This is a genomic window from Staphylococcus sp. FW104-15G4D (assembly GCF_058790135.1).
In genome coordinates, this window is sequence record NZ_JBYTCH010000001.1 from 1 (window position 1) to 115,343 (window position 115,343).

Annotated in this window: 112 protein-coding genes, 1 rRNA gene, 1 riboswitch and 1 other annotated feature (1 of these 115 running past the window's edge); of the genes, 81 read left to right on the plus strand and 32 right to left on the minus strand. The window is 33.4% G+C overall.

The genetic code is table 11. The features are described 5' to 3' along the window. A 5S ribosomal RNA gene (rrf, locus tag AC3WQX_RS00005) occupies window positions 1-94 on the plus strand; the annotation flags it as partial. 157 nt (window positions 95-251) lie between these two features. Here the strand turns inward: rrf and pdxR are convergent. After that, on the minus strand, window positions 252-1,631 hold the full coding sequence (gene pdxR, locus AC3WQX_RS00010; RefSeq protein WP_492739667.1) for a MocR-like pyridoxine biosynthesis transcription factor PdxR: 1,380 nt from the start codon (window positions 1,629-1,631) through the stop codon (window positions 252-254). A gap of 95 nt (window positions 1,632-1,726) precedes the next feature. Between pdxR and pdxS the strand changes: the two genes are divergently transcribed. Together pdxS and pdxT are read left to right on the plus strand one after the other, a co-directional pair. Then, on the plus strand, window positions 1,727-2,614 hold the full coding sequence (gene pdxS / locus AC3WQX_RS00015) for a pyridoxal 5'-phosphate synthase lyase subunit PdxS (RefSeq protein ID WP_002433503.1): 888 nt from the start codon (window positions 1,727-1,729) through the stop codon (window positions 2,612-2,614). 3 nt (window positions 2,615-2,617) lie between these two features. After that, the gene (gene pdxT, locus AC3WQX_RS00020; protein WP_023350800.1) at window positions 2,618-3,178 is read left to right on the plus strand and encodes a pyridoxal 5'-phosphate synthase glutaminase subunit PdxT; all 561 of its coding nucleotides are present in this window, start codon (window positions 2,618-2,620) and stop codon (window positions 3,176-3,178) included. A 133-nt stretch (window positions 3,179-3,311) separates the two neighbouring features. On the opposite strand, the gene AC3WQX_RS00025 is transcribed toward pdxT, so the two are convergent. Next, window positions 3,312-4,523, minus strand: a complete 1,212-nt coding sequence (locus AC3WQX_RS00025; RefSeq protein ID WP_023350799.1) for a NupC/NupG family nucleoside CNT transporter — start codon at window positions 4,521-4,523, stop codon at window positions 3,312-3,314. A 154-nt stretch (window positions 4,524-4,677) separates the two neighbouring features. Here AC3WQX_RS00025 and AC3WQX_RS00030 point away from each other — a divergent pair, with 154 nt between their 5' ends. The 28 genes from AC3WQX_RS00030 to tuf all read left to right on the plus strand — a co-directional run bounded on the left by AC3WQX_RS00030 (window position 4,678) and on the right by tuf (window position 35,909). Continuing rightward, window positions 4,678-5,139: a CtsR family transcriptional regulator gene (locus AC3WQX_RS00030; RefSeq protein ID WP_002433457.1), complete on the plus strand. Its 462-nt coding sequence runs from the start codon at window positions 4,678-4,680 to the stop codon at window positions 5,137-5,139. A gap of 19 nt (window positions 5,140-5,158) precedes the next feature. Beyond that, the gene (locus tag AC3WQX_RS00035) at window positions 5,159-5,722 is read left to right on the plus strand and encodes a UvrB/UvrC motif-containing protein (RefSeq protein ID WP_023350798.1); all 564 of its coding nucleotides are present in this window, start codon (window positions 5,159-5,161) and stop codon (window positions 5,720-5,722) included. Further along, the gene (locus AC3WQX_RS00040) at window positions 5,715-6,719 is read left to right on the plus strand and encodes a protein arginine kinase (RefSeq protein WP_002433454.1); all 1,005 of its coding nucleotides are present in this window, start codon (window positions 5,715-5,717) and stop codon (window positions 6,717-6,719) included. The genes AC3WQX_RS00035 and AC3WQX_RS00040 overlap by 8 nt, the downstream gene beginning before the upstream one ends. A 14-nt stretch (window positions 6,720-6,733) precedes the next feature. Continuing rightward, window positions 6,734-9,187 (plus strand): ATP-dependent Clp protease ATP-binding subunit, encoded by a 2,454-nt coding sequence (locus AC3WQX_RS00045; protein WP_002433302.1) that lies wholly within the window; start codon window positions 6,734-6,736, stop codon window positions 9,185-9,187. Window positions 9,188-9,529: 342 nt separating this feature from the next. Further along, the gene (gene radA / locus AC3WQX_RS00050) at window positions 9,530-10,897 is read left to right on the plus strand and encodes a DNA repair protein RadA (RefSeq protein ID WP_002433170.1); all 1,368 of its coding nucleotides are present in this window, start codon (window positions 9,530-9,532) and stop codon (window positions 10,895-10,897) included. A gap of 157 nt (window positions 10,898-11,054) precedes the next feature. Then, window positions 11,055-12,119 carry a PIN/TRAM domain-containing protein gene (locus AC3WQX_RS00055; protein WP_161799216.1) on the plus strand — a complete coding sequence of 355 codons (1,065 nt, stop codon included), beginning with the start codon at window positions 11,055-11,057 and terminating at the stop codon, window positions 12,117-12,119. Between the two features lie 409 nt (window positions 12,120-12,528). Further along, complete coding sequence (gltX, locus tag AC3WQX_RS00060; protein ID WP_002433261.1) at window positions 12,529-13,983, plus strand: glutamate--tRNA ligase; 1,455 nt, start codon at window positions 12,529-12,531, stop codon at window positions 13,981-13,983. Window positions 13,984-14,405: 422 nt separating this feature from the next. Beyond that, window positions 14,406-15,035: a serine O-acetyltransferase gene (gene cysE, locus AC3WQX_RS00065; RefSeq protein WP_171002259.1), complete on the plus strand. Its 630-nt coding sequence runs from the start codon at window positions 14,406-14,408 to the stop codon at window positions 15,033-15,035. Then, window positions 15,019-16,419 (plus strand): cysteine--tRNA ligase, encoded by a 1,401-nt coding sequence (gene cysS / locus AC3WQX_RS00070; protein ID WP_023350795.1) that lies wholly within the window; start codon window positions 15,019-15,021, stop codon window positions 16,417-16,419. The genes cysE and cysS overlap by 17 nt, the downstream gene beginning before the upstream one ends. A 3-nt stretch (window positions 16,420-16,422) precedes the next feature. Continuing rightward, window positions 16,423-16,809 carry a Mini-ribonuclease 3 gene (locus AC3WQX_RS00075; RefSeq protein ID WP_002433421.1) on the plus strand — a complete coding sequence of 129 codons (387 nt, stop codon included), beginning with the start codon at window positions 16,423-16,425 and terminating at the stop codon, window positions 16,807-16,809. A 7-nt stretch (window positions 16,810-16,816) separates the two neighbouring features. Beyond that, window positions 16,817-17,566 (plus strand): 23S rRNA (guanosine(2251)-2'-O)-methyltransferase RlmB, encoded by a 750-nt coding sequence (gene rlmB / locus AC3WQX_RS00080; RefSeq protein ID WP_002452475.1) that lies wholly within the window; start codon window positions 16,817-16,819, stop codon window positions 17,564-17,566. Further along, window positions 17,563-18,090 carry an NYN domain-containing protein gene (locus AC3WQX_RS00085; RefSeq protein ID WP_023350794.1) on the plus strand — a complete coding sequence of 176 codons (528 nt, stop codon included), beginning with the start codon at window positions 17,563-17,565 and terminating at the stop codon, window positions 18,088-18,090. Before rlmB ends, AC3WQX_RS00085 begins: the two co-directional genes overlap by 4 nt. A 74-nt stretch (window positions 18,091-18,164) precedes the next feature. Then, window positions 18,165-18,737, plus strand: coding sequence for a sigma-70 family RNA polymerase sigma factor (locus AC3WQX_RS00090; protein ID WP_023350793.1), 573 nt, complete (start codon window positions 18,165-18,167; stop codon window positions 18,735-18,737). A 117-nt stretch (window positions 18,738-18,854) separates the two neighbouring features. Continuing rightward, entirely contained in the window at window positions 18,855-18,998 is a 144-nt protein-coding gene (gene rpmG / locus AC3WQX_RS00095) for a 50S ribosomal protein L33 (protein ID WP_002452476.1), read from the plus strand. Between the two features lie 56 nt (window positions 18,999-19,054). Then, a complete protein-coding gene (gene secE / locus AC3WQX_RS00100) occupies window positions 19,055-19,237 on the plus strand; it encodes a preprotein translocase subunit SecE (RefSeq protein ID WP_002433350.1) in 183 nt (60 codons plus the stop codon). Between the two features lie 10 nt (window positions 19,238-19,247). After that, a complete protein-coding gene (gene nusG, locus AC3WQX_RS00105) occupies window positions 19,248-19,796 on the plus strand; it encodes a transcription termination/antitermination protein NusG (protein WP_002432993.1) in 549 nt (182 codons plus the stop codon). 194 nt (window positions 19,797-19,990) lie between these two features. After that, window positions 19,991-20,413: a 50S ribosomal protein L11 gene (rplK, locus tag AC3WQX_RS00110; protein ID WP_002433084.1), complete on the plus strand. Its 423-nt coding sequence runs from the start codon at window positions 19,991-19,993 to the stop codon at window positions 20,411-20,413. A 221-nt stretch (window positions 20,414-20,634) separates the two neighbouring features. Beyond that, on the plus strand, window positions 20,635-21,330 hold the full coding sequence (rplA, locus tag AC3WQX_RS00115; protein ID WP_023350792.1) for a 50S ribosomal protein L1: 696 nt from the start codon (window positions 20,635-20,637) through the stop codon (window positions 21,328-21,330). A 94-nt stretch (window positions 21,331-21,424) separates the two neighbouring features. Continuing rightward, window positions 21,425-21,571: a sequence feature (ribosomal protein L10 leader region), on the plus strand. Window positions 21,572-21,610: 39 nt separating this feature from the next. Next, complete coding sequence (gene rplJ, locus AC3WQX_RS00120; protein WP_002433246.1) at window positions 21,611-22,111, plus strand: 50S ribosomal protein L10; 501 nt, start codon at window positions 21,611-21,613, stop codon at window positions 22,109-22,111. Window positions 22,112-22,150: 39 nt separating this feature from the next. Further along, window positions 22,151-22,519 carry a 50S ribosomal protein L7/L12 gene (gene rplL / locus AC3WQX_RS00125; RefSeq protein ID WP_002433406.1) on the plus strand — a complete coding sequence of 123 codons (369 nt, stop codon included), beginning with the start codon at window positions 22,151-22,153 and terminating at the stop codon, window positions 22,517-22,519. 206 nt (window positions 22,520-22,725) lie between these two features. Further along, on the plus strand, window positions 22,726-23,334 hold the full coding sequence (locus AC3WQX_RS00130) for a class I SAM-dependent methyltransferase (protein ID WP_023350791.1): 609 nt from the start codon (window positions 22,726-22,728) through the stop codon (window positions 23,332-23,334). A gap of 215 nt (window positions 23,335-23,549) precedes the next feature. Next, window positions 23,550-27,101: a DNA-directed RNA polymerase subunit beta gene (gene rpoB / locus AC3WQX_RS00135; RefSeq protein WP_492739671.1), complete on the plus strand. Its 3,552-nt coding sequence runs from the start codon at window positions 23,550-23,552 to the stop codon at window positions 27,099-27,101. Window positions 27,102-27,263: 162 nt separating this feature from the next. Beyond that, window positions 27,264-30,860, plus strand: a complete 3,597-nt coding sequence (gene rpoC / locus AC3WQX_RS00140) for a DNA-directed RNA polymerase subunit beta' (RefSeq protein ID WP_492739921.1) — start codon at window positions 27,264-27,266, stop codon at window positions 30,858-30,860. 141 nt (window positions 30,861-31,001) lie between these two features. Next, window positions 31,002-31,262 carry a ribosomal L7Ae/L30e/S12e/Gadd45 family protein gene (locus tag AC3WQX_RS00145; protein ID WP_002433271.1) on the plus strand — a complete coding sequence of 87 codons (261 nt, stop codon included), beginning with the start codon at window positions 31,002-31,004 and terminating at the stop codon, window positions 31,260-31,262. Between the two features lie 90 nt (window positions 31,263-31,352). Then, the gene (gene rpsL / locus AC3WQX_RS00150; RefSeq protein WP_002433334.1) at window positions 31,353-31,766 is read left to right on the plus strand and encodes a 30S ribosomal protein S12; all 414 of its coding nucleotides are present in this window, start codon (window positions 31,353-31,355) and stop codon (window positions 31,764-31,766) included. A gap of 70 nt (window positions 31,767-31,836) precedes the next feature. After that, a complete protein-coding gene (gene rpsG, locus AC3WQX_RS00155; protein ID WP_001137495.1) occupies window positions 31,837-32,307 on the plus strand; it encodes a 30S ribosomal protein S7 in 471 nt (156 codons plus the stop codon). A gap of 117 nt (window positions 32,308-32,424) precedes the next feature. Beyond that, complete coding sequence (gene fusA / locus AC3WQX_RS00160; protein WP_023350788.1) at window positions 32,425-34,506, plus strand: elongation factor G; 2,082 nt, start codon at window positions 32,425-32,427, stop codon at window positions 34,504-34,506. A gap of 218 nt (window positions 34,507-34,724) precedes the next feature. Then, window positions 34,725-35,909, plus strand: a complete 1,185-nt coding sequence (gene tuf, locus AC3WQX_RS00165) for an elongation factor Tu (protein WP_002432994.1) — start codon at window positions 34,725-34,727, stop codon at window positions 35,907-35,909. A 215-nt stretch (window positions 35,910-36,124) separates the two neighbouring features. On the opposite strand, the gene AC3WQX_RS00170 is transcribed toward tuf, so the two are convergent. Beyond that, complete coding sequence (locus AC3WQX_RS00170) at window positions 36,125-37,291, minus strand: M20 family metallopeptidase (RefSeq protein ID WP_002452482.1); 1,167 nt, start codon at window positions 37,289-37,291, stop codon at window positions 36,125-36,127. A gap of 185 nt (window positions 37,292-37,476) precedes the next feature. Between AC3WQX_RS00170 and AC3WQX_RS00175 the strand changes: the two genes are divergently transcribed. From AC3WQX_RS00175 to AC3WQX_RS00185, 3 genes are all read left to right on the plus strand, one after another. Beyond that, window positions 37,477-38,664 (plus strand): glycine C-acetyltransferase, encoded by a 1,188-nt coding sequence (locus AC3WQX_RS00175; RefSeq protein ID WP_023350787.1) that lies wholly within the window; start codon window positions 37,477-37,479, stop codon window positions 38,662-38,664. Between the two features lie 133 nt (window positions 38,665-38,797). After that, the gene (locus AC3WQX_RS00180) at window positions 38,798-39,304 is read left to right on the plus strand and encodes a GNAT family N-acetyltransferase (protein ID WP_023350786.1); all 507 of its coding nucleotides are present in this window, start codon (window positions 38,798-38,800) and stop codon (window positions 39,302-39,304) included. 648 nt (window positions 39,305-39,952) lie between these two features. Then, window positions 39,953-40,909, plus strand: coding sequence for an ornithine cyclodeaminase family protein (locus AC3WQX_RS00185; RefSeq protein ID WP_023350783.1), 957 nt, complete (start codon window positions 39,953-39,955; stop codon window positions 40,907-40,909). 52 nt (window positions 40,910-40,961) lie between these two features. On the opposite strand, the gene AC3WQX_RS00190 is transcribed toward AC3WQX_RS00185, so the two are convergent. Next, the gene (locus AC3WQX_RS00190) at window positions 40,962-41,177 is read right to left on the minus strand and encodes a hypothetical protein (protein WP_023350782.1); all 216 of its coding nucleotides are present in this window, start codon (window positions 41,175-41,177) and stop codon (window positions 40,962-40,964) included. A 425-nt stretch (window positions 41,178-41,602) separates the two neighbouring features. Beyond that, window positions 41,603-43,303, minus strand: coding sequence for a 5'-nucleotidase C-terminal domain-containing protein (locus AC3WQX_RS00195; protein WP_492739674.1), 1,701 nt, complete (start codon window positions 43,301-43,303; stop codon window positions 41,603-41,605). A 312-nt stretch (window positions 43,304-43,615) separates the two neighbouring features. On the opposite strand from AC3WQX_RS00195, the gene AC3WQX_RS00200 reads away from it, so the two are divergent. Next, complete coding sequence (locus tag AC3WQX_RS00200; protein WP_023350780.1) at window positions 43,616-44,575, plus strand: NAD-dependent epimerase/dehydratase family protein; 960 nt, start codon at window positions 43,616-43,618, stop codon at window positions 44,573-44,575. A 282-nt stretch (window positions 44,576-44,857) separates the two neighbouring features. Further along, window positions 44,858-45,937, plus strand: coding sequence for a branched-chain amino acid aminotransferase (locus tag AC3WQX_RS00205; RefSeq protein WP_023350778.1), 1,080 nt, complete (start codon window positions 44,858-44,860; stop codon window positions 45,935-45,937). An 86-nt stretch (window positions 45,938-46,023) separates the two neighbouring features. Here the strand turns inward: AC3WQX_RS00205 and AC3WQX_RS00210 are convergent, their stop codons facing one another. Then, window positions 46,024-46,338, minus strand: a complete 315-nt coding sequence (locus tag AC3WQX_RS00210; protein WP_023350777.1) for a tyrosine-type recombinase/integrase — start codon at window positions 46,336-46,338, stop codon at window positions 46,024-46,026. A 2,794-nt stretch (window positions 46,339-49,132) separates the two neighbouring features. Between AC3WQX_RS00210 and AC3WQX_RS00215 the strand changes: the two genes are divergently transcribed. Then, window positions 49,133-49,861: a hypothetical protein gene (locus AC3WQX_RS00215; protein WP_492739676.1), complete on the plus strand. Its 729-nt coding sequence runs from the start codon at window positions 49,133-49,135 to the stop codon at window positions 49,859-49,861. Between the two features lie 2,051 nt (window positions 49,862-51,912). Beyond that, window positions 51,913-52,614: an HAD family hydrolase gene (locus AC3WQX_RS00220; protein WP_002433489.1), complete on the plus strand. Its 702-nt coding sequence runs from the start codon at window positions 51,913-51,915 to the stop codon at window positions 52,612-52,614. Window positions 52,615-52,755: 141 nt separating this feature from the next. Here the strand turns inward: AC3WQX_RS00220 and AC3WQX_RS00225 are convergent, their stop codons facing one another. The 3 genes from AC3WQX_RS00225 to AC3WQX_RS00235 form a co-directional block, all read right to left on the minus strand. Continuing rightward, entirely contained in the window at window positions 52,756-53,508 is a 753-nt protein-coding gene (locus AC3WQX_RS00225) for a 3-oxoacyl-ACP reductase (protein WP_492739678.1), read from the minus strand. Window positions 53,509-53,602: 94 nt separating this feature from the next. Beyond that, window positions 53,603-53,702: riboswitch (TPP riboswitch) on the minus strand. Between the two features lie 77 nt (window positions 53,703-53,779). Next, the gene (locus tag AC3WQX_RS00230) at window positions 53,780-54,445 is read right to left on the minus strand and encodes a deoxynucleoside kinase (protein ID WP_023350769.1); all 666 of its coding nucleotides are present in this window, start codon (window positions 54,443-54,445) and stop codon (window positions 53,780-53,782) included. Further along, window positions 54,438-55,055 carry a deoxynucleoside kinase gene (locus tag AC3WQX_RS00235; RefSeq protein ID WP_023350768.1) on the minus strand — a complete coding sequence of 206 codons (618 nt, stop codon included), beginning with the start codon at window positions 55,053-55,055 and terminating at the stop codon, window positions 54,438-54,440. The genes AC3WQX_RS00230 and AC3WQX_RS00235 overlap by 8 nt, the downstream gene beginning before the upstream one ends. A 66-nt stretch (window positions 55,056-55,121) precedes the next feature. On the opposite strand from AC3WQX_RS00235, the gene tadA reads away from it, so the two are divergent. The 3 genes from tadA (at window position 55,122) to AC3WQX_RS00250 (ending at window position 57,193) form a co-directional block, all read left to right on the plus strand. After that, window positions 55,122-55,628, plus strand: a complete 507-nt coding sequence (tadA, locus tag AC3WQX_RS00240) for a tRNA adenosine(34) deaminase TadA (RefSeq protein ID WP_023350767.1) — start codon at window positions 55,122-55,124, stop codon at window positions 55,626-55,628. Between the two features lie 106 nt (window positions 55,629-55,734). Next, window positions 55,735-56,610 (plus strand): Cof-type HAD-IIB family hydrolase, encoded by an 876-nt coding sequence (locus AC3WQX_RS00245; protein WP_002452494.1) that lies wholly within the window; start codon window positions 55,735-55,737, stop codon window positions 56,608-56,610. A gap of 16 nt (window positions 56,611-56,626) precedes the next feature. Further along, the gene (locus AC3WQX_RS00250; protein ID WP_023350765.1) at window positions 56,627-57,193 is read left to right on the plus strand and encodes an NADPH-dependent FMN reductase; all 567 of its coding nucleotides are present in this window, start codon (window positions 56,627-56,629) and stop codon (window positions 57,191-57,193) included. 104 nt (window positions 57,194-57,297) lie between these two features. Here AC3WQX_RS00250 and AC3WQX_RS00255 read toward each other — a convergent pair whose 3' ends face one another. Next, a complete protein-coding gene (locus AC3WQX_RS00255; RefSeq protein ID WP_023350764.1) occupies window positions 57,298-58,803 on the minus strand; it encodes a glycosyltransferase family 4 protein in 1,506 nt (501 codons plus the stop codon). A 261-nt stretch (window positions 58,804-59,064) separates the two neighbouring features. Here AC3WQX_RS00255 and AC3WQX_RS00260 point away from each other — a divergent pair, with 261 nt between their 5' ends. Continuing rightward, window positions 59,065-60,363: an MFS transporter gene (locus AC3WQX_RS00260; RefSeq protein ID WP_023350763.1), complete on the plus strand. Its 1,299-nt coding sequence runs from the start codon at window positions 59,065-59,067 to the stop codon at window positions 60,361-60,363. 120 nt (window positions 60,364-60,483) lie between these two features. On the opposite strand, the gene folE2 is transcribed toward AC3WQX_RS00260, so the two are convergent. From folE2 to AC3WQX_RS00275, 3 genes are read right to left on the minus strand one after another with little or no spacing between them, the layout of a single operon-like run. Next, the gene (gene folE2, locus AC3WQX_RS00265) at window positions 60,484-61,362 is read right to left on the minus strand and encodes a GTP cyclohydrolase FolE2 (RefSeq protein ID WP_023350762.1); all 879 of its coding nucleotides are present in this window, start codon (window positions 61,360-61,362) and stop codon (window positions 60,484-60,486) included. A 13-nt stretch (window positions 61,363-61,375) separates the two neighbouring features. Next, window positions 61,376-62,041 (minus strand): bacillithiol biosynthesis deacetylase BshB2, encoded by a 666-nt coding sequence (gene bshB2 / locus AC3WQX_RS00270; protein ID WP_002433272.1) that lies wholly within the window; start codon window positions 62,039-62,041, stop codon window positions 61,376-61,378. Window positions 62,042-62,056: 15 nt separating this feature from the next. Continuing rightward, entirely contained in the window at window positions 62,057-62,419 is a 363-nt protein-coding gene (locus tag AC3WQX_RS00275; RefSeq protein ID WP_023350761.1) for a YojF family protein, read from the minus strand. A 548-nt stretch (window positions 62,420-62,967) separates the two neighbouring features. Between AC3WQX_RS00275 and nagB the strand changes: the two genes are divergently transcribed. From nagB to AC3WQX_RS00320, 9 genes are all read left to right on the plus strand, one after another. Further along, window positions 62,968-63,708, plus strand: a complete 741-nt coding sequence (gene nagB, locus AC3WQX_RS00280) for a glucosamine-6-phosphate deaminase (protein ID WP_023350760.1) — start codon at window positions 62,968-62,970, stop codon at window positions 63,706-63,708. A 99-nt stretch (window positions 63,709-63,807) separates the two neighbouring features. Continuing rightward, window positions 63,808-64,440 carry a 3-hexulose-6-phosphate synthase gene (hxlA, locus tag AC3WQX_RS00285; protein WP_023350759.1) on the plus strand — a complete coding sequence of 211 codons (633 nt, stop codon included), beginning with the start codon at window positions 63,808-63,810 and terminating at the stop codon, window positions 64,438-64,440. A 1-nt stretch (window position 64,441) separates the two neighbouring features. Then, window positions 64,442-64,990 carry a 6-phospho-3-hexuloisomerase gene (hxlB, locus tag AC3WQX_RS00290; RefSeq protein WP_002433290.1) on the plus strand — a complete coding sequence of 183 codons (549 nt, stop codon included), beginning with the start codon at window positions 64,442-64,444 and terminating at the stop codon, window positions 64,988-64,990. A gap of 120 nt (window positions 64,991-65,110) precedes the next feature. Then, window positions 65,111-65,758: an HAD family hydrolase gene (locus AC3WQX_RS00295; protein WP_023350758.1), complete on the plus strand. Its 648-nt coding sequence runs from the start codon at window positions 65,111-65,113 to the stop codon at window positions 65,756-65,758. 112 nt (window positions 65,759-65,870) lie between these two features. Then, a complete protein-coding gene (locus AC3WQX_RS00300; RefSeq protein WP_023350757.1) occupies window positions 65,871-67,226 on the plus strand; it encodes an AMP-binding protein in 1,356 nt (451 codons plus the stop codon). A gap of 2 nt (window positions 67,227-67,228) precedes the next feature. After that, window positions 67,229-68,368 carry a thiolase family protein gene (locus AC3WQX_RS00305; protein ID WP_023350756.1) on the plus strand — a complete coding sequence of 380 codons (1,140 nt, stop codon included), beginning with the start codon at window positions 67,229-67,231 and terminating at the stop codon, window positions 68,366-68,368. Next, window positions 68,343-68,708, plus strand: a complete 366-nt coding sequence (locus AC3WQX_RS00310) for a hypothetical protein (protein WP_023350755.1) — start codon at window positions 68,343-68,345, stop codon at window positions 68,706-68,708. Before AC3WQX_RS00305 ends, AC3WQX_RS00310 begins: the two co-directional genes overlap by 26 nt. 1 nt (window position 68,709) lies before the next feature. Next, window positions 68,710-68,970, plus strand: coding sequence for a hypothetical protein (locus tag AC3WQX_RS00315; RefSeq protein ID WP_002432996.1), 261 nt, complete (start codon window positions 68,710-68,712; stop codon window positions 68,968-68,970). Between the two features lie 190 nt (window positions 68,971-69,160). Further along, a complete protein-coding gene (locus AC3WQX_RS00320) occupies window positions 69,161-70,573 on the plus strand; it encodes an MFS transporter (protein ID WP_023350754.1) in 1,413 nt (470 codons plus the stop codon). Window positions 70,574-70,952: 379 nt separating this feature from the next. On the opposite strand, the gene vraX is transcribed toward AC3WQX_RS00320, so the two are convergent. The 4 genes from vraX to AC3WQX_RS00340 form a co-directional block, all read right to left on the minus strand. Next, on the minus strand, window positions 70,953-71,123 hold the full coding sequence (gene vraX, locus AC3WQX_RS00325; protein WP_016898722.1) for a C1q-binding complement inhibitor VraX: 171 nt from the start codon (window positions 71,121-71,123) through the stop codon (window positions 70,953-70,955). A 237-nt stretch (window positions 71,124-71,360) separates the two neighbouring features. Beyond that, window positions 71,361-72,512, minus strand: coding sequence for an FAD-dependent oxidoreductase (locus AC3WQX_RS00330; RefSeq protein WP_023350752.1), 1,152 nt, complete (start codon window positions 72,510-72,512; stop codon window positions 71,361-71,363). 371 nt (window positions 72,513-72,883) lie between these two features. Further along, window positions 72,884-73,714 carry a bifunctional hydroxymethylpyrimidine kinase/phosphomethylpyrimidine kinase gene (gene thiD, locus AC3WQX_RS00335; protein ID WP_023350751.1) on the minus strand — a complete coding sequence of 277 codons (831 nt, stop codon included), beginning with the start codon at window positions 73,712-73,714 and terminating at the stop codon, window positions 72,884-72,886. Window positions 73,715-73,821: 107 nt separating this feature from the next. Next, window positions 73,822-74,805 carry a choloylglycine hydrolase family protein gene (locus AC3WQX_RS00340; RefSeq protein WP_023350750.1) on the minus strand — a complete coding sequence of 328 codons (984 nt, stop codon included), beginning with the start codon at window positions 74,803-74,805 and terminating at the stop codon, window positions 73,822-73,824. Between the two features lie 168 nt (window positions 74,806-74,973). Here AC3WQX_RS00340 and AC3WQX_RS00345 point away from each other — a divergent pair, with 168 nt between their 5' ends. The 4 genes from AC3WQX_RS00345 (at window position 74,974) to AC3WQX_RS00360 (ending at window position 77,977) form a co-directional block, all read left to right on the plus strand. After that, window positions 74,974-75,624, plus strand: coding sequence for a uracil-DNA glycosylase (locus tag AC3WQX_RS00345; RefSeq protein WP_002433321.1), 651 nt, complete (start codon window positions 74,974-74,976; stop codon window positions 75,622-75,624). An 11-nt stretch (window positions 75,625-75,635) separates the two neighbouring features. Further along, the gene (locus AC3WQX_RS00350; RefSeq protein ID WP_002433511.1) at window positions 75,636-75,998 is read left to right on the plus strand and encodes a DUF5327 family protein; all 363 of its coding nucleotides are present in this window, start codon (window positions 75,636-75,638) and stop codon (window positions 75,996-75,998) included. Between the two features lie 24 nt (window positions 75,999-76,022). Then, window positions 76,023-76,391, plus strand: coding sequence for a DUF423 domain-containing protein (locus tag AC3WQX_RS00355; RefSeq protein WP_087671639.1), 369 nt, complete (start codon window positions 76,023-76,025; stop codon window positions 76,389-76,391). A gap of 113 nt (window positions 76,392-76,504) precedes the next feature. Beyond that, on the plus strand, window positions 76,505-77,977 hold the full coding sequence (locus tag AC3WQX_RS00360) for an APC family permease (protein WP_002452516.1): 1,473 nt from the start codon (window positions 76,505-76,507) through the stop codon (window positions 77,975-77,977). Window positions 77,978-78,085: 108 nt separating this feature from the next. Here AC3WQX_RS00360 and AC3WQX_RS00365 read toward each other — a convergent pair whose 3' ends face one another. From AC3WQX_RS00365 to hemQ, 3 genes are all read right to left on the minus strand, one after another. Further along, a complete protein-coding gene (locus tag AC3WQX_RS00365) occupies window positions 78,086-78,538 on the minus strand; it encodes a threonine/serine exporter family protein (protein WP_002433140.1) in 453 nt (150 codons plus the stop codon). Window positions 78,539-78,552: 14 nt separating this feature from the next. Further along, window positions 78,553-79,317 (minus strand): threonine/serine exporter family protein, encoded by a 765-nt coding sequence (locus AC3WQX_RS00370; RefSeq protein WP_023350747.1) that lies wholly within the window; start codon window positions 79,315-79,317, stop codon window positions 78,553-78,555. A gap of 431 nt (window positions 79,318-79,748) precedes the next feature. Then, entirely contained in the window at window positions 79,749-80,498 is a 750-nt protein-coding gene (gene hemQ / locus AC3WQX_RS00375; RefSeq protein WP_023350746.1) for a hydrogen peroxide-dependent heme synthase, read from the minus strand. 172 nt (window positions 80,499-80,670) lie between these two features. Between hemQ and pta the strand changes: the two genes are divergently transcribed. The 6 genes from pta to AC3WQX_RS00405 all read left to right on the plus strand — a co-directional run bounded on the left by pta (window position 80,671) and on the right by AC3WQX_RS00405 (window position 86,516). Next, window positions 80,671-81,660 (plus strand): phosphate acetyltransferase, encoded by a 990-nt coding sequence (gene pta / locus AC3WQX_RS00380; RefSeq protein ID WP_002452520.1) that lies wholly within the window; start codon window positions 80,671-80,673, stop codon window positions 81,658-81,660. After that, a complete protein-coding gene (locus AC3WQX_RS00385) occupies window positions 81,660-82,499 on the plus strand; it encodes a lipoate--protein ligase family protein (RefSeq protein ID WP_023350745.1) in 840 nt (279 codons plus the stop codon). Before pta ends, AC3WQX_RS00385 begins: the two co-directional genes overlap by 1 nt. Before the next feature lie 521 nt (window positions 82,500-83,020). Next, window positions 83,021-83,941 carry a mevalonate kinase gene (gene mvk / locus AC3WQX_RS00390; protein WP_002452522.1) on the plus strand — a complete coding sequence of 307 codons (921 nt, stop codon included), beginning with the start codon at window positions 83,021-83,023 and terminating at the stop codon, window positions 83,939-83,941. A gap of 4 nt (window positions 83,942-83,945) precedes the next feature. Continuing rightward, the gene (gene mvaD, locus AC3WQX_RS00395; protein WP_023350744.1) at window positions 83,946-84,929 is read left to right on the plus strand and encodes a diphosphomevalonate decarboxylase; all 984 of its coding nucleotides are present in this window, start codon (window positions 83,946-83,948) and stop codon (window positions 84,927-84,929) included. 12 nt (window positions 84,930-84,941) lie between these two features. After that, complete coding sequence (locus tag AC3WQX_RS00400; RefSeq protein WP_002433171.1) at window positions 84,942-86,018, plus strand: phosphomevalonate kinase; 1,077 nt, start codon at window positions 84,942-84,944, stop codon at window positions 86,016-86,018. A 156-nt stretch (window positions 86,019-86,174) separates the two neighbouring features. Beyond that, the gene (locus AC3WQX_RS00405; RefSeq protein WP_002433135.1) at window positions 86,175-86,516 is read left to right on the plus strand and encodes a YuzB family protein; all 342 of its coding nucleotides are present in this window, start codon (window positions 86,175-86,177) and stop codon (window positions 86,514-86,516) included. Window positions 86,517-86,698: 182 nt separating this feature from the next. Here the strand turns inward: AC3WQX_RS00405 and merA are convergent, their stop codons facing one another. Next, window positions 86,699-88,030, minus strand: a complete 1,332-nt coding sequence (gene merA, locus AC3WQX_RS00410; protein WP_023350743.1) for a hypothiocyanous acid reductase MerA — start codon at window positions 88,028-88,030, stop codon at window positions 86,699-86,701. Then, the gene (hypR, locus tag AC3WQX_RS00415) at window positions 88,027-88,458 is read right to left on the minus strand and encodes a redox-sensitive transcriptional regulator HypR (protein ID WP_023350742.1); all 432 of its coding nucleotides are present in this window, start codon (window positions 88,456-88,458) and stop codon (window positions 88,027-88,029) included. The genes merA and hypR overlap by 4 nt, the downstream gene beginning before the upstream one ends. A gap of 188 nt (window positions 88,459-88,646) precedes the next feature. On the opposite strand from hypR, the gene AC3WQX_RS00420 reads away from it, so the two are divergent. The 5 genes from AC3WQX_RS00420 (at window position 88,647) to AC3WQX_RS00440 (ending at window position 93,021) form a co-directional block, all read left to right on the plus strand. Beyond that, window positions 88,647-89,585 carry an aldo/keto reductase gene (locus tag AC3WQX_RS00420; RefSeq protein ID WP_023350741.1) on the plus strand — a complete coding sequence of 313 codons (939 nt, stop codon included), beginning with the start codon at window positions 88,647-88,649 and terminating at the stop codon, window positions 89,583-89,585. A 164-nt stretch (window positions 89,586-89,749) separates the two neighbouring features. Next, window positions 89,750-90,289, plus strand: coding sequence for a flavodoxin family protein (locus tag AC3WQX_RS00425; RefSeq protein WP_023350740.1), 540 nt, complete (start codon window positions 89,750-89,752; stop codon window positions 90,287-90,289). A gap of 249 nt (window positions 90,290-90,538) precedes the next feature. Further along, a complete protein-coding gene (locus AC3WQX_RS00430; protein ID WP_492739682.1) occupies window positions 90,539-91,015 on the plus strand; it encodes a GNAT family N-acetyltransferase in 477 nt (158 codons plus the stop codon). A gap of 117 nt (window positions 91,016-91,132) precedes the next feature. After that, window positions 91,133-92,431, plus strand: a complete 1,299-nt coding sequence (locus tag AC3WQX_RS00435; protein WP_002452531.1) for an HD domain-containing protein — start codon at window positions 91,133-91,135, stop codon at window positions 92,429-92,431. Between the two features lie 83 nt (window positions 92,432-92,514). Continuing rightward, on the plus strand, window positions 92,515-93,021 hold the full coding sequence (locus tag AC3WQX_RS00440; protein WP_023350739.1) for a YwhD family protein: 507 nt from the start codon (window positions 92,515-92,517) through the stop codon (window positions 93,019-93,021). A 97-nt stretch (window positions 93,022-93,118) separates the two neighbouring features. Here AC3WQX_RS00440 and AC3WQX_RS00445 read toward each other — a convergent pair whose 3' ends face one another. From AC3WQX_RS00445 to larA, 5 genes are read right to left on the minus strand one after another with little or no spacing between them, the layout of a single operon-like run. Further along, window positions 93,119-93,517, minus strand: coding sequence for a nuclear transport factor 2 family protein (locus tag AC3WQX_RS00445; RefSeq protein ID WP_023350738.1), 399 nt, complete (start codon window positions 93,515-93,517; stop codon window positions 93,119-93,121). Between the two features lie 23 nt (window positions 93,518-93,540). Then, window positions 93,541-94,728 (minus strand): nickel pincer cofactor biosynthesis protein LarC, encoded by a 1,188-nt coding sequence (gene larC / locus AC3WQX_RS00450; RefSeq protein WP_049326450.1) that lies wholly within the window; start codon window positions 94,726-94,728, stop codon window positions 93,541-93,543. 14 nt (window positions 94,729-94,742) lie between these two features. Next, on the minus strand, window positions 94,743-95,501 hold the full coding sequence (gene larB, locus AC3WQX_RS00455) for a nickel pincer cofactor biosynthesis protein LarB (RefSeq protein ID WP_023350736.1): 759 nt from the start codon (window positions 95,499-95,501) through the stop codon (window positions 94,743-94,745). Between the two features lie 3 nt (window positions 95,502-95,504). Continuing rightward, window positions 95,505-96,341: an ATP-dependent sacrificial sulfur transferase LarE gene (gene larE / locus AC3WQX_RS00460; RefSeq protein ID WP_023350735.1), complete on the minus strand. Its 837-nt coding sequence runs from the start codon at window positions 96,339-96,341 to the stop codon at window positions 95,505-95,507. Window positions 96,342-96,359: 18 nt separating this feature from the next. Next, the gene (gene larA, locus AC3WQX_RS00465) at window positions 96,360-97,628 is read right to left on the minus strand and encodes a nickel-dependent lactate racemase (RefSeq protein ID WP_023350734.1); all 1,269 of its coding nucleotides are present in this window, start codon (window positions 97,626-97,628) and stop codon (window positions 96,360-96,362) included. Between the two features lie 217 nt (window positions 97,629-97,845). On the opposite strand from larA, the gene AC3WQX_RS00470 reads away from it, so the two are divergent. From AC3WQX_RS00470 to AC3WQX_RS00530, 13 genes are all read left to right on the plus strand, one after another. After that, the gene (locus AC3WQX_RS00470; protein WP_023350733.1) at window positions 97,846-98,367 is read left to right on the plus strand and encodes a VOC family protein; all 522 of its coding nucleotides are present in this window, start codon (window positions 97,846-97,848) and stop codon (window positions 98,365-98,367) included. A gap of 397 nt (window positions 98,368-98,764) precedes the next feature. Further along, on the plus strand, window positions 98,765-99,181 hold the full coding sequence (locus AC3WQX_RS00475) for a YwiB family protein (RefSeq protein ID WP_002433342.1): 417 nt from the start codon (window positions 98,765-98,767) through the stop codon (window positions 99,179-99,181). Then, window positions 99,178-100,839 (plus strand): arginine--tRNA ligase, encoded by a 1,662-nt coding sequence (gene argS / locus AC3WQX_RS00480; RefSeq protein WP_023350732.1) that lies wholly within the window; start codon window positions 99,178-99,180, stop codon window positions 100,837-100,839. The genes AC3WQX_RS00475 and argS overlap by 4 nt, the downstream gene beginning before the upstream one ends. A gap of 92 nt (window positions 100,840-100,931) precedes the next feature. After that, window positions 100,932-101,567: an endonuclease III domain-containing protein gene (locus tag AC3WQX_RS00485; protein WP_492739683.1), complete on the plus strand. Its 636-nt coding sequence runs from the start codon at window positions 100,932-100,934 to the stop codon at window positions 101,565-101,567. A gap of 54 nt (window positions 101,568-101,621) precedes the next feature. After that, window positions 101,622-102,377: a MerR family transcriptional regulator gene (locus tag AC3WQX_RS00490; RefSeq protein WP_023350730.1), complete on the plus strand. Its 756-nt coding sequence runs from the start codon at window positions 101,622-101,624 to the stop codon at window positions 102,375-102,377. 196 nt (window positions 102,378-102,573) lie between these two features. Further along, entirely contained in the window at window positions 102,574-103,074 is a 501-nt protein-coding gene (locus AC3WQX_RS00495) for a DUF805 domain-containing protein (RefSeq protein WP_023350729.1), read from the plus strand. A gap of 188 nt (window positions 103,075-103,262) precedes the next feature. Continuing rightward, complete coding sequence (locus tag AC3WQX_RS00500; RefSeq protein ID WP_023350728.1) at window positions 103,263-104,159, plus strand: ABC transporter substrate-binding protein; 897 nt, start codon at window positions 103,263-103,265, stop codon at window positions 104,157-104,159. A 92-nt stretch (window positions 104,160-104,251) separates the two neighbouring features. Next, window positions 104,252-105,202, plus strand: a complete 951-nt coding sequence (locus AC3WQX_RS00505) for a FecCD family ABC transporter permease (protein ID WP_002452545.1) — start codon at window positions 104,252-104,254, stop codon at window positions 105,200-105,202. A gap of 53 nt (window positions 105,203-105,255) precedes the next feature. After that, window positions 105,256-105,984: an HAD family hydrolase gene (locus tag AC3WQX_RS00510; RefSeq protein WP_002433179.1), complete on the plus strand. Its 729-nt coding sequence runs from the start codon at window positions 105,256-105,258 to the stop codon at window positions 105,982-105,984. Further along, complete coding sequence (locus tag AC3WQX_RS00515; RefSeq protein WP_002433355.1) at window positions 105,962-106,768, plus strand: alpha/beta fold hydrolase; 807 nt, start codon at window positions 105,962-105,964, stop codon at window positions 106,766-106,768. Before AC3WQX_RS00510 ends, AC3WQX_RS00515 begins: the two co-directional genes overlap by 23 nt. A gap of 204 nt (window positions 106,769-106,972) precedes the next feature. Next, window positions 106,973-107,482 carry an SA0570 family protein gene (locus tag AC3WQX_RS00520; protein WP_002433432.1) on the plus strand — a complete coding sequence of 170 codons (510 nt, stop codon included), beginning with the start codon at window positions 106,973-106,975 and terminating at the stop codon, window positions 107,480-107,482. Window positions 107,483-107,767: 285 nt separating this feature from the next. Then, window positions 107,768-108,484, plus strand: coding sequence for a cation diffusion facilitator family transporter (locus AC3WQX_RS00525; RefSeq protein ID WP_002433107.1), 717 nt, complete (start codon window positions 107,768-107,770; stop codon window positions 108,482-108,484). 250 nt (window positions 108,485-108,734) lie between these two features. Next, entirely contained in the window at window positions 108,735-109,529 is a 795-nt protein-coding gene (locus tag AC3WQX_RS00530) for an alpha/beta fold hydrolase (RefSeq protein WP_002452550.1), read from the plus strand. A 210-nt stretch (window positions 109,530-109,739) separates the two neighbouring features. Here the strand turns inward: AC3WQX_RS00530 and sarA are convergent, their stop codons facing one another. From sarA to sroA, 5 genes are all read right to left on the minus strand, one after another. After that, window positions 109,740-110,114, minus strand: coding sequence for a global transcriptional regulator SarA (gene sarA / locus AC3WQX_RS00535; RefSeq protein ID WP_049307079.1), 375 nt, complete (start codon window positions 110,112-110,114; stop codon window positions 109,740-109,742). 401 nt (window positions 110,115-110,515) lie between these two features. Further along, window positions 110,516-111,472, minus strand: a complete 957-nt coding sequence (locus AC3WQX_RS00540) for an efflux RND transporter periplasmic adaptor subunit (protein ID WP_023350725.1) — start codon at window positions 111,470-111,472, stop codon at window positions 110,516-110,518. Between the two features lie 233 nt (window positions 111,473-111,705). Continuing rightward, a complete protein-coding gene (locus AC3WQX_RS00545; protein ID WP_023350724.1) occupies window positions 111,706-112,635 on the minus strand; it encodes a DMT family transporter in 930 nt (309 codons plus the stop codon). Window positions 112,636-112,856: 221 nt separating this feature from the next. Then, window positions 112,857-113,081, minus strand: a complete 225-nt coding sequence (locus AC3WQX_RS00550) for a DUF2922 domain-containing protein (RefSeq protein ID WP_023350723.1) — start codon at window positions 113,079-113,081, stop codon at window positions 112,857-112,859. Between the two features lie 14 nt (window positions 113,082-113,095). Next, the gene (sroA, locus tag AC3WQX_RS00555; RefSeq protein WP_023350722.1) at window positions 113,096-113,302 is read right to left on the minus strand and encodes a sigS mRNA-stabilizing protein SroA; all 207 of its coding nucleotides are present in this window, start codon (window positions 113,300-113,302) and stop codon (window positions 113,096-113,098) included. 138 nt (window positions 113,303-113,440) lie between these two features. Here sroA and AC3WQX_RS00560 point away from each other — a divergent pair, with 138 nt between their 5' ends. Both AC3WQX_RS00560 and mnhA2 read left to right on the plus strand, forming a co-directional pair. Continuing rightward, window positions 113,441-113,998 (plus strand): tyrosine-type recombinase/integrase, encoded by a 558-nt coding sequence (locus tag AC3WQX_RS00560; RefSeq protein ID WP_023350721.1) that lies wholly within the window; start codon window positions 113,441-113,443, stop codon window positions 113,996-113,998. 26 nt (window positions 113,999-114,024) lie between these two features. Further along, on the plus strand, window positions 114,025-115,343 hold the 5' portion of the coding sequence (gene mnhA2 / locus AC3WQX_RS00565; protein ID WP_049326448.1) for a Na+/H+ antiporter Mnh2 subunit A. It continues 1,084 nt past the right edge of the window; 1,319 of the gene's 2,403 nt are visible here — the first part of the coding sequence; the start codon lies at window positions 114,025-114,027; the stop codon falls past the right edge of the window.

Genomic DNA, 115,343 nt, shown 5'->3' on the forward strand with positions numbered 1-115,343 from the left:
GTCACACCTGTTCCCATGCCGAACACAGAAGTTAAGCTCCTTAGCGCCGATGGTAGTCGGGCTTACGTCCCGCTAGAGTAGGACGTTGCCAGGCAAATAAATCGTATGGATGCGATGAGCCGAATCGAGACCTTAAGGTCTCTTTTTTTATGCGAAAAAATAAAGATGAGAAATTAATAAGAGGAAGTTAATTAAAATACGATAGCCAATTAGCTATCGCATAAGTAACACTAACTTTTAAAAAAGAAGTGTTACTTTATAATTAACGAGTTGATGAGAGCTTTAACATAATCTGCAAGTTCACGTTGTTTAATTCCACCGAATCCTAAAATAAATTTAGGATACTCTGAGGGGATATCATCATAGTTATATATTTCGAGTTTTAATTTGTTATTCTTAGCCTTGTCTAAGCATTGCTGTGTAGTGAGACCATTCAGAACTGTTAAATTAAAATGCATCCCAGTAAGTGCTCCTTCAATTTGCAATTGGTCTTTATATTTTTCGAGATGGTGCAATATATAATTTAATTTGTCTCTATAAATTTTCCTCATTTTATTTAAATGTCTTTCAAAGCTACCACTTGCCATAAATTGTGCAACCATATGTTGAATGTGCACAGGTACAGTATTACCTTCTTTTAATTTTCTTTGTTTATATTTTGATAATATTTCTTTTGGTAAAACAATATATGCAATTCTACAGCTAGGATAGAGTGATTTTGAAAATGTACTTATATAAACAACTTTTCCTTTAGTATCTAAACTTTGTAGAGCTGGTATAGGTTTACCAAAGTACCTGAACTCTGAATCATAATCATCTTCAATAATGTAACGTTGTTCATCTTGTTGTGCCCATTGAATAAGTTGGGTTCTCTTTTTTAAATTGGTGACATGACCAGTAGGAAATTGATGTGAAGGTGTAATATATAAAATATTATATTTTGATTCTAAGATAGGGCGAACTTGTATACCATTTTTTTCAACAGGAACTTGTAAATAGTTCATATTCTTTTTGTCTAAGACATGTTTGATTGGAGGATAACTCGGTTTCTCGATGATAAACTTTTCTTGATTAAGTAAATTAGTAATCATATCGAGGAGTTGGCTAGTAGAAGAACCAATGACTATTTGATTAGGGTGACATGTTACGCCTCTACTATTAAATAAATAATGTGCAATTTGTTGACGTAATACGAACTCTCCTTGAATTTCGCCTCTTTGTAATAGTGATAAGTGATCTTCTTCAAAGACGTCTTTTGCGTGTTTTCTAAATATATGCATAGGAAAATTTTCAGAGTCGATTTCAGCTAAGTTGAAGGCGAATTTGAATTGCGAGTTTTCATTACTTTCATTATGAATCTCTAAATGATCATTATTAGGATAAGTTTCTCTATTGATAACTGGCAATGATTCAATATCTGATACATAGTATCCAGATCTCGGCTTAGAGTATATAAATCCTTCATCTAATAACAGTTGATAAGCGTGTTCAATAGTTGTATGACTCATTGACAAATGTTCGCTTAATTGTCTTTTCGAAGGAAACTTATCATTGGAATGGTATTGACCTTCGATAATTTGATTTTTTAACTTTTCATAAAGAGATAAGTAAAGTGGTTGTGATGATTTCATAAATCTGACCCCTATTATTATGGATAAATTGAACCTTTTTAAATATCAGTTTATCTCTTAAAATGAATTTAATCAATAAGTAAAGGGGTAATAACATGTCAAAAATCGTAGGCTCAGAAAGAGTAAAAAGAGGAATGGCTGAAATGCAAAAAGGTGGCGTTATTATGGACGTCGTAAATGCAGAACAAGCTAAAATTGCTGAAGAAGCTGGTGCTGTTGCAGTAATGGCTTTAGAACGCGTTCCATCAGACATCCGAGCAGCAGGTGGCGTGGCACGTATGGCTAATCCTAAAATTGTAGAGGAAGTAATGAATGCTGTGTCTATACCTGTTATGGCTAAAGCCCGTATAGGACATATTACTGAAGCTAGAGTATTAGAATCAATGGGTGTTGATTATATCGATGAATCTGAAGTATTAACTCCAGCTGATGAAGAGTATCACTTAAGAAAAGATCAATTTACAGTGCCTTTCGTTTGTGGTTGCCGTAATTTAGGTGAAGCTGCACGACGTATTGGAGAAGGTGCTGCAATGTTACGTACGAAAGGTGAACCTGGAACAGGCAATATCGTAGAAGCTGTACGTCACATGAGACGCGTTAATGCTGAAGTTAGTCGTCTAACAGTAATGAATGATGATGAAATTATGACTTTCGCTAAAGATTTGGGAGCACCTTTTGAAGTATTAAAACAAATTAAAGATAATGGACGTTTACCAGTAGTAAACTTTGCAGCAGGTGGCGTAGCAACACCTCAAGATGCTGCTTTAATGATGGAATTAGGTGCTGATGGTGTATTTGTTGGTTCTGGTATTTTTAAATCAGAAGATCCTGAAAAATTTGCTAAAGCAATTGTCCAAGCAACGACTCATTATCAAGATTATGAATTAATTGGAAAATTGGCTAGTGAACTTGGTACAGCGATGAAAGGTTTAGATATCAACCAAATTTCTTTAGAAGAACGTATGCAAGAGCGTGGATGGTAATTTATGAAAATAGGTGTATTAGCATTACAAGGTGCAGTTCGTGAACACATTCGTCACATAGAGTTAAGTGGTCATGAAGGTGTCGCAGTAAAAAGAGTTGAACAACTTGAAGATATTGCTGGTTTGATTTTGCCAGGTGGTGAATCTACAACACTAAGAAGACTAATGGACTTATATGGCTTTAAGGAAGCGTTAAAGCAATCTGATTTACCAATGTTTGGCACATGTGCGGGATTAATCGTACTTGCAAAAGATGTTGAAGGTGAATCTGGCTATTTAAAAAAGTTGGATATTACAGTCGAACGTAATTCATTTGGTCGTCAAGTTGATAGTTTTGAATCGGAACTTAATATAAAAGGTGTTGCTAAAGATATTGAAGGTGTATTCATACGCGCACCACATATTGCTCAAGTTGAGAAAGGTGTAGACATTCTTAGCCGAGTAGGAGATAAGATTGTTGCGGTTAAACAAGGTAAATATCTTGGTGTCTCTTTCCATCCTGAACTCACCGACGATTATCGTGTAACTGAATACTTCATTAACCATATGATAAAGAATAATTAATTAATCTTTTGATAAACGGTCATCTTAAAGGTGGCCGTTTTTAATTTTTCGGAAAATGAATTTCAAAAGCAAATGTAAGCTCATAAAATAAAAAAACGCAAGAGCAACTTTCCTAAGTTACTCTCGCGTTTGATTAAATAAAGAATCCTGCAATTGCTGCAGAAATAAATGATACTAATGTTGCACCGAACAATAGTTTTAATCCAAATCGTGCTACAATATCACCTTTTTTATCATTTAGTGATTTAATCGCACCGGAAATAATACCTATTGAACTGAAATTAGCAAATGATACTAAGAATACTGAAGTGACACCTTTAGCATGCTCAGATAAACCATGTGTTTTACCGAGTGCTTGCATAGCAACGAATTCATTTGATAATAATTTTGTCGCCATAATTGAACCTGACTGCACAGCATCATGCCAAGGAACACCAGTTAGGAATGCGAATGGTGCAAAGACAAAACCGATTAACGTTTGGAAATTCCAATCCAATGTTCCACCTGATAATAGACTAAAGATTCCACTTACTACACCATTAAGTAAAGCAATAAGAGCAATATAACCAATTAACATTGCACCGACAATCACTGCTACTTTGAAACCATCTAAAATATATTCACCAAGCATTTCGAAGAATGATTGATTTTTAGTTTCACTTTCATCGACTAATAATTTATCATCTTCTTCATTCACTTTATACGGATTGATAATAGACGCGATGATGAAACCACCAAATAAGTTAAGTACCACAGCTGTTACAACATATTTAGGTTCTATTAATGTGAAGTAGGCTCCAATAATTGAAGCAGATACTGTCGACATTGCAGATGCAGTTAATGTATACAAACGTTGTTTAGGTATGTATGGCAATTGTTGTTTTAATGAGATAAATACCTCTGATTGTCCTAAAATTGCTGCTGCTACAGCATTGTAAGATTCTAAACGTCCCATGCCATTAATTTTAGAAATTAAAAAACCTAAAATGTTAATTATAAGCGGTAAAATTCTTGTATATTGTAAAATACCGATAAGCGCTGAGATAAACACGATAGGTAACAATACATTAAAGAAGAATGGAGGGTTTTTTGGATCTAATTTAAAACCACCGAATACGAAATTGACACCCTCAGCAGCTTGCTTTAATAAATAACTGAAACCATACGAAATACCACCAATAACTGTGATACCTATATTTGTTTTTAATAAAACAAATGCAAATATCAATTGAATTACTAAGAGTAATCCGACATATTTCCAACGGATATTTTTTCTATCTGAACTAAATAAAAATGCGAGTGCTAAAAAGAATATAATTCCTATAATCCCAATCAAAATATGCATGTTTTTCATTCCTTTAAATTTTTCTATTCTCTATCATACAATAAAATGAACGCGCTAACATCATAAAATTTAAATTTTAAAAATCAAATTGGTTGAAAAAGGTCAAAGGTGGTCATATAATAAAGTCAAAGAAGGTCAAAAAGAGGTGATATCCATGCATAACATGTCTGACATCATAGAACAATACATTAAACATTTATTCGAGGAAACAAATGAAGATGTGGTCGAAATACAACGCGCTAATATTGCACAACGCTTCGATTGTGTTCCTTCTCAATTAAATTATGTTATTAAAACACGCTTCACAAATGAACATGGTTATGAAATAGAAAGTAAACGGGGTGGCGGAGGCTACATCCGAATCACTAAAATTGAAAATAAAGATGCATCAGGTTATATTAATCACTTACTTCAATTGATAGGGCCTTCTATTTCTCAACAACAAGCGTATTATGTCATAGATGGTTTACTAGATAAAGGTCTAATTAACCAAAGAGAAGCTAAAATGATCCAAGCAGTTATAGATAGAGAGACATTAAAAATGGATGTGGTCGCAAGAGATATTATACGCGCTAATATTTTAAAACGATTGCTTCCAGTTATAAACTATTATTAATGAAGTGAGGTGTCTGAACGTGCTTTGTGAAAACTGTCATTTAAATGAAGCAGAAGTAAAATTAACAGTTAAAAGTAAAGACGGTACTCACGAAAAATGGGTATGCTCAATATGTGCTCAAGGTGATAATCCATGGCAACAATCTCATGAGGATACTTCTTACCATATGCATCAGGATGATATAGAGGAAGCTTTTGTAGTTAAACAGATTTTACAACATCTTGCTACGAAACATGGTATTAATTTTCAAGAAATGGCGTTCAAAGAGGAAAAGCAATGCCCAACATGTCAAATGACTTTAAAAGATATTGCGCACGTTGGTAAATTCGGTTGCGCGAATTGTTACGCAACTTTTAAAGAAGACATTATCGATATTGTTAGACGTGTACAGGGAGGCCATTTTGAACATGTAGGTAAAACGCCTCAATCTTCATATAAGAAACTTGCAATTAAAAAGCAAATCGAAGAAAAAACAAAATATCTAAACAAATTAATTGAAGAACAAAATTTCGAGGAAGCGGCTGTTGTACGTGATGAAATTAAAGCATTAAAAGATGAGAGTGAGGTGTCTCGTAATGAGTGACATTCATACTAATATAAGTGAATGGATGAAGATGACAGAAGAGGCACCTGTAGTTATTTCTTCTCGTATTAGATTAGCAAGAAATCTAGAAAATCACGTCCATCCTTTGATGTTTCCTTCTGAACAAGAGGGTTTTCGAGTTATCAACGAAGTTCAAGATGCGCTTCCAAACTTAAAGTTACAACGTTTAGACACTATGGATCAACAAAGTAAAATGAAATTAGTTGCGAAACATCTTGTCAGTCCAGAACTTATCAAACAGCCAGCATCCGCGGTGCTGTTAAATGAAGATGAATCTTTAAGTGTAATGATTAACGAAGAAGATCATATTCGAATTCAAGCGTTAGGAACAGATTTATCGTTGCGTGAATTATATCAAAGGGCTTCAAATATTGATGATGAGTTGGATAGTGATTTAGATATAAGTTATGACGAACACTTAGGTTATTTAACAACGTGTCCAACTAATATAGGCACTGGAATGCGCGCAAGTGTCATGCTACATTTACCAGGACTTTCTATTATGAAGAGAATGAATCGTATCGCTCAAACAATTAATCGTTTTGGATTTACGATTCGAGGTATTTATGGAGAAGGTTCACAAGTATATGGACATATTTATCAAGTTTCAAACCAACTTACTTTAGGGAAAACTGAATCCGACATCATTGATAACTTAACTGAAGTAGTTAATCAAATTATCAATGAGGAAAAACAAATCAGAGAAAGACTTGATAAACATAATCCTGTAGAGACACTTGATAGAGTTTATCGCTCACTAGGGATTTTACAAAATAGTAGAATCATATCAATGGAAGAAGCATCATTTCGCTTGAGTGAAGTTAAGCTCGGCATTGATTTAAACTATATTTCGCTTGAAGATTTTAAATTTAATGAATTAATGGTAGCTATTCAATCGCCATTTTTAATAGATGAAGATGATGATAAAACAGTAAATGAAAAAAGAGCTGATTTATTAAGGAAACATATAAAATAGGAGGTATTTTATATATGCTATTTGGTAGATTAACAGAACGTGCACAACGCGTACTAGCGCACGCACAAGAAGAAGCAATTCGCTTGAACCATTCAAATATTGGAACGGAACATCTTTTATTAGGTTTAATGAAAGAACCTGAAGGTATCGCTGCCAAAGTGTTAGAAAGCTTTAATATCACTGAAGATAAAGTTATTGAAGAAGTTGAAAAGTTAATTGGCCATGGTCAAGAACAAATGGGCACTTTACATTACACACCTAGAGCTAAAAAAGTTATTGAGCTTTCAATGGATGAAGCGAGAAAACTACATCATAACTTCGTGGGAACAGAACATATTCTTCTAGGCTTAATTCGTGAAAATGAAGGTGTCGCAGCACGTGTCTTTGCCAATTTAGATTTAAATATTACAAAAGCACGCGCGCAAGTAGTAAAAGCTTTAGGTAGTCCAGAAATGAGTAATAAAAATGCTCAAGCAAATAAATCAAATAACACTCCAACATTAGATAGTTTAGCTAGAGACTTAACAGTTATTGCTAAAGATGGCACTTTAGATCCTGTAGTTGGAAGAGATAAAGAAATTACTCGTGTGATTGAAGTGCTCAGCCGTCGTACTAAAAATAACCCAGTACTTATCGGTGAGCCTGGTGTGGGTAAAACTGCTATAGCTGAAGGTTTAGCACAAGCAATCGTTAATAATGAAGTCCCAGAAACTCTAAAAGATAAACGAGTGATGTCACTCGATATGGGAACTGTCGTTGCTGGTACAAAATACCGCGGTGAATTTGAAGAACGCTTGAAAAAAGTAATGGAAGAAATTCATCAAGCAGGTAACGTCATTTTATTTATAGATGAGTTACACACATTAGTTGGTGCTGGAGGTGCGGAAGGTGCAATTGACGCTTCTAATATTCTTAAACCAGCATTAGCTAGAGGAGAGTTACAATGTATTGGTGCTACAACATTAGATGAATATCGTAAAAATATTGAGAAAGACGCTGCATTAGAACGTCGTTTCCAACCTGTTCAAGTTGATGAACCAACAGTTGAAGATACGATTGAAATCTTAAAAGGATTACGTGATCGCTATGAAGCTCATCATAGAATTAATATATCTGATGAGGCTTTAGAAGCTGCGGCAAAATTAAGTAATCGTTATGTATCAGATCGTTTCTTACCAGACAAAGCAATTGACCTTATTGATGAAGCAAGTTCTAAGGTTAGATTGAAAAGTCATACAACTCCTAACAATCTAAAAGAGATTGAACAAGAAATTGAAAATGTAAAAAATGAAAAAGATGCTGCCGTTCATGCACAAGAATTTGAAAATGCAGCAAACTTAAGAGACAAACAATCTAAGCTTGAAAAACAATATGAAGAAGCTAAAAACGAATGGAAAAACTCTCAAGGTGGTGTAAGTACAGCTTTATCTGAAGAAGATATTGCTGAAGTTATCGCAGGATGGACAGGTATTCCATTAACTAAAATTAATGAAACTGAATCAGATCGCTTACTCAACCTTGAAGATACACTTCATAACCGAGTTATCGGTCAAAATGACGCTGTTAATTCAATTAGTAAAGCTGTAAGACGTGCTCGCGCTGGATTAAAAGATCCTAAACGTCCAATCGGTAGCTTTATCTTCTTAGGTCCTACAGGTGTAGGTAAAACAGAATTAGCTCGTGCATTAGCTGAATCTATGTTTGGTGAAGATGATGCTATGATTCGTGTTGATATGAGTGAATTTATGGAGAAACATGCTGTGAGTCGTTTAGTTGGAGCACCTCCAGGCTACGTAGGTCATGATGATGGTGGTCAATTAACTGAAAAAGTTAGACGCAAACCTTACTCAGTTATTTTATTTGATGAAATTGAAAAAGCTCATCCTGACGTATTTAATATCTTGCTACAAGTATTAGATGATGGTCATCTAACTGATACTAAAGGTCGTACTGTAGATTTCCGTAACACAGTCATTATTATGACATCAAATGTTGGTGCGCAAGAATTACAAGACCAACGATTTGCAGGATTTGGCGGTGCTTCAGAGGGTAATGACTACGAAACAATTCGCAAAACAATGATGAAAGAACTCAAAAATTCATTCCGTCCTGAATTCTTAAACCGTGTGGATGATATCATCGTATTCCATAAACTATCTAAAGAAGAATTGAAAGAAATTGTTACTATGATGGTTAAGAAACTTACTGATCGATTATCTGAACAAAACATCAATATTTCTGTAACTGATAAAGCTAAAGAAAAAATCGCAGAAGAAGGTTACGATCCAGAATACGGTGCTAGACCATTAATTAGAGCCATCCAAAAAACTGTAGAAGATAATCTTAGTGAATTAATTTTAGATGGTAATCAAATTGAAGGTAAAGAAGTCACAATCGATCATGATGGCGATGAATTCAAATATGACATCCATGAAAAGTCAGATGATAAAGAAACCACTGAAGCTTAATTGATTATTGCTAATATATTGAATAACTAAAGTAATGTTTGCTATTTGCATCATTAATAAATGACATCTCTCGCTGTTTGAGGGATGTCATTTTTTTACATATTTTTCAATTTGTTTAAAACTGATGATGGGATATTCATTTTCCGGAAAATAAAAAACAATACACTAGCGATTATACAAAATTGCAGAAATTAAAATAGACAAAAATAAAATTATTTATAAAAAATCATAGTTTAATAACCACATAAAAATAGACTATATCATAATCATTTACATTTAATTTGTCATAATCAAAATGTCAGTTTAAAATAGATTTGTTCATAATAATTTGGAGGTGCAGAAGTGGCCAAGAAAAAAGTAATATTTGAGTGTATGGCATGTGGCTATCAATCTCCTAAATGGATGGGGAAATGTCCAAACTGTGGTGCATGGAACCAGATGGAAGAAATTGTAGAGAAAGCTGCAAACCCTAAACATGGAGTGAAATCTAAAGAAGCAGCTGGAAAAGTTCAAAAATTGGATAATGTTAAACATGAATCTACCCCTAGAATTCTAACGGATTCTAAAGAATTTAACAGAGTCCTTGGTGGAGGGATTGTCAGTGGATCACTCGTACTTATAGGTGGCGATCCTGGTATAGGGAAGTCTACGTTGCTTCTTCAAATATGTGCGGCATTATCTCAAAATAAGAATGTCTTATATATTACAGGTGAGGAATCTATCAATCAGACTAAACTACGTGCCGATCGCTTAGAAGAAGATTCTAGTCAACTCAATGTATTAGCAGAGACTGATTTAGAAGTCATTCATCAAACAGTTAAGGATGAACGCCCAGATTTACTTGTAGTAGATTCAATTCAAACTATTTATCATCCTGAAATCAGTTCTGCACCGGGTTCTGTATCTCAAGTAAGAGAAAGTACCCAAAGTCTAATGAATATCGCAAAGCAAATGGATATCGCAACGTTCATCGTCGGTCATGTTACGAAAGAAGGACAAATTGCCGGTCCAAGATTACTTGAACATATGGTGGATACCGTGCTTTACTTTGAAGGTGATGAACATCATGCTTATCGAATTTTACGTGCGGTTAAAAACCGTTTTGGCTCCACGAATGAGATGGGTATTTTCGAAATGAAGCAAAGTGGTTTGAAAGGTGTCTTAAATCCGTCTGAAATGTTCTTAGAAGAACGTTCTACAAACGTGCCAGGTTCAACAATTGTACCGACTATGGAAGGTACAAGACCATTATTAATAGAGGTCCAAGCGTTAGTCACACCGACCACTTTCAACAATCCAAGACGTATGGCTACGGGCATAGATCATAATCGATTAAGTTTGCTTATGGCAGTTTTAGAGAAGAAGGAGAATTATTTACTTCAACAACAAGATGCTTATATCAAAGTTGCTGGTGGTGTGAAATTAACAGAACCAGCCGTTGACTTAAGTATTATTGTTGCGACAGCTTCAAGCTTTAAGGATAAAGCGGTAGACGGTTTAGATTGCTTTGTTGGAGAGGTTGGTCTAACAGGTGAAGTTCGACGTGTGTCACGCATTGAACAACGCGTGCAAGAGGCGGCTAAACTTGGATTCAAACGAGCGATTATACCTCAGACTAATATTGGTGGGTGGACTTTCCCGGAAGGTATTCAAGTCATAGGAGTGTCTTCTGTGCATGAGGCTTTAAAATATGCGCTTCATTCTTCATAATCCTCCCTCATAGTAGTTAGTGAGTTTTAAGATTTAAACGCATATAGTTTTTTAATTTAGTTTTCACAAATTTCATTATAATTATGTTAAATAAGTGATTTACATACAATGAATAGACAGCCATGAGAGGAGGATAAGATTGAATATCATTAGATTAATGGTGGTAATTATTTATATCATTATCGGTGCTGCACTAGGGATTATCATCATCCCAGAAGTAGTATCTGATTTAGGGATTAACACTTACCCAATTATCACTAATCATTACATAGATGGATTAATAGGGATCATATTGTTCTTCATTATATTTGGATTTTTCTTAAAAAAGGTCACATACGCTTTTAAAGAACTAGAACAAATTATAATGCGCCGCAGTGCGGTTGAAATCTTGTTCGCAACAATTGGTTTGATTATTGGATTATTTATTTCTGTGATGGTTTCTTTCATCTTAGAACTAATAGGAAATTCAATGCTCAATCATTTTATCCCAATTATAATAACAATTATTTTATGTTATCTTGGATTCCAATTTGGTTTAAAGAAACGTGATGAGATGTTAATGTTTTTGCCTGAAAATATGGCACGCTCAATGTCCTACAACACACGTAAAGCAATCCCTAAAATCATCGATACAAGCGCAATTATTGATGGGCGTATATTAGATATTATTCGTTGTGGATTTATTGATGGAGATATTCTTATCCCTCAAGGTGTTATAAATGAATTACAAGTCGTAGCTGATGCGAATGATAGTGTTAAAAGAGAAAAGGGTCAGCGTGGATTAGACATTCTTAATCAACTTTATGATTTAGACTATCCTACTCGAGTCATAAATCCAACGAAATCTCATAATGATATTGATACTTTACTAATCAAATTAGCACAACATTACCACGCTCACGTTATTACAACGGATTTTAATTTAAATAAAGTGTGTCATGTCCAAGGCATTATGGCACTTAATGTCAATGATTTATCTGAAGCTATTAAGCCTAACGTACATCAAGGTGACCACCTCAATATCCTTTTAACTAAAATGGGGAAAGAGCCTGGTCAAGGCGTTGGGTATTTAGATGATGGCACAATGGTCGTTGTTGATAACGCTAAGAAATTAGTGGGCCAACATGTTAACTTAGAAGTCATCAGTTTACTACAAACTTCATCTGGTAGAATCGTTTTTGCGAAACATGTCGATGACAATAGTTCTGATTTTGAAAATTAATTCTAAAAAGAGGTTTCATGTGAAACTACATATTTTATAATTAAGTATGTATTTTACATGAAACCTTTTCTCATATAAAAAACTATTAACTATGAAAGACTGTTAAAACAATAGACTTATCAAAGGCGTGTTTAAGTGCTACAATATTATTGAATGTTATGTAAGAATGAATAATCAATGTTTCACGAAAGTTATTCACAAAGTAATAGTTAAACACATCATAAACTTTTGAATAACTTTTTTTAAAATTGAATTAAACTACTGAAAACATGAAAGCTTACATGCTTAATGGTTTGAAACATGACTTGAAAATATTAAATGCGATTGCTTCATAAAATGAGTTATCATAGGGCATTTATTTTCAATCAGTTAATCAACCACATAAATAATAATCGTAGGAGTGAATATAATGAGTGAACGCATCAGAGTAAGATATGCGCCAAGTCCAACAGGCTACTTGCATATTGGTAATGCTAGAACAGCATTATTTAACTATTTATTTGCGAAACATTATGATGGAGATTTTGTAGTTCGTATAGAAGATACGGACAGTAAACGTAATTTAGAAGATGGTGAATCTTCACAATTTGATAACTTAAAATGGTTAGGTTTAGACTGGGATGAATCTATCGATAAAGATAAAGGTTTTGGTCCATATCGTCAGTCTGAACGTGCTGATATTTATAATCCACTTATTCAACAATTACTTGATGAAGATAGAGCATATAAATGTTATATGACTGAGGAAGAATTAGAAGAAGAACGTGAAGCGCAAATTGCTCGTGGAGAAATGCCTCGTTATGGCGGACAACACGCACATTTATCAGAAGAACAACGCAAACAGTTCGAAGCTGAAGGACGTAAACCATCTATTCGCTTCCGCGTGCCTAAAGATAAAACTTATAGTTTCAAAGATATGGTAAAAGGTGAAATTTCTTTTGATTCAAATAATATGGGTGATTGGGTCATTGTTAAGAAAGATGGCGTTCCAACGTATAACTTTGCAGTTGCTGTAGACGATCATTATATGAAAATTTCAGATGTTATTCGTGGTGATGACCATGTTTCTAACACACCTAAACAATTGATGATATATGAAGCGTTCGGTTGGGAACCACCACGCTTTGGTCATATGTCATTAATCGTTAATGAAGAACGTAAAAAGTTAAGTAAACGTGACGGTCAAATTTTACAATTTATTGAGCAATACCGTGATTTAGGTTACTTACCAGAAGCACTATTTAACTTTATTACTTTATTAGGTTGGTCACCTGAAGGTGAAGAAGAAATCTTTTCTAAAGAAGAATTTATTAAAATCTTCGATGAGAAACGTTTATCTAAATCACCAGCTATGTTCGACAGACAAAAGTTAGCTTGGGTAAATAACCAATATATGAAAACGAAAGACACTGATACAGTATTTGAATTAGCATTACCGCATTTAATCAAAGCAAATCTTATCCCAGAAAATCCTTCTGAAGAAGATAAAGAATGGGGTAGAAAACTTGTTGCTTTATATCAAAAAGAAATGAGTTACGCAGGTGAAATTGTTCCATTATCAGAAATGTTCTTCCACGAAATGCCAGAACTTGGTGAAGAGGAGCAAGAAGTTATAAATGGTGAACAAGTTCCTGAGTTAATGAATCATTTATACGGTAAATTAGAAGCTTTAGAACCATTTGAAGCAGCAGAAATTAAGAAAACAATTAAAGAAGTTCAAAAAGAGACAGGTATTAAAGGTAAACAATTGTTCATGCCAATTCGTGTAGCCGTTACAGGTCAAATGCATGGACCAGAATTACCAAATACTATTGAAGTTTTAGGTAAAGAAAAAGTATTATCACGATTACAAAAGTATGTATAGTAAATTAATAACGAAGTTTAGCTTTATCTAGTGCAGTATGATTAAAAAACGTGTGTTTCGACTTGAAATTTCACAATTAACGACCTATTATTATAACTATAAAAATGAATCAAAGGATTAGTAATTAATTATTACATGACTCAGAGAGTGTGCGGTCGCTGTGAGCACATCATTAATATTAATGAATGCACCTTTGTTGAACTAAGATGAATAATACAAATGAGAGTAACGCTAACATTTTAAAGTTTCGTTACTAAATGAAGAGTGGAACCGTGCTAAGAGCGCCTCTAACATCAGTTGTTAGAGGTGCTTTTTTAATAACATTAATTTTAAAATTGTGCATGACGGTCGAAAAATTATTTCATGTAAAGAACAGATATCTTAATGATTGAACCAAGGGGGAGAAGATCTTGTTAAGAAGAATGAGAGACGATATAAAAATGGTGTTTGAACAGGATCCAGCAGCACGCTCAACTTTAGAAGTAGTTACTACCTATGCAGGATTACATGCGGTATGGAGTCATTTGATAGCCCATAAATTATATAATAAGAAACGTTATACAGCAGCGAGAGTCATCTCACAAGTGTCACGCTTTTTTACGGGTATAGAAATTCATCCCGGAGCAAAAATTGGTAAACGATTATTTATTGATCACGGTATGGGTGTTGTAATTGGTGAGACATGTACAATTGGGGATAACGTCACGATTTACCAAGGTGTTACTTTAGGTGGTACAGGTAAAGAAAAAGGTAAGCGTCACCCGGACATTGGAGATAATGTTTTAATTGCAGCTGGTTCTAAGGTGTTGGGGAATATTCAAATTGAATCAAATGTAAATATTGGTGCGAATTCAGTTGTACTACAATCTGTACCAAGCTATACCACTGTTGTAGGTATACCGGGTCATATCGTTAAACAAGAAGGTAAGCGTATCGGTAAAACATTTGACCATCGCAACTTACCTGATCCACTTTTCGAACAAATCAAACATTTAGAACGACAACTTGAAAAAGCTAAGAATGGAGAGATTCAAGATGATTACATTATATAATACGTTAACACGTCGGAAAGAAACATTTGAGCCGATTGAACCAGGCAAGGTAAAAATGTATGTTTGTGGTCCGACCGTTTACAATTATATACACATCGGAAATGCAAGACCTGCTATTAACTATGATGTTGTTAGAAGATATTTTGAATACAAAGGTTATGAAGTGATTTACGTTTCTAATTTCACTGATGTGGATGATAAATTAATTAATCGCTCTAAAGAACTAAATGAAAGTGTTCCTGAAATTGCAGAAAAGTACATCAAAGCATTCTATGAAGACGTAGGTGCATTGAACGTTAAGAAAGCAACATCCAACCCGCGTGTGATGAACCATATGCAAGAAATTATAGATTTCATTAAAGAATTAGTAGATGAAGGGTATGCTTATGAGAGTGATGGAGATGTGTACTTTAGAACGCGTCAGTTTGGTGGATATGGTAAATTAAGTCATCAATCTCTAGATGACCTCAAAGTAGGCGCGCGTATTGAAGCGGGAGAACAAAAAGAAGATGCACTCGATTTTACTTTATGGAAAAAAGCGAAACCTGGCGAAATCAGTTGGGATAGTCCATTTGGTAAAGGTCGTCCAGGCTGGCATATCGAATGCTCAGTTATGGCTTATCATGAATTAGGAGCGACAATCGATATTCATGCAGGAGGGTCAGATTTACAATTCCCTCACCATGAAAATGAAATTGCCCAGTCAGAAGCACACAATCATGCACCATTTGCGAATTACTGGATGCACAATGGATTCATAAATATAGATAACGAAAAAATGAGTAAATCATTAGGTAACTTCATTTTAGTACACGACATTATTAAAGAAATAGATCCAGATGTACTACGTTTCTTTATGATTAGTGTCCATTACCGTAGCCCGATTAATTATAATTTAGAACTGGTAGGAGCTGCGAGAAGCGGTTTAGAACGTATACGCAATAGTTATAAATTGATTGAAGAACGTGAAGCCATTGCTACAGATTTAGAAGAACATTCTGAATACATTGATCAAATAGAAACGATTCTCCGACAATTTGAGGCGGTTATGGATGATGACTTTAATACAGCTAATGCTGTCACTGCTTGGTATGATTTAGCCAAACTTGCGAATAAATATGTTCTAGAGAACACAACGTCTACGAAGGTACTTCATAGATTTAAAGAAGTATATCAAATCTTCAGTGATGTTCTTGGCGTCCCACTTAAAGGTGAAAATGAAAACGAGTTACTAGATGAGGATATTGAAAAGCTTATAGAAGAACGTAATGAAGCTCGTAAAAATAAAGATTTCGCACGTGCTGATGAAATTCGAGACATGTTGAAAGAACGTAACATTATTTTAGAAGATACGCCACAAGGTGTCAGATTTAAGCGTGGCTAAATAATGAATGTTAAATTATTAAATCCATTGACGCTTGCTTATATGGGCGATGCCGTATTAGATCAACATGTACGAGAATATATTGTTCTTAAATTACAAAGTAAACCGAATCGTCTACACCAGGTATCAAAACAATATGTTTCTGCTAAAAGCCAAGCTCAGACATTAGAGTATTTAATATCTAATGATTGGTTTACTGAAGAAGAGTTAAATGTTTTGAGAAGGGGACGTAATGCTAAAAGCTATACCAAAGCTAAAAATACTGATGTTCAAACATATCGAAAAAGTTCAGCCTTGGAAGCAGTTATAGGTTTTTTATATTTAGATCATCAACATGCGCGTTTAGAAGAATTACTTCAAACTATTGTTGAAATAGTAAATGAAAGGTAGTGAGAACGTGGAAGATACTGTCATAGTAGGAAGACATGCAGTTAAAGAAGCGATTGTTTCGGGGCATGCTATAAATAAGATTTTGATTCAAGATGGTATAAAAAAACAACAGATTAATGAAATTTTAAAAAATGCAAAAGCTCAAAAATTGATAGTTCAAACCGTGCCAAAATCTAAATTAGATTTTTTATCAAATGCACCTCATCAAGGGGTTGCTGCATTAGTCGCTCCATATGAATATGAAGATTTTGATGAATTTTTACAAAGCCAGAAGAATAAAGATGGCTTTTCTACAATATTAATTTTAGATGGTCTAGAAGATCCGCATAATCTTGGTTCTATATTAAGGACTGCTGATGCAACTGGAGTAGACGGAGTCATTATTCCTAAAAGACGTTCAGTAGCGCTCACGCAGACTGTTGCAAAAGCTTCAACTGGTGCTATTCAACATGTTCCAGTTATACGCGTTACGAACCTTTCTAAGACAATCGATGAATTAAAAGAAAATGGTTTTTGGGTCGCAGGTACCGAAGCAAGTAATGCTACGGATTATCGTGACTTACAGGCGGATATGTCTTTAGCTATCGTGATCGGAAGCGAAGGACAAGGAATGAGTCGCTTAGTGAGCGATAAATGTGATTTTTACATTAAAATACCTATGGTTGGACATGTTAATAGTCTCAATGCTTCTGTAGCAGCAAGCTTGATGATGTATGAAGTATTTCGTAAAAGAGATGAGACTGGAGAGATGTCATGAAGGAAAGATATCTAATTATCGATGGCTATAATATGATAGGTCAATCTTCAGCATTAAGTGCGATTGCTAAAGAGAGTTTAGAAGAAGCAAGAGAGCAACTTTTGGATGCCATAGCAAACTATAATGCACTTATTGCTGATGAAATTGTGTGTGTATTTGATGCATATGAACAATCCGGAATTGAAAGAGAATACGTATACCATGGCGTTAGAACGGTGTTTACTAAAGAGAAAGAAACAGCAGATAGTTTTATCGAACGTTATGTATATGAGTTATATGATAAACATACAACGCATATCACCGTTGTTACGAGTGATATGAGCGAGCAACATGCCATTTTTGGATCTGGGGCATACCGCATATCTTCGAGGGAGATGTGGCGCGATTTAAAAGAAAATGAAATCACAGTGAGCAAATCAATTGATAATTTTAGTGAAAAGAAACCCAGAACTCGAATTCAGTTATCAAATGAGATACTAGAAGAATTTGAAAAAATCAGACGTGGAAACCATCGAAATGATTAATACAGTGGTATTGATAAATTTAATCTAAGTCATATAAACTAACCTAACAATAAAGGAAGGTTAGGTATACGTGATTGAATCAAAGACATCAAGATGAATTAACACAGTATCATTTCAACATCGAAACTGAAGATATCGAGCGTATATTTGAGACGCTACTTAGAGAGTTGAGACCACTCATTTTTAGAAAAATTGGATACATAACATCGAATCAATTTGATATTGAGGATATGTATCAAGAGATTATCATAAAAATGTATCGAGCACTTCAACATTATGACTTTAGTAGAGCAATTCCATTTAAAAGATATTTGTACTTTCTCATTCGCTCTGTTAAGTATGACTACTTAAGAAAGAGTAGAGCTGAACGTCATCGACATGTGATGCTTATCAACGAGTACGTTGTAGATTATCATTGTGCATTAGCACTTGATGAAGTTGAAAGGTCATTTTTAAGAGAAGAATTATCAAAGGAAATTATGAGCCAAGCATTTACATTAAGCGGATTGGAAAGAGACGTCTTAAAACTAATTATTAAAGAATATAAACCGAGAGAAATTGCACAAGCATTAGAAATTAAAGATAAAGACGTTTACAATGCCATACAACGTTGTAAAATGAAAATGAAACGACAATTAAGGAAATGAAATTGTCTGTATTATTCCCTAGTAATTAGGTGATTATAGCAAAGAATGTATGTTTGACATTTATTACGACATTTATGTATAGTATATTGGTATTATAATGAGTAAAGGTGAATAATCGTGAAGAAAGTACCTTTAAATTGTGAGGTTTGTGGCAATAGAAATTACAACGTCCCTAAAAAGGAAGGTTCGGCAACGAGATTAACACTGAAAAAGTATTGTCCGAAGTGTAATTCGCATACAGTTCATAAAGAATCGAAATAGATTATTAAGCTGAATGAGACTTTAAAGTTGAGGCTTAAAATGTGGAGGTCTAACTAATGGCTAAAAAAGAGAACTTCTTTAAAGGCGTTAAATCAGAAATGGAAAAGACAAGTTGGCCGACAAAAGAAGAACTATTCAAATACACTGTAATCGTTGTATCTACAGTTATATTCTTCTTAGTCTTTTTCTATGCCTTAGACGTAGGTATTAATGCATTGAAACAATTATTATTAGGTTAGGAGTGGAGACATGTCTGAAGAAGTTGGCGCAAAGCGTTGGTATGCTGTGCATACCTATTCTGGATATGAAAACAAAGTTAAAAAGAATTTAGAAAAAAGAGTAGAATCTATGAATATGACAGAGCAAATTTTTAGAGTTGTCATACCAGAAGAGGAAGAAACACAAGTTAAAGATGGTAAAGCTAAGAAACTTGTTAAAAAAACATTCCCAGGTTACGTGCTAGTTGAGCTTGTAATGACGGATCAGTCATGGTATGTCGTTCGTAACACACCAGGTGTTACAGGATTCGTAGGTTCTGCAGGTGCGGGTTCTAAACCTAATCCTCTACTTCCTGAAGAAGTGCGCTTCATTCTTAAGCAAATGGGTCTTAAAGAGAAAACTATTGATGTTGAACTTGATGTTGGTGAACAAGTTCGTATCAAATCAGGACCTTTTGCTAATCAAGTAGGCGAAGTTCAAGAAATCGAAGCGGATAAATTTAAATTAACTGTACTTGTAGATATGTTTGGTCGAGAAACACCGGTCGAAGTTGAATTCGATCAAATTGAGAAACTTTAATTTAAACGTCTATCAAAAATTTATTATAAAACTTCAACTAAAAGATGAAATTTTACTATTGATTTTTTAATAGAGCGAGTGTTAAAATAATGTGGTCGCGCTTTTAGAGCGTTCATTTCGTCACGAAATGTTTAAGAGTGGGAGGGCAAAACTGAGCCCTGTGACCACATCACGATATCAAGGAGGTGCACATCGTGGCTAAAAAAGTAGAAAAAGTAGTTAAATTACAAATTCCTGCAGGTAAAGCGAATCCAGCACCACCAGTTGGTCCAGCATTAGGTCAAGCAGGTGTGAACATCATGGGATTCTGTAAAGAGTTCAACGCACGTACGCAAGAACAAGCAGGTTTAATCATTCCGGTAGAAATCAGTGTATATGAAGATCGTTCATTTACATTCATTACTAAAACTCCACCGGCTCCAGTACTACTTAAAAAAGCAGCTGGCGTTGAAAAAGGTTCAGGTGAACCTAATAAAACAAAAGTTGCATCAGTAACTAAAGATCAAGTACGCGAAATTGCTCAAACTAAAATGCAAGACTTAAACGCTGCAGACGAAGAAGCAGCTATGCGTATTATCGAAGGTACTGCACGTAGCATGGGTATCACTGTAGAATAATTAAGCGTATTAACGAATTTAATTTTAAAAATGAACTTAATTTAGACGATAAAAGCAGGTAACAGAGAAGGTAAACAATTGATATTGTCTATGAGTAAGAGGACGGGACATAAATTATATTTCTGGATCACTCTCTTTCCACTGTTATCTGCTCTTAACTTGCGATAGGCAAGTAAATGTGGGAGGAAATTCCGCTAAAACCACTAAAGGAGGAACAATAAATGGCTAAAAAAGGTAAAAAGTATCAAGAAGCAGCTAGCAAAGTTGATCGTACTCAACACTATAGTGTTGAAGAAGCAATTAAATTAGCTAAAGAAACTAGCGTTGCTAACTTTGACGCGTCTGTTGAAGTAGCTTTCCGTTTAGGAATTGATACACGTAAAAATGACCAACAAATCCGTGGTGCAGTTGTTTTACCTAACGGTACTGGTAAATCTCAACGTGTATTAGTTTTCGCTAAAGGCGATAAAATCACTGAAGCTGAAGAAGCAGGTGCAGATTATGTAGGAGAATCAGACTACGTACAAAAAATCCAACAAGGTTGGTTTGATTTCGACGTAGTTGTTGCTACTCCAGACATGATGGGCGAAGTTGGTAAATTAGGTCGTGTATTAGGACCTAAAGGTTTAATGCCTAACCCTAAAACAGGTACAGTAACAATGGATGTTAAAAAAGCTGTAGAAGAAATTAAAGCTGGTAAAGTTGAATATCGTGCTGAAAAAGCAGGTATCGTACATGCTTCAATCGGTAAAGTTTCATTCGACGATGAAAAATTAGTTGAAAACTTTAAAGCTTTACAAGACGTTTTAGCAAAAGCTAAACCATCTTCTGCTAAAGGTACTTACTTCAAATCTGTTGCTGTAACTACAACAATGGGCCCTGGAGTTAAAGTTGATACTTCATCTTTCAAACTATAAATTTTAAATAATGCAACATGATTACAGACTGAAGGAAGCAATCTTTCAGTCTGTAAATTTTTTGTTGACTTATTACAACAAAGCAGTTATATTATTAATTGTGATTATTTTACCTAAGACAGTAGGAGTTATTTATAACTTAAAACTCATCCTACCGAGGCTAAAATTGACTTGAACGTGATGATTAATGATCTTTCAAGCACTTTTTGCCGTGGGTAGAAAGTGCTTTTTTTATTGCTATTAAAAAAAGCACCGAAAAAATTTAAATGGAGGTGTCTGAATGTCTGCTATCATTGAAGCAAAAAAACAACAAGTAGATACTATTGCTGAACAACTTAAAAATTCAGTATCAACAGTTATCGTTGACTACCGTGGTTTAACAGTAGCAGAAGTTACTGAATTACGTTCACAATTACGTGAAGCAGGTGTTGAGTACAAAGTTTACAAAAACACTATGGTTCGTCGTGCAGCTGAACAAGCAGGTATCGAAGGCTTAGATGAATTCTTAACAGGTCCTACAGCTATCGCAACTTCAACTGAAGATGTTGTAGCTCCAGCGAAAGTTATCGCAGGATTTGCTAAAGAACACGAAGCTTTAGAAGTTAAAACAGGCGTTATGGAAGGTAGCGTAATCTCAGCTGAAGAAGTTAAAACTGTTGGTTCATTACCTTCACACGATGGTCTTGTATCAATGCTTTTATCAGTATTACAAGCTCCAGTACGCAACTTCGCTTATGCAGTTAAAGCCGTTGGTGAACAAAAAGAAGAAAGCGCTGAATAATCGCGCATAAAAAATTAAATTAAATGGAGGAATTTTAAAATGGCTAATCAAGAACAAATCATTGAAGCAATTAAAGAAATGTCAGTATTAGAATTAAACGATTTAGTAAAAGCAATTGAAGAAGAATTTGGTGTAACTGCAGCAGCTCCAGTAGCAGCAGCAGGTGCAGCTGGTGGCGGCGACGCAGCAGCTGAAAAAACTGAATTTGATGTTGAATTAACTTCAGCTGGATCTTCAAAAATCAAAGTTGTTAAAGCAGTTAAAGAAGCAACTGGCTTAGGATTAAAAGATGCTAAAGAATTAGTAGACGGAGCTCCTAAAGTAATTAAAGAAGCTATGCCTAAAGAAGATGCAGAAAAACTTAAAGAACAATTAGAAGAAGTTGGAGCTACTGTAGAATTAAAATAGTTTCTACTCTCTAATTAAATAGTTAGGTTGAAGAGATTTGTTCGACCAACTTTATAAGTTTTGTCGAGTCAAATACAACCTGAATTCTTTGAGAAATTAAAACCCCGTTATTGCGATAACGGGGTTTTTAATTACCTTGTAATTATATTTAGTATTATAGATTAACTAGCTTAAGCATACGAATAAATTTTAATTGAGGTGTGGACATGAGTCACTACTATGATGAAAATCCTGAAGTGAAAAGCAATCAAAAGAAAATAAGATATCATTTTGATAAGGTGCATTTAGAGTTCACGACTGACACAGGTGTGTTCTCAAAAGATAGAGTAGATTATGGTTCGGATTTGTTAATTAAAACATTTTTAAAGGAACATCCGCCTGGACCTAGTAAATATATTGCCGATGTTGGTTGCGGATATGGGCCTATCGGATTAACTATTGCTAAAGTTTCACCACATCATCAATTATATATGTTAGATGTAAATAATAGAGCATTGGCTCTTACTGGAATGAATAAAACTAAAAATCAAATTGAAAATGCTGAAATAATAGAAAGTGACTGCTTGTCAGGTGTAAGTGATCAACAATTTGATTACATTCTGACAAATCCACCTATTAGAGCTGGTAAAGATGTAGTGCATAGAATTTTTGAAGAGGCTTATGGCAAATTAAAAGATCAAGGTGCACTCTATGTTGTGATACAAAAGAAACAAGGTATGCCATCTGCAAAGAAGAAAATGCAAGAATGCTTTAACCATGTAGAAGTCGTTAATAAGAGTAAAGGATATTATATTTTGAAAAGTTTAAAAGGTTGATTTCAAAATCGTATTCTGATATAGTTATAAAATGTAAAAATTTATGTTCAATAAGTGTGTACTTTTACGTAAAAGGATAAATAAATTAAGTATAAATATAAATTGAAAATGGTGTCATCATAAGTGTTGCCGTTTTCTTTTTGTCTTTTATATTCTTTATTGTGTCCTATTTCAATGTATAAGTAAAACACACAATTTTTGAGGGGTGAATCTGTTTGGCAGGTCAAGTTGTCCAATATGGAAGACATCGTAAACGTAGAAATTACGCGAGAATTTCAGAAGTATTAGAATTACCAAACTTAATAGAAATTCAAACAAAATCTTACGATTGGTTCCTTAAAGAAGGTTTATTAGAGATGTTCAGAGACATTTCTCCAATTGAAGATTTCACAGGTAACCTATCTTTAGAATTTGTAGATTATAGATTAGGTGAACCTAAATACGATTTAGAAGAATCAAAAAATCGTGACGCTACTTATGCTGCACCTCTTCGTGTCAAAGTACGTCTTATTATTAAAGAAACAGGCGAAGTTAAAGAACAAGAAGTCTTCATGGGTGATTTCCCATTAATGACAGACACAGGTACATTTGTAATCAATGGTGCTGAACGTGTTATCGTATCTCAATTGGTACGTTCACCATCCGTTTACTTCAATGAAAAGATTGATAAAAATGGACGTGAAAACTACGATGCAACTATTATTCCTAACCGTGGTGCTTGGTTAGAATATGAAACTGACGCAAAAGATGTAGTGTACGTTCGTATCGATAGAACTCGTAAATTACCATTAACTGTATTATTACGTGCACTTGGTTTTTCAAGTGATCAAGAAATCATTGATTTACTAGGAGAAAGTGAATATTTACGTAATACATTAGAAAAAGATGGTACTGAAAACACAGAACAAGCTTTATTAGAAATTTATGAACGTTTACGTCCTGGCGAACCACCAACAGTAGAAAATGCTAAAAGCTTATTATACTCACGTTTCTTTGACCCTAAACGTTACGATTTAGCAAGCGTAGGTCGTTATAAAGCTAATAAGAAATTACACTTAAAACATCGTTTATTCAATCAAAAATTAGCAGAGCCTATTGTTAACAGTGAAACAGGCGAAATTGTAGCTGAAGAAGGCACAGTACTAGATCGTCGTAAGATTGATGAAATTATGGAAGTTCTAGAAACAAACGCTAATAGCGAAGTCTTTGAACTTGAAGGTAGCGTTATTGACGAACCAGTTGAAATTCAATCAATCAAAGTATACGTACCTAATGACGAGGAAGGTCGTACAACTACTGTTATCGGTAATGCATTACCAGACTCAGAAGTTAAATGTATAACTCCAGCTGATATCATAGCTTCAATGAGTTACTTCTTTAACTTATTAAATGGCATTGGTTATACAGATGATATCGACCACTTAGGTAATCGTCGTTTACGCTCAGTTGGTGAATTATTACAAAACCAATTCCGTATCGGTTTATCAAGAATGGAACGTGTCGTGCGTGAAAGAATGTCAATCCAAGACACTGATTCAATTACACCACAACAATTAATCAATATTCGTCCAGTTATTGCATCAATTAAAGAATTCTTTGGTAGTTCTCAATTATCACAATTCATGGACCAAGCTAACCCATTAGCTGAGTTGACTCACAAACGTCGTCTATCAGCATTAGGACCTGGTGGTTTAACTCGTGAACGTGCTCAAATGGAAGTACGTGACGTTCACTACTCACACTATGGTCGTATGTGTCCAATTGAAACACCAGAGGGTCCAAATATCGGTTTAATTAACTCATTATCTAGTTATGCGCGAGTAAATGAATTTGGTTTCATCGAAACACCGTATCGTAAAGTTGATTTAGATACGAACTCTATTACAGATCAAATCGATTACTTAACTGCTGATGAAGAAGATAGCTACGTAGTTGCCCAAGCCAACTCACGTTTAGACGAAAATGGTCGTTTCTTAGATGACGAGGTTGTTTGTCGTTTCCGTGGTAATAACACAGTTATGGCGAAAGAAAAAATGGATTACATGGACGTATCACCTAAACAAGTTGTATCAGCAGCTACAGCATGTATTCCATTCTTAGAAAACGATGACTCTAACCGTGCATTAATGGGTGCGAACATGCAACGTCAAGCGGTACCATTGATGAACACTGAAGCACCATTTGTTGGTACTGGTATGGAACATGTGGCTGCACGTGACTCTGGTGCTGCAATCACTGCTAAACACAGAGGTCGTGTTGAGCACGTTGAATCTAGTGAAATTTTAGTGCGTCGTTTAGTTGAGGAAAATGGCACTGAACACGAAGGTGAATTAGACCGTTATCCATTAGCTAAATTCAAACGTTCTAACACAGGTACTTGTTATAACCAACGTCCAATTGTTTCAGTTGGTGACGTGGTTGAATATAATGAAATCCTTGCCGATGGTCCTTCAATGGAATTAGGTGAAATGGCATTAGGACGAAATGTAGTTGTTGGTTTCATGACTTGGGACGGTTACAACTACGAGGATGCTGTAATTATGAGTGAACGTTTAGTTAAAGATGACGTTTACACTTCTATTCACATTGAGGAATATGAATCAGAAGCACGTGATACTAAATTAGGACCTGAAGAAATCACTCGAGATATCCCTAACGTATCTGAAAGTACACTTAAAAACCTAGATGATAGAGGTATCGTCTATGTAGGTGCTGAAGTTAAGGATGGCGACATTTTAGTTGGTAAAGTGACGCCTAAAGGTGTAACTGAGTTAACAGCTGAAGAAAGATTATTACATGCAATTTTCGGCGAAAAAGCTCGTGAAGTTCGCGATACTTCATTACGTGTGCCACACGGTGCAGGTGGTATTGTACTAGATGTTAAAGTGTTTAATCGTGAAGAAGGAGACGACACATTATCTCCAGGTGTAAACCAATTAGTAAGAGTTTATATCGTTCAAAAACGTAAAATTCATGTTGGGGACAAAATGTGTGGTCGTCACGGTAACAAAGGTGTTATTTCTAAAATCGTTCCTGAAGAAGATATGCCTTACTTACCAGATGGACGCCCAATTGATATCATGTTAAACCCACTTGGTGTACCATCACGTATGAACATCGGACAAGTCCTTGAGTTGCACTTAGGTATGGCTGCTAAAAACCTAGGCATCCACGTTGCATCTCCAGTATTTGATGGTGCTAACGATGAGGATGTATGGTCTACTATCGAAGAAGCAGGCATGGCTCGCGATGGTAAAACTGTATTATATGATGGACGTACAGGTGAACCATTCGATAACCGTATTTCTGTAGGTGTTATGTATATGCTTAAACTTGCTCACATGGTTGATGACAAGTTACACGCACGTTCAACTGGTCCATACTCACTTGTTACACAACAACCACTTGGTGGTAAAGCACAATTCGGTGGTCAACGTTTTGGTGAGATGGAGGTATGGGCACTTGAAGCTTATGGTGCTGCATATACTTTACAAGAAATCTTAACTTATAAATCTGACGATACTGTAGGTCGTGTAAAAACTTACGAATCTATCGTTAAAGGTGAAAACATCTCTAGACCAAGTGTTCCTGAATCATTCAGAGTATTGATGAAAGAACTACAAAGTTTAGGATTAGATGTTAAAGTGATGGATGAGCAAAACAACGAAATTGAAATGGCGGACGTTGATGATGAAGATGCAACAGAACGCAAAGTAGATTTACAACAAAAAGATGCTCCTGAATCACAAAAGGAAACAACTGATTAAAAAGCACTTAAGATAAAAGGATTCTTAAAGAGGTAATGAAATGTGAATCATTTCAACCTCTTTAAGGTATTCGATTTCAATGAAGATAAATCAATCAAATAGCACAGCTAATCTAAATTGAAGGAGGTAGGCTCCTTGATTGATGTAAATAATTTCCATTATATGAAAATAGGATTAGCTTCACCTGAAAAAATTCGTTCATGGTCTTATGGTGAAGTTAAGAAACCTGAAACAATTAACTATCGTACTTTAAAACCAGAAAAAGATGGTCTTTTCTGTGAGAGAATTTTTGGACCTACGAAAGACTGGGAATGTAGTTGTGGTAAGTACAAACGTGTACGCTACAAAGGTATGGTATGTGACAGATGTGGCGTTGAAGTAACTAAATCAAAAGTGCGTCGTGAAAGAATGGGACACATTGAATTAGCAGCACCTGTATCACATATTTGGTATTTCAAAGGAATTCCAAGTCGTATGGGTCTATTGCTAGACATGTCTCCAAGAGCATTAGAAGAAGTCATCTACTTCGCTTCTTATGTTGTAGTAGATCCAGGCCCTACTGGATTAGAGAAGAAAACATTATTATCTGAAGCAGAGTTCAGAGAATATTATGACAAATATCCTAATCAATTCGTAGCTAAAATGGGTGCTGAAGGTATTAAAGACCTATTAGAAGAAATTGATTTAGATGAAGAACTAAAACTATTACGTGATGAGTTAGAGTCTGCTACTGGTCAAAGACTAACTCGTGCAATTAAACGTTTAGAAGTGGTTGAATCATTCAGAAATTCAGGAAACAATCCTTCATGGATGATTTTAGATGTACTTCCAATCATCCCACCTGAAATTCGTCCAATGGTTCAATTAGACGGTGGACGTTTTGCTACAAGTGATTTAAACGACTTATATCGTCGTGTAATCAACCGTAACAATCGTTTGAAACGTTTATTAGACTTAGGTGCACCTGGCATCATCGTTCAAAACGAAAAACGTATGTTACAAGAAGCAGTAGACGCTTTAATTGATAACGGACGTCGTGGTCGTCCAGTTACTGGACCAGGTAACCGTCCATTAAAATCACTTTCACACATGTTAAAAGGTAAACAAGGTCGTTTCCGTCAAAACTTACTTGGTAAACGTGTTGACTATTCAGGTCGTTCGGTTATCGCCGTTGGGCCAAGCTTAAAAATGTATCAATGTGGATTACCTAAAGAAATGGCACTTGAACTATTTAAACCATTCGTTATGAAGGAATTAGTTCAACGTGAAATTGCTACAAATATCAAAAATGCGAAAAGTAAGATCGAACGCATGGATGATGAAGTTTGGGATGTATTAGAAGATGTTATCACTGAACACCCAGTATTACTTAACCGTGCACCAACGCTTCATAGACTTGGTATCCAAGCATTTGAACCAACATTAGTTGAGGGTCGTGCAATCCGTCTTCACCCACTTGTAACAACAGCTTACAATGCGGACTTTGACGGTGACCAAATGGCGGTTCACGTACCATTATCAAAAGAAGCACAAGCTGAGGCACGTATGTTAATGCTTGCGGCACAAAACATCCTTAATCCGAAAGATGGTAAACCAGTTGTTACACCATCTCAAGATATGGTATTAGGTAACTACTATTTAACATTAGAACGTAAAGATGCTGTTAATACTGGTGCGATTTTCAATGACACTAATGAAGTATTAAAAGCTTATGCGAACGGTCATGTACACTTACACACTCGCATTGGCGTACATGCAAGCTCATTCAACAACCCAACGTTCACAGAAGCTCAAAATAGTAAAATCTTAGTTACTTCAGTAGGTAAAATTATTTTCAATGAAATCATTCCTGATTCATTTGCATATATTAATGAACCTAGTCAAGCAAATTTAGAAGATACTACGCCTGATAAATACTTCATAGATCCGACTCAATTAGGTGAGGGTGGCTTAAAAGAATACTTTGAAAATGAAGAACTTATTGAGCCATTCAATAAGAAATTCTTAGGAAACATCATTGCTGAAGTATTCAATAGATTTAGTATTACTGACACATCTATGATGTTAGATAGAATGAAAGACTTAGGTTTCAAATTCTCATCTAAAGCTGGTATTACTGTTGGTGTATCTGACATCGTGGTACTTCCAGACAAACAAGATATCTTAGATGAACATGAAAAATTAGTTGAACGTGTAACTAAACAATATAATCGTGGTTTAATCACTGAAGATGAACGTTATAACGCTGTTGTTGAAATTTGGACTGACGCAAAAGATCAAATTCAAGGCGAATTAATGCAATCTCTTGAGAAAACAAACCCTATTTTCATGATGAGTGATTCTGGTGCCCGTGGTAACGCATCTAACTTCACGCAATTAGCAGGTATGCGTGGATTAATGGCTGCACCATCAGGTAAAATTATCGAATTGCCAATCACATCTTCATTCCGTGAAGGTTTAACAGTATTAGAATACTTCATCTCAACTCACGGTGCTCGTAAAGGTCTTGCCGATACAGCTCTTAAAACAGCTGACTCTGGTTACCTTACTCGTCGTCTTGTTGACGTTGCGCAAGATGTTATTGTACGTGAAGAGGACTGTGGCACTGACCGTGGTTTATTAGTTTCTGATATCAAAGAAGGTACAGAAATGATTGAACCATTTATTGAACGTATCGAAGGTCGTTATTCTAAAGAAACAATTCGTCATCCTGAAACTGATGAAGTAATCATTCGTCCAGACGAATTAATTACTGCAGATATCGCTAAGAAAATTACTGATGCTGGTATTGAACAAATGTACATCCGCTCAGCGTTTACTTGTAACACTCGTCACGGTGTTTGTGAAAAATGTTACGGTAAAAACCTTGCTACAGGTGAAAAAGTTGAAGTCGGTGAAGCAGTTGGTACGATTGCCGCTCAATCAATCGGTGAGCCAGGTACACAGCTTACAATGCGTACATTCCACACTGGTGGGGTAGCAGGAAGCGATATCACTCAAGGTCTTCCACGTATCCAAGAAATCTTTGAAGCACGTAACCCTAAAGGACAAGCGGTTATTACTGAAATCGAAGGTGTAGTAGAAGACATTAAATTAGCTAAAGATCGCCAACAAGAAATTGTTGTTAAAGGTGCTAACGAAACTAGATCATATTTAGCTTCAGGTACTTCAAGACTTAAAGTTGAAGTTGGTCAATCAGTGGCACGTGGTGAAGTTCTTACTGAAGGTTCAATTGAGCCTAAAAACTACTTAGCAGTAGCAGGACTTAATGCCACTGAAAGTTACCTATTAAAAGAAGTTCAAAAAGTTTACCGTATGCAAGGTGTTGAAATCGACGATAAACACGTTGAAGTTATGGTTAGACAAATGTTACGTAAAGTTCGTATCATTGAAGCTGGTGACACTAAATTATTACCAGGTTCTCTTGTGGACATTCACAGCTTTACGGATGCTAACAGAGAAGCCTTTAAACACCGTAAACGTCCAGCAACTGCTAAACCAGTATTGCTTGGTATTACAAAAGCTTCTCTTGAAACTGAAAGCTTCTTATCAGCTGCGTCATTCCAAGAAACAACACGCGTTCTTACAGATGCAGCAATTAAAGGTAAACGCGATGACTTACTTGGACTTAAAGAAAACGTTATTATCGGTAAGCTAATCCCAGCAGGTACTGGTATGAGACGTTACAGTGATGTTCAATATGATAAAACATCAGCTCCTGTAGCAGATGTAACTGAAGATGTTGAGATTACTGAATAAATTTTAACTTGAGAGTGAGGAGTTAATACCTCACTCTCTTATATATTTATTTTTAAAAGCTTAGAGTTATTGTTGACTATGTGTATTAAAAATGTTAATATATTAAAGGTTGATGCAAGCAGAACTTTGGAGGATATGTACATGTCTAATGAAAAAGTTGCACGCTTTAACAAACAACACTATGTAGTTGGTCTTAAAGAAACGCTTAAAGCGTTAAAGAAAGATCAAGTTGCATCATTGATTATTGCTAAAGACGTTGAAGTTCATTTATTAACTCGCGTGTTAAGCTATATCAATCAAGAAAATATACCAGTGACATTTTTTTCTAGCCAGCGGGCTTTAGGAGAATATGTAGGTATCAATGTTAATGCAACTATTGTTGCGTTATTGAATGAGAATTAGTAAGTATGATGCTTACTAAATTTTATTTAACCTTAAAATGAACCACCTGGATGTGTGGGATTAAAAAATGAAGAGAGGAGGACACATTCAATGCCAACTATTAACCAATTAGTACGTAAACCAAGAAAAAGCAAAACTAAGAAATCAGATTCACCAGCTTTAAACAGAGGTTTCAATAGTAAAAAGAAACAATTTACTAACTTAAACTCACCTCAAAAACGTGGTGTTTGTACTCGTGTAGGTACTATGACACCTAAAAAACCTAACTCAGCGTTACGTAAATATGCACGTGTGCGTTTATCAAATAACATTGAAATCAACGCATACATCCCTGGTATCGGACACAACTTACAAGAACACAGTGTAGTACTTGTACGTGGTGGACGTGTTAAAGACTTACCTGGTGTGCGTTATCATATTGTACGTGGTGCACTTGATACTTCAGGTGTTGATGGACGTAGACAAGGCCGTTCATTATACGGAACTAAAAAACCTAAAAATTAAGTTTAAGATTACGTAAATTTTAAATACATTTTTAAAGATTATACTATAATAGGAAGGGAGGATTTACATTATGCCTCGTAAAGGATCAGTACCAAAAAGAGACGTATTACCGGATCCAATTCATAACTCTAAGTTAGTTACTAAATTAATTAACAAAATTATGTTAGACGGTAAACGCGGAACAGCTCAAAGAATTCTTTATTCTGCATTCGACTTAGTTGAACAACGTAGTGGTCGTGATGCATTAGAAGTATTCGAAGAAGCAATCAATAACATTATGCCAGTATTAGAAGTTAAAGCTCGTCGTGTGGGTGGTTCTAACTACCAAGTACCAGTTGAGGTACGCCCAGAACGTCGTACTACTTTAGGATTACGTTGGTTAGTAAACTACGCTCGTCTTCGTGGTGAGAAAACTATGGAAGATCGTTTAGCTAACGAAATCTTAGACGCTGCAAATAATACAGGTGGTGCAGTCAAAAAACGTGAGGACACTCACAAAATGGCTGAAGCAAACAAAGCATTTGCTCACTACCGTTGGTAAGATGAAAGCTTTTACCCTGAGTGTGTTCCGTTATAAGGTTTACCAATAATGGCTCATGCTTAGGGCATCGCCATATCTATAGTACTTATTCAGTAAATACTGGAAGGAGAAAAACACATGGCAAGAGACTTTTCTTTGAAAAATACTCGTAACATCGGTATCATGGCTCACATTGATGCTGGTAAGACTACTACGACTGAACGTATTCTTTATTACACAGGTCGTATCCACAAAATTGGTGAAACACACGAAGGTGCTTCACAAATGGACTGGATGGAACAAGAACAAGACCGTGGTATCACAATCACATCTGCTGCAACAACAGCACAATGGGATGGCCACCGTGTCAACATTATCGATACACCTGGACACGTAGACTTCACTGTTGAAGTTGAACGTTCATTACGTGTACTTGACGGTGCGGTTACTGTACTTGATGCTCAATCAGGTGTAGAACCTCAAACTGAAACAGTTTGGCGTCAAGCAACTACTTATGGCGTACCACGTATCGTATTCGTAAACAAAATGGATAAATTAGGTGCTAACTTCGAATATTCAGTAAGCACTTTACATGATCGTTTACAAGCAAATGCTGCACCTATCCAATTACCAATTGGTGCCGAAGATGAATTCGAAGCAATCATTGACTTAGTTGAAATGAAATGCTTTAGATATACTAACGATTTAGGTACAGAAATCGATGAAATTGAAATTCCTGACGATCACAAAGAAAGAGCTGAAGAAGCTCGTGCTCAATTAATCGAAGCTGTTGCAGAAAGCAACGACGAATTAATGGAGAAATATCTTGGTGACGAAGAAATTTCTATCGATGAATTAAAAGCTGCTATCCGTAAAGCAACTACTGACGTAGAATTTTACCCAGTACTTTGTGGTACAGCATTCAAAAACAAAGGTGTTCAATTAATGCTTAATGCAGTAATTGACTACTTACCTTCACCATTAGACGTTAAACCAATCATTGGTCACCGTGCTAATGACCCTGAAGAAGAAGTTGTTGCTAAACCAGACGATTCAGCTGAATTCGCTGCATTAGCATTCAAAGTTATGACTGACCCTTATGTTGGTAAATTAACATTCTTCCGTGTGTACTCAGGTACATTAACTTCAGGTTCATACGTGAAGAACTCTACTAAAGATAAACGTGAACGTGTAGGTCGTTTATTACAAATGCACGCAAACTCACGTCAAGAAATCGATACTGTTTACTCAGGCGATATCGCTGCTGCGGTAGGTCTTAAAGAAACAGGTACTGGTGATACTTTATGTGGTGAGAAAAACGACATTATCTTGGAATCAATGGAATTCCCAGAGCCAGTTATCCACTTATCTGTTGAACCAAAATCTAAAGCTGACCAAGATAAAATGACTCAAGCTTTAGTTAAATTACAAGAAGAAGACCCAACATTCCATGCACATACTGATGAAGAAACTGGACAAGTTATCATCGGTGGTATGGGTGAATTACACTTAGACATCTTAGTTGACCGTATGAAGAAAGAATTCAACGTTGAATGTAATGTAGGTGCTCCTATGGTTTCATACCGTGAAACATTCAAGCAATCTGCACAAGTTCAAGGTAAATTCTCTCGTCAATCTGGTGGTCGTGGTCAATACGGTGATGTTCATATCGAATTCACACCTAACGAAACAGGTGGAGGTTTCGAATTCGAAAACTCTATCGTTGGTGGTGTAGTTCCACGTGAATACATTCCATCAGTTGAACAAGGTCTTAAAGATGCTATGGAAAATGGTGTCTTAGCTGGTTATCCATTAATCGATGTTAAAGCAAACTTATTTGATGGTTCTTACCACGATGTCGATTCATCTGAAATGGCCTTCAAAATTGCTGCATCATTAGCGCTTAAAGAAGCTGCTAAAAAATGTGATCCAGTTATCTTAGAACCAATGATGAAAGTAACTATCGAAATGCCTGAAGAATACATGGGCGATATCATGGGTGACGTAACTGCTCGTCGTGGACGTGTAGATGGTATGGAACCTCGTGGTAATGCACAAGTTGTAAATGCCTTTGTACCACTTTCAGAAATGTTTGGTTACGCAACTTCATTACGTTCTAACACTCAAGGTCGCGGTACTTACACTATGTACTTTGACCACTATGCAGAAGTTCCTAAATCAATCGCTGATGAAATCATCAAGAAAAATAAAGGTGAGTAATTTAACTTGTTAAGACTAGCCATGCTAGGTTAAAATACAGGTTGAGCTTATTGTTAAGCTATCACTTTTATGATTTGATTTTTAAGGGTAAATGCATTATAAAAGAATTATAAATTCTTTTAGGCTTAACTCAATCAATTATCTTCTCATGATGGTGAGAAACTATCATGAGAGATAAATTTGAAATAACTTTTACTAAGAATAGGAGAGATTTAATAATGGCAAAAGAAAAATTTGATCGCTCAAAAGAACATGCCAATATTGGTACTATCGGTCACGTTGACCATGGTAAAACAACTTTAACAGCTGCTATCGCAACTGTATTAGCTAAAAATGGTGACACTGTTGCACAATCATACGACATGATTGACAACGCTCCAGAAGAAAAAGAACGTGGTATTACAATCAATACTGCACACATCGAGTATCAAACTGACAAACGTCACTATGCTCACGTTGACTGCCCAGGACACGCTGACTATGTTAAAAACATGATCACTGGTGCTGCTCAAATGGACGGCGGTATCTTAGTAGTATCTGCTGCTGACGGTCCAATGCCACAAACTCGTGAACACATCTTATTATCACGTAACGTTGGTGTACCAGCATTAGTTGTATTCTTAAACAAAGTTGACATGGTAGACGACGAAGAATTATTAGAATTAGTTGAAATGGAAGTTCGTGACTTATTAAGCGAATATGACTTCCCAGGTGATGATGTACCTGTAATCGCTGGTTCAGCATTAAAAGCTTTAGAAGGCGATGCTCAATACGAAGAAAAAATCTTAGAATTAATGCAAGCAGTTGATGATTACATTCCAACTCCAGAACGTGATTCTGACAAACCATTCATGATGCCAGTTGAGGACGTATTCTCAATCACTGGTCGTGGTACTGTTGCTACAGGCCGTGTTGAACGTGGTCAAATCAAAGTTGGTGAAGAAGTTGAAATCATCGGTATCCACGAAACTTCTAAAACAACTGTTACTGGTGTAGAAATGTTCCGTAAATTATTAGACTACGCTGAAGCTGGTGACAACATCGGTGCTTTATTACGTGGTGTTGCTCGTGAAGACGTACAACGTGGTCAAGTATTAGCTGCTCCTGGTTCAATCACACCACACACTAAATTCAAAGCGGAAGTTTACGTTTTATCTAAAGACGAAGGTGGACGTCACACTCCATTCTTCAGTAACTACCGCCCACAATTCTATTTCCGTACTACTGACGTAACTGGTGTTGTTAACTTACCAGAAGGTACTGAAATGGTTATGCCTGGCGACAACGTTGAAATGACAGTTGAATTAATCGCTCCTATCGCTATTGAAGACGGTACTCGTTTCTCAATCCGTGAAGGTGGACGTACTGTTGGATCAGGCGTTGTAACTGAAATCTTCGAATAATATTTATTATTCATTATTTCTAAGGACTCCCAGTTTGGGAGTCTTTTTTTATTCCAATTTTTACATATATTTCCTATTTTTTTATTCAGAAAAGCTCGTTTAGCTGAGAGTAAGTCAACTTAGTATTAAATTTTTAATTTTTTCTCACACAAAAAGCGTGTTCTATCTTACTTATTTAAAAGTAAGGTAGAACACGCTCTATATATTATAAATCGTTAAAATACATGTTCAATTTCTAGTATTTTAAGAAATTCGCTTGCAGCATATTTAAAAGATGATTCATCTATATCAAAGTATGGATTATGATGTGGCGCGGTTATACCTTTATCCTCATTACCACAACCTGTTAAGAAAAAGGCACCTGGACGTACTTTAAGATAATGTGAAAAATCTTCGCCAATCATCATCAAATCTGATTCATTAAATCTTAAATGTAAATCATTCGCTGCTTGTTTAACAACCTCATAAGATTGCGGATGATTGTGTACAGGTAAATAGCCTTTAATATAATTCATGTCATAAGTAATATCATTAGCAACAGCTAAGCCCTGTAATAGTTTATCCATTTTATTCTTAATATGGTTTTGTAGCTCGGTGTCAAATGTACGAACAGTTCCTTTACAAAAGGCGGTATCCGGAATAACACTATCTGTTGATCCAGCTTGTACCATCCCAAATGTCACAACAGCTTCTTTAACTGGGTCTATCGTCCTAGAGACAATCTTTTGTGCACTTAAAATAAATTCAGCCATAATGACTATAGGATCAATGGTTTCATGGGGTTTAGCCCCATGTCCACCGCTACCTTTGATCGTGATACTAAACTCATCAGGTGATGCCATGATCGCACCAGGTCTAGAGTAAATAGTACCTGAAGGATAACCACTCCACAAATGTGTACCATAGATTTTATCAACATCTTGAAGACAGCCATCATCAATCATTTCCTGAGAGCCACCAGGCATAATTTCTTCCCCATATTGGAAGATGAATACAACGTTTCCTTTTAATAAATGGCGGTGTTCATTTACTATTTCAGCAACTCCAAGTAATATTGCCGTGTGACCATCATGACCACATGCATGCATACAGCCCTCGTTTTTAGAACGGTATGGGACGTCGTTTAATTCTTGAACAGGTAGGGCATCAAAGTCTGCACGAAATGCTATAGTTGGGCCGTTTTCACTACCTTTAAATGTAGCTTTGATACCATTACGGCCAACTGGAGTAACAATATCACATGACAACTGGCTTAATTGATTCACGATAAAGTCATGCGTACGCTTTTCCTCAAAAGAGAGTTCGGGATATTGATGCAAATATCGTCGTAGTTGTACCATTCTTTTCTCTTTTTTGCTAGCCAATTGGAACCAATCAAACACATTTATCACTTCTTCCTTCTTATTATCGTAATTAGTATATCATTATTGATTAAGCTAAAGTAGGCTTTCATATTAATTATTTTTCAATAAAACAATGTGATAACACCTATAAATGATAAGGCTTTCATGATTCTGAAAATTAAGGTATGATTAAAGAAAATAGACAACACAAGGGGGATTTAATTGTGGTTCAATCACTAAATGAGTTTTTAGATGAAAATATACAATATTTAAAAGACAATGGCTTATATAACGAAATTGACTCAATTGAGGGAGCAAATGGTCCTGAAATCAAAATTAATGGTAAAAACTACGTCAATTTATCATCAAATAACTACTTAGGACTTGCTACGAATGAAGATTTAAAAGAAGCAGCTAAAAAAGCAATTGATTCACACGGAGTGGGTGCAGGTGCAGTACGCTCAATTAATGGTACATTGGACTTACATGATGAGTTAGAAGATACACTTGCACAGTTTAAAGGTACTGAAGCAGCTATTGCATATCAATCAGGGTTTAATTGTAATATGGCTGCTATATCAGCTGTTATGAATAAAAATGATGCTATTTTATCTGACGAATTAAACCATGCCTCTATTATTGATGGTTGTCGCTTATCTAAAGCTAAAATTATTCGAGTAAATCATTCAGATATGGAGGATTTACGTACAAAAGCTAAAGAAGCTGTTGAGTCTGGACAATACAATAAAGTAATGTATATTACTGATGGTGTATTTAGTATGGATGGGGATGTTGCTAAGCTACCAGAAATTGTAAAAATTGCCGAAGAATTTGGTTTATTAACTTATGTTGATGACGCTCATGGTTCAGGTGTTATGGGTAAAGGTGCAGGTACAGTTAAACATTTCGGTTTACAAGATAAAATTGACTTCCAAATTGGCACATTATCTAAAGCCATTGGTGTTGTAGGTGGTTATGTAGCAGGCTCTAAACAATTAATTGATTGGTTAAAAGCACAATCAAGACCGTTCTTATTCTCAACTTCATTAGCACCTGGAGATACTAAGGCTATTACTGAAGCTGTTAAAAAATTAATGTCATCTACAGAATTACATGATCAATTATGGGAGAACGCACAATATTTAAAAGATGGACTCTCTAAATTAGGTTTTAATACTGGGGAATCTGAAACACCAATTACTCCAGTCATTATTGGAGATGAAAAAGATACGCAAGAGTTTAGTAAACGTCTTAAAGAAGAAGGAATCTATGTTAAGTCAATAGTATTCCCAACAGTTCCTAGAGGTACCGGTCGTGTAAGAAATATGCCTACAGCTGCTCATACTAAAGATATGTTAGATAAAGCCCTTAATGCTTATGAGAAGGTTGGAAAAGAATTAAATATTATATAGATTGTTATTCTTAAGGCACTTGTCTCTTAGAGAGTGAGTGCCTTTAATTTTTCTGATTTAAAATACTTTAATATAGTGGTTTATTCATTTTACAATAATAGTGAAATGAATGGATGAGAAGAGGTATAACGGAGTGGAAGAATTAAGACAACTTACGTATAAAGATGAAGAATCATTTAACGTTTATATTCAAGAATGGTATGACAATAATGAAAAAGTTGTACCAGGAAATACGAATTTAAAAGAATATCAGTCCTTCAAAGATATGGTTGATTATCTTAATCAAGAAAGACCAAGTAAAGATTGGGTTCCCACCACAACATTATTTTATTTTGTTGATGGAAATATTGTGGGCGCGGTGGATATTAGACACGAACTCAATCATCGATTAAGAAACATTGGGGGTCATATTGGGTATGGCGTAGCTCGATCATATAGAGGTAAAGGATATGCCTCAACCTTATTAGGACAAGCCCTTGACTACTTAAAAATACGAAATGTTGAAACAATTCTTATGACTACAAATCCATTCAATTACGCATCTCAAAATGTCATAAAAAAACATGGTGGTTATGAAATCGAACCCTATATTAAAAAGAATGGGAAAGTTGTTAATCGATATCAAATTTTGAATAAATAAAAATCACCCTTCAAAAGAAGGGTGATAGTTGTCAAAAGTTAATTAAATAGTTTTGCTAAAAAGAAGCAAAATCGCAAGGTAATGTGTTAATGCACATTGCCTTTTATTTATAAATAATAGAATAGCACGGAATTTACATTGTCACAACAAAAATTTAATAAATCCGACATTTTAGCTTCATTTATCGGATTACTTATTATTTTAATCAGAGTGTATTATTATATGAGTGAAAGTAACAATGTAAATTATAATTCAAATTTGAAACGATAGAAAAAAATATATTTAAATAATCGGGTGGTATTAATGAAGTATGTAATATATGGAATAAACCTATTTAATTATATTATTTTAATCACTTGGATTAGCCTATCTTTAAATCGTATGAGTGAAGTAGGACCAGATATAGTCTCATTTTTTGCTTTATTTAGCATTTTTTTACTTATTATTTCATTGATATTTAGTTTTATATCAAGAACTCAAGACGATATTAAGGATACGCTCAATATGAGTATTTTTATCAATTTATTTAATTTAGTGGTACTCACGTCGATACTTTTAGCAATACTATTTTAATCCTTCAATTATGTTAGATATTAAATTCTAAGGGAATGTTATTTAAAAGCGTCATGGTATAAAGGAGAGTTTAAAATGCGATATTTAGATGAACAAACTCAATCAGAGTTATTAAATATGAATGAAGTTATTGAAGAGGTTGGACAAGCGCTAAAAGCATTTTCAGAAGGTAAAACTGAAACCCCATTGCGACATGTGTTGCCATTTAATAAACACAATCGATACTTAGTGATGCCAGCATTATCAGATGAATTAAAAATTGTTGGATTAAAAACCGTTTCATTTGCTCCTGATAATCCTAAAAAAGATAAAGCAACAATTACAGGCTCAGTAATACTAAGCGATTATGAAACAGGAGAAACACTAGCAGTACTAGATGGTGGTTATTTAACTAAAATTAGAACAGGCGCGATTTCTGGTGTGGCTACAAAATATTTATCTCGTGAAGATGCTAAAGTATTAACTGTCATTGGTGCCGGAGTACAAGCTGAAGGTCTCATAGAAGCTGTCATGGCTGTGAGAAATATTGAGGAAGTTCACTTTTCAAGTAGAACTAAGGAAAAAGCTGAAAAGCTTGCTGAAGCAACTCAACAAAAATTTGGAGTTAAAACCAAAACGTATGATCAAGCAGATGAAGCAATGGAGGCTGCGGATATTATTGTTACTGCTACAAATGCTTCAGAACCAGTATATTCACATACGTTACATCCAGGCGTCCATCTTAATGCAGTAGGTTCTTTCAAACCAGATATGCAAGAATTACCATCAGAGTCTATGATGATCGCTAATAAGATTGTTGTTGAATCGACCGAAGCGGCAATGGAAGAGACAGGCGATTTAAAAGTACCTCAGGAAGAGGGTATATTAACTGACAATATGCTATATGGTGAGTTAGGTGATATCGTCTCAGGTAAGAAAGCAGGACGTGAGGACGAAAAAGAGGTAACTTTATTTAAATCAGTGGGTCTAGCTATTGTTGATATTGTAGTAGCTCAGTATTTCTATAAAAAAGCACTTGAAAGTGATAATTAATCATATTATTAATCCCGCTAAAATTAACTAGCGGGATTTTATATGAGTTCTATCATGGTCGATGTCTATAATTATATATAACCTGTTTAACACAAAGTGTAGCTAAAATTAGAAAGATGAGTAGGCTAAATGTACTTAGCATCTCAGGCACTAACTCATGTTTAGTTACAAGTACATAAATATTTTGAAAGATAAATGCTAAAAAGATTAATAAGCTAGATAGCAAACCTACTTGTCGTTGTTTATACGTTTTCAAACCACCATTCATTACGATCACCTACATTATATTTAACTTAAATTAATGATAACGTTTGCATTTATGAATTGCAAACGTAATTGAAGTAGTAGGAGGGCACTGTAACCTCACACAAACGGCAGACTGCTATAAGTGGATGGAGAATTATTTCCCAAGAAATATGACTGTCGCCTTTATATGCCATCTTGTGGATTAATAGTCTCAGAATTTGAACCCCTTTCCGGGATTTACTCTAATCATGTTGATTATTCGCAATAAGCGTGTGTATCTTTTAATTTGGACTAAATTAAAAATCAACTTTGTCTTATTTAATATTTTCCGTAAGTAGATAATCTTTATGCGTTTGATTAACTATATATGTTTCTTAATAAAATAGAGTTTAATCATTAAAAAGTGACTCTGAGAATGACTATTTTATCTCAGAGTCTCTTGTATATTTAGGCTGACTTTTTGTGAGTATGATTGCTTGATTGTTTACCATTGTCTGATTTATGTGTTGATTTTTTCACTGAATCTAATTTTCCATTAATGATTCTTTCAGGATTATTAGTATTATATTTATTTAAATTGTGCTTTTGAATATAATTTCCTACGACTTCATCAAGCGAAATACCTTCCTCACGTTGTCCTCCAAACATATCGTAGCCATCACCTTTGTTAGCGGTAAAATCATTGGTAACAACATAATATGTTTTATTAGGATTTAATTTTTCAAATTTTCCGGTCTCACGATTACGAACTTGAATATCTCGAACTCTTGAGCCAGATTTTTGATTCATATCATAATAAACACGTATTGATTTCGAAACTTGTAAGAAACCGCCATTTGGTGATAGTTGTTTCTTACCATCTTTTGTTTCAGTAGGAGAACCTAGACTATGTTCAAATGCTTCCTTCACATTCGTACCTTTAACTTTAATCTGTGAAATTAAATTACCGAAAGGCAGCACTGTAATAATATCGTTTTGAGTGACTTTTCCTTTAGAGATGGAAGCGCGAATACCACCGCCATTAGTCACTGCGAAATCTGGCTTATGTTTAAAGTTTTTCGCTGCGTAATCCTCCATCGCATCTGTAATTAGATTTCCTAAATTCGTTTCTTGAGTACGAGCTATATTTTTATCGCCTTTAAATTCAACTTTATTATTAGGAATAATCACTTTAGATGTTTCTTTTTTAAATTCATTATTCGCTTTATTTACTTGTTTTTCTATTGAGGGATCAGCTTTTATTTTATTTGTATCTTTGACGTTAATCAGACTCGCTTTTAAATCTGACACTTTATGATGATTAAAAAGAAAACTAATTTTGCCTACATTTTTCAAAGCAGTACCTGTTTGAGCTAAGATACCATGATTATACTTTTTGCCATGTTTTATAACAGAATGTGAGTGACCATCTAAAACTATGATTGGTTTTTTTATTGAGTTATCTTTGGATAATTGTTCAATTAGATAATCTCCACGCCATTCTTTTTTAGTATTTTTATCGATGCCAAGATGAGATAAAACAACATATACATCTGCTTTACCATCCATTTCTTTAATAGCACCTTTCACACTGCTCAATGGATCTTTAAATTCTACATCTTTCACAGCATCAGGAGAGGTTTTAATTTTAGTTTCGGGAGTTGTAACACCTACTAAACCGTATCGCACACCATTACGTTTAATTATAGTTGAAGGTTTGAAAATGCGCTTCCCGTTTTTATAAATATTTGATGAGATCATTGGAAAATGAAGCTGTTTTTGTAATTTTAATAATTGGTTATAGCCAAAATCAAATTCATGATTACCAATTGTCATAGCGTCATAGCCTACTTTATTCATTGCTTTAGCCATTTCTTCACCTTTTGAATGGTTAGAAACTGGCAATCCTTGAAAGGCATCCCCAGAGTCTAAAACTAAATCAGGTTTTTCTTTATTTTTGAGACCTTTTAATTTAGGCATGCCAATAACACGTCCTTTTTCTTCTACGAAGCGACCATGAATATCATTAGTATGTAATATTGTGTGTTCAGTTTTACTTTGATTGTCATTTGAGTGCGTGTGTTGTTCTGAAGCATTAACGAGGTTAAAGTTTAGTATCGTACCAAGGGTTATAAATAAAGTGATAATAGTGATTATGATTTTTTTCATATAGTTCCTCCTTTTGAAAAATTATATACATTGCAATATTAGCATATAAAAAGAATAAATAATTCTTTTATTTAAAATATTTACTTCGAATTTAAATTTAATTAATAAAACGTCATAGTCTAATGACCAAATAGAAATACAACTAACGCGCTCATACAAAAATCATAAATTAAAAACTACTTATTAAACCCTATAATGTGTTTACTGCATATACAAGAAAGCGCTTTTATTATATAATATTGATGTAAATTAAGAATATGTACATACTAGAAGGACAACGCACTTATGAAATAAACAAGGGGAGATTTTGTAATGAAAAAGATAATGATTACAGGGGCACTTGGCCAAATTGGAACCGAGTTAGTAGTGAAATGTCGAGAAATTTACGGTACAGAAAATGTATTAGCTACAGATATTAGAGAACCTGAAGCAAATTCACCAGTTCAAAATGGTCCATTTGAAATTTTAGATGTTAAAGACAGAGAGTGTATGTATAAGCTTATCGAAGATTTTGGGGCAGACACTTTAATGCATATGGCAGCATTATTATCCGCAACTGCTGAGAAGAATCCATTATTCGCTTGGGATTTAAATATGGGAGGATTAATGAACGCTCTTGAAGCTGCACGTACGTATGAACTACAATTCTTTACACCAAGCTCTATTGGAGCTTTTGGCGCGTCAACGCCTAAAGTAAATACACCACAAGTAACAATCCAACAACCTACTACAATGTACGGTGTTAATAAAGTTGCGGGCGAATTACTGTGTCAGTATTATTATGTTAAGTTTGGCGTAGATACTCGCAGCGTAAGATTTCCAGGACTTATTTCACATGTGAAGGAGCCAGGTGGCGGCACGACTGACTACGCTGTTGAAATTTATTTTAAAGCAGTAAGAGAAGGTCGTTATACAAGCTATATCGATAAGAACACATATATGGATATGATGTATATGGATGATGCCATCGACGCTATTATAAAATTAATGGAAGCAGATGGTGCCAAATTAGAAACGCGTAATGGTTATAATTTAAGTGCAATGAGTATAGAACCTGAAATGGTTAAAAAAGCCATTCAAGAGTACTACCCTAATTTTGAACTAGACTATGATGTTGATCCAGAACGTCAAAATATTGCTTCAACATGGCCTGATAGTATCGATACGAGCTGTTCACGTGGTGAGTGGGGATTTAATCCAAAATATGATTTAGCCTCAATGACTAAGTTGATGCTCGCAGCAATTGAAGAAAAAGAAAAGGTTGCTAAATAGAAAATCTTATATAATTAATAACGTAGTTTAGCTAAAACTTACTCCTTTTAAAATTAAAACTTTTAAAAGGAGTTTTTTATATTTTAAATCCAATGTATCTATAACATACGTAAATAACTAAACTTGTAAGTTTAATATGGTAATGTTTAACTAATAAAGAGTACATAATTACATTTGTATATTTATTTTGAATATTTAGAAAACTCATTGAATAGTATAAATGCGATTGATATAATTTAGAGTAACTATTCAATTCGGAGAAATTACTAGGAGGCTATATTCATGTCAGAAAAGGTAAAATTTGAACAACGAGATACATTGAAAGAAAAACCAGACACATCGAAATTAGGATTCGGTCAATATTTTTCAGACTATATGCTAAGTTTGGATTATGATGCGGATAAAGGTTGGCATGATATGAAGATTGTACCTTATGCACCATTTGAAATTTCACCAGCAGCACAAGGTTTACATTATGGTCAAGCGGTATTTGAAGGGCTTAAAGCATATAAACACAACGGTGAAGTGGTATTATTCCGACCAGACCAAAACTTTAAACGTATTAATAATTCTTTAGCGCGTTTAGAAATGCCAGAAGTTGACGAAGAAGCATTATTAGAGGGATTAAAACAACTTATTGATGTTGAACGTGACTGGGTACCAGAGGGTGAAGGGCAATCATTATATATTCGTCCATTCGTATTTGCTACGGAAGGTATTCTAGGTGTACGTGCATCTCAACAATATAAGTTATTAATCATTTTATCGCCTTCAGGTGCGTATTATGGTGGAGACACGTTAAAAACTACTAAAATTTATGTTGAAGACGAATATGTTCGTGCCGTACGTGGAGGAGTAGGATTTGCGAAAGTTGCCGGTAACTATGCTGCTAGTCTACTTGCACAAACTAATGCTAACAAATTAGGTTATGACCAAGTATTATGGCTAGATGGTGTGGAACAAAAATATGTCGAAGAAGTTGGAAGTATGAATATCTTCTTCGTTGAAAATGGAAAAATAGTCACACCTGCATTAAATGGAAGTATCTTACCAGGTATTACTAGAAAATCAATTATTCAATTAGCTGAAGACTTAGGTTACGAAGTTGAAGAAAGAAAAGTTTCAATTGACGAATTATTCGACGCATACGACAAAGGTGAACTTACAGAAGTATTTGGTGCAGGTACTGCAGCGGTTATTTCTCCAGTTGGAACGTTACGCTATGAAGACAGAGAAATTGTTATTAATAATAATGAGCCAGGTGAAATCACTCAAAAATTATATGACACATATACTGGTATTCAAAGCGGTAAATTAGAAGATAAATATGGTTGGAGAGTATTAGTGCCAGAGTATAAATAATCCATTTATAAGAAGTTAGAAACGTTGATATGAAGCGGTTTCTAGCTTCTTGTTTATTAGTTAATTTAAGTTTGAATACGTTAATGCTAAAAACTAATATATTGAGCAAATATTTCTGCCACTTTATCACGTTGCTTTTCTGTAATATAAGCATATATATTTATAGTGGTATTGATGTCCCCATGACCTAATCTGTTTTGAACTTCTTGAACAGATAAGCCCACTTCGAATAGTAGTGAACAATGTGTATGCCTAAAGCCGCGTACTGTAATTTTTTTGAACTCGTGATTTTTACATGTCTTATCCAGTGCTTTGTTAGTGTGCTGTACTTGTAATCGGCAGTTAGTAGTTACATCGGTAAAAAGGTTTTGAGTTACATTACTAGTATTATGACCGTGCATTAAAGTTAACTTACGTTGTTCTATATGTCATTCTTTTAATATTGAAGCGGTACGATCATATATACTAACTACTCTTATTGATGAACTTGTTTTCGGTGGCTGTATAATTTCTTTGTAACCAATACCAATTGTTACTTTCTTATCTATATTGAAATTTTTTTCGAAATTTATATCATTCCACGTTAAAGCCTTGAGTTCGTCTCAACGAATACCAGGAAACGCTAGTATACGAAACATAACTTTATACATTGGCTCCTCTTCTACTAATTTTTTATAAAACTTTTCAATTCCTCACTAGAGTAATAAATCAAATGTTCATTTTCTTTGCCCTTACTTCTTTTAGGTAGTTTAATGTTTTTAAAAGGGTTTTCGGATATGATTTTAAACTAATAGCTTATTCTAAAACATTAGAAGCGTACACTTTTATATTTCTATAATCTGAATAGCTCTCAATCCTTTTATTATCAATATTTCGACAGTATGGTGTCTTTATATTTTTAATAGACAAATTTATAAATTCTTTGAGAATAGTGTTTTTAAACATTTTTGTACTCTAAAAATATGCATATATTGTTCTAGCCTTAACTTGTATACTTGCTGATAAGTCGTTGTTTCATTATTAAAAAAGCTCTTGTTTTATATTTCAGTTTGTAGCTTTGCTTCTTCAATTTTGACTTCTCTTTCAGTTTAGAAACCCCTACTTGTAGTCCACTTCTGCTTACGAGTTACTTGGTCAACTCCCAAATATGCGATAATCATATAAGCAGTTGAACCGTTTTTTTTTTGTATTTTTTAATCATAATAAATCAATTTTTTGTACTTGCTTGAATGTGATTGATTGAATTTAACACGCTTCAAAGATTGGTTACTTATCCGCATCGTAATAGTATTTAAAACTTGTAAGAGAAGTGGTACAAATTTTGTATAACTAGTAAAATATCTCACTCTAAACTTTTTAAGTATTTCAAAGTTGATATCATCAAATAATTTTAAAGTAATATGGTCATTCTTGTTAATCATATATATTATTTTTTTAATAAATTCTACTCTAAATGAAATGCTTAATTGAGATAAATATTTATAAAATCATTTATTTCATAGCTTTCTGATTTCACTAAATAAGCATCAATATAGAAATTATACCTCCTTTTTTTACACGAATATAATTATCATCTCCTCATAAATGGACATTCCTAAATAAAATGTTCGTTCGTAATTTTGATTTTTATATTAATTTCAATGTTATGTAGTCCATTATCATAATTATCTATATTATCATTACTAAAATTCACTTTAACAATATATGGAGAATACTCGAAAAATTCACACGGAATTACTCCTAAGAAATTGCATAATTTATCGACTATATCAAATTGAACACCTTTTTTTATTATTTTCAGATATAGCCATTAACATAGTTTTAAAAATGCCGGTTTCTACATAAACATCATAAATTCTTAAACCTCTTTCGGACATAAAAATCGATAATCTACTTTGTATCATTTTTTGTCCTTCTTATTTTTTATAACAATTTAATACAATAACCAACTAAAAAAGAACAGTACATACTAATATATTAGTTATAATTAATGTCAGCCAACTTATCAATGATGTAGACTTACTTGTTATTGATGGTTACGGCACATCTTTAACAGCATATGGCATAAGTAAGATGTTTGGCATAGCTAATTTGAGAACAGTTAAGAATAATATCATTACAACAAATAATGAAGCGTCAGAACTAGCTACTACGAAAGATTTGGAACAGTTATTTAGTCGACTAATAAAAAATACGAAAGTAATTAAATTTTAATGTGCAGATTATAGATTGAAAGACTTCAAAGCATAGATAAGAGTTACGGGAGATTTTACCTGTAACTTTATTTTGATTCTAAATGATTGCTAATTTAAGATACTGCAAATTACTACATTTGTAACCCCCTGTACTCATCATGAAAAAGTATAAATTATGGGAGGCTATTCGTTTATAATACCCATTAATCTTTATGAAATAGGAGGTGATTTAATAATTTCAATTAATTTTGTATAACAACTTAGAGGGTGTACATATGATAAATTTATTAATTGATTATAGAGAAACTAAAGAACGAGTGTAAAGAAAGATTAGTCAATATGAAAATACAAATAGTGAAACAGTAAAATCTTATCAAGAAACTTTAAAAGATTTAGATTATACATTTGAATGGTTAACTCATGGACATGAGCCGGATTGTTATGAAGGTATTATTCATTCGCAATGTTATTTAGTTGGTAGTCAGACAATAGAAAAATTTGCTAGTAATTCTATATATATAAGTTAATGAATATGATTATAAAGAGATATTGAATGATCAAAAAAAGACTTTTAATAAAATATTACGTAAAGTTACTGAAAGAGAAATAGAGTGTTTTATAATGGTTAAATGCGAGGATTTAGCTTATAAAGATTGCTGACTTACTCGGGGTATCAACAGGAACAGTACAGAAATATATAGAACCTACTAAAATTAAAATCGAAAAAATTTAAAGGAATTAGATTATACTGTATGATTTATTCTAATGCTTTGATTGTAATATACAACCTCTTAGATACCATAAAAAAGCATTAACCAAAGAATAAACTTGTCAAAACTTGACATTTTTTGCAATCTCTAAATAGATGTAGCGTCAATTTAAGACTACACGAATTAAAGATTGAAAATTACATCACTGATTACATATTAAGAGGTATTGTGATAAATTTATTGACGTAGGCTAGTTAATAAATTTAATCAAAGAGAATAGGGAGTAAATAATGGAGAATTATAAAAATAAATTTAAATATGTAATTATTTGTATGTTTTGTATCGGCATATTAGCACTTTTATCATTGCTAGATTTCGATAATAACAGTAAAAAAGCTCCAAAAAGTAATGAAAATAAACAAGAAAAGAAAATTAAGAGCTATACATATAAAGATATAGAAAATATGAATGATGAAGAGATTAAAAATCTTTCAATTGATCAAATTGATAATTTGTCTAAATCTGCTAGAAATTTATACGATGAAAGAGCAAATGAGTTATATAAAAATGATACAACGAAAAAGAAAGAGAGCTACGATAATGACGAGCAGTATGATAATATAAACAATACTGAATTAAACTCTAGTATTGAACAAAAAATATCAAAATCAATACATAATTTAAATGTACATAGCGATGAAGATGTAAAGAAATACGAGGTCACTACAGAAGCAGATTCGAAAGGAAATAAAAAACCTAATGTAAATATTATTATTTATTTAAAAGGGGAGTTTAAAGGGGCAGCAGAGTTTAATGATGAACATGATATAATCAAAAATTATGCGGAATTTGTCACTAGTAATTTCATCATCGATAGAGGTGAATATGGTAAACAATTTAATAATATAAAAATAGATTTTTATTACAAAGATTCACCATATGCTTATACTAATTTAAATGTTAACGAGAAAATCAAAAATAGTAGTTTATTAGAGAATGATAAGATTAATTTTTACTAGTTTAGTATTGTCAATTAAATCTATTTATTACCTTTGAGTATTGAGGAACAGTTGAAATATAACCTATAAAATACAAGTGCAAAATGAAAGAAAACTGGCATTACAAACTTTAATTATGTTGTTCTTAAAATTAATGAAATAGATATTTTAAATTACCATGTATTATATATTTAAGATAGAGAAGCTATTATATACTATAAAAGAAAATATATAGAGTTACATTTTGGGAAAGATTTAAAGAATGCCAGATTACCATATAGGGAATGTAATTGAGTATGAATTTTTTTATTAAAATTTATAAAGAGTTTAAAAAATTAAAAATACCTTTTAGATTTAAAGTTTTGAGGTATAATAAATTAAATATAAACTATTAAAAACTAGAAATATATATACAGATTTAGTTTTAAACCCCATGAACTACACGAGATTTATAGTTAAAACCATTTTATAATTGAGGAGGGTTATACAAGGGAAAACGTAAATCATGTAGCTGATTATTTAGTTAATATGTATGAACAATGTTCTGAGAGTAAACTAGATAGCGAACTAAAATTACAAAAGTTAGTATATTTATGTCAGAGAGAGTCATTCGCATTAACAGGGAAAAGTTATTCGAAGAAAATATAGAGGGATGGAAACATGGGCCTGTGATACCAGAATTACGATTTTATGATTTTAATTTTATACCAAGTTTTGAAAATATAAATATATCTGAAAAAATCTAAATACATTATTAAAAGTGTTGTAACAAAATTTGCTCATTATTCAGCTTGATATCTTAGAAATCAAATCTATCTCATGAAGAATATTCATGGAAACAAAGCAGAGTCAATTTGGCTGAATAAGAAGTGGGAAGTATTGTACTTAAAGACGAAAATATATGTGAGGACGCAAAAAAGTGAGATTATACGATTAACAATATGACATGTATTTAGATGAATTTGAAGATTTAGATGAGGAGACTGCTATCTTTGGTTTCTAATATAAAATCGAAAGATTTAGTAAGTTCAATTGTTATGACGTCTTTTCCTTATTTTGATATTAAAAAAGCTATAAAAGTTTTAAAGTAAGACCAGTTTTAATTTTTGGCTGTGAAAAAGAAAGTTTTCAAACTGATTTCACGGTGTTGCCGGTTTCTTCTGTTACTAACAAAGATCATCTTCATGCAGAGTACGATATTAACATAGGGAAATTAACCTGTTCTAATTTGAAAAATATAAAAGCTGATGAATTTTTAAGAGTGCATAAACCGACTACAATTAATTCAAATGAGTAAACCTTTTGATGATTTGTCCTCGCTTTATTCAGCTGTTCATAATGAAATCATAAGTAAGTGGAAGCAATTCAATTTGAGCTTATTCAAATAAGTTACCATGACGCTACTTTTAGAGTAGCGTTTTCTTTACTGATTAATTAATAATGGCATTTATTTAAAAAAGGTAATATAATAACTTGGTATAGTTTATTTAGCTTGGAATCTCAAAAAGAGTTCATGAGTTCCGAGCTGGGAATTGTCCTCGCGATTATAATATTTATTGTAATAATTGTATTTATATTATATAGGAAGCGAGTGAAGTCTATGGTTAATAGTAATTTCAAAAGTGTTTTCTTAGGATTGTTAACTAATGCACTATATGATTTTTTAAATGTATATACTTCAATTCCAAGCTAAATAAATTATATTATTATTAATTAGCATGCGAATAAGTTAAATATATCATTTTAAACGTCACTTACGAGTGGCGTTTTTTATTTTGAGTACGTTATTTGAAAATTTATAACAATCAATAATAATGATATAGCTAAGAAATACTGATATAACAGCATTTATATACAGTTAGAAGTGCATAGAAAAAGTATTTACAGTTGGAGAGTTGAAGTCCCTAACTATTAATGTGTTATATACTGAAAGAGCTTTCTCATTCGAGAAAGCTCTTTTTTGTGAAATAAAGAAACCATAATCCACTTTTCTATAATTATTGAAGTCTCTATATTACAATAATATGTAAATGAATGTACTACAAAAAATCATTTTCAGGAGAGAAGTAAAAATGGAATGGATATTATTTGATAAAGATGGCACGCTAATAGAATTTGATAAGAGTTGGGAAAAAATCGGTGTGCGCCTTGTTGATAAACTATTAGAGACATTTCCTGTGCACGACAAAGAAGTAGCACACCGCCAACTTGGAATTATTGACGATAAAATTGTTCCTGATTCAATTATGGGTTCAGGATCATTAGGAGATATGATTAAATCTTTTAATAAAGTTACTGGAGAAGATACTTCTGATTGGGCAAGAAATACTAGCCAAGAACTTGTTGATACTCGTGTTCCTGAAAATAATTGGATTGAAGGTGTACAAGAGACTATTCAGGAACTTAGAAACGAAGGTTATAAAATTGGTATTGTCACTAGTGATACCAAAAAAGGCGTAGATCAATTTCTAGAAGAAACGCAATCTAAAGAATTATTTGATTTAATTATTTCTACAGAAACTCATGCTGAAGAAAAACCCAATCCAAAAGTGTTGAATCCTTTATTTGATGCTTATGATGTTTCACCAGATCAAGTTGCCATCATTGGTGATACTACAAATGATATGAAAACTGCGGTAAACGCTAAATTAGGTTTAAGTATAGGAGTACTAACTGGTATCGCAAAAAGAGAGGAACTTCATGAAGCGGATGCGGATGTCATTATTGACAGTGCTAAAGATGTAAAACAAATTTTAGATCAATATAAAAAATAACAAAATTAATTAAAAAGCATGGATATTTGAGTGAGTTCAAGTAACCATGCTTTTATTATATTTGTCTTTAAAAAAGAGGTTTCACTCTACATTTAATTTTAGATGTAAGTTTTAATCGGTATTTTCTATTAACATCATACATTAATTCATTGTTAACCCACCATCAACAGTTAAATTATGACCAGTGATACCACTTGCTTCATCAGAAGCTAGATAAGCAACCATATTTGCTACATCTTGTGGCGTAGTCACTTTTTTGAGCGGTGTCGTTTGAGCGATTAAGTCGAATACCTCAGGCGTCGTTACTGCACTAGCATCAGTAGTTTTTAATAATCCCCCAGAAACCACATTGGCTGTTATACCATATTGGCCTAGCTCTGCAGCGATATTACGGGTAAAACCTATTAAGCCAGCTTTAGCAGTCGTGTATTCATGATAGGGGACGACTGGATTTTGATATAGATTTGTTCCAATATTAATAATTCTGCCTTCCTGTTTTTCAATAAATTGAGGTATGACACTTTGTGTAACATTAAATGCAGCTTTTAAAGTGCCATCAAGTTGTTGTTGATAATCTTCCCAAGTTAAATCTTTGAAGTTCTTTTGTTGATTTGGATCAAATTTAAAATTGACTAGTGCATTATTAATAACAATGTCTATATTACCAAAATGTTCCTTTGCAACTTTGACCATTTGGTCAACTTCGGCTCGTTCTGTCACATCAGCTTGAATAGCAATTGCTTTTTCATGACTAATATTCTCAATCAATTTTTCAGCTTTTTCTTTGCTATGTTTATAATTCACAACAACGTTATAACCTTTATTAATTAATGTTTGAGCAATTACCGCTCCTAATCCACGGCTACTTCCAGTAATAATTGCAGTTTTTGACATTTTTAATCCTCCTAAAATTTTTTTAAAAAAGAAGCACAACTTCCGTAAAAAAGTTGTGCTTCTTAGTCATCACATATTATGACAAATTAATATTAAGAGCGTCATCACACTTTCCTACGCTAGTTTAAACTAGATTCAGGTTCAAAGGGTTTGGATAGATTCCATCTCAGTTAAAAACACCCCTAGTGTAAATCATTAACTTGTAGTATTAACCTATATATAATTAGATCGGTTGTCAAAAAATAGAATATAAGCAAAGTTTCAATTCACTTTAAGGTCTTGTATCAACTTGGCGATGAGTCTGGATGATATGAGCTATTTTATCGATAATTGGGTCTAGTGAATCCAGGTTTTCGTGAATATCATACTCATTAATATTGACGCGCACCACTGGACAAGCATTAAAATTATTAATCCAATCATCGTAACGTTTGAATAATTTTTTCCAATATTCAGGGTCTGTATTAATTTCCATATCACGACCACGTTGCTTAATACGATCAATCACTTCATCATAATCACATTCTAAATAAATTAACACATCTGGTTTAGGAAAATAAGGTGTCATTACCATAGCGTTAAATAATTCTGAATACGTGTGAAAATCTTCCGGGCTCATTGTACCTTGTTCTTCATGCATTTTCGCAAAAATATCAACATCTTCATAAACAGAACGGTCCTGTACGAAGCCACCACCATATTCAAACATACGCTTTTGTTCTTTAAAGCGTTCCGCTAAAAAGTATATTTGTAGATGAAAACTCCAACGCTCAAAATCATGATAGAATTTATCTAAATAAGGATTATGATCAACATTTTCAAAAGAAGTTTTAAAATTTAATTTATCAGCAAGCGCCTGTGTTAATGTTGACTTTCCGACGCCCACAGTACCTGCAATAGTGATAATTGCATTTTGAGGAATACCAAAATTATTCATCTATATTATCTCCAATCATTGGTTTTATTAATTCTAAAATTTCTTTATAGTCGTCACTATTGTTAACAAAATCTTTCCCAGTTGTGTCAATATGTATGACATTCGCGCCCTCATTTTTTAAGGATTCATAATAAGCTTTATAATCTTGTTTCAGCTTTAATAAATAATCATCTTCAATAGTATGTTCAAAATCACGATTGCGTTTAGCTATTCTAGTTTTTAGAACATCTAAATCTGCATCTAAAAAGATAATCATATTAGGCATTTCAAGATCTTCAGTCAAAATATCATAAATACGACTGAATTTATCGAACTCTTTCGAATCTAATGTGTTATTTGCAAATATTTTATTTTTATGTATATGGTAATCACTTACAACGCCTTGTTCTAACGCCTCGATATCTTGAATTTGTTTATATCTGTTACATAAAAAGAACATTTCTGTTTGAAAGCTCCACTTTTCTATGTCGTCATAAAAGTCTGATAGAAAAGGATTTTCGTCAACGATTTCTTTCTCTTCGTAATAACCAAGCGTTTGACTTAGCATTCGTGCAAGTGAAGATTTACCAACACCTATAGGTCCTTCAATTGCAATAAATGGTTTATTCATATTCACTTCTCCAAATGTTAAAATAGACAATGAGTATTGTACCATAAGTGAGGTATTGCAACACATATGAGAACTGATAAAGATTACATGCGTTTAGCAATCAAAGAAGCTCAGAAAGCACAAGCTCTAGGGGAGGTGCCCATTGGAGCTGTCATTGTTAAAAATGATCAAGTCATTGCACATGCTCATAATTTAAGAGAATCTTTACAACAACCTACTGCACACGCTGAACACATTGCGATTGAACGTGCATCTAAGGTAGTGGGTAGTTGGCGTTTAGAAGAATGTACTCTTTATGTCACCCTTGAACCCTGCGTGATGTGTGCAGGAGCCATCGTGATGAGTCGAATACCACGAGTGGTTTATGGTGCTGTTGATCCTAAGGGAGGATGTACCGGCAGTTTGATGAACTTGTTAGAGCAGCCCCAATTCAACCACAGAGCTATTGTTGAGTCGGGTATTTTGGAAAATGAATGCAGCACACTTTTACGTGATTTCTTCAAAAATATTCGCCAACAAAAGAAGGCACTCAAACAAGCAAAGATACAAAATGACACAAATTTGTTAGAATAAATGTGTATGTAAAGAGTGACAATACATGCTAACCTTTTCAAAAATTAAATTTAAAAACCTAAATTAAAAATAAATACCTACCAACGGGAAGAAACGAGGTCAACGAATGATAAAGCTAATTGCAACAGATATGGATGGAACGCTCCTTAATGCTGCACACGAAATTTCTCAAGAGAACCAAGAAGCGATTAAATTTGCACAAGAACATGGTATCACTGTTGTTATCGCGACAGGGCGTGCATTTTACGAAGCGAATACACCAGTTGCTGAAACAGATTTAAAAGTACCATATATCTGCTTGAACGGAGCCGAAGTTCGCGATGAAACGTTCAATATTATGAGTACATCTCATCTTAATCATTCTTTAGTGAGTAAGATAACGTCTACATTGAAAGAAAAAGACATATATTATCAAGTTTACACAAATAGAGGGATTTATACGGAAAATCCTCAAAGAGACTTAGAAATTTATATTGATATCGCTGAACGTGCTGGTCAAAAAGCAGATGTTGAGAAAATCGAGAACAGTATTCAAAAACGTATAGATAATGGAACTTTAAAAATTGTTGATAATTATGACAAAATTGAAGATATTCCTGGTGAATTAATCATGAAAATTTTAGCGTTCGATTCTGATTTAGGAAAAATTGATCTTGTAGGTCAAGAATTAGCTCAATCACCAAACCTTGCAGTTTCTTCATCTTCAAGAGGTAATTTAGAAATTACACATTCAGATGCGCAAAAAGGCATAGCTTTATCTACTATTGCGAAACAACTCGGCATTGATTTAAAAGATGTCATGGCACTAGGGGATAACTTAAATGATGTCTCTATGCTTGAAAGAGTCGGTTATTCGGTCGCAATGGATAATGCTGCACCAGAAGTTAAGACAGTCGCTAAGTATGTGACTGATTCAAATGAAAACAGCGGAGTCGGTAAAGCAATTAAGAAATTTTTAAAAGAAGAGAATCAATTAACATAATTAAGAGGTGTAAAAGATGAAAGGATTAATAATTGTAGGCAGTGCTAGAGTAGGTTCTCATACAAATGCTTTAGCTAAATACCTTATAGGTCAATTAGATGAACATGATGTTGATGTAGATATATTTGATTTAGCTGAGAAACCAATTCATCAATTGGACTTTTCTGGTACAACACAAGCTGCTGAAGATATTAAAAAAAATGTTAAAGAGCTTCAGGATAAAGCAATGGAAGCGGATTTCTTTATTCTTGGAACGCCTAATTATCATGGCTCATTTTCTGGCATACTTAAGAACGCTCTAGATCATTTGAATATGGATTATTTCAAAATGAAACCGGTGGGTCTCATTGGAAATAGTGGAGGTATTGTAAGTTCAGAACCATTATCACATTTAAGAGTGATTATACGCAGTTTATTAGGTATTGCAGTTCCTACACAAATTGCTACACATGATTCAGATTACGCAAAATTAGACGATGGCACATTATACCTAGAGGATAGTGAATTCCAATTACGTGCAAAATTATTCGTAGATCAAATCGTTTCATTTGTAAATAACAGTCCTTATGAACACTTAAAATAAAACGTACAGTTATACAATATAATTTTAAATAAAAGTAGCAGTAAGAAGGTTCTTAATTAAAACCGACTTACTGCTATTATTTTTATGGGCTGATATTCTAAAATCTATGTATTGATATCATTTATTAATTGTTGCCATCTATTTATAATGGCATCCTTACTAAAATTTTTGGATGATTCAATACTATTTTGAGCATATTTTTGTTGTAATTCCGGTTCTTCCAGTAGAGCCTTCACAGTTTCATATAGTTGATCTTCATTGTTAAATTCTACTAATGAGCCATTATAATCAGGAATAATTAATTCACCTGGTCCATATTTAATATTATAGCTAATAGAAGGAACACCATGCGATTGAGCTTCTAATAATGCTAATGAGAATCCTTCCATATTACTTGTAATTAAATTAACATATGCTGTTTTAAATTCTTCTGTTAAGTCATTAAGAAATCCTCTTAGAAATACATGATTTTCTACATGATAATCATTAATTAATGTTTTAAGCTTACTTTCTTCAGGCCCAAAACCATATAAATGTAATTCAATTTTGGGGAATAACCCTTTTAATTTACTAACCAGCTTAATTTGTTGTTCTAATTGCTTTTCAGGGGAGTATCTTGCTACAGAAATTAATTTTTGAGATGTATATCCTATATTATGTTGTGATGTACTTTCAGAGAAACCTACAGGTATCGCATAAACTGGAATACAGTCCTTAATTCTATGACGTACATCTTCGGCTTGTTGTTCCGTTGAAACTACAATGGCTTTGTAGCGTTTTAAATGATCGAAGACGCCTTTATAGACATTTTTAATCCTTGAATGCATCAAATCATTAATATCTTTGACATGAGTACTATGTAAAACGGCTACAACCGGTATTGTATGAATTGTAGAATTAAAAACATGCGATGAAATTAAATTTCTGTCACTAAAGAAAAGATCACCACTGCAATAAATTTGTTCTATGAAAAATGCACTTAACTCAGTATCATTATTGAAGAAATACGTTCTCCCCTGATGATGTAATAGTATTTTCTTAGCTATATTAGGTTCATTTGAATCAATATCATAATATTTCTCTAATTTAACTTCTTTTTGAGGAGAATAGTAAAACTCCGATTGAATTTTTTGATCAGTTGATAAAATTCTAGTACAACTTAAGAATCCTCGAGTATCATACAGCTCTCTTTTGATTTTCCTACGAGATGTATCGAAATAATTAAGATAATCAAGTTTTTTATAAGTCTCATCTGTAAAATGGGCATACATTATAAAGTTGTTACCATCATAAACGCGTACATCATTAGAATGTTCAACATACTTAATTGTGTATCCACAATCATGCTGCCAATCATGTAACCAATTTTTACTATTTATCGATTCAATATTTATAGTTACTTGCGTAGCTTCTTGAAAATAATCGTACATATTTATGTAATCTTCATGCATTAAATAATTTGATGCTGTATCAGTTAAGTAACGATTCCATGCTAATAGAATAACTTTTGATGAATATTTATTTTCTTTAAAAAGGTTTAAACGATTAATAATAGCTTTTTCAATACCTGTGATTTTTTGACCAATATTGTTTCCTACAAAATAAAACATTCGATACCTCATCTGTTTAATTTATTTTACAAATATTATAACATAATAAAATCTTCAAATATTAAATAAACTAAAAATAAAAATTCAATAATATTAAAAACATTCCTATTCTACTTAGTCCGAAATTATTAACCTCCTTATCTATAGCACTTTTTTAACACCTTAACATTCTGAATATTTAAAATAATGTTAGCGCTTACACTAAACTTTATGATAAACTTACACGGTAGAGATGTTTAGAACAAAGGGGTGGGGATGACTATGAAACGTTATCGTTATTTTATCATTACCATGATTGTTATTATGACGATGATTAATTACATCGATCGTGGTGCAATCTCATATGCTCAAGAAGATATTATTAAAGAATTTGGTTTTGATACGATTGCTTGGGGATCTATACTAGGATACTTTGGCTATGGTTACATGTTTGGTTCATTGCTTGGTGGAATTACTGCCGATAAAAAGGGACCTAAATTTGTTTGGATATTGGCTGGGACGGCTTGGTCTTTAGTTGAAATTGCAATGGCTTTTGCAGGTGAACTTGGTATGGCAATATTTGGAGGTTCAGCCATTGCTGGATTTGGTTTACTTCGAGTGCTTTTCGGTATTTCAGAAGGTCCTATCTTTTCAACGATTAGTAAAACTAATGCGAACTGGGCGGCACCTAGAGAACGTGGTTTGTTATCAGCTCTTGGTTTAATTGGCGTACCTTTAGGAGCACTTATTACTGCACCTATCGTATCTGGTTTCTTAACTATAGCAAGTTGGCGTTTACTCTTTGTCTTATTAGGCATACTTGGGTTAGTCTGGGTAATTATTTGGGCAAAGGTATTTACAGATTATCCCGAGGACAATAAAAAAGTTTCAGAAGAAGAATTAAATGATATTCGCTCTACAAATGAGAGTTTAAATGTTGAAAAAACAGTAGAAACAGAAGATTCAAGTGAAAAGTGGTATCATTTCTTTAAAAGTCCAACACTCGTAGGAAACATGATTGGTTATTTTGGTTTCCAATATGTGAATTTCCTTATATTAACATGGACACCGAAATACTTGCAGGATGAATATCATTTTGAAATCCATTCACTTTGGTATTTGGGGATGATTCCTTGGATCGGCGCTTGTTTTACAGCATATTTTGGTGGTCAAATGTCTGACTGGCTACGTAAAAAGACTGGTAGCTTACGTATCGCACGTTCATACTTTGCGATTGCAGGCATGATTTGTGCAGCAATATGTTTCCTAATCATTCCATTCACACATAGCATCGTTGCAGTCATGATATTAATGATGATAGGGAATGCGTTTATCTTCTTACCTAACGCAGTTTACTGGTCAGTGATTATTGATACAGCACCAAATAAAACTGGTACCTATGGTGGTATAACTCACTTCTTTGTTAATACAGCGACAGTGATTGCGCCTACACTTACAGGTATTTTAGTTGCTACTCACGGTTATTCAACAATGTTTATTTCAGCGGTTGTAGCTTCATTGATTAGTATTATTGCAATGTGTTTCGTTAGACCAGGGGAGAAGAATATGAGCAGACATTAACTTAATATTAATTTATTTTTGAAAATGTCTATGTAATACGCACACGATATATTAAAATTTTATATCGCATAAAAAAAGAGAGTTGCTTTAAAGAAGTGTGAAGCAACTCTCTTTTTTCTATCATTTTCTATATTTTAAACGAGCAAACGCATCGTGTTGGTGAATAGATTCTTCATTGCGACATTCAATATCAAAGCCATCAATCCAGTCGAATTCAACTAAATCAGCAGCAATGAGTCGAATTAAATCTTCTACGAAACGTGGGTTTTCATAAGCACGTTCTGTGACACGTTTTTCATCTGGACGTTTCAAGATAGGGTATAATATGGAACTCGCGTTAGCTTCCATAGCGTCTAAAATTTTATCTTTATAATCATCCACGACTTCAGCATCTTTATCTAAATAAGTTTTAACTGTAACGATTCCACGTTGGTTATGCGCTGAGTATTCACTGATTTCTTTAGAACAAGGACAAAGTGTTGTAACAGTAGCTTCAATCGTTAGTTCTTTACGTGTTACTTTCTCGCCATCAATTGCAAGTCCGTACGTGACGTCTGCGTTACCTACAGCTTTAATATTAGTCACTGGACTAAAGCGATCAAAGAACCATTTCCCTGAGACATCCACCCCAGCAGCATTTTGATTCATTTTTTCTTGAAGTGTGCGTAATACTTGATAAAGTGTATTAAATTCAAGCTCAATTCCATTATTATAATGCTTTTCAACACTCTCTAATATACGACTCATATTAATGCCTTTTTCATCTTTATTTAAACTTGTTGAAAAGCTAAATAATCCTGCAGTTTGATACTGATCAATCAATACAGGATACGTTAAATTTTTAATTCCTACTTCTTCTATTTCAAATAGGAAATTTTTATGAGTGCTTTGTAAATCAGTCATTTCATTTTTAGTTGTAGGTTTCGTACCTTCGATAGGATCTACAGAACCGAAGTGTTTCCAACGACCCTCTCGAGTAGATAAATCAAATTCTGTCATGTTTTACCTCCATTTAAGATTCGAAGTGATAAGTCCAAAATGGCTCAACCTTTAAGAAACTTTGTGCTTGTCCATCAATGTCAGGGCTCGCAATTTGTTTTAAGAATGGTCCTGTTTGAGAAGCATGCGCTTCAAAGGCTTTAAGTTTTAAATCACTATATTTAGAAATGTCATTTTGAATGTCTGGTTGACCAAGTATTTCTGGTGCATCATTACTAAATGCTACAAGTGTGAGTCGTGGACGTTCTGATTCTGGCATACGTCCTACTGTACGTACAACAGCTTCTGCTGTAGCTTCATGGTCTGGATGCACGGCGAATTTAGGATAAAATGAAATAATTAACGACGGGTTAGTTTCATCAATGAGATTTTTTACCATATCGTCCATTTGATCATGTGGTTCAAACTCAACCGTTTTATCTCGTAACCCCATCTTTCTTAGGTCTGTAATTCCAATTGCTCGGCAAGCATCTTCAAGTTCTCGTTCTCGAATATTAGGTAAAGATTCCCTTGTCGCAAAAGGAGGGTTACCCAAGTTACGTCCCATTTGTCCTAGTGTTAAGCATGCGTACGTGACTGGCACGCCTGCGTCAATATAACTTGCAATGGTTCCAGCAGATGAGAAGGTTTCATCATCTGGATGTGGAAAGATTACAAGTACGTGTCTTTCATCAGTCATGATTCATAACCTCCTCTATATTGTGAATGGCTTATCGCTAATTTCTATTGTAGCTGCCAATTGTCCTTCATAATTAAATCCGGCGATGAGGAATTCGTTGTCGTGATTAACTTCATAGTGCGTTAATCCTTGTACATAAACCCAACCACCTTCGCGTAATTTTAATCCGACACGATATGGATCTTTTTCGCCACCTTTAAGTTGTGCGTGTTCATATGTGACTTGTATATTTCTTAAAAAGGTACCTGCGTTAAAAACGCGTTCGTCGAAATGGTTAGCGTATGCGCCATTTGTAGTTTCGACATGTAAGTACACGGGTTTATTTGCATAAGAAGTAAGTAAGTTAAGTACTTCTTGTTCATTAATCGGTTCCAACACGTTCACTCCCTTATATTTTGCAGTGTGTTGATTGTAAACTGTCGAAATTTTAAACATTAGTTAAAGACTTTATCATATTACATTAATAGTAATAGAGCGTTTATAACTCGATGAGTTACGACGCCTTTATGCGTAGCCGAGTTGTGTGAGTCTTCACAGGCTTTGTAGTTATTAAAATTAGAGTTGTTTATTTAGTGTTAAGTACTTCACTAAAAAGATTCCAAAGTCGCGAATTTTATACGCGTTATTATTAGTGACTACTTATATTATCTCTTTAATATTTTACAACGTGTACTAATGTGTTAATAAAAAATCAGTAAATGTGTTTATCTATATATTTTACTAGAAAGCGATGTATATTTGTACACGAATGCTTGAAATAATTAGGAAAATTTTTTAGTTATAGATAAAAAGATAGATAATGAAGTTTGTTAAATTTCTTTAAATTAAGAATTAAATTTTGTTAAATATGTATTTGAAGGGTATATTATATAAGTGGAGTTGAAAAGGTGTAAGTATATAGATTTAAAAATCGAGGTGTTTAAAAATTGAAAATCATCAACTTAGGTTCTAAGAAACTTGCGTCATTTTATGTTGCATGTGAATTATATAAAGAAATGAGTTGCCAACCTACAAGTAAATTAGGTTTAGCTACTGGTGGCACAATGACTGAGGTATACAAATATTTAGTTGAGTTATTAGAAAAGAATCAATTAGATGTTTCTCATGTTGAAACATTTAATTTAGATGAATATGTTGGATTAAAAGCTGAACACCCTCAAAGTTATCATTTTTATATGAATGAGGTATTATTTGATCAATATCCGAACTTCAATAAAGAAAATATTCATATACCGAATGGTTACAGCTCTCAATTAGAGGATGAGGCTGAACGTTATAACCAATTGCTTAATGATAGAGGTCCTGTTGATATACAAATATTAGGTATAGGTGAAAATGGTCATATTGGATTTAATGAACCTGGTACTGATTTACATAGTGAAACGCACATTGTTGATTTGACAGAGAGTACGATACGTGCAAACAGTCGTTATTTTGAAAGTGAATCAGATGTTCCACAACAAGCTGTTTCAATGGGATTAGCAAGTATTTTAAAGGCTAGACGTATTATTTTGCTTGCATTTGGAGAAAAGAAAAAAGAAGCGATTCATCAATTAATGAATAACCAGGTTACTAAAGACATCCCTTCTACAATTTTACATGCCCATCCAAATGTGGAAGTGTATGTTGATGATGAGGCTGCACCTCCTCATATTGATAAAGTCTAATTGTGGTGATAGCATTTTCAGCTCAGTTTAAAAAATGAAATGCCGGGTAAACACTTTTATATAATAGAAATTGACTGTCATATGAAAGGATGTATTTCATTGGAACTACAATTAGCAATTGATTTATTAAATAAAGAAGAAGCAGCAAAATTAGCGAAAAAAGTTGAAGAATATGTAGATATTGTTGAAATTGGTACGCCGATTGTTATTAACGAAGGTTTACCATCAGTACAACATTTAAATGAGAATATTAGTAATGCGAAAGTATTAGCAGATTTAAAAATCATGGATGCAGCAGATTATGAAGTAAGCCAAGCTGTTAAATTTGGTGCTGATGTTGTAACTATTTTAGGTGTAGCAGAAGACGCATCAATTAAAGCTGCTGTTGAAGAAGCACATAAACATGGTAAAGAATTATTAGTAGATATGATTGCGGTACAAGATCTTGAAACACGCGCAAAAGAATTAGACGAAATGGGCGCTGATTATATCGCTGTACACACTGGTTATGATTTACAAGCTGAAGGTCAATCACCATTAGATAGCTTACGTACAGTGAAGTCAGTAATTAAAAATTCTAAAGTCGCTGTAGCTGGCGGTATTAAACCAGATACAATTAAAGATATTGTGGCTGAAGAACCTGATTTAGTTATCGTAGGTGGAGGAATCGCAAACGCTGACGATCCTGTTGAAGCTGCAAAACAATGTCGCGATGCGATTGAAGGTAGATAGGATGACAGAATTTAATAACTATCGTCTTATACTTGATGAATTAGATCATACGTTGTCGCATGTTGATGATACGTCGTATGAAAGATTTGCTAATGACGTTGTTGGTGCGGATAGAATATTTGTAGCTGGTAAAGGGCGTTCTGGATTTGTTGCAAATAGTTTTGCAATGCGTTTAAACCAACTAGGTGAACACGCTTATGTTGTAGGAGAGTCCACGACTCCATCAATAAAAGAGCACGACCTTTTCATTATTATTTCTGGGTCAGGTTCAACAGAACACTTAAGATTGTTAGCTGAAAAAGCGCAAAAGATTGGCGCTAAAGTTGTACTTATTACAACGCAGACAGATTCGCCAATCGGAGAGCTTGCTGAAACTATTATAGAATTACCAGCTGGCACTAAACACGATATTGAAGGTTCTAAGCAACCACTAGGAAGCTTGTTTGAACAAGCGTCACTAGTTTTCCTCGACAGTGTTGTATTGCCTTTAATGGAAGCATTTCATATCAATGAAGAAACAATGCAACAAAATCATGCTAATTTAGAATAGTAAGAAATACTACCAGAGATTTCATGAAGTCCATGAATTCTCTGGTTTTTTAATATATCGCAGTTTTAACCAAAAAAGTGTATATTTATAATGTAATTACTATCTAAGAGGTGTAACATCATGAATTTTGACAACTATATTTTTGATTTTGGTGGTACTTTAGCAGACACAACATCATGTCACGTTTATGCAACTGAGCAGGCTTTTAAGGAATTAAATTTAAAGAATCCTGGTAAAGAAGAAATTTTAAGTGCACAAAGCCAACCGTTAGAGGAAGGTTTGAGAAGTTTAACTAGTATCGGTATAGATGAGGAAAAAGTTGAATTATTCCTTAGGGCTTATCATAAATATTATAGTCAATATGAAATACATAATATAAAAGAGTTTGCGGGAATAAGTGAAATGCTTCAATTACTACATAATAAAAAGAAAAATATCTTTGTAATATCAAGTAATGAAACAGCTGTAGTAACAAGACAATTAGATTATTTAGGGCTTAATCGATTTATAAAAGATGCACTAGGTTTACATATTAAGGAGTTGCGAAAGCCTCATTATAAAATCTTACAATCCATCATACAGAATAATCATTTAAATCAAGGACGTACAGTCTATATCGGAGATACAACGCATGATGTTAAAAGTGCGAGTTTATCAGATATTAGATCCTGTGTAGTGACTTGGGGCGTGCAATCTGCACATGATTTACTTCAAGAAAATCCGTATTATGTCGTGAATGAACCAGAGGAAATTTTTACTATATTATAAATTAATAACGTCTTACTTCCATATCATTGGTAGTAGGGCGTTAATTTTAGCATGAGGAATTTTAAGATTAATGTTAACATATTTATAAATATAGTTTACATATGGTGATGGCATGTTAGAGGTAATTAAAAATATTTATGATTTTGGTGAGCATCAACCTAAGCGATTGGCTTTGGTATTTGATCATCAACGAATAACTTACGATGAATTGATTCATGAGGTAGATAAAGCAAGTTCTCAATATTCTATGATTAACGAGGGAGAAAAAGTTGGTTTATTAAGTAACCATCCGATAAAAAATCTAATTCATTATTTCGCTATTCATAGAGTTGGAGGTATTCCGTGCTTTTTTAGTAGTAAATGGAATAAAGTTACAATAAATCAGCTGATTGAAAAATATAAAATTCAATGGTTAAAGAGTGACCAGCACTTAATTAAAACAGGGTATAATAGGATTTCTCATTCTTATAATGGTACATTACTGCATATTGGATTTACTTCGGGAACAACTGGCTTGCCCAAGGCTTATTATAGAAATGAACATTCATGGTTAATTTCTTATAAAGAGAATGAGAAATTAATAAAGCATGATTCAAAAGTGATTGTTGCTCCTGGCCCTTTATCACACTCACTCTCCTTATACGCATGTATATATGCTTTGTTTACAGGACGCACATTTGTAGGTCAAAAAGAGTTTAATGCAGAAGTACTCGTGAAGACTATACAGTCTATACATCAGCCTGCTTCATTGTTTGTAGTACCCACGATGCTTTATCAGTTCATTTTAAAAGGTTTACATACTGCGGAAATTAAAAGTATTTTCAGCAGTGGAGCAAAGCTTTCAAAAGAACAATTTAGGGCTATCGCTCAACTTTATCCAGATACGAATTTAATAGAATTTTTTGGCACCTCTGAGGCAAGTTTTATTAGCTATAATTTCAATCAAACAGCACCAAGACAATCAGTAGGCAAATTGTTTCCAAACGTGGAAGCCAAACTATTTGAGAAAGATTCAAAACATATTGGACTACTAAAAGTTCGAAGTGAAATGACTTTTAGTGGATATGTTGGTGAAGAACAAATTTCAAATGAGTGGATTGAGACAGGAGATTATGCACTAATTAGAAATAGAAATTTATATCTAGTAGGAAGGAAAAGTGACCGTCTAATTATAGGTGGCGTTAACGTATATCCTAGTGAGATAGAACAGCGCGTGATGAATATTGAAGGTGTCAGTGAAGCAATAGTAATAGGTGAGCCACATCATAAGTTTGGAGAAATAGCAGTTCTTTTGTATACAGGAATAAAAGAATTAAAATATTCAGAAGTAAAAACGTGTTTAAAGAATCATCTATCAAGATATGAGGTTCCGTCTAAAATTAGGAAAATTGACGGTATGCATTACACTGAATCTGGAAAAATTGCTAGAGGAAAAATGAAAACTAAATATTTGAATGGAGAGATTTAAATATGAAGCAACCAGTCATTGTAGCAGCTAAACGAATTGCATTTGGCAAGTACGGTGGATATTTAAAGCATTTGGAACCAGAACAACTACTAAAACCTTTATTCAATTACTTTCAAGCAGAATATCCTGGAGCGATGGAATACTTGGAAGACGTTATTATCGGCAACACAGTTGGCAATGGTGGTAACATAGCAAGGAAATCTTTGCTAGAAGCGGGCCTTAAAAACTCCGTTCCAGGTGTTACTATTGATCGACAGTGTGGCTCAGGGCTAGAAACTATTATACAAGCTTGTAGAATGATACAAAGCGGCGCTGGAAATGTATACCTTGCAGGTGGTGTTGAGAGTATAAGTAGAGCACCTTGGAAATTAAAACGACCTCAATCAGTGTATGAAACAGAATTCCCTCAATTCTTCGAAAGAGCACCATTTGCTCCAGAAGGTCAAGATCCTTCAATGATAGAAGCTGCTGAAAATGTGGCGCGAAAATACGGTATTTCGCGAGTAATGCAAGATAAGTTCGCTTATAGAAGCCATCAATTGACTCAAGGTAACTATGATAATGGGAATATTTCCCGAGAAATATTGCCTATTAAAGTTAAAGGGGTATCGTTTGATAGAGATGAAAGTGTTAAGTCTCGTTTAACTACTGAGAAATTAAGTAGATTTAAACCATTATTAATTCAAGGTTCAATTACAGTTGGTAACAGTTGTATGAAAAATGATGGTGCCGTATTAATCCTTGTAATGGAAGAGAAACTCGCTATAAACTTAGGTTTTGCTAAAGGATTAAAATTTATTGAAAGTTGTACAGTTGGGGTCGATCCTAATTATTTAGGTATAGGTCCTGTGCCAGCAGTTAGAAAGTTGTTGAAAAGAGCTAAAGTTAAAATAGAAGATATTGATACTATAGAACTAAATGAAGCATTTAGTTCACAAGTTTTAGCTTGTCAGAAGGAACTTAGTATTTCTGATGATAAGCTAAATCGATGGGGTGGCGCAATCGCTTCTGGTCACCCATATGGAGCAAGTGGCGCTGCTCTAGTTACACGATTATTTCATATGAATGTGCAAAATAAATCCATTGCAACAATGGGAATCGGTGGAGGACTCGGTAATGCAGTATTATTTGAGAGATGGTGAAGAACATCAAAGAGTCATTTTTAAAGAAAAAGAAGTGCGTAAGTATTGCTATTTATTAAATAAAGATTTCAATTATCAAGTCCCTACTTTAATGTGTGCAAAGCTTTGGTCGGAATTTAAAAGTTATAAAAAATTTGTAAGGAAACCTTTAATTTTAAAGGAGACATATGTTAAAGAATTTAATAAATTAGTAACGGATGAAGTATATGACGCGACTTTAAGCAAAATTTCAGTTAAAAATATAAAAGATTTTATCAAGCACACCTATAGTTTGAAAATAAATAAAAATAACCATAAATGTATATATATAGAACAAGTTTTTATCGAGGTAAAGCGTTAAAATGAAGATTTCAATCGAGATTATTAAAGAATACTTAGTATTAGTGAATGATATGAATCCAATACACAATGACATCGTTCCAGGTCAATTAGTATGTGAAATCGCCTTCGAAGAACTCAATATACAATGGGAGAATTATAAAATAAAATACCTTAAACCTATTGATATACATGACGATATACGATTTTTTGTTGAAGACGAAACAATTATAAAAGTTTCGGATGATTTATACGGGGTAAAACTAATGGTATTAAAAAATTAGATGAAAAATTATTTTTTAGTTTTTTTATTTTCGTTGCCAATAATTAATGGAAGCAATTTCAAATGTTAAATTTAAATATCTGTAAAATGAATAAACTTAAAAAATTGAAAATTATGTAAACTGAATTAATTTGACATTAAAGTTTAACTACGTATAATTATGTAACATATCACAAGGGAGTGTTATTGTAATGAAGTTCAACAAAAATCATATTAACGTGGTAGACGGTCAAGAAGCGAAAAAAACCGTTGTAGCTACCGGTATTGGTAACGCCATGGAATGGTTTGACTTTGGGGTTTATGCTTATACAACTGCATACATAGGAGCGAATTTCTTCTCTCCAGTACATAATCCTCAAATCCAACAAATTTTTACATTTGCAGCATTAGCAATCGCGTTCTTATTAAGACCTATTGGTGGTATCGTGTTTGGTATCATCGGTGACAAATATGGACGTAAAGTTGTATTAACTACAACAATTATTTTAATGGCATTATCTACACTTACTATTGGATTACTACCCAATTACAATACAATAGGAATATGGGCGCCAATACTGTTATTACTTGCTAGGGTGCTACAAGGCTTTTCTACAGGTGGGGAATACGCAGGTGCAATGACTTACGTTGCTGAATCATCACCGGATAAACGTCGTAATAGTTTAGGTAGTGGCCTTGAAATTGGTACACTTTCAGGTTATATTGCGGCTTCAATTATGATTGCATTATTAAGTTTCTTCTTAACTCATGATCAAATGCAAGCATGGGGTTGGAGAATTCCATTTATTCTAGGTTTATTCCTTGGATTATTTGGTCTTTATTTACGTCGTAGACTTGAAGAGTCTCCTGTTTATGAAAATGATGTAGCTTCCACTCCTCAAAGAGATAACATAGGGTTCTTCACTATTATTCGATATTATTATAAAGATATTCTCGTTTGCTTCGTAGCGGTAGTATTCTTTAATGTAACGAACTATTCTGTAACAGCTTATCTACCAACGTATCTTGGTCAAATTGTTAAACTGGATGCTACGACTACAAGTGTACTTATTACATGTGTAATGGCAGTTATGATTCCATTAGCACTAATGTTTGGTAAAATGGCCGATAAAATTGGTGAGAAAAAGGTATTCTTGATTGGTACAGGAGGACTTACTTTATTAAGTATTGTCGCATACAGTTTACTAAGTACTAAATCATTACCATTAATAATTATCGGTGTCTTCATATTAGGATTCTTCCTTTCAACATATGAAGCAACAATGCCAGGATCTTTACCAACAATGTTCTATACACATATCAGATATCGTACATTATCAGTAACATTTAACGTATCTGTTTCTTTATTTGGTGGTACTACGCCTTTAATTGCATCATGGTTAGTAGAAACAACTGGAAATGCTTTAGCTCCAGCATATTATTTAACTGCAATTAGTTTAATTGGATTCTTAGTTATTACTTTATTTCATGCAAGTACAGCAAGTAAGTCACTTAAAGGTTCTTATCCAAATGTTGATAATGAAGAAGATAGAAAATACTATGAAGAAAACCCTAAAAAAGCTTTATGGTGGGTTAAAGAGAGAAAAGAAAAAGAAAACTTCTAAATATAAAAACTTAGAACATAACTTTCATTAAAGTAATAGCAGTAAAATGATCTCAATTAGAAATCATTTTACTGCTATTTTTTTATTCTCTAGACGTTCTTTTAATTAGAAAAAATAAACGCTAATGTTAGCAACGCTCAAAGGTTCTCTCCGAGCTACAAAAGGGGACAATTTTGGCTAACATTAGCGTTTTATACATTTTAAGGTGAGTATTTTTAGGGATGATTGAATGGCTTTTAAAGTTAATAGTTTAGGGGACAGAAAACTTTAAAAAACACATTATGTTAGGGAATAATTAGAACATAAATTCTAATTCTCAAATTCTCAATTGGATTTTGTGCACTGTCTTGTTTGGATGTGAAAATAACATCGACACGGTTTAGTAACTCATTTTCATTGTGTCTACGTCATTTTCTAGTAGAGAGAGCAATTTATAGATTTCGAATTCACTGAAAGTTTCATCACATTTTACTGTAATAGTCTTGAAAGTTTTAGTTATGATTTCGTAAATAGGTACTCCGTTCTCTATATTTTGCCTGTAGATAATCATGTTGTTCGATTCCTCCTTTGTCTCTCTACACTCTATATAGTAAATGAGTTTCTTTAAAAATACATGGGGCTATGGTATCAACTTTGAATACTACGAACATCGGAGAGATGTCTCAGACTTTATGCCTAGAAATTTAGAGAAGTATTTGAAACCTCATTCAACAAAATATTTTAATTTCAATGATGATCTAAAAAACTGGCTTACACTTAAATTAAGCCAGTTTCATTTACATATTTATTAAATATTACCTTTAAAGAGTTCAACTAGACGATGTGGACTGTCCTCACCTAGACATATATCCAATAATTCATGTGATTCTCTAGCTTCTTCTTCGCTTCTAGGGAACATGGTTTCTTCATAATCTTTAATAACGCTATTTAAATCTCCATTCATTTTTGCAATGCTTTCTGCTAATTCCGCGGCATCTAACATAGCTAAGTTTGCGCCTTCACCTGAAGGAGCCATTAAATGAGCCGCATCTCCGATTAAAGTAACGCCTTGTCGTCTTTGCCAACGATGTTCATCAGGCAATGCATTAATTTTTCTTGGAGTAATTGAGGATTCAGCTTCCGTAATCAATGCAGTAATTTCATTAGGCCAACCTTTAAATTCATTAGCTATGGTTTGTGCCGCTTCCTTTTTATTTGAGAAATCAATGTTGTCAATCCACTCTGAAGAGCATTGCATCTGTACATAAGTATGAATAATACCCCCATATTCACGATGTGCTACGATACCTTTTCCTGGAGATAATGCAAACATTTGGCCTTGTCCTACAACTTTTGCAGTTTCAGGATATTGGTTATCAACGTCATGAAGGTATGTTTCTATAAATGTGTAACCAGTATAATGAGGTGTAATATCAGTTAAAACTTTACGTACTTTAGACCATGCGCCGTCTGCACCTACTAATTTGCTAGTAGTTAAAGATGTATCATCTCTAAAGAACACTTGGTATTGTCCTTTTTCCAATTCTTCTACACGATCCACTTTTTTATTCCACTCTATTGTTTCGTTAGGTAATGAATCAATTAAAATTTGTCTTAAATCTCCACGTAAAACTTCAGGTCTACCATTATTTTCGTCAGTAGGCGCATCGTGAAGTAATTCCCCATTAGAATTAAATATACGTGCTGCGTCTGCGCCTTCATGAATAATAGAGTGAAATTCATCCATCAGATGAGCTTTTTTAAGTGCAACTTGCCCATTATGTTCATGTATATCAAGTTGACCACCTTGCGTACGTGCATTTGGAGATGTATCAATTTCATAAACCTTAGATGGTATACCATTGACATACAATACTCTGGCAAGTGTCAAACCTCCGATGCCTCCGCCAATGATTGTAATAGGTTCAGTCATCCCCACGTTTTGATCTTCAATATTCATGTTATAATTTCCTCCTTTTTAAAAGGTTTCATTTACCATTGTTTACTACAGTAAAGGTTGTTTTAAACATATTCGTTTTAATATTTTTAGAGTGAAGATTCTAAAACTTGTGATAAAGGTGGAATATACACAAAAAAATTTTCAATATAGAAAAATAAAAAGCTTTCAATCACCTTATTAATCAATAAAAAGTGATTAAAAGCTTTAAATTAAATGAAGCTAAACATCATTTCATTTCTCAAATGCTTCTAACATTTTTGAATTAGATGACTGAATTTGAACTGTGTTTATATCAAGCTTTTGTCTATTCTAGCCATCTTAGAAAACTATATAGAATGAATTCTTATATTAGAAATCAATGCAGTATTTCTTTAAACTTCTGTTACTTCGACTTCGATGTGTTCGATGCGATGATATGCACCATGATCAACAGGTCCTACAAATTCATTCATTTTCCAACCGTTTTTGATTGCAGATGCTACGAAAGCTTTAGCAGCGATGACTGCTTCTCTTGGAGATTTGCCGTTAGCTAGGTAAGCAGTTGTCGCAGCTGCGAACGTACAACCTGCACCGTGGTTATAACTTTGTTGGAACATATCTGTTGTTAACTGATAGAATTTATCGCCATCGTAGTATAAATCATAAGATTTATCTTGATCTAGCGCTTTACCACCTTTGATAATCACGTGAGGTGTACCTACATCATAAATGATTTGAGCAGCTTTTTTCATATCTTCGATTGAAGTTAATTTTCCTAAACCTGAAAGTTGGCCAGCTTCAAATAAGTTTGGCGTTACTACTGTTGCTTTAGGTAGTAAATATTTAATCATTGCGTCAGTATTTCCTGGGTTAAGTACTTCGTCTTCACCTTTACAAACCATGACTGGGTCTACGACGAAGTAATCTGCACCTGATTCTTCATAAACTTCGCCTGCACGTTTAATAATTTCTTGAGTACCTAACATACCCGTCTTGATTGCATCAAGGCCAATAGAAATTGCAGTTTCAAGTTGCTTTTCAAAGACATTCATATCTAGAGGTGTTACATCATGAGACCACGTTTCTTTATCCATCGTAACGATAGATGTCAAAGCCACCATTCCATACGTATCTAATTCTTGGAATGTTTTAAGGTCTGCTTGCATACCAGCTCCCGCACTCGTATCAGACCCTGCAATTGTTAATACTTTCTTTAAAGCCATAATTTTATTCACTCCCGTTAAGTTCTAATATATCCTTAATCATACCACGTTTATCGGGTAAGCTAAATGTTTATAGCTTTTCGAAAATGAAGGACCGTATGAATATATTACGCATTTAATTGAGAAATATGTAATTCATTGTTAATAGGAAGAAATGTCATATCGTCCTTTGATAGTAATTCTTCATTTAATTGAACTTTGAAAAGTTGATTACTAAAGTATGGCTTAATGTAATAAGCTTTATCTTTACTATCCATAACTAATTGATATTGTGTGTAATGTGTTTCTCCAGCATCTAGCACAGCTCCTTGCGGTATACTGACAGAGTCTAGGATTTTAAAACAATTCATAAGGTTGATATCTTCATTATGAGAAGATGATAAATGATGTCTTAAATAAGTGGCACGCACGAATCGTTCTGTAGATGTATAGCCACCTGGTAGACCATTAGTGCCAGCTTCACATCCCATGGAACGCACTAATACTTTGCCAACAAGCTGATTTGTTGATTTCTCAGGTTGAAGGAAAGCATAATTTCTTAAATTTTGAATATGCCACTCAAGTTTAGGTGCGTTGGTTAATACCTTAACGTGGTTGTCTTTAACGATAAGTAGTCCGTTATGGGGTTCCACTGCAACTGTATGTCCTGACGCATCAGTGATTATAAAATGCAGGGGTGGAACTATATTTAATGTAGTATTTTTTTCATTCATAATGTTGATGTTTTTCACTTTTTGTTTGAGTTCTTCTATACTTTTAACGAAGCCAAGCACCCACACTATAAATTCTTCAGGTGCTAAATTGAAATAGCCATACCGTCTATGGTTGCTATATGAAGCTTCACCAGTGAAATAATGGTTTGAAATTGCCACTCCATGTTCATTGATGCCATCACCAAAGCGATATCTTCCGACTTTTAAATTAGTGCCTACGAAACCGTATTGAAGTCGTAATTCTGATTCTAAGTCAAATTGATACTGATAGTGGCGAGGTACCACAGTAGGTATGCCGTTAAATTCGAATGCGAAATCCATTGTTCTAGCTAAATAATGATGTTTTGATTTTGTGAAAAATGAAAAACCAGTACACATATGTCTACGCTCCAAACTTCTGATATAAATTGATTTAGTAGTACTATAGCCAAAAACATTTATATTGTAAACCTTGTAACATTATAGGTTTACATTTATGGAGCGGCAATTTAATCTTCATAACTTCTTATCATTGAATATGTTAAAATATGTCGAGAGGTGAATGCGATGAAATGGTCAGAAGTTTTTCATGATATAACGTCAAAACATGACTTTCAGGAGATGCACGATTTTCTAGAAAAAGAATATACAACTAAAATTGTGTACCCAGATAGAAAGAATATTTACCAAGCATTTGATTTAACACCGTTTGACAATATAAAGGTAGTTATACTGGGGCAAGATCCATACCATGGACCTAACCAAGCACATGGTTTAGCATTTTCAGTGCAACCTAATGCTAAATTTCCACCTTCATTGCGAAATATGTACCAAGAACTAGAAGATGATATTGGTTGTCATAGGGTATCACCACATTTACAAGATTGGGCTAGAGAAGGTGTGCTTTTATTAAATACTGTGCTGACAGTGAGACAAGGAGAAGCACATTCACATAGAGATATCGGATGGGAAACATTTACTGATGAAGTGATTGAAGCGGTTTCTAAACATCGTGAAAATGTTGTTTTTATATTATGGGGCAAACCTGCTCAACAAAAAGAGAAACTCATTGATACATCTAAACATTTAGTTATAAAATCTCCTCATCCTAGTCCATTATCTGCTTTTAGAGGTTTCTTTGGTTCTAAGCCTTATTCAAGAACGAATGAATATCTAAAAGCTAAAGGAAAAGACCCTATTAATTGGTGCGAAGGTTAAGGTGATATATGATGCGCAATGATAAAATGATACATTTGATTGAACAAGAATTAGTGCAAGCGGATGAAGCTCAGACTGAGGCTGAATTTGAAAAGCATATGTATGCTATACATACATTAACTTCTCTATACACTTCTAGTGATAATCAAACTTCGGTTCAAGATAGGCATGAGGCATCCAATGCTCAAGTTTTATCTTCGCAACGCAAAGAATCGAATCAATCAAATCATAATAAAAATCAAGTGTCAGCTGCTGAAATTGAAGCAATGGGAGGTAAAGTACCTCAATCAATGAAAAATGAACATACGTCTCATTCAAATTTAATGACTACAGATGACAATATAGGAAATGGCGAGTCTATTTTCGACTTTTAAACATAAAGGAGCACAATTGAAATGATGAAATTTTTTATAATTCTAGGTGCACTCAATACGATGATGGCTGTCGGTACAGGCGCTTTTGGTGCACATGGTTTAGAAAACAAATTATCTGAAAAATACATGTCTGTTTGGGAAAAAGCGACAATGTATCAAATGTATCATGGTCTCGGACTATTAATTATTGGAGTAATTAGCGGTACTACTGCTATTAATGTTAATTGGGCAGGTTGGTTACTTTTCTTCGGGATCGTCTTCTTCAGCGGTTCTTTATATATCTTAGCACTTACACAAATTCGAATTTTAGGTGCTATTACACCAATTGGCGGCGTGTTATTTATAGCAGGTTGGTTAATGTTAATTATCGCTACATTTAAATATGCAGGCTAAATACTCATAACTAACAAACATTTTTAAGCTTAAAATTCTAAAGAAAATAGTATACTTGATATTTAAAAACTCACCGAATCGGGTATAGAATACCTTCGAGGTGAGTTTTATTTATGGAAAATAAAAATAATAAAGTAGATAGAGGTGACCTTAAGCAAAACCTTTCTGAAAAGTTCGTATGGGCAATTGCTTACGGCTCATGTATCGGTTGGGGTGCTTTTATTTTACCAGGGGATTGGATTAAACAATCAGGACCTATTGCATCCTCTATAGGCATCGTCATTGGTGCGTTATTAATGATTTTAATCGCCGTTAGTTATGGAGCGTTAGTTGAGAAATTCCCGGTTTCAGGGGGAGCATTTGCTTTTAGTTTCTTAAGTTTCGGTAGATATGTAAGTTTCTTTTCATCTTGGTTTTTAACATTTGGCTATGTCTGCGTCGTAGCACTAAATGCTACAGCGTTTAGTTTATTAGTTAAGTTTCTATTACCCAATGTTTTAAATAATGGAAAGTTATATACAGTTGCAGGTTGGGATGTCTACATAACGGAGATTATCATTGCAACAGTACTATTATTAGTCTTTATGATTATCTCAATTAGAGGTGCGAGTGTATCTGGATCACTTCAATATTATTTCTGTATTGCAATGGTTGTCGTTGTCTTACTTATGTTCTTTGGTTCATTCTTTGGTAGTAACTTTGACTTAAGTAATTTACAACCTTTAGCTAATTCAGATAAAGGTTGGTTTAGATCTATTATCATGATTGTGGCTATCGCACCATGGGCTTATGTAGGTTTCGATAACATTCCGCAAACCGCAGAAGAATTTAATTTCGCACCAAATAAAACATTTAAATTAATTGTTTATAGCTTACTAGCAGCAGCACTAACTTATGTTGTCATGTTACTTTATACTGGATGGTTAGGCACACATTCTAAAAGTCTCAACGGTAACTTATGGTTAACAGGTGCAGTTACGCAAGGAGCATTTGGTTACATCGGTCTTGGTGTATTAGCTATTGCTATCGCAATGGGTATCTTTACAGGACTCAACGGTTTCTTAATGAGTTCAAGTCGTCTTTTATTCTCTATGGGACGTTCTGGTATTATGCCTACAGTATTTAGTAAATTGCATAGTAAATATAAAACACCATATGTTGCTATAATCTTCTTAGTGGGTGTAGCACTAGTAGCGCCTTGGTTAGGACGTAATGCATTAAATTGGATTGTTAACATGTCGTCAACAGGTGTCTCTATTGCATACTTCATTACTTGTTTATCAGCAGCAAAACTATTTAGTTATGATAAACAAAGCAACACATACGCGCCTATTTATAAGACGTTTGCGATTATTGGTTCAATCGTATCATTTATCTTCTTAGGATTACTCTTAATTCCAGGATCGCCTGCATCATTGCCAGGACCTTCTTACATTGCTTTAGCAATTTGGCTAGTGATAGGTCTTATCTTCTTCTTTATCCGCTATCCTAAGCTTAAGAAGATGGATAATGACGAATTAAGTCGTTTAATTCTTAACCGTTCTGAAAATGAAGTCGAAGACATGGTTGATGAACCTAAGAAATAATTTAATTAATACAAAAAATGTTTCTTTAATATAGTTTTGAAATAAAGAAAGCTCAAAGATGATTTACGTTAATAAAATCATCTTTGAGCTTATTCTATATATATGGAATTATAATTTTTTTCGTGTACGATCAAAGCCTGAGATAACTATTTTAGAGATTTGGTCAGCAAACAATAAGCCTAAAGCAATTGCTCCTGCAATCAATGTTACTTCAAGCATCGTATTAATTGCTCTGCTGAAATGCAGTAATACTAAATTTTTAGTAGCATCGTAAGCAAGTCCACCTGGAACTAAAGGAATAATACCAGTAACCATAAAGATAATGACTGGTTCTTTCATATGGCGTGCCATGTAGTGGCTTAATAAACCTAATGCTAAACTTCCAAAGAAACTTGAATAGATAGTGTGAACTTGTAACCCATCAAAGAATAGAATATAGACCATCCAACCACATGCACCAACAAATCCACATGATAGATACAATTTCCTAGGCGCATCAAATATGACACAGAAGAAGAGTGAGGCGAGAAAACTAAATACAAAATTCAATATCCAAAACATTTTCTACATGCCTCCTAAACTAAAATTAAAATTGAGCTAACGCCTGCACCAATACCGAATGAAGTCACTAACGCCTCTAAAGATTTAGTAGTAAACATCAACATATGCCCACCAAATAAATCTTGAATCGCATTAGTAATTAATACTCCTGGTACAATCGGCATGACTGCTGCGATGATGATTGTTGCTAAATCGCCACTTGGTACAAGCGAATGTCCAATGACTGCAATAATACCAATCACTAATGAACCTAAAAATTCTGGTATAAATTGTGCATGTAATTTGCGATCAAGTATTTCAACTACTAGATAACCAAAACTCCCAGCTAAAATCGCTGTAATCACATCAATGAGACGTCCTCCTTGTAAATAAAGAAAACTCATTGCGATAATTGCTGCAGCTATACCTTTGAAGGGAAGACTACTGTCCCTCTTAGCTATATAAATATGTTCTAATTTTTTCTTAGCTTCTTCTAGGTCAATTGTGCCATTAGTAATTTGTCTTGAGATTTCATTAGCTTGAGAAATTTTTATAAGATTTGTATCACGTGATTTAATTCTATATAAACGCTGATATGATTCATTATGTAACGTAAATTGAATAACAGTATTCGTTACAAAGCTATTACTTTCTGAATAACCTAACTTTCTAGCGATGCGAGTCATTGTGTCTTCGACTCTAGTACCCTCAGCGCCAGATTCTAATAATATTCGGGCAGCTAACATGACTACATCTTTAATTAGACTTTCATGAGCTGTTTCATTTGATTCAATAGTCATTACATCACCAATTTTTAAAATATTTTGAATTTAATATTATTATAGTAGATGTGATTAAAAAAGACCACATACATAAACTTTAACCCTATTCGCAAATGTGAAAAGTTAAACTAAAATATAATTAAATTATTTAAATAAGTTCAATTTTAAACCTATCATGAAATTATTCGGTAAAAGTGTATATTTTTAATTTTATCGTGTTTCAAATGTTTCAAAATGGTTAAAATAATATTAGTTAACGATTACAAAGAATATATTGGGTAGCGACTGTATATTCTCTGAAGTTAACTTAATACGTAGTAGTGATTAAAGTTCTCCCAAGGATACTACTAGGAAGGCACACTTCGAGTTCTCCGAAGTGTGCTTTTTCTATTTTTAAGTATATAAAAAAGCTATGAAGAAATATCTTCATAGCTTTCTGCAGTCAAAAATTAAATATTAAAGAATTCATTGAAATCGTCTGTATTTAAGATATGACCTACATAGAAACTACCAAAATCGCCATAACGCGCTGTAGTTTCGTCAAAACGCATTTCGTATACAATTTTCTTAAATTGTAATACATCGTCTGAGAATAATGTCACACCCCATTCAAAATCGTCAAAACCAACAGAACCAGTGATAAATTGTTTGATTTTACCGGCATATTTACGTCCAATCATGCCGTGGTTATACATTAAATTCTTACGTTCTTCTATAGGTAACATATACCAGTTATAAGTTTCATTACGACGTTTATCCATAGGATAGAAGCAGATGTATTCAGAATGAGGAAGTTCAGGATACAATCTAGCTTTTACATGTGGATTTTCATACGGGTCTTCGTCAGATTTGCCGGCTAAGTAATTACTTAATTCAATCACTGAAACGTAAGAATAAGTAGGAATTAAGTAGTCCGCAATACGTAATTTATTAAAATCATTTTCAATTTTATTTAAGTCTTTCATTTCAGGACGTAAGAACCATAATAGTAGGTCTGCTTTTTGGCCTGTAATATTATAAATTGCTTGATCACCTGTGTGTGACTCTCTTGCTTTAGATTTATCTTCAACAAATGATTTTAATTCAGAAATCATTGCCTCACGCTCGTCTTCTGGAACTAAACGAAATGTAGTCCAATCCATTGCATAAAACAAATGTAAACTATACCAACCATCTAAAGTTTCGGCTGCTTCACTCATAGTTATCGCTCCTTATCTTCAAATTCTTAATCAATTCACGTTAAATTTTATCATAAACAAACTAGGAACTCCTAAGTAAATGTTTACAATTGAGTGAAATGGAATTCTACTACAAAATGACGTATAATTTGAAATGTAAACGTTATTATGAATGTGAATTGAGGAGGACATTATGGCTGATTTATTAAATGTATTACAAGAAAAATTATCTGGAAAAAATGTAAAAATTGTATTACCTGAAGGGGAAGACGAAAGAGTTTTAACGGCAGCAACGCAATTACAAGAGAGTGATTATGTTTCACCCATCGTGTTAGGTAATGAGGAAAAAATTAAATCTTTAGCAGAAGAAAAATCTCTCAATTTAACTAATATTGAAATTATTGATCCTTCATCAAGTGATTTAAAACCTGAATTAGTAGATGAATTTGTAGAGCGTAGAAAAGGTAAAGCGACTAAAGAACAAGCTGAAGAAATGTTAGATAATGTTAATTATTTCGGTACAATGCTTGTTTACACTGGTAAAGCCGCAGGTTTAGTAAGCGGTGCTGCACATTCAACTGGCGATACAGTACGTCCAGCATTACAAATTATTAAAACTAAACCAGGTGTATCTAAGACTTCTGGTATCTTCTTTATGATTAAAGATGACGAGCAATATATCTTCGGCGACTGTGCCATCAACCCTGAATTAGATGCTCAAGGATTAGCTGAAATTGCTGTAGAAAGTGCTAAGTCTGCACTAAGCTTTGGTATGGAACCAAAAGTAGCAATGTTAAGCTTCTCTACAAAGGGCTCTGCTAAATCAGACGACGTGACTAAAGTTCAAGAAGCATTAAAATTAGCTCAAGAAAAAGTTCAATCTGATAATATTGAAAATGTTGTGATTGATGGGGAATTCCAATTTGATGCTGCGATTGTCCCTAGTGTAGCTGAGAAAAAAGCGCCTGGCGCTAAAATTCAAGGAGACGCTAATGTGTTTATCTTCCCAAGTCTTGAAGCAGGTAACATTGGCTATAAAATTGCACAACGTTTAGGTGGTTATGATGCAGTTGGTCCTGTTCTTCAAGGTCTAAATTCGCCTGTTAATGACTTATCACGTGGATGCTCAACTGAAGATGTTTATAACTTATCTATTATTACTGCAGCTCAATCACTACAATAATGGATTTATCAAGTAAATATTTTAACCAAATACCGTGGCGTTATGTGGATCATTCAACGGGTCTGGAACCCATGCAATCCTTTGCATTTGACGATACATTCTCTGAAAGTGTTGGGAAAGACTTATCATGTAATGTAGTAAGAACTTGGATTCACCAACATACAGTTATCCTTGGTATACACGATTCAAGACTTCCATTTTTAAGTGATGGCATACGTTATTTAACAAATGAAGTAGGTTATAATGCCATTGTGAGAAATTCAGGTGGACTTGGCGTAGTATTGGACCAAGGTGTGCTTAATATTTCTTTAATATTTAAAGGACAAACTGAAACAACTATAGATGAAGCTTTTACAGTAATGTATCTATTGATATGTAAGATGTTTGAAGACGAAGATGTAGATATTCACACACATGAAATTGAACAATCTTATTGTCCTGGTAAATTCGATTTAAGTATTGATGGCAAGAAATTTGCTGGTATTTCTCAAAGACGTGTACGTGGAGGTATAGCGGTTCAAATCTATCTTTGTGTAGAAGGATCGGGTTCTAAGCGTGCTGCTATGATGAGAGACTTTTATCAACACGCACTCAAAGGAGAAACAACCAAGTTTCGTTTCCCTAATATTGATCCCGAATCTATGGCTTCATTAGAGACGTTACTCAATAAAGACATTAAAGTTCAAGATGTAATGTTTTTACTTTTATATGCACTGAAAGATTTAGGTGCTCAATTAAATATGGATCCAGTTACTGAAGATGAATGGCAACGATATGAAGGTTATTTTGAAAAAATGATCGAACGAAATGCAAAAATGCATCAAAAATTAGATTTGTAAAGCGTGCGTAAGAATATTTTAAATAGATGAGTAAGTAAATAGGAGAAGGTCTACAAAAAACTCGATTTGTAGACCTTCTCTACTTGTATTATCAAATAAAGAATAAATTCTTATATCATTAGTTATAGATATATATTCCCAGGTCTTTTTGTAGTATCATATGTAAGGTGGAAAATTTTAGAAAACTTTAGTTAAAATTTATTAAATGTTTACATAATCGAAGTTAAAGGTAAATATAATTCATAATTTTGATAACTCTATTTAAGAGTTTTATACTATTAAAGTATTGTTAGTTATCAAGAAAAGAGTTATTATACTCTTTTGTAGTTAAAAAATACTGATATTAAAATATTGCATCGTTAAACAGTGGCAACACAATTGTAAAATTCGCTAAAATAGTAATTTCAATGATGTCTAAATATAGACGTATTTATACGTAATAAAAATTATTTTTCAAATTAATTATCAGATAGTGTCAATGAATTAAAGTATATATAAGGTATATAAAAAGGTGAGAAAACATGACGAGACAAGGATACGGGGAGTCTACCGGAAAGATTATTCTAATAGGTGAACACGCAGTAACATTTGGTCAGCCAGCAATCGCCATCCCATTTAATGCTAGTAAAATAAAAATATTAATTGAAAGTATGGAGGAAGGTAACTATTCTTCTATTACAAGTGATGTATATGATGGCATGTTATATGATGCGCCTGAACATCTAAAGTCTATCATTAATCGTTTTATAGAAAGAAGTGGTGTAAAAGAACCACTTTCTGTAAAAATCCAAACGAACTTACCTCCTTCAAGAGGACTAGGTTCAAGTGCAGCCGTAGCTGTTGCATTTGTTAGAGCTAGTTATGACTTCATGGGAGAACCTTTAGATGATGAAACATTAATCAAGGAAGCAAATTGGGCAGAACGTATTGCACATGGTAAGCCAAGTGGGATTGATACACAAACTATAGTATCTAATAAACCTGTATGGTTTAAACAAGGGCACGTTGAAAACCTTAAATCACTTCAACTTGATGGTTATATGATAGTTATAGACACTGGAGTCAAAGGATCGACTAAACAGGCAGTAGAAGATGTTCATAGATTGTGTGAAGACCCTGAATACTTGAGCCATATTGAACATATTGGATCTCTTGTTCATGAAGCAAGTGAATCTATTGAAAAACATGACTTTAATCATCTTGCAGATATATTTAATCAATGCCAAAAAGACTTAAGACACTTAACCGTTAGCCATGATAAAATAGAAAGACTATTAAAAATAGGTGAAGAACATGGTGCTATCGCTGGTAAGCTTACTGGAGGAGGACGTGGCGGTAGCATGCTTCTTCTTGCGCAAGATTTACAAACTGCCAAAAAGATCGTAGCAGCTGTTGAAAAAGCAGGCGCAGCACATACGTGGATTGAACATTTAGGAGGGTAAACCATTGGTGAAAAGTGGCAAAGCACGTGCGCACACAAATATTGCGTTAATCAAATACTGGGGTAAAGCTGATGAATCATATATTATTCCGATGAATAATAGTTTATCTGTCACGCTAGAACGTTTTTATACTGAAACACAAGTAACGTTTGACGCGTCACTAACTGAAGACCAACTTATTCTAAACGGGGAAGAAGTTGATGCTAAAGAAACAACTAAAATCCAAAAATATATGGATATCGTGAGAGATGTTGCTGCCACAGATTTACATGCTAAAATTGAAAGCAATAATTTTGTTCCTACAGCGGCTGGATTAGCTTCATCGGCTAGTGCATACGCTGCATTAGCAGCTGCTTGTAATGAAGCACTTCAATTAGGTTTATCAAGCAAGGATTTATCTAGATTAGCACGTCGAGGTTCTGGTTCAGCTTCAAGAAGTATCTACGGAGGCTTTGCTGAATGGGAAAAAGGTCAGGATGATGCGACTTCTTATGCTCATGCTATTGATGCTAATGATTGGGAAAAAGATCTTTCTATGATTTTTGTAGTAATCAATAACCAATCGAAAAAAGTCTCAAGTCGTTCAGGGATGTCTTTAACAAGAGAAACATCTCGTTTCTATCAATATTGGCTTGACCATGTTGATCAAGATTTAGCTGAGACAAAAGAAGCAATAAAAAATAAAGATTTCAAACATTTAGGTGAAGTTATAGAAGCAAATGGTTTAAGAATGCATGCTACAAATTTAGGTGCACAACCGCCATTTACATATTTGGTTCAAGAAAGTTACGATGCGATGGCTGTCGTCCATCAGTGTCGTGAAGCTGGCTTGCCTTGTTATTTCACCATGGACGCAGGACCAAATGTTAAAGTGTTAGTTGAAAAGAAAAATAAACAAGCTGTCGTTGAACAATTTTTAAAAGAATTTGATGAATCGCAAATTATTGTAAGTGATATTATTAGTACTGGCGTTGAAATTATTAAGTAAGGAAGAGATAGAATGATACAGGTCAAAGCACCCGGAAAACTTTATGTCGCAGGTGAATATGCTGTAACAGAACCAGGCTATAAATCTGTCCTTATTGCAGTAGACAGATTTGTTACAGCAACAATAGAAGCCTCTAATGAAGTTGAGGGAAGTATTCATTCCAAAACATTACATTACGAACCTGTAAAATTTGATCGTAATGAAGATAAAATTGAAATATCTGATGTGCAAGCTGCTAAGCAATTGAAGTATGTAGTTACTGCTATCGAGGTATTTGAACAATATGCACGCAGTTGCAATATCAAACTTAAACATTTCCACTTAACGATTGATAGTAATTTAGCTGATGATTCTGGCCAGAAGTATGGCTTAGGATCAAGTGCTGCTGTTTTAGTTTCAGTTGTTAAAGTATTGAATGAGTTTTATGACATGCAACTTTCGAATTTGTATATCTATAAATTAGCAGTTATAGCTAATATGAAATTACAAAGTTTGAGTTCTTGTGGAGATATAGCAGTGAGTGTATACAGCGGTTGGCTTGCTTATAGTACATTCGATCATGATTGGGTTAAGCAACAGATGGAAGAAACATCTGTAAATGACGTATTAGAAAAAAACTGGCCAGGACTTCATATTGAACCATTACAGGCACCAGAAAATATGGAAGTTTTAATTGGATGGACAGGTTCTCCTGCATCATCACCACATTTGGTTAGTGAAGTAAAACGTCTAAAATCTGACCCAAGTTTCTACGGTGAATTTTTAGATCGATCACATGATTGTGTAGAAAGTTTAATTCAAGCGTTTAAGACTAATAATATCAAAGGCGTTCAAAAGATGATACGACAAAATCGTCGTGTTATTCAATCAATGGATGTTGAAGCAACAGTTGATATAGAAACAGATAAACTTAAGAAATTATGTGACATTGGTGAGAAACACGGTGGCGCATCTAAAACATCTGGCGCTGGTGGCGGTGATTGTGGTATTACAATTATTAACACTATTATTGATAAACAGTTAATTTATGATGAATGGATAGCGCAAGGGATTAAACCATTAAAATTTAGGATTTATCATGGACAGTAATAAAAACAGCCTTTATTAAAGGTTGTTTTTTTATATGGTGTATATTATCGATTAAATCAACTTGAAATTTATAGCAAAAAGAGTAAAATAATTAGAGTTATATAGAGAAATGATTATGATATGAGCTGATTTAATAATAGAAAGGTGGGTAGCAAGATGCAGAATAAATTTCTGATTTGCGATGAATGTCAGGCAGTTAATATTAAAACGTTGAAAAAGAAATTAGAAAAATTAGATCCTGAAGCGGAAATTGAGATTGGCTGTCAGTCATACTGTGGTCCGGGAAGACGTAAGACCTTTGCATTCGTTAATAATCGCCCACTTGCTGCTTTAACTGAAGAAGAGTTAATGGAGAAGGTCATTAAACAATTGAAGAAACCACGTGATCCTGAGGAAGAAGAGCGTTTAAGAAAACGTAATGAAGAACGCAAACGCCGTAAAGAAGAGCAAGACCGCAAACTTAAAGAGAAACTAGAAAAACGTAAAGCGGCTAAATAGATAAATACTAAAAAAAGGAACTGACGTAGCGCAGTTCCTTTTTTTGATAAAATCCAAAGTGAGAGTTTTAATACAGTAGATAGGGATTTACTGCATAAGAACCACTAATGATTAAAAATCAAAGTGTAAAAAGGAATACAGTAGATAAGGATCTACTGCATAAGAACCACTAATGATTAAAATCAAAGTGGTTCTAAAAACAAATCGTTGAATGATTCGGCCATAGTTGGGTGTGTATAGATATTTTCACTTAGTACTTTGTATGGGATGTGCTGATCTATCGCTAATTTGATGAGATTAATCAATTCTTCTGATTCTTTTCCATATAAACTTGCACCTAATATTTCGCCATTATCTTTATTTAGTACAACTTTGAAAATACCTCTTGAATCGTTATTAATTTTATGTCGAGGTATTGTATTTACGTAGATTTTATTTTCCAGGAAATTAAAACCTTGTGCTTCTGCTTCAGCAGCAGTGAGACCAACTCTTGATAGAGGTGGATCGATAAATACTGTATAAGGAATGTTGCCTCTATTCTCAGTTGTTCGCGATCCATCTCCAAAGAGTTGGGAACGAAGAATTCTAAAGTCATCAAGAGAAATGTAAGTGAATTGTAAGCCACTTTTAACATCCCCAGCTGCATAGATATGTTTAACTGAAGTTTGAAGTTGGGAATTTACCTGTACTTCACCACGTTGACCCATTTTTACGTCAGTATTCTCTAGACCTAATCCATCGGTGTTAGGTTTACGTCCAGTTGCTAGTAACACTGCATCAGCTTTAAATTTACCATGATTGGTATGAACGATTGTTGAGTCGCCTTCATTAGAAAATGCAGTTGTTTCAACGTTTGTATGAACTGAAATCCCTTTGTCTTGCAAATCTTGAAGTGCTAGGTCAGCCACCTCTCGGTCCTCACGAGGCATTATCACATCACCATGTTCTAATATAGTCACTTGTGTTCCTAAATTACTAAACATTGAAGCAAATTCGAGTGCAATATATCCACCACCCACAATGACTAAGTCTTTAGGTTGGAAATTAATATTTAATAATCCAGTTGAATCATATATATTTTTAGTAGTTTTTATACCCTCAATTTTTGGTATATTTGCTTGAGCTCCAGTATTAATGATGATTTTGTTCCCTGTGATTTTATCTTTTACATTACCTGCATGATCCAATAACGCAATTTCATTATTAGAAACAAAAGACGCTTTATAATCTAATATATCTATATTGTCTTTTGATGCTAAATTGTTATAATTCTTTTTATTTAATGCATTCACTACTTCATTTTTTCTTGAAAATGCTTCATCGAACGATGCTCCTTCGATACCGTCATGCACTAATGTTTTAGAAGGAATACATCCAATATTTATACATGTACCGCCATACATTTTAGATGATTGTTCTATAAGTGCGACGTGCTGTCCTTGTCCGGCTGCGAAAGATGCTAAAGTTTTACCTGCTTTACCAAATCCAATGATGATAAGGTCATAAGATGTCATATTTGGTTTACCTCCTGCAAAATGTCCTTTAAGACATCTTGAATTGTTTTGTTACGATAGAAATTTAAAATGAGTTGAATTTCTTCATCACGATATCGAGCCATTATCTGTGCAATATGTTTAGAAATGTCACAGTGACTGTTGCGGTCTCCAGTGTAAACGCGTTGATTATTATCTTTAGCGAGAATGAATTGTTGATATAACTCAGCTAAATTCACTGTAGACGTATATTGATTAGCTTTGTATCCGCCATCTTTACCACGTACTGTAGTGATAAGTTGCTGGTCGCTTAAGTTAGCCACGACACGTCTTAACTGAACGGGATTAAGACAAGTTAATTCCGCCAATTCCTTACTATTAAATTTTTCGTTTTTGTGCTTAGTAAGAAAGCTTAACACATGTACCGCAATGTTGAATTCTAAATTCATATCTACCCACCTTAAATGTAACTTCTTTAGTTACATTTAACTGCAATAAGTATCAATAGTCAATCTTTATGACTTCGTCACAAATTTTTCGTGATTTTATATACTATAAGTAGGGTAAATATAATTTGTAAGTTCATTTTTGAAAATGAAATAAAAAAACAGTAATAGTAATGAAGGAGATGACTTCAATGGCTAATAAAGTACAATTAGGTAAATCAGATGTTAAAGTCTTCCCAATTGCACTTGGAACTAATGCAGTAGGTGGACATAATTTATATCCGAATTTGGATGAAGAACAAGGTAAAGACGTTGTACGTAAAGCAATTGATAATGGTATCACTTTATTAGATACAGCTTATATTTATGGACCTGAACGTTCTGAAGAACTCGTTGGACAAGTTGTACAAGAATATCCACGTGAACAAGTACAAATCGCAACTAAAGGGTCACATGTTATTAAAGATAATGATGAAGTAGTACAAAATAATAACCCAGAATATCTAAAGCAACAAGTTGAGAATAGTTTAAAACGTCTCCAAGTAGATTATATTGATTTATATTATATTCATTTTCCTGATGAAGAGACGCCAAAAGATAAAGCTGTTGCAGCGTTAAAAGAATTAAAAGATGAAGGTAAAATAAAAGCAATAGGTGTGTCTAACTTCTCATTAGAACAATTGAAAGAAGCAAATAAAGATGGATATGTCGATGTCGTACAATTAGAATATAATTTATTACATCGCGAAAATGAAGAAGTAATGGCATATGCAGCGGAAAATAATATTACATTTGTACCATACTTCCCATTAGCTTCTGGAATATTAGCAGGTAAATATGATGAAGACCAAACATTTGACGATCATCGTGCAACACGTCGTGATTTCCAACCTGAAGTGTTCAATGATAATGTACGTCGTGTTAAGGAATTAACGGATATAGCGGAAGCGCACAACACGTCAATTGCGAATGTCGTACTAGCATTCTACTTAACACGTCCATCATTAGACGTTGTAATTCCAGGTGCTAAACGCGCTGAACAAGTTGTAGAAAATATTGATGCTGCAAATATTGAATTAACTCAAGATGAAATTGATAAAATTGATCAATTATTCCCGATTGAAAAGTAATATTAGGGAAATTTAAGAGCGATACCAACATATGACGTTGAGTATCGCTTTTTTAATGTAGTTATAAATTTTAAAGTTTAGACAAAATGATTTGAGAAATTTTGGGTATGTTAAATAATATCTATACATAAAAATGCACAGTATAAAGTTGGAGGAAATGAATAATGATTACGGTGTTGTTTGGTGGGAGCCGTCCTGAAGGGAATACGGCAGAATTAACCCGATATGCTTTAGACGGTTTAGATTACACTTGGGTGGATGTCACTCAATATCAATTTAATCCTGTTCGTGATGTGAGACATGAAGATTACTATATTGAATCGTATGAAGACGATTATAAACAACTTATTGATTTAGTATTAGAGAGTGATACAGTGATATTTGCGTCGCCAGTATATTGGTATAGTATTTCGGCTTCTTTGAAGGCATTTATAGATCATTGGTCTGAGACTATGGAAGACAAGGATTATCATGATTTCAAATCTAAGATGGCTAAAAAGGATTTTCGATTAATTTTAGTAGGTGGCGATTGTCCTAAAGTCAAAGCTAAACCATGTATTACTCAGATGAAATATAGTGTAGAGTTTTTAGGCGGAGAGTTGAAAGGTTATATTATTGGAACTGCTGAAAAGCCTGGAGATATTAAAAAAGATATATATGCTTTAGATCGTGCACGAGAATGGAATGAAGAACTAGGTAAATAAGATTATGACAATTCAACGGAAGAAACATTTTAAATTTTAATGTTATCTTTCGTTGTTTTTTATTTTTTGTGAGTTAGTAGTTTCGTTTAATTCTATTTATCGAAATTTTATTAATTTTCCAGTTTGGATTTTAATAGTTTCAAAATAATTTTTATATAGGGTTTTTAAATGTTTAAATTGAATTAAGTTAACATAAATGTGATATAATGCCTTTATTAATAGCTTGTAATAGTTAGGGGAGAAAGTAACATGTATAGAGTGAGACAAGCAACTGAGAATGATGTAGTAGCTATTAGAGATGTTGCTACTAAAGCTTGGTATAATACATATTTAAATATTTATGCAGCTTCTACAGTCAATGAATTGTTGGCTGCTTCTTATAATGAAACTCATTTGAAGAAGAGATTAAAAGAACAACTCTTTTTAGTGGCGGAAGAAGATGATGAGATTATAGGTTTTGCAAATTTCATTTATGGCGAGGAATTATATCTCGCTGCACATTATGTGAGACCACAATCTCAACATAAAGGTTATGGTACAAGTTTACTTAAAGAAGGTTTAAATCAATTTAAAGATAGATATGATACCGTTTATTTAGAAGTAGATAATAAGAATAACCATAGTATTGATTATTATAAGGAAAATGGCTTTGAAATCGTTCGTTCTTATCAACCTGAAATGTATGGAGAGACGATGGACTTAGCTCTAATGAAAAAGACCTTTTAATATCATAAACGATATGCATCAAAACTAGTTTATTAATGGAGTTAAATTATTTCCGGGGTAATACTCAAACAAAAAAGCACTATGAACGTCATTCTAGTGTTCCTAAGGAGGGGAAGTATGGCACTATCATCATATGCAACAAGTAAACTAACTGAAGAAAAGGTATTTAAAGATCCTATTCATCGATACATACATGTTAAAGATCAGTTGATTTGGGATTTAATTAAAACTAAAGAATTTCAACGTTTAAGACGTATCAAACAACTTGGTACCTTATATTTATCGTTTCATACTGCAGAACATAGTCGCTTTGGGCATTCATTAGGTGTATATGAAATCGTTCGTCGAATGATTGACGAGTCTTTTATAGGTAGAGAGGCCTGGGATAATACAGACCGTCCACTTGCACTGTGCGCAGCGTTGCTACATGATTTAGGCCATGGCCCTTTCTCTCATAGTTTTGAAAAGATATTTAATACTGATCATGAAGCATTTACTCAAGCTATAATCACTGAAGACACGGAAGTCAATGAAGTGCTTAGTCGCGTTTCTGAAACATTCCCACAAGAAGTTGCAGATGTTATTAATAAAACACATGATAATAAACTAATTATATCAATGATATCTTCTCAAATTGATGCTGATCGTATGGACTACTTGCAACGTGATGCGTATTTCACAGGTGTGACTTATGGTTCGTTTGATATGGAACGTATTTTAAGATTAATGCGTCCTTCAAAAGATGAAGTATTGATTAAAGAGAGCGGTATGCACGCGGTTGAGAATTTTATTATGAGTCGTTACCAAATGTATTGGCAAATCTATTTTCACCCTGTAAGTCGTGGGGGAGAAGTTTTACTAAATAATTGTTTACAACGCGCGAAGCAACTTTATAGTGAAGGCTATGAATTTAGAATGTATCCCCATGACTTTGTACCATTCTTCGAAGGGACAATGACAATTGAACAGTATGTTGAGTTAGATGAAGCGGTTGTACTATATTACTTGAAAAAATGGATTAATGAAGATGATCCTATACTCAGTGACTTGTCACGTCGTTTTATAAATAGAGATTTATTCAAATATATCCCGTTTGATGGTTCAATAATTACTATTTCAGAATTACAAGAATTATTTGAAGCAGGTGGTATCAACCCTGACTATTACTTTGTAAGTGAAGCTTTCTCAGATTTACCTTATGATTACGATCGCCCTGGATCTAATCGTAAACCGATCCATTTGTTAAGAAGTAATGGTTCTATTACAGAAATAAGTCATCAATCTATGGTAATTAATAGTATTACTGGTATTAATCGTGAAGACCATAAATTATATTATCCTAAGGAACTGATTCTAAATATAGATAATCTTGAAATTAAAGGTGCTATTATTAATTTATTGAATGAACTTAATTAGAGCTTTACACTCATTGTACCTATTAGATAAGATTGAAAATATCATCATTGAATCAATGATTTTCAGAATGGGAGGTATCTAACTTGGCTGAGAAAAAAGGTTTTAATTTTAATATTATAAAAAATGACCCATTAGATGGACATAAAGGAACGAATATCGGGTCAATTAGTTTAGATAATATTGCACCTGTTTTTATAGATGTTGAAAATAAAGAAGCTTTTATTGATATTGGCGGGATGCATGCACGTGCAAAAGTTGAAAAAGGTGTTAAATGGATTAATGATAAAGAGCAAGTTGAAGGCGACGAAGCTAAAGAATATTGGTTGTGTTGGGTGACTACAGAACGTAGTGAACAAGGACCGTACTATGCAGGTGTCACAGCTTGTTACTTATTAGTGAATAGAAGTATCCGTCGTGGCTATAAGAGTATGCCTGAACATGTAAATATGATGGATAAATCTATGAAACATCAATTTATTATCGATCAAATTGGTGATGAAAATAAGAAAATCTTAAAAAAATTCTTAAAAGATCATAACGAAGACATGTGGAATAATTCTAGCGACGAATTATATCAAGCATTTGAATAACTATTAAAAATATATTCATTTTGTAATAAATATATCCGAATAAAATCTAAGCCTTTAAATGAATGTTTGCTAAATTCATTTAAAGGCTCTTATAGTATTATTTCACACTGCCAATTCCGTTAAGTTCTTCATTATAAGGCAATGTTAATTCTTTGCATGTGATGACTTTACCATCTTCATTAAAGACAAATTCTGCATAAACTTCTACTTTACCTTTATCTCCATTTTTCTTTTCTACATGAACATCATAGCGTAAAAAAATCGTGTTTTGAGACTCATCTATGAGCATGGTTTTAAATTCTTCAATAGAAAGACGAGCCACAACTTCTTTCAGTTTCTTAAGATGATCTGTGAACTCATTAATATCAGACGTTTGATGATCTGTGGTTTGAACATAAGAAGGGGCAAAGTACGTATCAATTTTATTAACATCAAGATTGATTAAAATATCAGTATAAAGCTTTTCTATTGTATATTTTAAATCATCTCTATTCATCACTTATCTCCTCTATAAAGTAATTATTTTAATTCTTCACCAATTTGATATGTGTGATACAAAGCTTCTATAATTTCATTATGAATGACATGAAATGGTCTTTCAAATCTTTTAGCAACTTGTTTTACATCTTCATATTCGGGTTTCATTTTTAAAATTTTACCCTCTTGCAAAGCGAATTTCACAGAAATATTCCCGTAGTCGGTATCAATGTCTCTAAATTCTCGATCTAGTATATTTCTACGAACTGCGTAACTACGAACTCCGAGAGAAGATGTTTCTTGTAAGATTAAAGTTTCAAATTTAGCTGCGTTCTCAGTTTTACAGATTAAGGTTAATTGTGTACTTGGACGTCCTTTTTTCATAAATATTGGAGTGTAGTAAATATCTAGTGCACCATGTTCGAGTGCTATATCCATGAAGTGTCCTAATGATTCAGGTGACATATCATCAATTTGGCATTCGATAACATGGACATCATCTTGCTTTTTTGATTGAGTTTCAAATTGAATAACTCTTAACACATTAGGGAAGTCAAAGTCTTTACTCCCTGCGCCATACCCAATTTCTTTCATCGTAGCAGATGGGAATGGGCCAAATGATGATACTAAACTTTTCGCAAAGGCCGCACCAGTTGGCGTCGTTAACTCACTTTGAACATCAAATTTAGCTAATGGAACGTCTTTAAGTATCTCAGCAGTGGCAGGTGCTGGTACGGGGTAGATACCATGGGCGATATTGATTTTGCCATTACCTGTAGGAATAGGCGAGCAATATAATTCGTCAATATTTAATAATTCTAAAGCAATACATCCACCAATAATATCGATAATAGAGTCCATTGCCCCCACTTCATGAAAGTGGACGTTTTTAAATGACATACCATGAATTTTAGCTTCTGCGTGACCAATCACTTCAAATATACTTTTACTTCGAGCTTTAACACGTGGTGAAAGTGCGCTGTCATCAATCATTTTAAAGATATCTGACGCGTGACGGTGATGGTGTGGTTCATCGAAATCAATGTTTAAGGTCATTGCATGTATGCCTTGTTTTACCTTCTTCTGAAAATGAAGTTCAAAATTATCTAATGGTAACGTTTTAAGTTCGCTTTCAATTTTATGTGGGTCAGCCCCTAAATCGACTAAAGCTGACAATAGCATGTCACCGGCTATGCCTGCATGACAATCTAAGTAAATTGCATTTGCCATATTGATGCTCCATTCTAGTTATTTTCTATCATCTTCACTATCATTCCAGCGTTATATCCTCCACCAAAGCCATTATCAATATTGAGTACACTGGTACCAGGTGCACATGCGTTAATCATGGAAAGTAGTGTAGTGACGCCGTCTAAATTTGCACCATAGCCAACGCTGGTAGGGACGGCATAGATGGGATGATCGACAAGTCCTCCTACAACACTAGCCAAGGCACCTTCCATTCCAGCAATGACCACGGATACCTTACCTTGGCGTATCTCATGGATGTGATTAAATAGTCGATGAATGCCAGACACACCAACGTCATAGAAGCGTTTAACTTGAATTCCCATTACTTCCGCAGTTAAAGCAGCTTCTTCGGCTACTGCTAAGTCCGAGGTTCCAGCACAAAGGATAGAAATATAATTTTGTGATTTTTTAATTTCTTCTATCGGCGTACTCACAATATTAGCTACTGAGTGATACTGGAGATAGGGGTGATGTTCGAGTACAAACTTCGCCTTTGTTTCATCAATACGTGTCACTAAAATCACATTGTCGTGTTGAGTAAGGCTTTCAATAATTTGTTTAATTTGTTCTTTAGTTTTACCTTCACCGAAGATGACTTCGGGAAAGCCTTGTCGCTTTGCTCGATGTAAATCAATTTTAGCAAAGCCCAATTCGTCATAGTGACTGAGTTGGGCTTTAGCTTCATCTATAGAAATTTGATTTGATTTTACACCTTCAAGTAAGTCATCTATAAAGTTTGGATCTTTACTCATGTGTTAACTTCCTTGTACTAAATTAGTTGCTTTTGTATCAATGACTTCGTTCATACTGCCTGTTCTGTATCCTTCTAAATCTACAGTGACATAGTCGAAACCAAGTTCTTTTAAGCGTAAAGTGATATTGTCTCTATTTTTTATTACAGTAGCTAAATCATCTTCAACCACTTCGATACGAGCGATATTATGGTGATAGCGTACACGGACATGATTGATTCCTAATTGTAGAATGTATTTCTCTGCTTCGTTGACTTTGTTTACTTTAGCAAAGCTTAACGTTTCACCATAAGGGATTCGTGAAGCTAAACTACATAGAGCCGGTTTATTCCATACAGGTAAATCATGTTGTTTACTTAATTCTCTAATTTCTGATTTATAGAGATGTGCTTCTTGAAGTACACTACGTACTCCAAATTCATCTCTAGCTTTTAAGCCTGGACGGAAATCCTTGAGATCGTCCATAATCATGCCATCTAAGATATAATTAAAGTTGAATTCCTCTTTGATTTCATTAAGTTTTCCATAAAGAAGTCGTTTACTGAAATACCAGCTTTCGGGTGTATTCTTAACGATATTATCGTCCTCAAGTTCAGCCATTTCAGTCTCTAATACTTCTACACCTAGGCTTCGACCTAATTCAATCGCTTGGTTAAATTCTTCGTTTCTGAAAAGTTCTGATTTTACAACCACAGGTTTAACATTTTTAACACCTAAAACATCAATCGCTTTTTTAAGTACTAAACTGCTATCTACACCACCTGAATATGCAATGACAACACTTTGCATTTCTTTAAGTAAGTGATTTAATTTCATTTCTTTATTTAATAATTCAGTCATTCTCATCATCCTCCCAAATTATTCTTCATTTTCAACATATGGAATGGTTAGTGGTCCTTGTGGCATGACACCAATTGATAATTTACGTCCATATTGTTCTTCTAACTCATGAAGCGTTTGTTCAATATTTGAAGTTGGATTCAACATTGAATCTTTCAATTGTTGATCTGTTAATTCTGAGTAGACATAAACATTGGCAAAGGTCTGAATGCTCGCTTGTTTTTGAACTTGCCATTGATCCATCTCTTTAAAATTAGGATCATGGATAAGCTCTAGAATTCCCTGAGGGGTGTCAGCCATTTTAAAGATTTCAGCAAATTTACCATGATCTGGAAAGCCATCTGCACATTCGGAGACCATAATAATATTTCCGTCTTCTTTGACGATTTTACTAGCAGCACTCATACCTTTAACAGTCTGATACAAGTTTTGATCTAAAGGATAACCTGAATTAGAAGCGATGACGACATCAAAACGTTGATGGCATTTAAACATCGCGTGTTCTTTAACATAAGCACATCCTTCTTTATGTGCTTCAAAAACTTCTCCAGCGAATGCAGCCGTAATTTCCTTACTTTTGTTTAAAGCCACATTTAACATGAAGTCTGGCTTACACATACGGTTCACTTCTCTAGCCATATCCTGAACAGGGTTATCTTCTAAATTTCCCCATGTAGAACGAGGGTCGCCAATCATCTTTGCATTATGGAAAGTTTGAATAGTTTCTAATCCAGCGATACCTGGCATAATACCTTTTGGACCGCCTGAAAATCCTGCAAAGAAATGAGGTTCAATGAAACCAGTGACGATTTTGAAATCTGACTCAACATAGTCTTTATTGAGATATGCATCACAACCATATTTACTCTCCCCAACTTTGATAAGACTATCTGCTTCAGTACAGTGGTTATGGACAATTTTAACTGTATCCACAATATCTTCACCTAACATTTGAATAAGCTCGTCGCGCGTTTGGTCACGATGTGTTCCTGTACCATTAATAATTACGAAATTTTCACGTGGCACATGGTTCAATTCCTCAATTAGTAAAGGTACAAGAATATGGTTTGGTGTTGGGCGAGTGATATCACTAATTACTATAGATACGATGTCATCACTTTTAACCATTTCTTTAAGAGGTTTTGAGTTGGTTGGATGTCTTAAAACGTCTTTAATGGCTGTTTTATAATCTTCAATAGCGTCAATATTTTGAGGTTCTATAATAGTGCTATCATCAGGTACATTGACACTAATTTCAGACTTGCCGTAGAGCACATCTGTCTTCACTAACATTCCCTCCGTTTATTTAAATATTATAAATTACTATTAAATGTATACTCTTAATAAAGTGTTGCAATGCAATTATTATATGTAAATTGTAGCACAATTTTTAGAATATTTTAATTTATGAAAATAAATAGCTTTATTCAAAATTAGTGATGTGAAATATTTAAATCTAAAATTTAGGGTAAACATCTTTAAAATAATGAAAGGGAGAAGTTCAATGAATCATATTAAGGGAATTAATCATATTGGTTTAACAGTATTAGATATTGAGGAGGCAACAACGTTCTTAAAAGAGGCGTTTGACGCTAAAATAGCGTATGATGCTCTTACATATAATGACCAACCTCGTGAAGGAGAAGAAGTTGAACGCATGTTAGGTCTTTCAAAAGGAGCAAAAATCGTTCGTCAAAGAATGATAGTGATTGGTGAGGGAGCTAATATAGAAATGTTTGAAATAGAAAGTAGTAATCAAAAAGAACCACTCAAACTAGAAGATTTAGGCTTTAATCATATTTCATTAATGGTCGATCATATTGAGGACGTATTAGAAAATGTTAAACGTGCTGGTGCAGAACCATTATCTGAAACACATGGTAATTCAACTTACGAGGATTCTGAAGGAAGTAAGAGTGTTTATGTTAAGGCACCGTTTAACGCTTTAATTGAGTTACAATCCATTCCGAATGGTTATTATTATCCAAATGATAGTGAAGCAAATGTATTTATTCCTGGTGAGTAAAATATGAGAAACTATATATTTATTCAATAGTTGTGACCAATTTTAAAAGAAGATGATATAATAAAGGATGATGTACATCAAAAATTATGAAATATGAGGTAGTTAGATGAAAAAATATGTATTCATCATTGCAGCAATTGTATTCGGCATCGTATATTTCAAAAAGTATTGTTCTATTCGAGATAAATATATCATGGATATCGTTGATGTTGAATTCAACAAGTAATTCTAATGATAACCTATGTAAAATCGTGTTCATATCGATAAGATATGGAGACGATTTTTTAATTTTTAGACAAAATAAGTCGATACGTAGAAAGTAGGAGCGTACTACAAGCGATAGTGTTTTTATGCTATAATTACATGTATTATTGTAAAGATTAAGGTGAGTAGTAAATTGGATAAAAACATAAATATTCAAACTAAACAGGTTTTGAAACAGAATGATGAAAAACAAAAATTTGAGTTTACTACAAAAGGTGCTTGGCAGAAACGACGAGCAGAATTTATCCGGTATACAGAAGAAATTGAAGAAGCAAAAGTCAATGTTACAATAAAAATTGAAGATAGCGGAGTTAAGTTGATTCGTAAAGGCGATATCAATATGAATCTACATTTCGTTGAAGGGGAAGAAACGACAACTTTATATGATATACCCGCAGGACGGATACCTTTAACAGTGAAAACACTGAGTATTTTACACTTTGTAACGCCAAATGGTGGGAAATTGAAAATTCACTATGAACTATATCAAAATGAAGAAAAGATGGGTTCTTATCAATACGAACTAAATTATAAGGAGATAAGCGAATGAATATTATCGATCAAGTGAAACAGACATTAATTGAAGAAATTGAAGCTAGTATCAAAAAAGCGGGATTAGCTGAAGATATTCCCGAAATAAAAATTGAAATACCTAAAGATACTAAAAATGGTGATTACTCATCTAATATTGCGATGGTATTAACTAAAATTGCTAAACGTAATCCACGTGAAATAGCACAAGCGATTGTAGATAATCTTGATACAAGTAAAGCACACGTTAAAGAAATTGATATTGCAGGCCCAGGTTTTATTAACTTTTACTTAGATAATCAATATCTTACTCAAATTATTCCAGAAGCGATTAATAAAGGCGATCAATTTGGCTATGCAGATCAACCTAAAAATACAAACATTTTATTAGAATATGTGTCTGCAAATCCAACTGGTGATTTACACATTGGTCATGCTAGAAATGCTGCTGTAGGTGATTCATTAGCCAATATTCTAATCGCCGCAGGGTACAATGTCACTCGTGAATACTATATTAACGATGCAGGGAATCAAATTACTAATTTAGCTCGTTCAATAGAGACACGTTATTTTGAAGCTCTAGGTGATACAAGCCATGAAATGCCAGAAGATGGATATAATGGTAAAGACATTATTGAAATTGGTAAAGATTTGGCTAATAAGCATCCAGAAATCAAGGATTATTCAGATGAAGAACGCCTAAAAACATTTAGACAATTAGGTGTAGATTATGAAATGGATAAGTTAAAGAGAGACTTAGCTGATTTTAATGTACATTTTGATAACTGGTTCAGTGAAACGTCTTTATATGAAAATGGTGCAATCGATAACACATTAGCTAAAATGAAAGAATTAGGTTACACATATGAAGCTGATGGTGCAACATGGTTACGTACAAGTGATTTCAAAGATGATAAAGACCGTGTATTAATTAAAAAGGATGGTAACTACACTTACTTTACACCTGATACAGCATACCATTACAACAAAATTAATCGTGGAAATGATATCTTAATTGATTTAATGGGTGCTGACCATCACGGTTATATAAATCGTCTTAAAGCAAGTCTTGAAACATTTGGTGTAGATAGTGATCGTCTTGAAATTCAAATTATGCAAATGGTGCGTTTAATGCAAAATGGTGAAGAAGTGAAAATGAGTAAACGTACAGGCAATGCGATTACTTTACGTGAAATTATGGATGAAGTAGGCATTGATGCAGCGCGTTACTTCTTAACAATGCGTAGTCCTGACTCTCATTTTGATTTTGATCTTGAACTTGCCAAGGAGCAATCACAAGATAACCCAATTTATTATGCTCAGTATGCTCACGCACGTATTTGTTCAATACTAAGACAAGCGAAAGAGCAAGGTGTTGATATCACAACAAATGCTAATTTCGATACAATTACTAATGAAAAAGCAATAGACTTATTAAAGAAAGTTGCTGAATTCGAAACAACAATTGAGAGCGCAGCAGAACATCGTGCGCCTCATCGTTTAACAAATTATATTCAAGATTTAGCTGCAGCTTTCCATAAATTCTATAACGCCGAGAAAGTTTTAACTGATGATATTGAAAAGACTAAAGCATTAGTAGCTATGATTGAAGCAGTAAGAATTACATTACACAATGCTTTAACACTTGTTGGCGTTACAGCACCTGAGTCTATGTAATTCAAAACATATTTAATTAAATAAACAGTCTTATGCCCTCATAAATCTATATTTGTGAGGGTATTAATTTTATAAAGAATTGGAGTGTAAACATGCTATCTACAATGGAACTGTATCGAATTCTATATAAAAATATGGGTGCACAACATTGGTGGCCAGCTCAAAGTCCTATTGAGATGATGCTAGGGGCTATACTTGTTCAAAATACTAATTGGAAAAATGCAGATATGGCATTAACACGTCTCAAAGAAGAGACGCAATTCAATGGTAAAAAGATATTAAATATGTCACTCGAAGATTTGCAACAAACGATTCGTTTGAGCGGTTTCTATAAAAATAAAGGTAAAGCGATTCACGCTTTAATGAATTGGTTAAATCAACATGACTTTAATTACAAAGATATCGCACAATACTATGGTGAGAATTTAAAAAAGGAATTATTAAATATTCGTGGTATTGGAGGTGAAACGGCAGATGTTTTAATTGTATATATTTTTAAAGGGATAGAATTTATTCCAGACAGTTATACTCGCCGTATATATGCTAAGTTAGGCTATTCTCAGACTGAAACCTACGATAAGTTTAAGAAGACCATTCAATTACCTTCTAATTTCACTAACCAAGATGCGAATGAATTCCATGCTTTACTCGATAATTTTGGTAAAAATTATTTTAACGGTAAAGGAGAACATCGTTATACATTTTTAGATTCATTTTTTGAAAATTAAACATTGACCTTTACGTAACGTCATACCTCATACTTCAGCTTAGGAGGTGAAGATATGAAAGCGTATTTTAGTCCTAAAGATCTTTGTGACATTACAGGAGTGAGTTTACGTACACTTCATTATTATCACGATATAGAATTATTAATCCCTCATCATATTGAAGACAATGGTTATCGTCTTTATAGTGTAGAAGATATTTCTAAACTGCAATATATCTTATTTTTAAGGGAGCTTGATTTAACATTAAAAGAAATTAATGATTATTTTAAAAGTGATATAAATACTAAAAACGAAGTGTTGCGTAAGAATTACGATGATGTAATTAAGAAAAGAGATAAGTTGAATGTAATCATTGAACATCTTGACTACTATTTTAAACAAGAGAGCAATGAAGAAATTGAGGTGACGAATATGAAAGAATTTGATTTATATCAACAATATGAAAATGAAGCGGCTTTGAAGTATGGTGATACTAAGTACTATCAATCTTATGAGGAACAGCAACAAGATATGAATGATTCTGAGAAAAAAGAGAACTATAAAAATATTAATGTTGAATTAAATACATTTTTCGATGAGATGAGTGATTTATTTTCTAAAGATGTCTCGATTAAGGAGGCAAGCACTAGAATAAAAAAACTAGAAGACATATTGAAGCTACAAGTTCCTAACTGCGATAAACAATTTATGTCCTATATTGCAACAACATATGTTGATGATGAACGATTTGCTAAAAATATTAATAAAAACCGTAATGAAGGATTAAATCGATATATTGCAAATGCCATAAATGAATATATAACGTACTAATTGTTCCTTTCAAAAATATTAATCTTAATTATTACTGAGTAACGATAAACGCCCACTTAGAAAGTAGGGCGTTTTTTATAGTTAAAAACTATAGAATAGGAGATATTATAATTTATATTGATTTTTAATTTTGATTAATTAATTATATAATGATTTTTGTAGTAACTAAAGTTATAAATATTTTAGAGGTGGTACGATGATTGAAGCCTATAAGTTATTCTGGCTGAATTTCTTTAAACTAAAAGGTCGCAGTAGAAGACGCGATTTTTGGTGGCCCTTTTTAATCAATGCTATTATTGAAGTTATAGTCTTAAATGGCACAAAATTTATAGAAAATTCTATGGTTCACGGTCATATTATTTCATCAATTATTTATCAAGTCATTTCACTCATTCTATGTATTGGAACATTTTCATTATCTGTAAGAAGATTTCATGATATCGGAATGACTAAGAAATTCCCAGTGTTTTATTTAATTTTGACCTTACTACCTTATTTAAAAAATGTGATAGAACCTGTTATAAACCATACACATCTAGATCATAATCACGTATTTGTGATGATTTTAAGTGGTTTATTTATCACTTACTATATCATCTCTATCATCGCTGCACTTGTAGCTTTAGCATATTGTGTAGCTGATAGTGAAGATGGTTCCAATAAATATGGACCGAATCCTAAACCTATTTATGAATAATATGAAATTGAGTATCTTCGTTAAAAAGGCGAAGATACTATTTTTTTGAAAATGTTTAATTAAAACATTATTCAAATAAAAATAATCATTTAAAATTTCAAAATTCTAATGAAATTTTTGTCGATTTTGATATGATTATAACGAAGCGAAGAATGTATATTACTGAATAAGAAGGGAATGCTCAATAAATGAGAAATAGACTATGGATGGTTATTCTCGTGCTTGCTTTATCATTAGCAGCATGTAGTCAAGGCTCAAATCAATCATCAGATAGCAATTCAACATCGAAAAAAGGGAATAATAAAGTAAAATACCATAGAATTGTTTCTCTAATGCCAAGTAATACTGAAATCTTATATCGACTTGGTTTAGGGAATAACATTGTTGGTGTATCAACGGTTGATGATTACCCTAAAGATGTTAAAAAAGGTAAAAAACAATTTGATGCGATGAATTTGAATAAAGAAAAATTACTCAAAGCTAAACCAGATCTGATTTTAGCACATGAGTCCCAAAAAAGTTCTTCAGGAAAAGTATTAAACTCACTTAAAAAAGATGGGGTTAAAGTTTTTTATGTTAAAGACGCCCAATCAATTAATGAAACATATGACACCTTTAAAACTATCGGTAAAATTACAGGACGTGAGCATCAAGCTCAAGATTTAGTAGATGAAACGAAAAAGAACGTTGATAAAGTAGTTAATTCTGTTCCTAAACATCATAAAAAGCAAAGTATATTTATGGAAGTTTCATCTAAACCAGATATTTATACAGCAGGTAAAGGCACATTCTTCGATGATATGTTAAATCAACTAGACGCGAAGAATAGCTTCTCAGATATAAATGGTTGGAAATCAGTCAGTAAAGAGAGCATCATTAAGCATAATCCAGATATATTAATTTCTACTGAAGGTAAATCAAAATCTGATTATATTAAAATGATTAAAAAACGTGGTGGCTTCGATAAGATTAATGCTGTTAAAAATACACGAATTGAATCAGTTAATGGAGACGAGATTTCTCGACCAGGTCCTCGAATTGATGAAGGCCTAAAAGAATTAAGGGATGTCATTTATAAAAAATAATAGCTCAAAAAGTCAGTGGTCTTTCAGACACTGACTTTTTTAATATGATTTTGTTACTATATGTATAAAGAAAAATGAGAAAAGAGATTATGATGAAAAGAATTCGAAGTATAGTCATATGGTTAATCATTCTATTAATTAGTGTTTTAGTCAGTTTATGGTGGGACTTAGGAAGCCTTAATGATGCATTTAATCAAACTATTTTATTAAAGGTAAGACTTCCTAGAGTTCTTGAAGCTATGCTTACTGGTGCGACACTCACTATAGCTGGGCATATGTTTCAAACCATTTTGAATAATCCATTAGCTGATAGTTTTACACTAGGCTTAGCAAGTGGTGCTTCTTTAGGCTCCGGACTGGCACTATTTCTCGGGTTAAGTTTTCTATGGGTGCCTTTTTTCTCTATAGCATTCAGTTTGATTACACTTGTACTCGTACTTGGCCTAACAGTGATATTGTCACGTGGTTATCCTATACGTGTGCTCATCATATTAGGTTTAATGATTGGTGCCTTATTCAATGCACTTCTGTATATGTTAGTTTTAATTAATCCACGGAAAATGAATTCAATAGCTAATTACTTGTTCGGTGGCTTTGCTTCGGCAGAGTACCACGATGTCATTATCATTGCTTTAACAATGATAGTTGCTATGGTCATTTTATTTTCAATGAAAAATGGCATTAAACTACTGCAAGTCGGTGAGTTAAAAAGCCAATCTTTAGGTCTTAATGTTCAAAATGTTATGTTCATTGTGTTGGCAGTGTCATCTATGATAACTGCAGTAGTAGTTGCATATGTAGGGATTATAGGCTTTATAGGTATGATCGTACCTCAATTACTAAGACGTTTTTATTGGCAATATGAGCTAGGAACGCAGATGGTACTTAATCTTATTGTCGGTAGCACAGTGATGGTCGTGGCAGATTTTATAGGCGGAACGATGATACAACCAGTTCAAATACCTGCAAGTATTATTATGGCATTATTAGGCGTTCCAGTTTTATTTTATATTCTTTTTACACAAACTAAGGTATTACGATAAGTGAATTCATTTGCTAAAATAGAAACTATTAAAAAGTTAAGAGGTAACTTAAAATGGATTTGAGTCATATTAAAGCAATAGTCTTTGATTTAGAAGGAACTTTGTTAGATAGAGTTAAATCACGTGAGAAATTTATTGAAGAGCAATTTGAACGTTTTCATGATTATTTCGTTCATGTTCAATTAGCCGATTTTAAGAATAAATTTATCGAGCTTGATGATGATGAAGATAATGATAAACCTGAATTGTATAAACAAATTATTAAACAATTTCATATTGATCGATTAACTTGGAAAGATTTGTTTCATGACTTTGAGATGCATTTTTACCGTTATGTCTTTCCTTATTATGATACGTTATATACCTTGGAAAAGTTATCGAGCCATGATTATAAGATTGGCGTTATCGCTAACGGGAAATCCAAAATTAAGCAATTTAGATTACATTCTCTAGGTATTATGCATGTTATTAATTACCTAACGACCTCAGAAACTGTTGGATATCGCAAACCTCATCCAAAAATATTTGAGGATATGATAGAACAACTCGATGTAGAACCCAGTGAAATTATGTATGTTGGAGACGACGCACTTAACGATGTTGCGCCCGCTCGAGCAATGGGTATGGTAAGTGTATGGTATAAACAAGAGGATGCGGAATTAGAACCACTTGAAGAAGAAGTAGATTTTACAATTACTACGATAGAAGAATTGTTAACTATTCTACCTGAAAATTTTGAACCAGAAGGAGAAGAACGCAATGGCAATGGATTTATTTACTAGTAAAGATGGAACGACAATTCATTATAATACAATGGGTGAAGGCTTTCCTGTTGTACTGATTCATACAGCTTATGATAATTATTCAGTATTTAATGATGTGGCTAAGGCGTTAGCGAAATCTTTTCAAGTTGTGCTTATTGATTTAAGAGGTCATGGTTATTCTGATAAGCCAAGAAATATTGAGTTTCATGAATTTGCTGATGATGTGATAGCACTCTTAGATTATATTTATATTGACCATGCAGCGTTTGTTGGTCACGAAATGGGAGCAATAGTAGCTTCAGATATCTCTGTGAGATATGAAGACTATGTATCTTCAATAATATTAGTTAATCCGACATCTATTGAAGGAGAGCTACCCGAAGAACGATTATTCAGAAAGTATGCGCACACGATTAGAAACTGGGATGATGAAAAGCAAGACAAGTTTTTAAATAAACGTAAATATTATAAACCGCGTAAAATGAATAAATTCTTAAAGCATGTTGAAGATACTAATTCAGTATCTACGAAAGAAGAAACGCAAGCTGTTGAAGATGTATTTAAAACTGTAGAAATCTCAGAGGTATTTAAACAAGTCCATGCTCCTACGTTAATTATTGCAGGAGAATATGGGGAAAGAACAACAACTTTAGAAGCGAAAGAAGTCGCTGATTTAATTGAACACAGTCAGTTCAATGTGTACGCTCAATCAAGTTTATATCCATTTGTTGAAGAACAAGAACAATTCATCACTGAAATTACTCCATTTATTAAAGATCATTTTTCCCATAAAAAAGAATAAAAATCACATAAAGACGATTAAATTGAACTAAAAGTTGGTAAATATAACTAACATTAGTTCAATTTTTTCATTTTATAGAAATAAAGTAAGCGTAAAAATATTTATTTGTAATGTTTTTGTAATATTATTGTTATTTTAGTAATATATGTAGTATAATCAAGTTAAGCACAAAATAGAGATATTGAAATAAAGGAGAGAGTGCTTATGAAAAAGCTAATGACATCATTACTTGTTTCTGGATTAGTTTTAACAGGAGTAAGCGCTGGTCATCACGCTGAAGCAGCATCTGGAAACTCAATGCAAACAGTTCAACAAATTACTCAAGGTGATCAATCATTAGAAAATGTTAAAATCGGCGATTCAATTAAAAGCGTATTAAATAAATATAGTCATCCAATTTATTCATATAATCAACAAGGAACAGAACATTATTATGAGTTTAGAACACATAAAGGTGTCTTACTTGTAACTGCAGATGGTAAAAAAGATAGAGGTCATGTAACTCGTGTGTCTATGACTTACAATCAAGCTAACGGTCCATCTTATAAATCTGTAAAAAATGAATTTGGTAACAAAGCGGTAAGTCGCGTACATTATAATAGAGTAACTGGTAACTTTGGTTACATCCAAAATGGTAAAGCTAGTTATCAATTTAGTTCAAATTCACCTAAAGATAAAAATGTAAAACTTTATCGCATTGATTTATCTAAATAAGAGAATAATGGCGATATAAAATTTTTGAAATTAATTTCTAAAGTATGAATAACTTTATATTAGATATGAATAGGGAGCAGAAAGATGAAATGAAATTTTTAAAATTGACGTTTCACTTTTGCTCCTTTTACTATGTCCATTGATTTAAAGATAGTTAAAGTTTAATATGGGGTTTGAGAAATATTGCGTAGAGTATGGTAAAATTTTAAACTGAAAATTAATAGTTTAATTTATTGCTTAATTCGTATTAGCATCAAGATTGTATGTAGAAGGAGTTAATCATGCATGCGTACTAATGATAAAGTATTGCTCGAAAACATTAATGATTATTTTAGCCATAAAGGCATGTCACCAAATCTAATAGATGATATTAAAGAAAAATTCAGATCAGATATCAAAAAATCAGAAGAAAAAGATCAAGATTATATTGAATATAGAGGTAAATCCCCAGCACAAATTATATTAACGATTCAACGTAATCTATTTGCTTTACAACTCAATCCCGTCATCTTTTTTATCATTAATTTTATACTTATTTCTTATTTATATGATAAACAGTATGTACAGTTCCAAGCGATTACTGGAATAAGTTTATTTTATTGTATTGTGATTTTCCCTATCACGATTATTCTCTATACTAGGATAGCTAGGAAAAATTATCTATATAGTAATAAATATGAGATGTGGGTAGGCATTGTGATTGCTATCATCGCTTTAATTCTTGTCATTATGCAAGGTTTTCATTTTAATTGGGCGATTATACCAATCAATATTTATGGACATCAATTTGTATTCTTTGTTGGAATCATTTTGGGTCTAATTGGTATATTCTTTAAGCGCTTAGAATTTTCAGGAATTGGTTTATTATTCTGTCAGAAGACAATAGATGCAATGATTACAAATCCTGAAATTGCACAATTTTTCTCGTTAGCAATTTGGATATTATTAGTGGTACTCATTATTTTTTATACAATTAAACTATCAGCGAGAACGAGATCGTAGATTTTCCTTAATCTTAAATTCGATGAAGTCTTATATCTAGTTGTTTAAGTTAACTATATGTAAGGCTTTTTTTATGTCATAAAAATTCGTCAGAATAAGTTGAATGCACGTTAAAAAACTGAAGAATAAGAAGTGGTTCTGTTTTAAATAATTAATTTAATTGAATCATAATTTAATTCTTCGTTCATTGAATTAAAGGCGTAACGATGATTCGAATTGGGTATAACAAATATTAAAGGGAGGTGCCAGTATGAATAAAATTCAAACTTGCAATCAAATTGAACTTGCTTATAGTGATGAAGGAGAAGGCATCCCCATTATTTTAATTCATGGATTAGACGGTAACTCAGCTGGCTTTCAGGATTTGAAAAATGAACTCAAGCAAACACATAGAGTGATAACTTATGATGTGAGAGGACATGGTAAATCCTCACGATCAGAATCTTATGATTTAAAAGATCATGTTGAGGACTTAAGTCATTTAATGGATGCATTAAATGTGAGTTCAGCACATATTCTAGGACATGACATGGGGGGCATAATAGGAAGAGAGTTCACTGAAACATATCAGTACAGAACAATTTCACTAACAATAATCTCTGCGAAGAGGGAAGATATCACTCACGGATTCACAAAACTCATGGTTGATAATCAAGAAGAAATTGCTGGTTTTAATAAAGCAGAGGCAATGATTATTCTATTTCCTAAATTATTTAAACAACAAGACAATACGATGAAGTGGTATCAACGTCAGAAGTTATATAGTAGACCGACACCTGAAGATAGCGCAATTGCTGTTAGGGCATTATTAAATCATGTTGATATGATTAAGGACGTTCATCATAAAGTAACTGTGCCAACACTTTTAGTTAATGGTAAACATGATCCATTAATCATGGATAAAACACATTTTCGTATTGATAGTTACTTTGAAAATATTAAAAAGTACATCTTTGATGAATCAGGACATGCACCACATATAGAAGAACCAGATAAGTTTTTAGATATTTACTTAGATTTTATTAAGTTAGAGGAAAATGCATAACTTTCACTATATTTAAAATTATTTAAAATAAGTATTTAGTATTACATTTCATAAATATATATCAAAAAAGGCGATCAAAATAATATTTGGTCGCCTTTTATTATTTGTGTCAGACACATTGTATTTTCAATTATATATCCCCACAAAAAGAGAGTAAGATTATGAAATCCTAAGAATCAGATTTCTATCTTACTCTCGTCAAATTTCATATTAAACTTCGTTATCGTCGTTCGCTTCAGTGATTCGTTTGTTAACTCGTTTTAATAGCTCGTCAATTTTTTTACGTTGTTTAGAGTTAACTAAGATTAAAACTGTTCTTTCATCGTGTTCGTTACGTTTTTTATTGAAGTAATCCTCTTGAGATAAGTTTTTAACAGCTTTTACCACTTGAGGCTGTTTATAATTTAAGTGGTTAATAATATCTTTAAGATAATATTCTTCCTCTTTATTTTGACTAATATAAGTTAAAACAGCGAATTCTTCAAAACTGATTGAGAATTCTTTCTTAATAGTACTTTTTAATCTGTCAGCATAAGTGACCATAGCTAATAATTCAAAGCAGTCATTAATTTTTGAAATAGCCATTATTGAAACCTCCCTATTTATAGCGTAAACATTAAAGACCCATATAACATGACTCAGCAAGTTTTGTATGTTATTAAATTAAGATCTATATGAATACTCTACCCGAATTTATTAATTTGTATCTATTTTTTTGAAAAAATACGAAGTGTCTGCCATAATTTAGTATTAAATAAAATTTTAAGAAATATATTTAATGCTATATTATTTAGTTAATTATAACTAAATAAAAATAAGAAGTAAACAAATAAGTGTTTATAAAACTAATTATTGTTTGTACATTATGATTGAATTAGTAAAATAGCATTTGCCTTATTCAAAAATATTACAAATATTTATAATTTTTCTAAATTTAATAAAAATAATGCTGAAAAGTAAACATTTTGAAATGTTATTTTCAACTTTTAATGACTAAAAGCGCTTACCATTTTATTAGTAGGATGCTTAATTACATTCTCATTAAGAGCTAAACCACTTGTTATAGTGATATACCCACTTTTAGAAGATTTTTTATATTTTATTTCTCTTTTTACAATTTTTTTATTATTCATTACTAAAATAAATTTGTTATCTATAATACTTGTTTGTGGTAGCTCGATATCATTAGATATTAAAGTTACTTTAAAATGTGTGCCGATAGGATACTTAGCTTTGGTAGTTAATACTACTTGGTAATAAGAAGTGTTATTTTTTACCTTAGTTGGTACTGTTGCAATTTCTTTCACTTTACTAATGAATTGAATTTTATCACGAGTAGTTACAGAAATATTTTGATTTATTTTTAATAAATTTATATCAGATTCTGATATATTAGCATGAATAACCTTTTCCTCGCTATCAATTTGCATTATCTTATCAGTTGCTTTTGAAGGGTAACGATTGATGATAGAGACCCTTCCATTAATAGGAGAGAAGTGAGTTGTGTGAATAGAATTTTGAGTTTGAATAAGCTGAGAATACAGTAACGGTGAGGTTAAGAAAGGATTATTTTTTAAATATGAAGGTGTATGATTGGGGAGTTGAATTTGATTAAGAACACCTTTAAGTGTTTTAAATTCTTGTTCCTTTTCGTAATTATAATATTCAAAAATCGGTCTTTTGGCGGATATTTTATCTTGATGTTTAACTAAGAAGCGGCTGATTTGTCCTTGTGAAGGATTGAAGTAGATAGAGTAGCTTTGGAAAGGAGTTTGAATGCCATCCGCGGTAAGTAACCGTTTAGACTGAGCTTTAATGATTTGAGTAGACTTTAAATTATTATCATCTGATCGTATTTTCGAATAAGTATGATAACCAAAACCTAAACTTGTAAGAACTAAAACTAGAATTAATAGTATAAGAATAATGCGCTTATTATTCATAGATGTTCACCTCATGATGTTATGATAAAAATATTATACAATATTAATTTGTTTCTAAATAGTTTTTTTTACCTATACTCAAAAGATAACTCTTTCATTCTTTCTAATTTTTACAATAATTGAAAAAAGGTTATTTATTCACTTCAAAAATAAAGAAATTCTAAGCTCTACAGGTAGAGCTTAGAATTTTAATAAGATAAAGATTAATTTAAAAGAATGATATAAGGTAGACTTTAAAATAAACGTAATAGAATAATTCCGATTGCAATACATATTAACCCACACACTTTACGTGCTGTAATTTTATTTTTAGGAGAGCCCATTAAACCAAAATGGTCTATTATAATTCCCATAATCATTTGGCCTAGCATTGCGACAATCGTTGTAAGCGCAGCACCTAAAAAAGGCATAAGGATAATATTAGCAGTGACAAAAGCCATGCCTAACATACCACCGATAAAGTAGACAGGCTTAATGCGTCCAAGCACATCATGAGTAATACTAATTTTTAAAGTGCGATTAAAAAGTAAAGTTAAAATGAATAAAGCTGTCGTACCTATCGTAAATGATACTAAAGACGCAAAGATTGAAGAATGTGTCTGTTGAGCAAGTGCGCTATTAATTGTAGTTTGGATCGGTGGTGCCGAGCCAAATACGAGTCCAATCGCTAACCATAAGATGAAGTTTGAATTGGTTTTATGATGGATTTTACGATTCGGGACGTAATTCATTAAAAGAATACCGAAGATTAAAAAAATAATCCCAATTGCTTTAAAAAATGTAAATTGTTGTTGTGAAGCACCAAATAATCCAAATGTATCTATGACTACACCCATAAGTATTTGTCCTGTTACAGTGATGACTACTGTAAGCGCAGCACCTAATCTAGGTAATAATAATAGGCTTCCTGTTAAAAATATAACGCCCAGTAATCCTCCAACAAACCATGTATAGTTAAATGTCTGTCCTGAGAAGAATGAGGTTGTAAATACATGTGGATTAATAATAAGGTTAAGGATTAATAAACATAACGTTCCTACCGCAAAAGAGATGGTTGAGGCGTAAAATGATGAACGTGTAAATTGACTTAACCTTGAGTTAACTGAGGTTTGAATAGGAAGCAACATTCCCACAAATATACCTAAGAGGTATAAGAATATCATTTGTGATACCCACTTTCTCGAATTAATAATAATATGATACCACTCATATACTTGAATCTAAATAGAATGTTTGATTATGTATTATGGTACATTTTAATTTTCTAGTTTAAGAATATATATGTATAATGCATATAATAGTAATAAAAAACATCACTAATGATTCTTTTTTTCTCTCATTAATGATGTACTTGTTAGTAAGAAACAATTCTCCCTATGACTTTTTATTTTTTATCTTCGAAAAGGATAGTTGTATTCTTATCAATGATTTGAGCTGAATAAGCTTTGACAGGTTTACCTACATTTGATTTTAAAATGCCTAATTCTAAAATTTGATTCATACTTTCTTTAACTAATTGTTCTGTCAAAACAGCGTCAAATTTTATTAACTGTAATTTTACTGGCTTGTCTAAACTCGTTTTAAAGATGAGTTCTAACGTTTTTGACATATTCCTACTCCTCCTTAGATTAATGCTTCTGTCTTTGTGACTTCAACTTTGTCGTACTTTTCTCCAGTTAAACGCTCAATAATGTTACTGAAAGTTCTTATTTGATCATTAGACGTAGATGGATTTAAGTTAGAGAAACGACGTTTATGTTCGACTACTTTCCCTTCAGAGTCATGTTTAACTTGTGTAAAGAGTGCAGTCACTTGATTAATTTCATTCATCTTTAGCACCTCCTTTCACTTTATATATCGTTTGAAAATGAAAAAAAGGTCACTTTATTTCTAAATTTCAGGCAGAAATTTTTGATGTAACTTAAATATCATATATCATTAAATGAGAAACCTTAATAAGGAGGACGTATGAATCAAGTAGACCCAATTAAATATAAAGAAGAGATTCATCAAATGTATAAAGTATTACGAGCACGGTCACAAAGGGATTATTTGTTTTTTAAGTTCGCAATTCATACAGGAATTAAACTGACAGATTTGTTAAATATGAAAGTAAAGTACCTTAAAACTTCTGAAATAGGGAATATAAAAACATCTTGGATGATAGATGATGAGCCAACTATTAAAATTAAGTTGCCATCTGAATTGCGAAACGAATTAAAACTTTACATAGAGGATTGTAAATTGGAAGATGAAGAACTTATTTTTCAATCTACGAGGACGCATCAATGTCTTTCAAGACAACAAGCTTATAGAATAATAAATCGTGCTGCTGAACAATTAGGTATGAAACATATTGGACTGACTACATTAAGAAAGACGTTTGCCTATCATGCCTATCAAGCAGGCATTTCAATCTCAATTATTCAGAAATATTTGGGACATCAAACAACTCAAGAAACTATAAAATTTATTGGGATTCAAGATAAATCGATTCATCAAACTGTGATTGCACTCAACTTATAAAAAAATATATTTAAAGGAGGCTTTAAATGAGTCTGATGTACCTTATGGGCGTGCTAATAGTTGTGATGATTCTAGTTTTACTCACTTTGAGTCATCAAATACTTAAAAAATATGCTGGTTACTTGTCGTTACTAGCGCCCATCATTTCATCTGTTTATTTCATTACACAAATATCAAATGTCTATCACCATCATTTCACTTCTATTCATATTCCATGGATGTCTTCAATAGATATCAATTTAGATATGAAATTAGATGGATTAAGTTTAATGTTTGGTTTGATTATCTCTCTTATAGGTGTAGGTGTATTTTTCTATGCTACACAATACTTATCACCTCAAACTGATAATCTGCCTAGATTTTTTGTCTATTTATTATTATTTATGTTTAGTATGATTGGCATCGTTATAGCGAATAACACTATATTAATGTATGTATTCTGGGAATTAACGAGTGTGTCTTCTTTCTTGCTTATCTCTTATTGGTATAACAATGGTAATAGTCAACTCGGGGCTATTCAATCATTTATGATTACCGTATTTGGTGGATTAGCGTTATTAACTGGTTTTATTATGTTATACATCATTACCGGTACAAATAATATCTCAGAAATACTAGCTCAACGTCATGCAATTGAGAAGCATCCGTTGTATATCCCAATGATGCTCATGCTATTGTTGGGAGCATTTACAAAATCAGCTCAATTTCCATTTCATATATGGTTACCGAAAGCGATGGCTGCACCCACGCCAGTGAGTGCATATCTTCATTCAGCGACTATGGTTAAAGCTGGTATATTCTTACTGTTTAGGTTTACGCCATTATTAGGACTAAGTGATATATATGTATATATTGTTACGTTTGTAGGACTTATAACCATGCTTTTTGGTTCGCTTACCGCATTACGCCAATATGATATTAAAGGCATTTTAGCTTATTCTACTATCAGTCAACTCGGTATGATTATGTCTATGGTAGGTATAGGTGGGGGCTATGCACAACATACCTCAGATCATTTGTCAGAGTTCTACGCATTAGTCCTTTTTGCTGGCTTATTTCATTTGATGAACCATGCTATTTTTAAATGTGCATTGTTCATGGGTGTTGGTATTATTGACCACGAGTCAGGTACGAGAGACATTCGTTCACTCAATGGGATGCGTCATGTCTTTCCTAAGATGCACATTGTTATGTTGCTAGCTGCTCTTTCTATGGCAGGGGTCCCATTTTTAAATGGTTTCCTTAGTAAGGAAATGTTCTTTGATTCACTTGTAAAAGCTATTGAACTAGATCAGTTTGGAATTAGCCTTACTATCATAGTTGTTGCATTAGGTGTGATAGCAAG

Coding starts and splice junctions, on each gene's coding strand:
- AC3WQX_RS00045 (WP_002433302.1), top strand. CDS start 6,734: ATGCTATTTGGTAGATTAACAGAACGTGCACAACGCGTACTAGCGCAC.
- AC3WQX_RS00330 (WP_023350752.1), bottom strand. CDS start 72,512: ATGAATATTGAAGATCAAAACGTGGGGATGACTGAACCTATTACAATC.
- AC3WQX_RS00040 (WP_002433454.1), top strand. CDS start 5,715: ATGAGTGACATTCATACTAATATAAGTGAATGGATGAAGATGACAGAA.
- AC3WQX_RS00355 (WP_087671639.1), top strand. CDS start 76,023: ATGAAATTTTTTATAATTCTAGGTGCACTCAATACGATGATGGCTGTC.
- AC3WQX_RS00235 (WP_023350768.1), bottom strand. CDS start 55,055: ATGAATAAACCATTTATTGCAATTGAAGGACCTATAGGTGTTGGTAAA.
- fusA (WP_023350788.1), top strand. CDS start 32,425: ATGGCAAGAGACTTTTCTTTGAAAAATACTCGTAACATCGGTATCATG.
- AC3WQX_RS00205 (WP_023350778.1), top strand. CDS start 44,858: ATGTCAGAAAAGGTAAAATTTGAACAACGAGATACATTGAAAGAAAAA.
- AC3WQX_RS00210 (WP_023350777.1), bottom strand. CDS start 46,338: ATGCACGGTCATAATACTAGTAATGTAACTCAAAACCTTTTTACCGAT.
- thiD (WP_023350751.1), bottom strand. CDS start 73,714: ATGGCTTTAAAGAAAGTATTAACAATTGCAGGGTCTGATACGAGTGCG.
- AC3WQX_RS00320 (WP_023350754.1), top strand. CDS start 69,161: ATGAAGTTCAACAAAAATCATATTAACGTGGTAGACGGTCAAGAAGCG.
- AC3WQX_RS00445 (WP_023350738.1), bottom strand. CDS start 93,517: ATGAATAGAGATGATTTAAAATATACAATAGAAAAGCTTTATACTGAT.
- AC3WQX_RS00500 (WP_023350728.1), top strand. CDS start 103,263: ATGAGAAATAGACTATGGATGGTTATTCTCGTGCTTGCTTTATCATTA.
- AC3WQX_RS00085 (WP_023350794.1), top strand. CDS start 17,563: ATGAAGGAAAGATATCTAATTATCGATGGCTATAATATGATAGGTCAA.
- rpsL (WP_002433334.1), top strand. CDS start 31,353: ATGCCAACTATTAACCAATTAGTACGTAAACCAAGAAAAAGCAAAACT.
- AC3WQX_RS00195 (WP_492739674.1), bottom strand. CDS start 43,303: ATGAAAAAAATCATAATCACTATTATCACTTTATTTATAACCCTTGGT.
- secE (WP_002433350.1), top strand. CDS start 19,055: ATGGCTAAAAAAGAGAACTTCTTTAAAGGCGTTAAATCAGAAATGGAA.
- AC3WQX_RS00405 (WP_002433135.1), top strand. CDS start 86,175: ATGCAGAATAAATTTCTGATTTGCGATGAATGTCAGGCAGTTAATATT.
- AC3WQX_RS00540 (WP_023350725.1), bottom strand. CDS start 111,472: ATGAATAATAAGCGCATTATTCTTATACTATTAATTCTAGTTTTAGTT.
- AC3WQX_RS00200 (WP_023350780.1), top strand. CDS start 43,616: ATGAAAAAGATAATGATTACAGGGGCACTTGGCCAAATTGGAACCGAG.
- rpoC (WP_492739921.1), top strand. CDS start 27,264: ATGAAAATAGGATTAGCTTCACCTGAAAAAATTCGTTCATGGTCTTAT.
- rplA (WP_023350792.1), top strand. CDS start 20,635: ATGGCTAAAAAAGGTAAAAAGTATCAAGAAGCAGCTAGCAAAGTTGAT.
- tuf (WP_002432994.1), top strand. CDS start 34,725: ATGGCAAAAGAAAAATTTGATCGCTCAAAAGAACATGCCAATATTGGT.
- gltX (WP_002433261.1), top strand. CDS start 12,529: ATGAGTGAACGCATCAGAGTAAGATATGCGCCAAGTCCAACAGGCTAC.
- AC3WQX_RS00190 (WP_023350782.1), bottom strand. CDS start 41,177: ATGAATGGTGGTTTGAAAACGTATAAACAACGACAAGTAGGTTTGCTA.
- AC3WQX_RS00230 (WP_023350769.1), bottom strand. CDS start 54,445: ATGAATAATTTTGGTATTCCTCAAAATGCAATTATCACTATTGCAGGT.
- AC3WQX_RS00350 (WP_002433511.1), top strand. CDS start 75,636: ATGCGCAATGATAAAATGATACATTTGATTGAACAAGAATTAGTGCAA.
- larC (WP_049326450.1), bottom strand. CDS start 94,728: ATGGCAAATGCAATTTACTTAGATTGTCATGCAGGCATAGCCGGTGAC.
- argS (WP_023350732.1), top strand. CDS start 99,178: ATGAATATTATCGATCAAGTGAAACAGACATTAATTGAAGAAATTGAA.
- bshB2 (WP_002433272.1), bottom strand. CDS start 62,041: ATGACTGATGAAAGACACGTACTTGTAATCTTTCCACATCCAGATGAT.
- sarA (WP_049307079.1), bottom strand. CDS start 110,114: ATGGCTATTTCAAAAATTAATGACTGCTTTGAATTATTAGCTATGGTC.
- AC3WQX_RS00220 (WP_002433489.1), top strand. CDS start 51,913: ATGGAATGGATATTATTTGATAAAGATGGCACGCTAATAGAATTTGAT.
- AC3WQX_RS00345 (WP_002433321.1), top strand. CDS start 74,974: ATGAAATGGTCAGAAGTTTTTCATGATATAACGTCAAAACATGACTTT.
- AC3WQX_RS00370 (WP_023350747.1), bottom strand. CDS start 79,317: ATGACTATTGAATCAAATGAAACAGCTCATGAAAGTCTAATTAAAGAT.
- AC3WQX_RS00420 (WP_023350741.1), top strand. CDS start 88,647: ATGGCTAATAAAGTACAATTAGGTAAATCAGATGTTAAAGTCTTCCCA.
- pdxS (WP_002433503.1), top strand. CDS start 1,727: ATGTCAAAAATCGTAGGCTCAGAAAGAGTAAAAAGAGGAATGGCTGAA.
- AC3WQX_RS00505 (WP_002452545.1), top strand. CDS start 104,252: ATGAAAAGAATTCGAAGTATAGTCATATGGTTAATCATTCTATTAATT.
- vraX (WP_016898722.1), bottom strand. CDS start 71,123: ATGATTATCTACAGGCAAAATATAGAGAACGGAGTACCTATTTACGAA.
- AC3WQX_RS00215 (WP_492739676.1), top strand. CDS start 49,133: ATGGAGAATTATAAAAATAAATTTAAATATGTAATTATTTGTATGTTT.
- nusG (WP_002432993.1), top strand. CDS start 19,248: ATGTCTGAAGAAGTTGGCGCAAAGCGTTGGTATGCTGTGCATACCTAT.
- AC3WQX_RS00525 (WP_002433107.1), top strand. CDS start 107,768: ATGCGTACTAATGATAAAGTATTGCTCGAAAACATTAATGATTATTTT.
- sroA (WP_023350722.1), bottom strand. CDS start 113,302: ATGAATGAAATTAATCAAGTGACTGCACTCTTTACACAAGTTAAACAT.
- AC3WQX_RS00515 (WP_002433355.1), top strand. CDS start 105,962: ATGGCAATGGATTTATTTACTAGTAAAGATGGAACGACAATTCATTAT.
- AC3WQX_RS00340 (WP_023350750.1), bottom strand. CDS start 74,805: ATGTGTACTGGTTTTTCATTTTTCACAAAATCAAAACATCATTATTTA.
- AC3WQX_RS00305 (WP_023350756.1), top strand. CDS start 67,229: ATGAAGCAACCAGTCATTGTAGCAGCTAAACGAATTGCATTTGGCAAG.
- pta (WP_002452520.1), top strand. CDS start 80,671: ATGGCTGATTTATTAAATGTATTACAAGAAAAATTATCTGGAAAAAAT.
- rpsG (WP_001137495.1), top strand. CDS start 31,837: ATGCCTCGTAAAGGATCAGTACCAAAAAGAGACGTATTACCGGATCCA.
- AC3WQX_RS00435 (WP_002452531.1), top strand. CDS start 91,133: ATGGCACTATCATCATATGCAACAAGTAAACTAACTGAAGAAAAGGTA.
- AC3WQX_RS00295 (WP_023350758.1), top strand. CDS start 65,111: ATGAATTTTGACAACTATATTTTTGATTTTGGTGGTACTTTAGCAGAC.
- AC3WQX_RS00520 (WP_002433432.1), top strand. CDS start 106,973: ATGAAAAAGCTAATGACATCATTACTTGTTTCTGGATTAGTTTTAACA.
- pdxR (WP_492739667.1), bottom strand. CDS start 1,631: ATGAAATCATCACAACCACTTTACTTATCTCTTTATGAAAAGTTAAAA.
- larB (WP_023350736.1), bottom strand. CDS start 95,501: ATGAGTAAAGATCCAAACTTTATAGATGACTTACTTGAAGGTGTAAAA.
- hypR (WP_023350742.1), bottom strand. CDS start 88,458: ATGAATTTAGAATTCAACATTGCGGTACATGTGTTAAGCTTTCTTACT.
- AC3WQX_RS00245 (WP_002452494.1), top strand. CDS start 55,735: ATGATAAAGCTAATTGCAACAGATATGGATGGAACGCTCCTTAATGCT.
- folE2 (WP_023350762.1), bottom strand. CDS start 61,362: ATGACAGAATTTGATTTATCTACTCGAGAGGGTCGTTGGAAACACTTC.
- rplJ (WP_002433246.1), top strand. CDS start 21,611: ATGTCTGCTATCATTGAAGCAAAAAAACAACAAGTAGATACTATTGCT.
- AC3WQX_RS00300 (WP_023350757.1), top strand. CDS start 65,871: ATGTTAGAGGTAATTAAAAATATTTATGATTTTGGTGAGCATCAACCT.
- AC3WQX_RS00495 (WP_023350729.1), top strand. CDS start 102,574: ATGATTGAAGCCTATAAGTTATTCTGGCTGAATTTCTTTAAACTAAAA.
- AC3WQX_RS00055 (WP_161799216.1), top strand. CDS start 11,055: ATGGTGGTAATTATTTATATCATTATCGGTGCTGCACTAGGGATTATC.
- AC3WQX_RS00490 (WP_023350730.1), top strand. CDS start 101,622: ATGAAAGCGTATTTTAGTCCTAAAGATCTTTGTGACATTACAGGAGTG.
- rplL (WP_002433406.1), top strand. CDS start 22,151: ATGGCTAATCAAGAACAAATCATTGAAGCAATTAAAGAAATGTCAGTA.
- AC3WQX_RS00385 (WP_023350745.1), top strand. CDS start 81,660: ATGGATTTATCAAGTAAATATTTTAACCAAATACCGTGGCGTTATGTG.
- AC3WQX_RS00185 (WP_023350783.1), top strand. CDS start 39,953: ATGCGATATTTAGATGAACAAACTCAATCAGAGTTATTAAATATGAAT.
- AC3WQX_RS00550 (WP_023350723.1), bottom strand. CDS start 113,081: ATGTCAAAAACGTTAGAACTCATCTTTAAAACGAGTTTAGACAAGCCA.
- AC3WQX_RS00130 (WP_023350791.1), top strand. CDS start 22,726: ATGAGTCACTACTATGATGAAAATCCTGAAGTGAAAAGCAATCAAAAG.
- AC3WQX_RS00510 (WP_002433179.1), top strand. CDS start 105,256: ATGGATTTGAGTCATATTAAAGCAATAGTCTTTGATTTAGAAGGAACT.
- pdxT (WP_023350800.1), top strand. CDS start 2,618: ATGAAAATAGGTGTATTAGCATTACAAGGTGCAGTTCGTGAACACATT.
- AC3WQX_RS00360 (WP_002452516.1), top strand. CDS start 76,505: ATGGAAAATAAAAATAATAAAGTAGATAGAGGTGACCTTAAGCAAAAC.
- cysE (WP_171002259.1), top strand. CDS start 14,406: ATGAGAGACGATATAAAAATGGTGTTTGAACAGGATCCAGCAGCACGC.
- AC3WQX_RS00425 (WP_023350740.1), top strand. CDS start 89,750: ATGATTACGGTGTTGTTTGGTGGGAGCCGTCCTGAAGGGAATACGGCA.
- merA (WP_023350743.1), bottom strand. CDS start 88,030: ATGACATCTTATGACCTTATCATCATTGGATTTGGTAAAGCAGGTAAA.
- AC3WQX_RS00025 (WP_023350799.1), bottom strand. CDS start 4,523: ATGCATATTTTGATTGGGATTATAGGAATTATATTCTTTTTAGCACTC.
- AC3WQX_RS00145 (WP_002433271.1), top strand. CDS start 31,002: ATGTCTAATGAAAAAGTTGCACGCTTTAACAAACAACACTATGTAGTT.
- AC3WQX_RS00260 (WP_023350763.1), top strand. CDS start 59,065: ATGAAACGTTATCGTTATTTTATCATTACCATGATTGTTATTATGACG.
- AC3WQX_RS00250 (WP_023350765.1), top strand. CDS start 56,627: ATGAAAGGATTAATAATTGTAGGCAGTGCTAGAGTAGGTTCTCATACA.
- hxlB (WP_002433290.1), top strand. CDS start 64,442: ATGACAGAATTTAATAACTATCGTCTTATACTTGATGAATTAGATCAT.
- hemQ (WP_023350746.1), bottom strand. CDS start 80,498: ATGAGTGAAGCAGCCGAAACTTTAGATGGTTGGTATAGTTTACATTTG.
- AC3WQX_RS00255 (WP_023350764.1), bottom strand. CDS start 58,803: ATGTTTTATTTTGTAGGAAACAATATTGGTCAAAAAATCACAGGTATT.
- AC3WQX_RS00485 (WP_492739683.1), top strand. CDS start 100,932: ATGCTATCTACAATGGAACTGTATCGAATTCTATATAAAAATATGGGT.
- AC3WQX_RS00315 (WP_002432996.1), top strand. CDS start 68,710: ATGAAGATTTCAATCGAGATTATTAAAGAATACTTAGTATTAGTGAAT.
- AC3WQX_RS00075 (WP_002433421.1), top strand. CDS start 16,423: ATGAATGTTAAATTATTAAATCCATTGACGCTTGCTTATATGGGCGAT.
- AC3WQX_RS00310 (WP_023350755.1), top strand. CDS start 68,343: ATGCAGTATTATTTGAGAGATGGTGAAGAACATCAAAGAGTCATTTTT.
- AC3WQX_RS00365 (WP_002433140.1), bottom strand. CDS start 78,538: ATGTTTTGGATATTGAATTTTGTATTTAGTTTTCTCGCCTCACTCTTC.
- mvk (WP_002452522.1), top strand. CDS start 83,021: ATGACGAGACAAGGATACGGGGAGTCTACCGGAAAGATTATTCTAATA.
- AC3WQX_RS00545 (WP_023350724.1), bottom strand. CDS start 112,635: ATGATATTCTTATACCTCTTAGGTATATTTGTGGGAATGTTGCTTCCT.
- larE (WP_023350735.1), bottom strand. CDS start 96,341: ATGACTGAATTATTAAATAAAGAAATGAAATTAAATCACTTACTTAAA.
- AC3WQX_RS00430 (WP_492739682.1), top strand. CDS start 90,539: ATGTATAGAGTGAGACAAGCAACTGAGAATGATGTAGTAGCTATTAGA.
- AC3WQX_RS00560 (WP_023350721.1), top strand. CDS start 113,441: ATGAATCAAGTAGACCCAATTAAATATAAAGAAGAGATTCATCAAATG.
- AC3WQX_RS00470 (WP_023350733.1), top strand. CDS start 97,846: ATGAATCATATTAAGGGAATTAATCATATTGGTTTAACAGTATTAGAT.
- AC3WQX_RS00400 (WP_002433171.1), top strand. CDS start 84,942: ATGATACAGGTCAAAGCACCCGGAAAACTTTATGTCGCAGGTGAATAT.
- tadA (WP_023350767.1), top strand. CDS start 55,122: ATGAGAACTGATAAAGATTACATGCGTTTAGCAATCAAAGAAGCTCAG.
- cysS (WP_023350795.1), top strand. CDS start 15,019: ATGATTACATTATATAATACGTTAACACGTCGGAAAGAAACATTTGAG.
- AC3WQX_RS00030 (WP_002433457.1), top strand. CDS start 4,678: ATGCATAACATGTCTGACATCATAGAACAATACATTAAACATTTATTC.
- AC3WQX_RS00530 (WP_002452550.1), top strand. CDS start 108,735: ATGAATAAAATTCAAACTTGCAATCAAATTGAACTTGCTTATAGTGAT.
- AC3WQX_RS00225 (WP_492739678.1), bottom strand. CDS start 53,508: ATGTCAAAAACTGCAATTATTACTGGAAGTAGCCGTGGATTAGGAGCG.